This is a genomic window from Actibacterium naphthalenivorans (genome assembly GCF_014196965.1).
Lineage (GTDB): Bacteria > Pseudomonadota > Alphaproteobacteria > Rhodobacterales > Rhodobacteraceae > Actibacterium_A > Actibacterium_A naphthalenivorans.
Genome location: NZ_JACIEQ010000001.1, coordinates 397,229 through 509,573, shown reverse-complemented (window position 1 = coordinate 509,573; position 112,345 = coordinate 397,229). Strand labels below are relative to the sequence as shown.

Genomic DNA, 112,345 nt, shown 5'->3' with positions numbered 1-112,345 from the left:
AGGCCAGACGTCTGGCCAATGCAGAGGATTGAGCGATGAGCGATCAGATGACAGCGCTGCAAGAGGCCATCGAACAGGTCGAAGCCGGGCGCATGGTGCCCTATCTCGGCCCGGGGGTCGTGGCGCTTTCCGATACCGCCGCGCCAACCTCGCCCGATGCGCTTTGCGCGCTGGTCGAGGCCGAGGTGCGGGTGCCCAAGCGGGCGTCAGGCAATCTGTGGTCGGCGGCGCAATATGTCGAGAGCCGCAAGTTCCGCGCCACCCTGAACGACATCGTCGAACGGGCCTTCGCGGTGGGGCAGGCGGGCGACAACCCCGTGCATGGCTGGCTGGCCGGTCTGCGCCCCCCGATGGTCGTCGATGCATGGTATGACGACGGGCTGATCAACGCTTATGGCGCGCAGTCGAAGGATTGGGGCTGGGTTCAGGGCGTCAGCCGCAATGGCGAATGGATCGAGATCTGGACGCGGGCCTATAATTCGGCGGCCGAGGAGCGCCCCGAAGGCGCCGACCCGGCCTGGCCGTCGCTGATCTACAAGCCGCACGGGCTGGCGCGCAAGGGGTCGAGCTTTCTGATGTCCGACAGCGATTATGTCGAGGTGCTGACAGAGATCGACATTCAGACGCCGATCCCCGAAGAGGTGCGCGCCCGGCGCACCGGCCGCGGGTTTCTGTTTCTGGGCTGCCGGTTCGACGACCAGATGCTGCGGATCTTCGCGCGGCAGATCGTCAAACGCTCCGGCGGCAACCATGTCGCGGTGATCGAGGGGCCGCTGACCCGGATGGAGCAACGCTTTCTCGACGAGCTGGAGATCACCCGGCTCGACCTGCCGCTGTCGGCGGTTGCCGACGTGCTGGCGCTGGCGCCGGCCTGATAAGCGGCGGGCGCGGAAGAAGGGGCGGTGTGTTCCGACCGGGCAGAGCCTGATGACACGCGTCTGCAGCGCGCGCTTGTCGCGCTGCAGGGCGCGCGCCGGGCGCGGTCCGCGCCCGAGGTGGCGGAAGAGGCGCTGCGACAGGCCCTGTCGATCGCGCCCGATCATTTCGAGGTTCAACTCGCCGCCTACCGTTTCTATTTCTACAATCACCGCTATGCGGATGCGGTCGGCTTTGGCGAGGTGCTTCTTGAAACCGCCGCCCGCCGCCTGAACATTTCCACCGACTGGCGCCGTGTCCACCCCGGTGACGCCGCCTTTGCCGACATCGGTTTTGCGCCCGGCCTGTATCTGCAGGCGCTGACCGCCTGCGGCTATTGCCACCTGCGGCTGGGGCAGATGCAAACCGGGCGCGCGATGATGGAACAGGCCGCCGCGCTGGACCCGACCGGCCGTTTTGGCGCCAATGGCATCCTGGCCTGTCTTGACGCGCCCGAGGATTGCTGACCGGCGCCGCGCCGGCGCTCTTTCCCACAGATCCCCGACACGGAACGGTACAAAATTGTCGGGTTCGTCACACAGAGGTGAAGTCATGGAATTTCGGCCAAATATTTGATATTGGCGGATATTTTGGAAAATTTGAACTTGGCACGCTTACTGCTTCCTTAAAGGGGGAGAGCGGCGACCACGCCTTTCTCGTGACACATTACAGACCTGCAAAGGAAACACAGATGAGCGAACTCCGGCAGATCGCCTTTTATGGCAAGGGGGGGATCGGGAAATCGACCACCTCTCAGAACACGCTCGCGGCACTTGTCGAGATGGGTCAGAAGATCCTGATCGTCGGCTGCGACCCCAAGGCAGACTCCACCCGCCTGATCCTGAACGCCAAGGCGCAGGATACGGTGCTTCACCTGGCCGCGGAAATGGGCTCGGTCGAGGATCTGGAACTCGAGGATGTGCTGAAAACCGGCTACCGGGATATCAAATGCGTTGAATCCGGTGGCCCCGAGCCGGGCGTCGGCTGCGCTGGCCGCGGCGTGATCACCTCGATCAACTTCCTGGAAGAAAACGGTGCCTATGACGATGTGGACTACGTGTCCTACGACGTTCTGGGCGACGTTGTCTGCGGCGGCTTCGCGATGCCGATCCGCGAGAACAAGGCCCAGGAAATCTACATCGTCATGTCCGGCGAGATGATGGCGCTTTATGCCGCCAACAATATCGCCAAGGGCATTCTGAAATACGCGAACTCCGGCGGTGTGCGCCTGGGCGGCCTGATCTGCAACGAGCGTCAGACCGACAAGGAACTGGAACTGGCCGAGGCCATGGCCGCCAAGCTGGGCTCCAAGCTGATCCATTTCGTGCCGCGCGACAATATCGTTCAGCACGCCGAGCTGCGCCGCCAGACGGTGATCGAATACGCACCCGAAAGCAAGCAGGCCGCCGAATACCGCGAACTGGCCCAGAAGATCCACAACAACTCGGGCAAGGGCGTCATCCCGACCCCGATCACCATGGACGAGCTGGAAGAGATGCTGATGGATTTCGGCATCATGCAGTCCGAGGAAGAGCGCCTCGCGGCCATCGCCGAAACCGAAGCCGCCAACGCCTGATCAATACGGGGCCGGCCCGGTGGCCGGCCCCCAACCCACGCGAAGAGGAGCCTGCCAGATGGCCAAAGACTATACAAACGACGCGGAGAGCCACGAAAAGCTCATCGAGGAGGTCCTCGCCGCGTATCCCGACAAGGCGAAGAAAAAGCGCCAGAAGCACCTCGGTGTCGCCCAGCCGGGCGAAGAGGGCGAAACCGAAATCGCATCGAAATGCGACACGGTGAAATCCAACATCAAATCGATCCCCGGTGTGATGACCATCCGCGGCTGTGCCTATGCCGGGTCCAAGGGGGTGGTCTGGGGGCCGGTCAAGGACATGGTTCACATCAGCCACGGCCCGGTTGGCTGTGGCCAGTATTCCTGGTCTCAGCGCCGCAACTATTACATCGGTAACACTGGTGTCGACAGCTTCGTGACGATGCAGTTCACAACCGATTTCCAGGAAAAGGACATCGTGTTCGGCGGCGACAAGAAGCTGGGCAAGACGATTGACGAGATCGAAACACTTTTCCCGCTGAACAACGGCACCACGATCCAGTCGGAATGCCCGATCGGCCTGATCGGCGACGATATCGAGGCGGTGGCGCGCGAGAAGAACAAGCAGCATGAAAAGACCATGGTGCCGGTACGCTGCGAAGGGTTCCGCGGCGTGTCGCAGTCGCTCGGTCACCACATCGCCAATGACGCGGTGCGCGACTGGGTGTTCGAAAAGGGCGAAGGCGCCGGCGCCGGGTATGAAACCGGGCCCTATGACGTGAACGTCATCGGCGATTACAACATCGGCGGCGATGCCTGGGCCAGCCGTATCCTGCTCGAGGAGATGGGCCTGAACGTGGTCGGCAACTGGTCGGGCGACGCAACCCTGGCCGAGATCGAGCGCGCGCCGAAGGCCCGGCTGAACCTGATCCACTGCTACCGGTCGATGAACTACATCTGCCGCTACATGGAGGAGAAATACGGCGTCGGCTGGATGGAATACAACTTCTTCGGCCCCAGCCAGATCGCGGCCAGCCTGCGCGCCATCGCCAAGAACTTCGACGAGACGATCCAGGAAAACGCCGAAAAGGTGATCGCCAAGTATCAGCCGCTGGTCGATGACGTGATCAACCGGTTCCGTCCCCGGCTCGAGGGGAAATCCGTGATGCTCTATGTCGGTGGTCTGCGCCCCCGCCACGTGGTCACGGCCTATGAGGATCTGGGCATGCAGATCGCCGGCACCGGCTATGAGTTTGGCCATGGCGACGATTACAAGCGGACCGGCCATTACGTGAAGGAAGGCACGCTGATCTATGATGACGTCACCGGCTATGAGCTGGAGAAGTTCATCGAACAGATCCGCCCCGATCTCGTCGGCTCTGGCATCAAGGAAAAATACCCGGTGCAGAAGATGGGCATCCCGTTCCGCCAGATGCACAGCTGGGATTATTCGGGCCCGTATCACGGCTATGACGGTTTCGCGATCTTCGCCCGTGACATGGATCTGGCCATCAACAACCCCGTCTGGGGCATGTTCGACGCCCCGTGGACCAAGGCCGCCTGACCCGGCCCTGATCCCGCCCCGGATGGACGGGCGCCCCGGCCTGTCCATCCGCCCTTATCGAAACCCTCATCGGCGCGTCCCGGAATGCGGACGGCCAGGAGAAGGATGAAACCAATGCCTCAATCGGCAGATAAAGTGCTCGACCACGCACCGCTGTTCCAGCAGCCCGAATACACCGAGATGCTGAAGAACAAGAAGGCCAAGTTCGAATGCGGCCACCCCGCAGACATGGTCAAGGAAATCGGCGACTGGACGAAGTCCTGGGAATACCGGGAAAAGAACCTGGCCCGCGAAGCGCTGACCGTGAACCCCGCCAAGGCCTGTCAGCCGCTGGGCGCGGTGTTCGCCGGCGCCGGCTATGAAAAGACCATGAGCTTCGTACACGGCTCGCAGGGGTGTGTCGCCTATTACCGCTCGCACCTGTCGCGCCATTTCAAGGAACCGTCTTCCTGCGTGTCCTCTTCGATGACCGAAGACGCGGCGGTGTTCGGCGGGCTGATCAACATGGTTGACGGTCTGGCCAATACCAAGGCGCTTTACGATCCCAAGATGATCGCGGTATCGACGACCTGCATGGCCGAGGTGATCGGCGACGACCTGAACTCGTTCATCCAGCAGGCCAAGGAAAAGGGATCGGTTCCGCAGGAATTCGACGTGCCCTTCGCCCACACCCCCGCCTTTGTCGGCAGCCATGTGGATGGCTATGACAACATGCAGAAAGGCATCCTGCAGAATTTCTGGGACAAGGCCGAGCGCACGCCGGACGAGGGGATCAACATCATCCCCGGTTTCGACGGTTTCGCCGTGGGCAACATCCGCGAGATGAAGCGCCTTCTGGCCGAGATGGGCGTCGAGGCGACGGTGCTGTCGGACGTGTCAGACGTGTATGACACCCCCTCCGACGGCGAGTTCCGCATGTATTCCGGCGGCACCAGGCTGGAGGATGTGGCCGCCGCGCTGAATGCCAAGGCGACCGTGTCGATGCAGGAATACTGCACCAAGAAGACGCTGGAATATTGCGCCGAGAAGGGCCAGGAAACCGCCGCCTTCCATTACCCGATGGGGGTGCAGGGCACCGACGAGTTCCTGATGAAGATGAGCGCGCTTGCCGGTGTCGAGATACCCGAAAGCCTGCGGCTGGAGCGGGGCCGCCTGATCGACGCGCTGGCCGACAGCCAGTCGTGGCTGCACGGCAAATCCTATGCCATCTACGGCGATCCGGATTTCGTCTATGCCATGGCGCGTTTCGTGATGGAGATGGGCGGCGAGCCCAAGCATTGCCTGGCCACCAACGGCAACAAGGACTGGGCCAAGAAGATGGCGGCGCTGCTGGCGTCCTCGCCCTTCGGCGCTGGCTGCCAGGTCTGGGCGGGCAAGGATCTGTGGCACATGCGCTCGCTTCTGGCGACAGAGCCGGTGGATATGCTGATCGGCAATTCCTACGGCAAGTATCTGGAGCGTGACACCGGCACCCCGCTGATCCGGCTGATGTTCCCGATCTTCGACCGCCACCATCACCACCGCTATCCGACCTGGGGCTATCAGGGCGCGCTGAACGTGATGGTCAAGATCCTCGACACGATCTTCGACAAGCTCGACGACGACACGATCGTGCCGGGCGAGACCGACTATTCCTACGATCTGACCCGCTGAGGGTTCGGCGGCCCCGGATCGCCCGGGGCCGCCTTTGCACATCGAAACGCATCACGGGGTGAGCGGAATGGGCGACGCGCTGAAGCAGAAAATTCAGGATGTGTTCGACGAACCGGCCTGCGGGCAGAACGTCAACAAATCCGAACAGCAACGCAAGAAGGGCTGCGCCAAGCCCCTGACGCCGGGTGCGGCGGCTGGCGGCTGCGCTTTCGACGGCGCCAAGATCGCGCTGCAGCCCATCGTCGATGTCGCCCATCTCGTCCACGCGCCGCTGGCCTGCGAGGGCAATGGCTGGGACAATCGCGGCGCCTCTTCCTCGGGCTCGCAGCTTTACCGCACCGGTTTCACCACCGACATGACCGAGCTTGATATCGTCATGGGCCATGGCGAGAAAAAGCTCTTCCGTGCCATCCGCGAGGTGATAGAGGCCCACGCCCCGCCCGCGGTCTTCGTTTATTCCACCTGCGTGCCCGCGCTGATCGGTGACGATATCGATGCGGTCTGCAAGGCGGCGGCAGAGAAATTCGGCACGCCCTGCATCCCCGTCAACGCGCCGGGCTATGTGGGCTCCAAGAACCTTGGCAACAAGCTGGCCGGCGAGGCGTTGCTGGATCACGTGATCGGCACGATCGAGCCGGAGGAATGCACGCCTTACGATGTGAACATCGTGGGCGATTACAACCTGTCGGGCGAGCTGTGGCAGGTCAAGCCGCTGCTCGACAGGCTTGGCATCCGTATCCTCGGCTCGATCACCGGCGATGCGCGCTACCGGCAGGTGGCGATGGCGCACCGGGCCAGGGTCACGATGCTGGTCTGCTCCAAGGCGCTGATCACGCTCGCCCGCAAGCTGGAGGAACGCTACGGCATCCCGTTCTTCGAAGGTTCCTTCTACGGCATTTCCGACACGTCCGACGCGATCCGCACGCTGTGCCGGATGCTTGTCGAACGCGGCGCCGACCCCGATCTGCTGGAACGGTGCGAGGCGCTGATCGCCGAAGAAGAGGCGAAGATCTGGGCCGAGCTGGAAACGCTTCGCCCCAGGGTCGAAGGCCGCCGGGTGCTGCTTTACACCGGCGGGCACAAAAGCTGGTCTGTCGTGTCGGCGCTTCAGGAACTGGGGATGGAGGTGATCGGCACCTCGGTCCGCAAGGCCACCGACGATGACAAGGACCGCGTGAAAGAGATCATGGGCGATGACAAGCACATGTTCGAAAACATGGCGCCCAAGGAAATGTACCGCCTGCTGAAGGATGCCGAGGCCGATGTGCTGATGTCGGGCGGGCGGTCGCAATTCGTGGCGCTGAAGGCGAAAATGCCCTGGGTCGATGTGAACCAGGAAAAGCACGAGCCCTATGCCGGCTATATGGGGATGGTCGATATGGTCCGCGCCATCGACCGCGCGGTGAACAACCCGATGTGGGCCGATCTGCGCGCGCCCGCGCCCTGGGAGGAAGACACCGGCCCGGTGCGCGTGATGCCCGAGCTGCGCGGCACCTGCCCGGTTTCGGGCGTGTCGAACGATGCCGTCGACTTCGAGGATTGCTGACATGGCCAAGCTTGTTCATCCCCGCCGCGCGCTGTCGACCAACCCGCTGAAATCCAGCGCCCCGCTCGGCGCCGCGCTGGCCTATCTGGGCATCGAGGGGGCGATACCGCTGTTCCACGGCTCGCAGGGCTGCACCGCCTTCGCGATGGTGCATCTGGTGCGCCATTTCAAAGAGGCGGTGCCGCTGCAGACCACGGCGATGAACGAGGTGTCCACCATCCTCGGCGGGGCTGATCAGATCGAAGAGGCGATCGAGAACCTGCGCAAGAAGTCAGCGCCGAAATTCATCGGCATCGCCTCGACCGCGCTGACCGAGACCCGCGGCGAGGATGTTCCGGGAGAGCTAAGGGAGATCATCGCCCGGCGCGCCGATTTCGCGGATACCAGGATCGTCTATGCCTCGACCCCCGATTTCGCCGGCGGGCTGGAGGATGGCTGGGCCAGGGCGGTCGAGGCCATCATCGACGCACTGGTGCCCGAGGTTGATCCGGTCTGGCATTCGCCCGAGCTGCGGCAGGTCAACCTGCTGGTGGGCAGCCATGCCACCCCGGCCGAGATCGAAGAGATGGTGCGGATGATCCGCGCCTTCGGCCTGACGCCGATCGTGCTGCCCGATATCTCCACCTCGCTCGACGGGCATGTGTCGGAAAGCTGGGCGGGCACGTCGCTGGGCGGCACCGCGCTGGCCGATATCGAGAAGGTGGCGCACAGCGCGTTTACCCTGGCGGTGGGCGAAAGCATGCGCCCGGCCGCCCGGCTGATCGAGGAACGCGCCTGCGTGCCCTACCGCGTGTTCCAGTCGCTGACCGGGCTGAAGCCGGTGGATGCCTTCGTGCGCACGTTGATGGGCCTGTCCGGCGTCGATGACGCCCCGCCCAGCATCAAGCGCGATCGGTCGCGGCTTCTGGATGCCTCGCTGGATGCGCATTTCCATATCGGCGGGCTGAAGCTTGCCGTCGGTGCCGATCCCGACCTTCTGTTCGCCCTGTCCAGCACGCTCGCCGGGCTGGGCGCCGAGGTGGTGACGGCGGTGACCACCTCCAACACCAACGGCATCGTCGAGCGCGTTCCGGCCGAAACCGTGATCCTGGGTGATCTGGGCGATCTGGAACGCGCGGCGAAAGAGGCGGGGGCGCAGATGCTGATCACCAACGCCCATGGCCGCCATGCCGCCCATGCCCTGCACCTGCCCTTGATCCGTGCCGGCTTTCCGATCTTCGACAGGCTGGGCGCGCAGGATATCTGCCGCGTCGGCTATCGCGGCACGCGGGCCTTTCTCTACGAAACCGCCAATGCCGTTCAGGCCCAACATCACCGCGCGCGCCCCGAGGATTTCGGCGCCGCCCCCATCAGCGAGGAGTTCGAACATGTCCCGCCGACTGCGTCTCATTGAGGCCGAGGCCCCGGCCGAAACCGGGGAAAAGCCCCTGCGCGTCGCGATTGCGACCAATAACATGGAGCATCTGAACGCGCATTTCGGATCGGCCCGCAAATTCGCGATCTATGATGTCACCCCCGAAAGCGCGTGGTTTGTCGAGGCCGTGGCCTTTGACGATGTCACCGGCCAGTCGGGCAAGCATGACGATATCGACGACAAGATCACCCCCAAGGTCGAGGCGCTGAAGGGCTGCGCGCTTTTGTTCGCGCTGGCCATCGGCGGCCCGTCGGCCGCCAAGGTGGTGAAGGCCGGCATTCATCCGATCAAGCGGAAGGACCCCGAGACCATTCAGGAGGTTCTGGAACAGGTGCAGGTGATGCTGAACGGCACCCCGCCGCCCTTCCTGCGCAAGATCCTGGGCCGCCCGGCCACGCCCGCAAGTTTCATGGACGATGAAGAGGAGTTGGTCTGATGACCACCATGACAGACACCGCCCCCCGTGGCGGCGAGATGACCGACAGCCCGTTCCTGAAACAGCTCGCCGCCGTGATCCGCGCCGAAGACAGCTATGGCACCTGGGACGAAAAGAGCGATGCCCAGATCCTGGCCGATTTCATCGTGACCAGGGAAGAGCGGCGCGAGATCCCGATCATCGGCGACCCTGATCCCGACGTGATGTGGCGGGTCGAGAAGTTCTATGACGCGATCGGCCTGATGATCGAAAAGCAGACCGGCTGCATGGCCAGCCAGATGAGCAAGATGAGCCACGAGGGCTTTGGCCGCATCGTGCTGATCGCGGGCAAGCTGGTGGTGCTGTCCAAGCACCTGCGCGACATTCACCGCTTCGGCTTTGAAACCTATGCCAAGCTGGGCGAGGCGGGCGAAAAGCTGACAGCGGATGCCGCCCAAACCATCGCGAAATACCCCGACGCGGCGAAGGGCTGAGGCAGGAGGGCAGAATGGAGATCGAAGAACTGCGGAAGAACGTCAAACGCCTGTCGATGCGGGCCACGGACGCCAAGATGAACCTGCATGACCTGAGCGAGGAGCTGCCGACCGACTGGCAGAAGATCCCCGAAGTGGCCGAGGCCACGTATGACGTGTTCAGGCAACTCGCCGAAGCGCGCAAAGCTTTGAGACAGGCAGAGAAAGCCTCTGCCTGACACGGAAAGGACCAGCCGATGCCGATCACAGCCTTCACCCGCGGCGGCACTGAATACACGCCGGAGTTTCTGGTCGCGATCAATGCCGAAACCTGCATCGGCTGCGGCCGCTGCTACAAGGTTTGCGGGCGCGAGGTGATGACGCTGAAAGGGGTCACCGACGAAGACGAAATCGTCGACCTTGATGACGAGGAATACGAGGATGACATCGAGCGCAACGTGATGGCCCTTGTGAACCCGGATGCCTGCATCGGCTGCGGCGCCTGTTTCCGGGTCTGCCCGACGAACTGCCAGACCCATGCTGTCGCCGACTGAAGCCGCCGCCTCGGGGGCCTGTGCCAACGCGCTGGTTCAGTCGGACTTCGCCTGTATCATCGATCATGCCCTGGCCGAACACGCGGCCGGGCGCGGGCCGTTGAGCGCGCTTCTGGGGCTGGGGCCCGAAGCGCTGGAACGGCTCTGCGCCAAATGGTTTTCCGGCATGGCGCTGCCCGATCTTTCGGTGCCCGCGCCCGCACCCGCCGCCGATCAGGAGGCGATCGCGCTGTTGCTGATCTGGCGCGGCGGCGACGGGTCCGAGGAAAGCCGGTGGCTGGCGCAGATCCTGGCCCGGCGCGCGATGGAAGGCAGCCACCTGTGGGAGGATCTGGGCCTGCCCGACCGCCGCGCGCTGGGCCATCTCATGGCCCGCCACTTTCCCCGGCTGGCCGAGGCCAACAGCCGGAACATGCGCTGGAAGAAGTTCTTCTATCGCCAGATCTGTTCCGACAGCGAGTTCGCCCTGTGCCTGTCGCCCAGCTGCGACGACTGCCCCGAAAAGGCCGAATGTTTCGCGCCCGACGGCGCCTGACATCCGACAATCGCCGCTTGTCGCGAATCTGTCATTGTCACAATCCCCTCACCGCGCTTCTCCCATGTTCCATTCCAACTCATTGAAAATGCGTTAATTTCCGTCTTGGCACGCGGCTTGCTTCTCTTTTGTCAAACGACATTGCTCAGACAGGAGAGATCACATGCTCGAACTTACCGAAACCGCCCGAACGGCCATCAAAACCGCCATCGACGGCGCCGGACAGCCCGTCGCGGGCCTGCGGATCATGGTCCAGGGGGGCGGCTGCGCCGGGCTGCAATATGGCATGGCGCTGGAACTGACCCGCGCCGAAGATGATGCGGTGATCGAGGCCGAGGGCGTGACCGTGCTGATCGATCCCGAAAGCCAGCCGCATCTGGAAGGCACGACGATCGATTTCGTGTCGGGGCTCGAAGGGTCCGGCTTTGTGTTCAACAACCCCAATGCCAGCAGCAGCTGCGGCTGCGGCAAATCCTTCTGCTAGGGAGCGCGGGCCATGTGGGAATATACCGAGAAGGTCAAAGACCATTTCTTCAATCCGCGCAACGCCGGGGCGCTGGCGGATGCCAATGCGGTGGGCGAGGTCGGTTCGCTGTCCTGCGGCGACGCGCTCAAGCTGATGCTGAAGGTGAACCCGGAAACCGAGGTTATCGAAGAGGCGAAGTTCCAGACCTTCGGTTGCGGCTCCGCCATCGCGTCGTCCTCGGCGTTGACCGAGCTTGTCATCGGCAAGACCATCGACGAGGCGCGCCGGCTGACCAATCAGGACATCGCCGAATTCCTCGACGGGCTGCCACCGGAAAAGATGCATTGCTCGGTGATGGGTCAGGAGGCGCTGACGGCCGCCGTGGCCGCCTGGCGCGGCGAGGATCTGGAGGATGACGATCACGAAGAGGGCGCGCTGATCTGCAAATGCTTCGCCGTGGACGAAGGCATGATCGAACGCGCGGTGCGCACCAACAAGCTGACCTCGATCGAGATGGTGACCCATTACACCAAGGCCGGCGGCGGCTGCAATTCCTGCCGCGAACCGCTCGAAGAGCTTCTGGCCGACGTGAATGCCGCGATGGTGGCCGAGGGTATGCTGAAGCCCGAAGAGGCGTTCGTGTTCGGCGCCGCCCCCGCGCCGAAGCCGAAAAAGAAAAAGGCGCAGGGCTTTGTCATCCCCGACATGCCGCCGGTCGCCGCCGCGCCCGCGCCCCAGGCCCCCGCGCCGATCGCGATCACGCCGCTGGCCGCGCCCGCGCCGGTTGCCGAGGCGCCCGCGCCCGCCGGCCGCACCCCCGCGCAGGAGGCGATCGCCATCGCCAGGGTGATCGAAGAGCTGCGCCCCGTCTTCAAGGCCGATGGCGGCGATGTGGAACTGGTGGATTTCGAGGGCGGGCTGGTTCTGGTCAGCCTGACGGGCGCCTGTTCGGGCTGCCAGCTTGCCAACCAGACGCTGGGCGGGCTGCAAAAGCGGATCGCCGAAACCCTGGGCCGTTCGGTCCGCGTGATGCCTGTGGCGAAGACCTGAGGGAGAGCTGAGCAATGACACCGGTATATCTGGACAACAACGCCACGACACGGGTCTTCCCCGAGGTGGTCGAGGCCATGGTACCCTATTTCACCGAACAGTTCGGCAACGCCTCGTCGATCCACGCTTTCGGGTCCGACGTGGGCGGCGCGCTGCGCCAGGCGCGCAGATCGCTTCAGGCGCTGATCGGGGCAGAGTTCGACCACGAGATCATCTTTACCTCCGGCGGAACGGAATCGAACAACACCGCCCTGCGCTCGGCCCTTGCGGCGAACCCGGAGCGCAATGAGATCGTCACCTCCACGGTCGAGCATCCGGCCATCCTGTCGCTGTGCGACTGGCTGGAAAAGCACGAGGGCGTGACCGTACACCGCATCCCCGTAGACAAGCAGGGGCGGCTGGACATCGACGCCTATCGCGCGGCGCTGGGGCCGAAAACGGCGCTGGTCAGCCTGATGTGGGCCAATAACGAGACCGGCACGATCTTTCCGGTCGACGGGCTGGCCGACCTCGCCCATGAGGCGGGCGCGCTGTTTCACACCGATGCGGTGCAGGCGGTCGGCAAGGTGCCGATTGATCTGAAAAGCACCGCGATCGACATGCTGTCGCTGTCGTCGCACAAGTTCCACGGGCCCAAGGGGCTGGGCGCGCTCTATGTGCGGCGCGGCACCCGTTTCCGCCCGCTGCTGCGCGGCGGCCATCAGGAACGCGGCCGCCGGGCGGGCACCGAGAACGCGCCGGCCATTGTCGGGCTGGGCAAGGCCGCCGAAATGACCATGGCCACCATGACCGACGACATGGCCCGCATCACCGCGCTGCGCGACCGGCTGGAAAAAGGGCTGGTGCAGGCGGTGGGCCATTGCTTCGTCACCGGCGATCCGTATGACCGGCTGCCCAACACCTCGACCATCGCGTTTGAATATATCGAGGGCGAGGCGATCCTGCTGCTGCTGAACAAGCAGGGCATCGCGGCCTCGTCGGGGTCGGCCTGCACCTCGGGCTCGCTCGAGCCCAGCCATGTGCTGCGCGCGATGGAGATTCCCTTCACCGCCGCGCATGGCGCCATCCGCTTTTCGCTCAGCCGCGAAACCACGGATGCGGATGTCGACCGTGTGCTCGACGCCGTGCCCGCGATCATCGACCAGCTGCGCGAGATGTCGCCGTTCTGGTCGCGCGATGGTGCCGCGCCGCAAACCTTCGATCCGGCCTACGCCTGAGGAGCCCGCCATGACCGCTGACATGCCGTTCAACCCGCTTCCCCGCATGACGCCCAAAGGGCCCGTTACCTTCTGCGACACGACGCTGAGGGATGGCGAGCAGACCGCCGGTGTGGCCTTTTCGCTGGACGAAAAGCGCGCCATCGCGCGGGCGCTGGACGGGGCCGGGCTGACGGAAATCGAGGTGGGCGTGGCGGCGATGGGCTATGGCGAGATCGCCGATATCCGCACCATCGCCTGCGAATTGCGGCGCGCGGTGCCGGTGGTCTGGTGCCGGCTGCGCATGGTGGATCTGGATTATGCGCATAAATCCGGGGTGCGGCGGCTGCATTTCGCCGTGCCCGTGTCGGAGCGGCAGTTGATGGGCAAGCTGCGGGTCGATCGCCACTGGGCCCGGCGCAACACCGTGGAGCTGGTGCATACCGCCGTCAGCCGCGGGTTCGAGGTGTCGGTGGGCGCCGAGGATGCCAGCCGCGCCGATCCCGCCTTCGTGGCCGAGATTGCGCAGTTGGCCCAGGCTGCGGGCGCGATGCGTTTCCGGCTGGCCGATACGCTGGGCCTGCTGGATCCGTTTTCGACCCACGCGCTGGTCTCCTATCTGGTGCCGCGCATCGCGTTGCCGATCGAATTTCACGCCCATAACGATTTCGGCATGGCCACGGCCAATACCCTGTCCGCCGCCGCCGCCGGGGCCAGCCATCTTTCGGTGACGGTCAACGGACTGGGCGAGCGTGCCGGCAATGCCGCGCTGGAAGAGGTCGCCGCCGCGCTGGAGGCGGCTGGGGTGAACACCGGCATCGCGCTGCGGCGGCTGCATGCGCTTTCGGCGCTGGTGGCGCGCGCCTCGGGGCGGCCGCTGCCGGTGTCCAAGCCGATCGTCGGCGAGGGTGTGTTCACCCATGAGGCCGGCATTCACGTCGACGCGCTGCTGAAGGATCGCGGCACCTATGAAAGCGATGGCCTGGCCCCGGCGCGGTTCGGACGCGCGCATCAGGTGGCGATCGGCAAGCATTCGGGCATCGCCGGCCTGCGCAACGCCCTGGCCGAGGCCAACCTGCCCAGTGACGAGCACACCGCCCGCGCCCTGATCCCGCTGTTGCGCAGCTGGTCGGTGCAGATGAAACGCGCGGCGAATTCCGCCGATCTTGCCGGGCTTGTGGCCCAGGCGCAGCGCGGCGGACGCCGCAGCGGAAGGGGGGCGCAATGACACAGAGCCTTGCACAGCTTGTCGCCAGCGATTTCGCATCGATCCGCGCCCGCGATCCGGCGGCGCGGGGGCCGGTGGAAACGGCGCTGTGCTATCCCGGCCTGCACGCCATCGTGGCCTACCGGGTAGCGCATCGGCTGTGGCGGCGCGACTGGCGCATGGGCGCGCGGATCCTGTCATATCTCGCGCGGATGCTGACCGGCATCGACATTCACCCCGGCGCGAAGATCGGCCCCGGTTTCTTCATCGATCACGGCGCGGGCGTTGTCATCGGCGAAACCGCCGAGGTGGGCGCCGATGTCACGCTGTACCACGGCGTCACGCTGGGCGGTGTGTCCTGGTCCGAGGGCAAGCGCCACCCGACGCTGGGCGACGGCGTTCTGGTCGGGGCGGGGGCCAAGGTTCTGGGCCCGGTCGAAATCGGCGCAGGCGCGCGTGTCGGCGCGAATTCCGTGGTGGTTTCGGATGTGCCGCAAGAGGCAACCGTGATCGGCGTGCCCGCTCGCATCGTGCAGACCGAGCGCCCCAAATCCACCGATCCGCTGCGCGTCGATCTGAACCACCACCTGATCCCCGATCCGGTGGGCCGCACCCTGGCCCGCCTGGCCGACCGCATCGCCTTTCTCGAGGCGCGGCTGGCCGAACACCGCGCCACGACGGTGCACACGGTCGTCCGCGACAGCGCCGACACCCGAAACGAATGCCAACCCCACTGACCCGACAGGAGAGCAAAACATGACCAAGTTTGAAGGCAACACCGTACTCGACCATTTCAGCACGCTGTCCTCGGCCGAAGATTTCTTCGTCTATCTGCTGCTGCCCTTCGACCAGGAAGTGCTGCATGTGGCCCGGCTGCATATCATGAAGCGGATGGGCCAGTATCTGGCGAAGACCGATTTCAGCGGGATGGAGGACGAGGTGGTGTTCCTCGAGGCCCGCAAGCACCTCAAGCGCGCCTATCTGGATTTCGTCGAGTCTTCGCCGTTGCAGGAGAAGGTCTTCAAGGTCTTTGCCGACAAGGCCGCCGAGCAGGCCGCCAAATACGTCAGCATCGACAGCATCGCGCTGGTCGCCGAGTGATCCGCCGCAAACAAGGAGCCTGACCGATGGACGCCCCCGAAACCCCGACCGATGGTCTGAACATCGTCGTATGTATCAAGCAGGTGCCGGATTCCGCGCAGATCCGTGTGCACCCGGTGACCAACACGATCATGCGCCAGGGGGTGCCCACGATCATCAACCCCTATGACCTGTTCGCGCTGGAAGAGGCGATGCGCCTGCGTGATCAATATGGCGGGCAGGTCACCGTTCTGTGCATGGGTCCGCCCATGGCCGAAGACGCGCTGCGCCGCGCGCTGGGGCTGGGTGCCGACAAGGCGGTGCTGATCACCGACCGCCGCTTTGCCGGGTCCGACACGCTGGCGACGTCTTTCGCGCTGGCCACGGCGCTGACGCGGCTGGGCGCGGATCACCCCGTCGATATCGTGTTCACCGGCAAGCAGACCATTGACGGCGATACCGCCCAGGTCGGCCCGGGCATCGCCAGCCGGCTGGAACTGAACCAGCTGACCTATGTCTCCGCCATCGACACGCTGGATCAGGGCAAGGGCGAAATCGTGGTGCGTCGCCGGGCCGAGGGCGGGGTGCAGGTGCTGAAATCGAAGCTGCCCTGTCTGATCACCATGCTGGAAGGTTCGAACGAGATCCGCCGCGGCTCTGTCGCCGACATGTTGCGCGCGGCCCGGGCCGAGCTGACCGTGTGGTCCGCCGAAGAGGCGGGTGTCGAAGACGTGATGATGTGCGGCCTGCGCGGCTCGCCCACTGTCGTGAAACGCGTTTTCGCCCCCAGCGCCCGTGACGAACAGGCCGAGATGGTCACCGTCGAAGGCAAGCAACCCGCGCAGATCGGCGATGCCATCATCGACCTGATCTTCGCCGCCCAACCGAAACTGGAGGCGGATCTCTCCGCCGCCCTGAACTGAAGGAGCGCGCCATGGCTGCCCAACCGCCGAACAAGAAACCCGCCGGCCGCGCGGGGATGAAGAAAGAGCTGCCCGAGAAGTTCAGATCCTACAAGCATGTCTGGGTGTTCGTGGAGCTGGAGCGCGGCAAGGTTCACCCCGTATCGTGGGAGTTGATGGGCGAGGGCCGCAAGCTGGCCGACAAGCTGGGCGTTGATCTGGCGGGTGTGGTGCTCGGCCCGAAATCCGACGAAACCCGGCAGGCGATCAAGGAAACCTATCACTATGGCGCCGACGTTTGTTATATCTGCGAAGATCCGGCGCTGGCCGACTATCGCAACGAACCCTACACCAGGGCGCTGACCGATCTGGTCAACACGCACCAGCCCGAAATCATGCTGCTGGGCGCAACCACGCTTGGCCGCGATCTGGCCGGTTCGGTGGCAACCACGCTGAAAACCGGGCTGACGGCGGATTCCACCGAGCTTGACGTGGATGACGAGAAAAGCCTCGCCGCCACCCGCCCGACGTTCGGCGGCACGCTGCTGTGCACCATTCACACGCTCAATTTCCGCCCTCAGATGGCCACGGTGCGCCCGCGCGTCATGGCCATGCCAGAGCCGGACCGCAGCCGGTCGGGCCGCATGGTCTGGCATTCGCTGAAGATGGACGAGGCCGATATCGTCACCAAGGTTCTGGAATACGTGGCCGATGCCACCACCGACGACGCCAACCTGGCCTATGCCGATATCGTGGTGGCCGGCGGCATGGGCCTGCGCGTGCCCGAGAATTTCCGGCTGGTCACGCGGCTGGCCGATGTTCTGGGCGGCGAATACGGCTGTTCGCGCCCGGTGGTGCAGAAAGGCTGGTTGCCCGCCGACCGCCAGATCGGCCAGACCGGCAACACGATCCGGCCACGGCTATATATCGCTGCCGGCATCTCGGGCGCGATCCAGCACCGTGTCGGGGTCGAGGGCGCGGATCTGATCGTCGCCATCAACACCGATCCCGCCGCCAAGATTTTTGAATTCGCCCATATGGGTGTCGTCGCCGATGCGCTGACCGTTCTGCCCGCGCTTGCGGATGCGTTCGAGCGGCGTCTTGGCCGCCGCGCCATGGCCAGTTGAAGGAGGCTCAGATGTCAGAACATTTCGATGCAATCGTCGTCGGGGCGGGGCCTTCGGGCAATGCTGCGGCCTATACGATGGCCAAGGCAGGGCTCAACGTTCTGCAGATCGACCGCGGCGAATACCCCGGATCGAAGAATGTGCAGGGCGCCATCCTCTATGCCGATGCGCTGGAACGGATCATCCCCGATTTTCGCGAACATGCGCCACTGGAACGGCATGTGGTCGAACAGCGCATGTGGTTGCTGGACGAGAAATCCCACACCGGCGCGCATTACCGCAGCGACGATTTCAACGAGGACAAGCCGAACCGCTACACGATCCTGCGGGCCCAGTTCGACAAATGGTTCTCGCGGCAGGTGCGCGCCGCCGGCGCGCTGCTGATCACCGAAACCACTGTCACCAACCTTGTCAAGGATGATGCGGGCCGGGTGATCGGGGTAGAGACCGACCGCGAAGGCGGGCCGATCTATGCCGATGTGGTGGTTCTGGGCGAGGGCGTGAACGCGCTGGTCGGGCAGAACGCCGGGCTGCGCCCCGAGCTCAAGCCGCAGCATGTGGCGCTGGCGGTGAAAGAGACCCATTTCCTGCCCGAGCAGACCGTGCGCGACAGGTTCAACCTGGCGGGCGAGGATGACGGCGTGGTGATCGAGGTGGTGGGCTCCGTCTCTTCGGGGATGGTGGGCACCGGGTTTCTCTATACCAACAAGGAGTCGATTTCGATCGGCGTCGGCTGCCTGATTTCCGACTTCGCGGAAACCTGCATCCCGCCCTATGAACTGCTCGACAATTTCAAGTCGCATCCGTCGGTGGCGCCGCTGCTGAAAGGATCGGAGATGAAGGAATATGTCGCCCATCTGATCCCCGAGGGCGGCTATAACGCGATCCCGCGTCTGACCGGCGACGGCTGGGTGATCATCGGCGATGCCGGGCAGTTTGTGAACGCCGTTCATCGCGAGGGCTCGAACCTCGCGATGACCACCGGGCGGCTGGCTGGCGAAAGCATCGTGCAGCTCAAGGCAGAGCGCAAGCCGATCACCGAGGCCAACCTGAAGCTCTATCGCGACAAGCTGGCCGACAGTTTCGTGATGAAGGATCTGAAGAAATACCGCCGCATTCCCGCGCTTCTGGAACGTAACAAGCAGCTTTTCACCGCCTATCCCAAGGCGATGAGCCAGGCGCTGCAGATGTTCCTGCGGGTGGATGGCACCGACAAGCGATCGAAGGAAAGCGCCATGATGCGCAGCGTGAAACGCGCGCGCGGAAGCTGGCTGGGCGTGGCAACGGATATGTTCAAACTCATGAGGGCGTGGAGATGACTCAAATCGTGCAGAGAATGGAAGAACGGCTTTTTCAGAACCGCTATCTGGTTGATGAAGGACGGCCGCATATTCAGATCAACCGGGCCGCGGTCGACAGCCCGCAGCTGCGCTCGCTGATCAGCATCTGCCCGGCGGGCTGCTATACCGCCGACGAGGACGGGCGGGTGGAAATCGCCTCGGACGGGTGCATGGAATGCGGCACCTGCCGCATCGTCTGTCAGGCCACCGGCGAGATCGAATGGTCCTACCCGCGCGGCGGCTATGGCGTTCTGTACAAGTTCGGATAGGCCCCATGCGCATCCTTGCCGCCCTTTGTCTGAGCATGTTTCTGGCGCCGCCCGCGCGGGCCGGGCCGCTGATCTTCGCGGCGGCCTCTACCGCGCGGGCGCTGGACGCGGCGATTGCCGAAAGCGGAATGGATGTCACGGTGTCCTACGGCGCCTCGGGCGCGATTGCCCGGCAGATCGAACAGGGCGCGCCGGCCGATCTGTTCCTCAGCGCCAACCCCAAATGGATGGCGCATCTGGTGGATCTGGGGCTGGTCGCCGCCGATACGGTCGAGCCGCTCTTGTCCAACACGCTGGTGCTGATCGCGCCGAGCGGGGCCGGGGCGCTGATGCCGACGGCGGTGGCGATGGCCGCGCGGCTGGAGGATGAACAGTTCGTCATGGCCGATTTCACCACCGCCCCGGTGGGCCGCTACGGGCACGCGGCGCTGACCAGCCTGGGCCTGTGGGAGGCGGTCGCGCCCTCTTATGTGCCGACGCGCAACACCATCGCCACGGTCGCGGCGGTGGCGCGGGGCGAGGCGGCGCTGGGGCTGGTCTATGCCAGCGATGCCCTGGGCGTGGAGGGGGTGGAGGTGGTCTATGACATTCCGCCCGAAAGCCACCCGGCTATCCTTTATCTTGTCGCGCCCGTGGCCGGCGCCACCGAGCCAGAGCAGGCGGCGGCGCTGCTTGCCTTTCTGAGAGCGGATGCGGCGCGCACCGTCTTTGCCGGCTTCGGCTTCCGCCCGGCGGAGGGCGCGCCATGACCCCGCCGCTGGGCCTTTCGGTGATGGAATGGCAGGCGCTGACGCTCAGCCTGCGCTCGGCGACACTGGCGGTGCTGTGGTCGCTGCCTCTGGCGATCGGGCTGGGCTGGCTTCTGGCCCGCCGGCGCTTTCCCGGCCACTGGCTGCTGAACGCGGTGGTGCACCTGCCGCTGGTGCTGCCCCCGGTGGTGATCGGTTATCTTCTGCTTGTCCTGCTGGGCCGCGAAGGGGTGATCGGGGCGCCGCTGCACGCGCTTTTCGGGGTGCGGCTGGCGTTTTCGACCCAGGCCGTGGTCATCGCCTGCGCCGTCGTCTCTTTTCCGCTGCTGGTGCGGGCGATCCGGCAATCGGCCGAAAGCATGGATCACCGGTTCGAAGCGGCGGCGCGCAGCCTGGGCGCGGGCGAGCTGCGGGTGTTTCTGACCGTGACCCTGCCGCTGATGTCGCCGGGTATCCTGACGGGGCTGACCCTGGGCTTTGCCCGCGCGGTGGGTGAATTCGGCGCGACCATCACCCTGGCCGCCAACATTCCGGGCAAGACGCAAACCCTGCCGCTGGCGCTGTTTTCAGTCACGCAAAGCCCGGGCGGCGATGCGGCGGCGGCACGGCTTTGCGCGTTGTCGCTGGCGCTGGCCGGGATGGCGCTGATCGGGTCGGAACTGGTGTCGCGGCGCATGACATGGGAGGCGGCGAGATGATCGAACTGAAGCTGGAAAAATCGCAGGGTGCGTTCACACTGGATGTGGCCTTCTCGCTGCCGTTTTCGGGCATCCTGGGGCTGATGGGCCCCTCCGGTTCGGGCAAGAGCACGCTGTTTTCCTGCCTTGCCGGGCATGCGGTGCCCGATGAGGGGCGGATCGCCGTGCGCGGCACCACGCTGCTGGATACGCGGCGCCGGGTGAACCTGCGGCCCGCCCGGCGCGGCATCGGCATCGTGTTTCAGGACGGGCTGCTGTTTCCGCATATGTCGGTGCGGCGCAACCTGACCTATGGTGCCCGCGCCGGCGCGCCCGATCTGCTTGCCGAACTGACAGAGGTGCTGGAGCTTGCGCCGCTGATGGAGCGCCGGCCAGCCTCTCTTTCCGGCGGCGAACGCCAGCGGGTGGCGATCGGCCGGGCGCTGATGGCCGAACCGCGCCTGCTGCTTCTGGACGAGCCGCTTTCGGCGCTCGACCCGGCCCGGCGCGAAGAGGTGCTGTGCCTGCTGGAGCGTGTACATGACCGGACCGGCACGCCGATGATCTATATCTCGCACGCCCCGGAAGAGATCCGCCGCCTGGCGCAAACGGTCATCACGCTGGACCGTGGCCGCATCGCCGATATTTCCGCCAGCCCGGCGCCCCGCTTCGGCCCGCGCGGGCTGCAGCCCGCAGGGGGGCGGCCGCGATGGGCCGTCTGAGGGGCGCACCACCACCACAGCCGGGCGCGGGGGGCCTGCATGATCATCTGTTCCTGCACCGTCATGACGCGCGATCAGCTTTCGGCCACCGTTCGCGCGCTTCTGGCGGAAGACCCGCAGATGATCGTGACGCCGGGCCGCGCCTTTCACCGCCTCGGCCTGCGGATGCAATGCGCCCGCTGCGCCACGTTGGTGAACGAGAAAATCGCCGAAGAGGTTCGGCGCCACCGCCCCGACACACCCCCGCCACGCCCATGAAACAGACGTCCTGAAGGAGATCCCGCATGAAGGGTGATGAAAAGGTTATCGACTATCTCAACAAATCGCTGCGGCACGAGTTGACGGCGGTCAGCCAGTACTGGCTGCATTTCCGCCTGCAGCAGGATTGGGGCTATGCCAGGCTGGCCGCCAAATCGCGCGCGGAATCCATCGAAGAGATGGAACATGCGGACAAGCTGATCGAGCGGATCATTTTCCTCGAGGGTTTCCCGAACCTTCAGGTGCTGGATCCGCTGCGGATCGGGCAGACGGTGAAGGAAACGCTCGAATGCGATCTGGAGGCCGAATATTCCGCCCGCGCGCTCTATAAAGAGGCGCGTGGCATTTGCCGGGATCAGGGCGATTATGTGTCGATGGCGCTGTTCGAGGGGCTGCTGGCGGATGAAGAAGGGCATATCGATTTTCTCGAGACCCAGCTTTCATTGCTCGGCGATCTCGGCGAACAGAAATACGGGCAGCTGAACGCGGTTGCCGCAGATGCGGGCGAGGATTGAGCAGGTGTGATGCAGCGGGCGATTTCTGCGGCGAAAGGGCGGAATTCTTCGGGGCGGATGCGGCAAACCGCGCGTCTTGACCTGCGCGGCGCGGGCGGGTGTGATAGGCTGGCCTCATGGAACTGATACAGTCACTCAGTCAGAAAACCAGCCTGGCGATGACCCGGCGCATGCAGAATTCCATCCGGATTCTGCAGATGAGCAATCAGGACCTGTCGGCCTATCTGGCCGCCGAGGCGCTGGAAAACCCCTGCCTTGACGTGCGCCTGCCCGAAGGCGTGGCCCCCGCCGCGCGCCCGCTGGCCCAGGGCCCGACCCAGGCCGCATCGGAAGAGTGGGATCCGGTCGCCGCGCTGGCCGCCGCGCCCGAGAGCCTTTATGCGCATGTGGGCCGGCAGATCGACCTGCGCTTTGCCAGCACCGCCGAGCGCCGCGTCGCCTATGGGTTTCTGGATATGCTGGAACCAAGCGGCTGGCTTGGCGCATCGGTCGAAGAGGTCGCCGCGGCCAGCGCCTGTACGGTAGCCTTCGCGGAAACGGTTCTGTCCGCATTGCAGGAATGCGAGCCTGCGGGGCTTTTCGCGCGCTCTCTGGCCGAGTGCCTGCGCCTTCAGGCGCGCGAGCGTGACGTGCTGACATGGGAACTGGCCGCCGTTCTCGACAACCTGCCGCTGCTGGCCGCCGGCGAGCTGACGACGCTGGCCGGGATTTGCGATTGCGAGCCCGAGGATATCGGCGAGATTCTGGCCGTGATCCGCGGCTTCGACCCCAAGCCGGGCCAGGCCTTCACCGCGGACCGGCCGCCGGTGTTTCCGCCCGATCTGACCGCGCGCAAAGGCCCGCTGGGCTGGGAGGTGGAGCTGAACCGGTCGCACCTGCCCTCGGTCGCGGTGTCGGCCGATGCGCTGTCGGCCGCCGCTGGCAACAGCGAGGCGCGCGCCTTTTCCGCGCAGGCGATGTCTTCTGCGCGCTGGCTGGTGCATACGCTGGAGCGGCGGCAGGCCACGCTCTTGCAAACCGCCACCGCCATCGTGCGCCGCCAGACGGGGTTTCTCGAACACGGGCCGGGGCATCTGAACCCCCTGTCGCTGGAGGATATCGCGGGCGATCTGGGCCTTCACGCCAGTACGATCAGCCGCGCCACCTCGGGCCGGATGATCGACACGCCGCGCGGTGCCTTTCCGCTGAAAACCTTTTTCTGCCGGGCCTTTCCCTCCGGGGCAGGGCAACAGGACCTGTCGCAGGACGCGGTTCTTTCGCTGGTGCGCACCATCGTGGCGGCGGAAGATCCGGCCCGCCCGCTCAGCGATACCGCCATCGCCAAGCGCGCCCAGTCGGCCGGCACCAAGCTGGCGCGCCGCACGGTCACCAAATACCGCGAGGCGCTGGGCATTCCGTCGTCTTACGACCGCAGGCGCAAGGCCGAAGCGGGGCTGGTGCGCGCCTCGTGATCGCGTGCCGGCCTAACGGCCGAGAAAGGCGCGCCAGTCGGCGATTCCGGTGATGTCTTGGGCGCCTTCGGTGCCGATCGCCTCGCACACAAAGCCCTTGACGGTGCTGCCATCCTCCAGCCGCACGGTGCCGATGCCCAGCGGGGCGGGAATGCCCGCCATGAACCCGCCGAATTCCGAAAGGGGCAGGGCCCAGACCTCCATCGCGATGGCCGCTCCTTCGCCATCGGCGCAGCGCACCATGCCGGGCCGCGCCGGCGGGCCGCCGGCCAGCGCGTAGAAGCGGTAATCGGGGCTGGAGCGTGTGGTTTTCAGAAACCGTGCGCCGCGCCCGGTCAGCTCCTTGTTCAGCGGCAGGCCCGACATATGCGCCCCGCATACCGCCAGCGCGATTTCATCCGGCGCGGCGGCGGGCACAGCTTCGGCGCGCGCGGGCACCGGCCAGTCGGTGGCGCCCAGCGTGCGCGTGCCCGCAGCCTCCAGCGGGGCCGCGAGCGCGGCAAGATAGCCATCCTGCCCGGCGCGGGCCAGCAGGGTCACGCCGCCCGGCCTGCCATCGCTGCGGGGCGGGGTAGGAACCGCCAGCCCGCACATATCCATCAGGTTGACGAAATTGGTATAGGTGCCCGAGCGCGAATTGGGCGTGATCGGGTCCGCTTGCAGATCGGCGACGCTGACGAAGGTGGGCATCGTCGGCACGCAGAGCGCGTCGATCCCCGCCAGCAGCGGTTCGGCCTGCCGGATCAGCTCTTTCAGCCGGTACATGCCGCGAAACGCATCGGCGGCGGTCAGGCTCTCGGCGTGGGTGATGATCTGCCGCGTGACCGGCAGGATCGCCTCGGGATCGGTTTTCAGCAGATCCTCGATCACGGTATAGCGTTCGGCCACCCAGGCGCCGTCATACAGCATCTCGGCCACCGCGTAGAGCGGGGCGAAATCCACCTCTTTCACCGTGGCGCCGGCGCCGCGCAGAATCTCCACCGCATCGTTGAACGATGCCTGCTGCACCTGGTCGCCGAAGAAACGGATGCTGCCGGGCGTGGGGATGCCGATAACCGCATGCGGCGGCGTCGGCCCCGGCGGGGGCGCGGCGACAGGGCGGGCATAGGCATCGGCCGGGTCGTACACCGCGGCCACGCGGAACACCTCATAGGCATCCTCGACCGTCAGGGCGAAGACCGAAACGGTTTCGATGCTGCGGCAGGCAGGCACCACGCCCGAGGCCGAAAACGCGCCCAGCGTCGGCTTCAGCCCGACGATGTTGTTCAGCGCCGCCGGCACGCGGCCCGATCCCGCTGTGTCGGTGCCAAGCGCGAAGGCGACGATGCCGTGGCCCACCACCACCGCCGAGCCCGAAGACGAACCGCCGGGCGCCATGGCCGGGTCAACCGCGTTTTTCGGCGGTGTATAGGGCGAACGGACGCCGACAAGCCCGGTCGCGAACTGATCGAGGTTGGTCTTGCCGATCAGGATCGCGCCCGCCGCGCGCAGTTGCGCCAGGATGAACGCGTCTTCCCCGGCCTCATAGGCGAAGGCGGGGCAGGCCGCCGTTGTCGGCATTCCGGCCGCGTCGATATTGTCCTTGACCGCGAAAGGAACGCCCCAGAGCGGCAACGCGGGGTCATACGCGCCCAGCCCGCGGGCGGCGGCGCGGACCTCCTCCTCTTCCGCCAGGTGGATGAAGATGCCGGGATCATCGACCGCGCGTATCCGGGCGTAAACCTCGGCCACGACATCCTCGGGGCGTGTTCCGGCGGCATATGCGGCTTTCAGCGCGGGCAGGGTGAATGGCAGGGATTTCAACGGATCTTCCTTCAACAGAACGCTCTGGCCCGAAGGTCTGCGGTTGCCGTTGACAATGCAATTGCTATTAATTCACAAAACCGATGCAAAAAATGAACCGGAGAGCGTGCCGATGCGCCATTTGCAGACCTTTCGTTATATCGAGGCGGTGATGCGCGCGGGCTCGATCCGCAAGGCGGCCGAGGATATGAACATCACCGCCTCGGCGCTGAACCGGCGGATCAACCGGTTCGAAGAGGAGTTCGGCGCCGAGATCTTCGAACGCCTGCCGCGCGGGGTGCGGCTGAACCCGGCGGGCGAGCTGTTGATTCAGCATATCCGGGCGCAGAAGTCCGATCTGCTGCGGCTGCAATCGCAGGTGGCCGATCTTTCGGGAGAGCGGCGCGGCCATGTCTCCATCGCCTGTTCGCAGGCGCTGATGCCCTATTTCCTGCCGACCCAGATCGCCGCCTATCGCAGCGAACATCCCGGCGTCACCTTCAGCGCCAATGTGCGCGATCGCGTGGCGGCGGAGCGGGATCTCAGCACTTTCAGCAGCGACATCGCGCTGGTGTTCGAACCCAGCCATCTGGTGGATTTCGAGGTGATCCTGGCGCTGTCGCAACCGATCTACGTGCTGATGCGGCCCGACCATCCGCTGGCGAAAGACCCGGTGGTGCGGCTGCGCGATTGTCTGGATCATCCGCATGTGCTGCCCAGCCCGCAATACGGAGTGCGGGTGTTGCTGGACGCGGCGACGCACAAAAGCTCGCGCGCGGTATCGCCGATCGTCGAGGCGGAGTCCTTCGATTTCATGCGCCACTACGTGATGCATGAAAACGCCATCAGCTTTCAGTTTCCGATCGGGCTGAACCTGGGTGCGGCGGGCGATCTGGTGGCGCGGGAGCTTTCCACGCGGGATGTGCCGCCGGGCAACCTGTTGCTGGGGCAGATGCGGGGGCGGACGCTGCCGGTGGCTTCGGCCCGGTTCGTGCAGCAACTGGCGCAGGCGTTGCAGGACCATGCGTTCTGACGGCCGGCTCTGGCACGGCTGCCGGTTCTCAAAATGCACCGGTATTGGATAAAATTAGCATTAGTAAACACCACTTCGCCGCTCTATCGTCGATTCTGTCGAATGGAAACTGGCCGCGATCCCCGGGGGCACCGGAGCGCGCAAGCAGACGCCCGACCCGCGCGGCCCGCGAAGGAGCTTTACATGTCCAACACACTCAGCCTCTCGAGGCGCCGTTTTCTGACCACGACCGCAACCGCCGCCGGCGCCGCCGCCCTTGGCGCCGCCTTGCCGGCGAGCCGCGCCCATGCGGCGGGCGATCTGACGGTCGGGTTCATCTATGTCGGCCCGAAGGATGACTTCGGCTATAACCAGGCGCATGCCGAAGGGGCCGCGGCGGTCAAGGCCATGTCGGGCGTGACCGTGGTGGAAGAAGAGAACGTGCCCGAAACGGTGGACGTGCAGAACACCATGCAATCGATGATCAACTTCGACGGCGCATCGCTTCTGTTCCCCACGTCCTTTGGTTACTTTGACCCGCATATCCTTGAGATGGCGGTGAAATACCCCGATGTCCGGTTCGAGCACGCGGGCGGCATGTGGTCGGCCGACAAGCATCCGATGAACGTCGGCTCCTACTTCGGCTATATCGGCATGGGCCAGTTCCTGAACGGTATCACCGCAGGCCACGCCACCAAGACCAAGAAGATCGGCTTTGTCGCGGCCAAGCCCATTCCGCAGGTTCTGCTGAACATCAACTCTTTCCTTCTGGGCGCGCGCCAGGTTGACCCGACCATCACCTGCCAGGTGATCTTCACCGGAGAATGGTCGCTGGCGGTCAAAGAGGCCGAGGCGACGAACGCGCTGGCCGATCAGGGCTGTGACGTGATCACCTGCCATGTGGACGGGCCCAAGGTGGTGATGGAAACCGCCGCCGGGCGCGGCGCCTATATCTGCGGCTATCACGCCAACCAGAGCCCGCTGGCCCCCGACATGTATCTGACGGGCGCGGAATGGAACTGGGCCGGTGTTTATACCGGAATGGTGCAAACCGTACTGGACGGCGGCGAAATCGGCAATTTCGTACGCGGCGGTCTGGCCGAAGGCTTCATCAAGATGAGCCCGCTTGGCCCCGCCGTATCGGATGCCGCCCGCGCCCAGTTCGAAGAGACCAAGGCCAAGATCATGGCGGGCGGCTATGCGGTGATCAATGGCCCGATGAGCGACAACAAGGGCAATGTCATCGCCACGGCGGGCCAGTCCTTCGTGGAAACCGATGTGGCGCTGGAAAGCATGGATTACCTCGTTGACGGGGTGATCGGCTCGACGAGCTGAGCGGTCCGATGAGCGAACTGGCGACAACCCCGACCGTGCCCTCTAGAACATCCGCGCTTCAGGTGCTGATGCCGAGGGCCGAGGCTGTCGTCATTCCGCTGGTGGCGCTTCTGACCGGCCTGATTGTGTTCAGCCTGTTTCTCGTGGCGGTCGGAAAGTCACCGGCGGACTTCTATGCGCTGGTCTACAAGGCGGGGTTCAGCTCTTCGTTTTCGTGGCAGAACACGCTGTCGCGGGTGGCGCCGCTGTTGCTGGCGGCACTGTGCGTGGCGCTGCCCGCGCGGCTGGGGCTGGTGGTGATCGGCGGCGAGGGCGCGATCGCGCTGGGCGGTCTGGCGGCGGCGGTTGTCGGCGTGTGGCTGGCCGGTGCGCCGTCGGTCATCGGTTTCGCGCTGATGGTGGTGGCGGCGATGCTGGTGGGCGGCGCATGGATCGGCGCGGTCGGCGCGCTGCGGTTCAGGCGTGGCGTGAACGAAACCATCGCCTCGCTGCTGATGGCCTATATCGCCATCGCGCTGATGAACCATTGGGTCGAGGGCATGTTCCGTGATCCGACCAGCCTGAACAAACCCTCTACCACGCCGCTGCCCCCGGCGCTGCGGGTGGGTGAGATGCCGATCGGGATCGACGTGCACTGGGGCTTTGCCGCCGGGGTACTGGCCTGTATCGCAAGCTGGGTGCTGATCGAGCGCACCACGCTGGGCTTCGCGGCCCGCATCGCCGGTGACAATGTGCGCGCGGCGCAGGTGCAGGGCCTGCCGGTGGGCAAGCTGATCATCGGGTTCACCGCTCTGGGCGGGGCCTTTGCCGGGCTCGCCGGGTTTTTCGAGGTGGCGGCGGTGCATGGCTCGGCCAACGGCTCTTTGGTGTCGGGCTATGGCTATACCGGCATCCTGATCGCCTTTCTGGCGCGTCACAACCCGCTGGCGATCATCCCCGTGGCGATCCTGCTGGGCGGGTTCGAAGCCTCCAGCGGGTTGATACAGCGGCGGATGGACCTGCCCGACGCGACCGTTGTGGTGCTGGAGGGGATCGTGTTTGTCGCCATCCTGCTGAGCGAGACCTTCTATGGCCGCTTCCGCATCTTTACCGCAGCCTATTGGGCGAAACCATGAGCACATCCGCGGATATCGGGCTTTGGGGCGTGCCGCTGGCCATTCTGGGCGGCGCGATCCGGGTGTCCACGCCGTTTCTGTTCGTGTCGCTGGGCGAATGCCTGACCGAGCGTTCCGGGCGGATCAACCTGGGGCTGGAGGGCACCTTGGTATTCGGCGCGATGGCGGGCTATGCCATCGCCTTCCAGACCGGCTCGGCCTGGGCCGGCGTGCTGGCGGCGGCGCTGGCGGGCACGGTGTTCGGGTTGTTTCACGGCTGGATCTGCAAGTTCCGCGGCGTGAATGACATCGCCATCGGCATCGCGATGATGCTGCTGGGCTCCGGCCTCGCGTTCTTTTTCGGCAAACCCTACATTCAGCCCGTGGCGCCCGATCTTCCGGCGATCCCGCTGGGCTGGTGGTCGGATGTCACGCAGGTGCAGGCGGCGTTGCAGATCAACGTGCTGTTCCTGATCGGGGCGGCGTTCTCCGTAGCGTTGTGGTGGGTGTTCAAATCCACCCGCGTGGGCCTGACCATCCGGGTGGTGGGCGACAGCACCGATGCCGCCCGCGCCATGGGGCTGAACCCCGATCTGGTGCGTCTGCTGGCCACGGCGGCGGGCGGGGCGCTGGCCGGGGTCGGGGGGGCCTATCTTTCACTTTATTATCCGGGAAGCTGGAACGAGGGGGTTTCATCGGGCCAGGGCCTGATGGCGGTGGCGCTGGTGATCTTCGCGCGCTGGAACCCGGTCTATTGCTTCTGGGCGGCGCTGCTGTTCGGCGGGGCCGGGGCGCTGGGGCCCGCGTTGCAGTCGGTGGGAGTCAGCCAGGGCTATTACCTGTTCTATGCCGCGCCCTACGTGCTGACCCTCGGGCTGCTGATCGCCACATCCTCGCCCAACCGGGCGCTGGAGGGCGCGCCGGGCGAGTTGAGCATCACGAAATAGGAGAGCGCCATGAACGGGCTGGGCGGGCTGAACAAATCGGAAAACGGGGTGGTGATGGGGCTGGTGCAGCTTCAGCTGCCGGTGGTCGAGACGCCGGCCGATCTGGCCGCGCAGGTGGCGCGGGTGGTGGCGCTGGTCGGCAAGGCGCGGCGCAATCTCGGCACCATGGATCTGGTGGTGTTTCCCGAATACGCGTTGCACGGGCTGTCGATGGACATCAACCCCGCGATCATGTGCCGGATGGACGGGCCCGAGGTGGCCGCGCTGAAACAGGCCTGTATCGACAACGCGATCTGGGGCTGCTTTTCGATCATGGAGCATAACCCCGGCGGGATGCCCTATAACACCGGCCTGATCATCGACGACACGGGCGAGCTGCGGCTTTACTATCGCAAGATGCACCCCTGGGTGCCGGTCGAGCCGTGGGAGCCGGGCGATGGCGGCATCCCGGTTTGCGACGGCCCGAACGGCAGCAAGCTGGCGCTGATCATCTGTCACGACGGGATGTTCCCCGAAATGGCGCGCGAGGCCGCCTACAAGGGCGCCGAGATCATGATCCGCACCGCCGGCTATACCGCGCCGATCCGGCAAAGCTGGCGCTTCACCAACCAGTCCAACGCGTTCTGCAACCTGATGATCACCGCAAATGTCTGCATGTGCGGCAGTGACGGCACCTTCGACAGCATGGGCGAAGGGATGTTCGTGAATTTCGACGGCAGCATCATCGCCCATGGCACCACCGGCCGCGCCGACGAGATCATCACCGCCGAGCTGCGCCCCGATCTGGTGCGCGAGGCACGGCTGGGCTGGGGGGTGGAGAACAACATCTACCAGTTCGGCCATCGCGGCTATGTCGCCGTCAAGGGCGGCGCGCAGGATTGCCCCTACAGCTATATGACCGATCTGGCCGCCGGGCGGTATCGCCTGCCGTGGGAGGATGACGTCCGGGTGACCGACGGCACCGGCTGCGGCTTTGACGCGCCGACGCGGATCTACGGCGAAACCACCCCGGAGGCAGCGGAATGAGCCATATCGACGCCGACCCCTATAACTGGCCCTATAACGGCGATCTGCGCCCCGACAATACCGCGCTGATCATCATCGACATGCAGACCGATTTCTGCGGCAAGGGCGGCTATGTCGATGCGATGGGCTATGACCTGTCGCTGACGCAGGCGCCGATCGGCCCGATCAAGGCGCTGCTGGGCGCGATGCGCGACAAGGGCTATCTGATCATCCACACCCGCGAAGGGCACCGGCCCGATCTGGCCGACCTGCCGCCGAACAAGCGCTGGCGCAGCCAGCAGATCGGCGCGGGTATCGGCGATGCCGGCCCCTGCGGCAAGATCCTGATCCGGGGCGAGCCGGGCTGGGACATCATCCCCGATCTCTACCCGATCGCGGGCGAACCGATCATCGACAAGCCCGGCAAGGGCAGCTTCTGCGCCACCGATCTCGAGTTGTTGCTGCGTACCAAGGGCATCGACAACATCGTCCTGACCGGCATCACCACCGATGTCTGCGTTCACACCACCATGCGCGAGGCCAATGACAGGGGGTTCGAATGCCTGCTGGTCGAGGATTGCTGCGGCGCCACCGACAGGGGCAACCATGACGCGGCCATCAAGATGGTGAAGATGCAGGGCGGCGTGTTCGGCGCGGTATCGGACAGCGCCAGGCTGATCGCGGCGCTGCCATGAGCCACGAGCGCGCCCTTCCGACCGGGGCCATCGGGGTCGAGGCCGTGGGGATGACCATGCGGTTCGGCGATTTCACGGCGCTGGACAATGTCACCGTCAACATCCGCCCCGGCACGTTCCACGCGCTGCTGGGCGAGAACGGCGCCGGCAAGTCGACGCTGGTGAAGTGCATCATGGGGTTCTACCATGCCACCTCGGGCGGTGTGCTGGTGGACGGGCACGAGGCGCTGATGACCGATCCGAAGGCGGCGCATGCGCTGGGGCTGGGCATGGTCTATCAGCATTTCACGCTGGTTCCTTCGCTGACCGCGGCCGAGAACCTTGTGATCAGCCGCGCCGACGCGCCGCGCGTGATCAACTGGGGCAAGGAGCGCGCCGATCTGGCCGCTTTCATGGCGCGGATGCCGTTTCATGTGCCGCTGGATCAGCCGGTGAACCGGCTGGCGGCCGGCGAAAAGCAGAAGCTGGAAATCCTCAAGCAGCTTTATCTGGGGCGGCGGTTCCTGATCCTCGACGAGCCGACCTCGGTGCTGACCCCGGCCGAGGCGGAAGATGTGCTGGGCCATGTTCGCGCGCTGACCCGCGCGGGCGAGATCACGGTGCTGATGATCACCCACAAGTTCCGCGAGGTGACGCGCTTTGCCGATGATCTGACGGTGCTGCGCCGGGGCAGCCACGCGGGCGGCGGCGCCGTGGCGGAGCTGAGCCATGATGACATGGCGCGGATGATGATGGGCGCCGACCCGGATCTGCGCAGCATCGATCGGACAGGCGGCGCGGGCGCTGTCGTGCTGAAGCTGGACGGGGTGCGCGCCACCGACCGTTCCGGCCTGAAACCGATCGAGATCGACGCGCTGGACGTGCGCGCGGGCGAGGTGCTGGGCATTGCAGGGGTTTCGGGCAACGGGCAGATGGAACTGATGGAGATCCTGACAGGCCAGCGGGCGCTGGAAGGCGGGGCAGTGATGGTCAAGGGCAATGCGTTCACCGCGACGCGGGCCGAGGCGAAGGCGCACAAGGTACGCTACCTGCCCGAAGAGCCGCTGCGCAATGCCTGCGCGCCGAAGATGAGCGTGGCCGAAAACCTGGCGTTCCGGCTGTTCGACGTGGGCGCGGGGCCTAAGCCGCGATTCTGGAAAAGCGGGCGGCAGATCGCCGAGAACGCGCAGGCGATGATTGCCGGGTTCAAGATCAAGACCGCCTCGCCGCAAAGCCCGATCGCGGCGCTGTCGGGGGGCAATGTGCAGCGTGCGGTTCTGGCGCGCGAACTGTCGGGGGATGTCGATCTGCTGATCGTGTCGAACCCCTGTTTCGGGCTGGATTTCGCCGCCGTTTCGGCCATCCGCGCGCGGATCATCGCGGCGCGCAACAAGGGGGCGGCGGTGCTTTTGATAAGCGAGGATCTGGACGAGATACTGGAGCTGTCGGACAGGATCGTGGTGATGTCGGAGGGGCGGATCGCCTATGAAACCCCCGGCGCGACGGCGGACGTGGCCGAGATCGGGCGTTATATGGCGGGGCATGGCTGATGGGGGTGATCCGGGCAGAGCCGTTCGATTTTTCCTTCGATCCCGCAACGCTTGGCCTTGTGGTGATCGACATGCAGCGCGATTTCGTCGAGCCGGGGGGCTTTGGCGCCTCGCTTGGCAATGACGTGGCGCTGTTGCAGGCGATCATTCCCACGGTGCAGGCGCTGATCGGCGGGTTCCGCGCGGCGGGCCTGCCGGTCATTCACACCCGCGAATGCCACCGGCCCGATCTGTCGGACCTGCCGCCGGCCAAGCGCGACCGCGGCGCGCCGGCGCTGCGCATCGGCGATGAGGGGCCGATGGGCCGCATCCTGATCGCCGGAGAGCCGGGGGCCGACATCGTGCCCGAACTGGCGCCGGCGCCGGGCGAGCCGGTGATCGACAAGCCGGGCAAGGGGGCCTTTTATGGCACGGAATTCGCGCAGGTTCTGGCGGACCGAAACCTGCGCCAGCTTGTCTTTGCCGGGGTCACCACGGAAGTTTGCGTGCAGACCACGATGCGCGAGGCGAATGACCGGGGGTTCGACGGCCTGCTGGCAACCGATGCCACCGAAAGTTATTTCCCCGAATTCAAGCAGGCCGCGATCCGGATGATCATCGCCCAGGGCGGCATTGTCGGATGGGCCGCGCCCACCGCGCATGTGCTGGAGGCGCTGTGATGGCTGATCCGCAGATCACCCTGCCGCTTTTGCCGCCCGAGGCGCTGCGCGCCTGCGCCTTCGCGCCGTTCCGCGAGGGGGTCGAGATTTTCTGGATACGCGAAGGCAGCCCGGCGCTGGCACTGCTGCGCTATGCGCCGGGCGCCGGCGTTCCGCGCCACCGGCATGTGGGGCTGGAGACGATCCTGGTGCTGGAGGGCGCCCAGTCGGACGAGGCCGGGCGCTATGGCGCGGGGCAGCTTGTGGTCAACCAGCCGGGTTCCGAGCATTCGGTCTGGTCTGACGAGGGGTGCCTTGTTCTGATCCAGTGGGAAAAACCGGTGGCCTTCGTCTGACGATCACCTCCTCGCCGGCGCGGGCTGGAACAGGCCGAGGTATTTCACGAATTCGGGCACCGCGACCAGCGGCAGCGCCAGCGCCACGATCCAGCCCAGATGCGCGGCGCCCAGCGGGGCGGTCTGCAGCAGGATCTGAAGCGGCGGCCAGAACACCGCGGCGACCTGCGCCCCCAGCATGGCGACCAGGGCCAGCAGCAGATAGGGGTTGCTGAACCAGCCGATGCGCAGGCAGGGCTGATCGAGCGAGCGGAAGGCGAAGACGCTCATCTTTTCGAACACCACCATGGCGGTGAAGGCGGCGGTACGGGCCACCGCCTCGCCCTGGGGCAGGAAGGTGTAGAACACGAACAGGCTGGCGCTGCCGGTGTAAAGGCCGAAAGCCGCGATCACCATCAGCCCGCCCCGCCCGACGATCGGCATGCCCATGCGCCGGGGCGGGCGCTGCATCTGGCCCGGCTCGCTTTTCTCGAGCCCCAGCGCGATCGCGGTCACGCCGTCGGTGATCAGGTTCATCCACAGGATCTGGGTCGCCAGAAAGATCAGCGGCCCGCCAAGAAACAGGTTGGCCGTGATCGCCACCACCTCGCCCGCATTCGACGACAGAAGATAGCCGACGAATTTCCTGACATTGTCGAACTGGCGCCGGCCTTCGGCAATGGCGCGCACGATGGTGGCGAAATTGTCATCCAGGAGCACGATGTCAGAGGCGTCCTTGGCCACATCGGTGCCGCGTATGCCCATGGATACGCCGATATCGGCCTGTTTCAGGGCCGGCGCGTCATTGACGCCGTCGCCGGTCATCGCCACCACCTGCTGCTGCGCCTGAAGCGCCTGCACGATGCGGAACTTGTGCTCGGGCGTGGTGCGGGCAAAGAGCACGCCGTCGGCGAGGATCGCGGTCAGCTCGGCGTCGGTCTTGTGTTCCAGCTCCGGGCCGGTCACGCACTGGCCGACGTCGAGGCCCAGCTGGCCGGCGATGGCGCGGGCGGTGACCGGGCTGTCGCCGGTGATCATGATCACCCGAACCCCGGCCTGACGCGCGCCACGGATGGCGGCCCGGACCTCGGGGCGCGGCGGGTCGATCAGCCCGACAAGGCCAAGCAGCACCAGCCCGTCTTCATCGGGTGTGTCCTCGGCGGCGGCGGCGGGTTTGCGGGCGATGGCGATGACGCGCAGCCCTTCGGCGGCGAGCCTTTCAAACGCCTCTTCGGCGGCCCGGCGGGTGGAAGTATCGAGCGGCACGGGGCCGGCTTCCGAAATCACCGCCGAACAGGCGCCGAGAATTTCCTCGGGGGCACCCTTGACGTGCATGACGGTTTCATCGCCGCTGCGGGCGATCAGGCTCATGCGCTTGCGTGCGCTGCTGAACGGGATTTCGAGCACGGTATCCTGCGGGTCGGGGATCGGGGCCCAGCCCTTGTAGGCGAGGGTGACCAGCGCCGCCTCGGTCGGCTCGCCGATCATCGTCCAGCCGTCGGGGGAATGGAACAGCCGGGCGTGGTTGCAGGTGATCGCGGTTTCCAGCAGGGCGGCCAGCGCGGTATCGTCCTCGGCGCGCACGCGCAGCCCGTCACGCGCGATATGCCCGGCGGGGTCATAGCCGGTGCCGGTGACGGAATAGGTCTTGCCGGGCATCCAGATCGTTGCCGCCGTCATCTTGTTTTCGGTCAGGGTGCCGGTCTTGTCGGTGCAGATGACAGAGGCCGCGCCCAGCGTTTCGATCGCCTTCAGCCGCCGCGCCAGCGCCTTTTGCCGCGCCATCGCCGAGGCGCCCAGGGCCAGGGTGATGGTGACGACGGCGGGCAACCCTTCGGGCACGAGCGCCACGGCCAGCGACAGGCCGGTCATGAACATCTCGACCGGCTCGCGCCCTGTCAGAACCCCGATGACAACGATCACCAGCGCGATGCCGACCGCGCCGAGGCCAAGCTGCCGTGACAGTTTGCCAAGCTGGATCTGCAGCGGGGTCGGCCGTTCGCGCACCGATCCGGTCATCCGGGCGATCTGGCCGAATTCGGTCTTGGCACCGATCGCCTGCACGATGCCCTCGGCGCGCCCGGCAACGACGGATGTGCCCATGAACAGGCGCGGATCTTCGTCAGAGGCGGTCTTGTCCACTGGCAGGGATTCGCCCGTCAGCACGCTTTCGTCCACGAGAAGCTGCACATCCGAGGTCAGGCGCAGGTCGGCCGGCACACGGTCGCCGGCATCCAGGATGACCAGATCGCCGGGCACCAGTTCGCGCGCCTGGATATGCTGCTCGCGCCCGTCGCGCAGGGCGCGTGCATTGGGCGAGAGCATGTTGCGCAGCGCCTCGATGGCATTTTCGGCGCGCCATTCCTGCACGAATCCGAGGATGCCGTTCAGCAGTACAACGAGCAGGATCGCGATCGTGTCGATGGCATCGCCCAGGGCAAGGGCAATGCCGGCGGCGATGAACAGGATCAGGATGAAAACGCCGGTGAACTGGCGCAGGAACAGCACAAGCGGCGAGACGCGCTTGGGCCGCGGAAGCTCGTTCCAGCCGTGAATCGCCCGCTGCGCGGCAACCTCGGCGCCGGTCAGGCCGGTTGTTTGCTCGGAAAGGGAAGCGGTTTGCGTCATGTAGGGGCCCACGGTTCAATGGGGAAACATTAGGTCATGCGGTGCATTTAACGTTGACGCGTGTCAAATGGATTGCAGATTGTGCGAAACCCGGGCGCACCATGCCGCACCGGCACGGCAGGCTGACGGGTTTCCAAGCAGACACGCCCGGGATTTCGGCGAAAGAGGTATGAACATGACAGCAGACAGCCACCCGCCATTCGACACGGCGTTGCGGGAAGACACGTCGCCCTTTCAGGCCCATCTGGGATATACGCTGCGCGACTGGCGGGCGGATTATGCGTGTTTCGAGATGCCGGTCGCGGAGTTCACGACGAACCGGCACGGGATTCCCCATGGCGGGGTCTACGGTGTTCTGCTTGATACGGCGATGGGATATGCCGGGTGCTATACCGGCGATCCCGCGAACCGGCGGTTCGCGATGACCCTGTCGATGAATGTGCTGTTCATTTCACGGCCGAAGGGCAAGCTGCTGATCGGCGAAGGGTGGCGCACCGGGGGCGGGCAGCGGACCTATTTCGCGGAAAGTGTCATTCATGATGAAACCGGCGAAAAGATCGCCACCGGCACCGGGGTGTTCCGCTACCGTTCGGCGGGCTGAACGCGGGCGCCGCGGGCTTCGCCGATGAACGCCTCCAGCCGGGCCGCGGCGGCGGTATCCAGGCGCAGGCCGAGCTTGCTGCGCCGCCACAGGATGTCGTCGGCGGATTTGACCCATTCGTTGCGGATGAGCCAGAGCACTTCGGCGGCGTGCAGCGTCGCGCCGAAATCCTCGCCCAGATCGGCGGGGCAGGTGGCCTGCCCCAGAACCGCATAGGCATCACGGCCATAGGCGCGCACCAGCCGTGCCGCCCAGGCCTCTGTCAGAAACGGGAAGACGGCGCGCAGCCGGGCCATCAGCGCGGAGGCGCCATCGACCGGGAAATCGCCGCCGGGCAGGGGCGCGCCTGCCGTCCACGGGCCGGACATCTGCGGGAAATGCCGCTCGAGCCGGGCCAGCGCCTGTTCCGCCAGCCGGCGATAGGTGGTGATCTTGCCGCCGAAGACGCTGAGCAGCGGCGCGGCGCCGTTTTCATCCTGCAGGGTCAGCACATAATCGCGCGTGGCGGCGGTGGCGCTGGAGGCGTTATCGTCATAGAGCGGGCGGACGCCGGAAAAGGACCAGACCACATCGGAGGGGGTCAGGGCCCGCGTGAAGACGCGGTTGGCGGCGGCGAGCAGATAGTCGCGCTCGTCTTCCGTGCAGATGGCCGCGCCGGGGGCGGCGCGGTGATCCTGATCGGTGGTGCCGATCAGTGTGAAATCGGTTTCATAAGGGATGGCGAAGATGATCCGCCCGTCGGGGAGCTGAAAGAAATAGGGCTGGCCGTGATCGAACAGCCGGCGCGTCACGATATGGCTGCCGCGCACGAGGCGGACGCCATGAGCCGCCTGCTGCCCCAGCCGGGTTTTCAGAATATCCTCGACCCATGGCCCGCCCGCGTTGACGATGCCCGCTGCGGTGACGTTTTGCGCGGTTCCTGTCTCGAGGTCGGTCAGTTCCACCCGCCAGCCCGCGCCGGTGCGCGCCGCGCTGTCGCAGCGGGTTCGGGTCAGGATGCGGGCGCCATGCGCCGCGGCATCGCGGGCGTTCAGCACCACGAGCCGCGAATCCTCGACCCAGCAATCGGAGTATTCGAAGGCCCTGGCAAAGCGCGGCTTCAGCGGTTTGCCCGCCGGGTGATCGGCCAGCCGCAGGGTTTTGGTGCCGGGCAGGATGCAGCGCCCGCCCAGATGATCATAGGCAAACAGCCCTGCGCGGATCATCCATGCCGGCCTGCGCCCGCGCAGAAAGGGCGCCGCATAGCGCAGAACCCGGCCAAGGCCGGAGGCATCGGCAGGAAAGCGCAGCGCCGGATCGTAAGGCAGCACAAAGCGCAGCGGCCACGAAATATGCGGCATCGCCCGAAGCAGGGTTTCACGCTCTTTCAGCGCCTCGCGGACGAGGCGGAACTCGAAATATTCGAGATAGCGCAGCCCGCCGTGAAAGAGTTTGGTCGAGGCGGAAGAGGTGGCCTGCGCCAGATCGCCCTGTTCGCACAGCAGCACCGAGAGCCCGCGCCCGGCCGCATCCCGGGCGATGCCGCAGCCGTTGACGCCGCCGCCGATGACGACAAGGTCGAAATGCGCCGCGCTGTCGCGCTTTGTCTTGCCGGTCATGGTTCCTGCGCCCTTTCGGCCTGTTCCGGCGCTGTAGAAAGGCGGGCGGCGGCGTCGGGTCAAGCCGGAAAATCGCGCGGGGGCGGAAAGCCGTCATGGTGTGCCCGGGCGCCCGGCCGCGCGGGCGAAGGGCGGCGGCGCGGCGCGGAACGGGACAGGCAACAGTGCGGCGTAAGATGGCGGATTGGCAAATGTTCGCCTCCAACAGGATGAAATGCTTCGTGTATTTTCGAAATTGTGTTTTATGGCGTGGCGGGTGACTCGCGTATTAAGCCTGCCGCATGTCAAACTCCGGCCCGGCCGGAACAGGGGCTGAGTAGTGATGGAACGATTTTTGTTTCGCAAGATCCAGGTCTGGGTCGTTCTTGTTTTGCTGTTTCTCGGTCTGCTTGGTGTCGTCGCCTTTGGTGTCGTGGTTCGAAGCCGGACGCTGGGATATCACAAATTCGGGGTTGCGGGCGAGATCGCCTATGCTCTGGCAAGCAGCCCGGACACGCTTCAGAAAATCCTGCGCCCCTATGACCGCATGATCGCGCAGCACTACCGCGACCCGCGCTTCCCCGGGCGGCGCGGCTGGGAGGTCAAGACGCCCGCGTCTGCGGCCGCGGTGGACGGGTACCTGCTGCTGAGCCGGTATGACGGTGATGCGCGCCGCCACATCGTGGAACTGGTGGATCTGTCGACGCTGGAAACACCCCATAGCTGGATGCCGGACTCGGACGCTCTTTTTGACGGATTCGTTCAGGGCAAGGAATACAACAATCTTCCGGTCAACGCCGAGACGTTCCGCATCCTGCATCCGTATCTGATGGAAAACGGGGATCTGATCGTCAAGGGCAATTTCTCGCCCATGGCGCGCGTCGATGCCTGTGCGCAAAAGGTCTGGGTCAACAGCGATCTCTTCCACCATTCGACCGAACGGGCCGCAGACGGAACCTTCTGGATTCCGGGCGACCGCGACCCGGCGGAGCTGGAGCATGTCCCGCCGACTTACTACAATGATTCCCTGACCCAGATCACCGAGGACGGGGAGGTTCTGTATTCCAAATCCCTGACCACGATCCTGATCGAGAACGGGTATGAATACCTGCTGACCAGCATGAACGCGGGCTATAGCGATGACCCGATCCACCTGAACGATATCGAGCCGCTTCTGCAAGACGGACCCTACTGGAAACGCGGCGACCTTCTGATCAGCATGCGGCACAAATCGGCGATCATGCTGTTCCGCCCCTCGACCAATGAAATCCTGTGGCTGCGGTCGGGCCCCTGGGCGTTTCAGCATGATGTGGATGTGCTGGGCGATGGCCGGATCGCGGTGTTCAACAACAACATGCGCTCGCGCCATGGCGGGCCGGTTGTCGACCCGTCGAATGACGTTGTGATTTACGATTTCGCGACAGACACTGTCAGCACGCCCTATTCGGATATTATGCTGGACGCGGACATTCGCACCGTCTCCGAAGGATTGTATACGTTTCTGCCCGGCGGGCAGCTGATGGTTGAAGAATCTGACTACGGACGTATCCTGTTTTTCGATCAGGATGGTAAGATTGCGCTTGAATATGTGAATGGCGGAAGCAGCGGAGTGCCATACAGGCTGGGCTGGGTCCGATATGTGACCAGGGAGTATGGTGATGCGGCATTATCCAACATCCGGAAATCGGCTTGCGACGGTGGCTAGGCGGGTTCTTCTTCTGGCGGCGCTCGGGTTTGTTCCGGTTGCGGCGCAGGCCTATGTGGGGCCGGGGCTCGGGGCCGGGGCCATCGCTGCGGTTCTGGGGGTGCTCGGCTCTATCTTTCTGGCGCTGTTCGCGGTGATTTACTATCCGATCAAGCGCATGTTGAAAAAGCGCAAGAAGGCCACGCCGGTGGAGATCGTCGGCGACAGCGCCGAGGAATGAACTGGGCGCTGATCTTCGCAGCAACGCTTGTTGCCTGTGAGATCCTGCTGGCGCTGCCGTTTCAGGCGAAACTCTCCACCGTTACCGGTTTTTCCACGAAAGCGGCCCGCGTGGTATCGAGCGCGAAGGTCTCGGACCACTGGAAAGAGCGTGCGCTGCCGGCGTTTGCCCTGCGCATCGGGCTGGCCTGCATGGCGCTTCTGGGCATGCTCGTGCTGATCATCGTTCCCTTCGGGCTGGCCGGGCTGCTGTATGATGGCGGACCCGCGGCCCTGACGGAAACCATGCTCCGCCCGCTGGTGATGCTCGGCATGATCGTGGGCTCCATCGGCTATATGAAACTGCGCGTCGGGGGCGGGGCGAAGGCGCAATCGGACTATTCGGCGACCGACAGGTTTCTGCACCGCGTGGCGCTTGGCGCGCCGGTGCTGCCCGAGGTGATCCATGATGTGGAGCGTGGCCTTTATCTGAAGGGCGCGCCGCCATCGCGCGAGGGGGCGCATGTGTTTGTCTGCGGGCTGGCGCGGGCGGGCACCACCATCCTGACGCGCGAGCTGTACAATACCGGCCAGTTCGGGTCGCTGACCTATCGCGACATGCCGTTCGTGATGGCCCCGAACCTGTGGAACAACCTGTCACGCTCCAGCAAGATGGAGGCCAAGGACCGTGCGCATGGCGATGGCATCCAGGTTGATCTCGACAGCCCCGAGGCGCTGGACGAGGTGTTCTGGCGCGTTACCTGCGGCGACGACTATATCCGCGACGACGGGCTGGCCCTGCACAAGCCGGATGCCGATGCGCTCTCGGGCTATGCCGATTTCATCAGCCTGGTGCTGCGTCGCACCGGGAAAGAGCGCTATCTGTCAAAGAACAACAACAACATCCTGCGCATTCCTGCCCTTGCCGGGTATTTCCCCAGGGCGCGGTTCATCGTGCCGGTGCGCGATCCGCTGCAGCATGCCAACAGCCTGCTGGGTCAGCACAAACGGTTTCAGACCGCCGATGCGTTCGAGACCGATTATTTCACCTGGCTGGCGCATCACGAGTTCGGCAAGGCGCACAGGCCCTTCCTGTTCAAGGGGCGGCCGCTGACCAGCCCCGATGACGTGAACTATTGGCTGGAAACCTGGATCGCCACCTATAGCCATCTGACCGCGGTGGGCGCCAAGGTGGGCGCGGCGCTGCGCTTTGTCTCCTACGAACGGCTGTGCGGCGATCCGGCCTATCGCGCCGCGCTGTGGCAAAGCCTTGGCATCGAGGATGCGGAATTCGCCGAGATGCGGAACATTCCGCAAAAACCCGTGGACGGTGTCCGGCCGGAGCTGGCAGAGGCCGCCGCCGCGCTCTATGCCGAGATCGGCCGTTTCTGAGGCGCGGGCGACAGCAGCCTGTCCCAGGCGGCATCCTTCAGCGCCCAGACGAGCGACCGGTGCCAGACGATCATCACCATGACGATCAGCAGTGCGGGCAGGCTCTTGAGCAGGGCAACGGCCAGGATTTCGGCGCGCGTGTCAAACCCCAGAAAAGCGTGGAGCTTGCGTATCACCATCAGGTTCTGGGCCGGGGCCAGCAACACCGCCAGAGACAACAGCGCGACCGCGCCGCCGGGCAGGTGGCTGCGCAGCGCCATCAGCACCGCCAGCGGAATGAACAGCATCGTCAGATAGTGCGACCAGATCACCGGTGACAGCACGACGACCAGCGCAAGGCCGGTGGCATAGACCGCGTGCCGTTCCGCCGCCGGGGGCAGGGTGCTTCGGATCTGGCGGGCCAGCGCCCAGAGCAGCGCGGCCGATGTCAGCAGGCGCAGGGCCGTGAGGATCAGGCCGGCGGTGGCCGGCAGGCTGGCTTCGGTCTGATAGGCTTCGGGGCGCACGAAGATCGGCTCTATCCACGAGAACGGGCTGCTGTTCATCCAGGGCGCCATCAGGCTGCCGCCCTCGGCCAGGACGCGGGCGAGAAATTCCTGATGCAGCGGCAGGCCGAACATCTGCAGCGAGAGCGCGCCGAGGCCCAGGCCGGCGGCCAGGGCCGTCAGCCGGAAGCGGTTGGAGGACAGTACAAACAGCAGGATCGCCGCCGGGGCAAAGGCGGGCTTGATCACGACGACCGCGCTGAAGGCCAGCGCCGTCCAGACAAGGGCGCCGCGGGTAAAGGCGATGTGCCCCAGCACAAGCAGCAGAAACACGAAAGGCGTGGTCTGGCCGCCGACGCGGTAGATCGTCCAGAATGGCTGGAACAGCAGGGCGGCGATGGTGAAGAGGGCGAAGAACACCGCCCGGTCGCGCGGCGTGTCGCCGGCCAGGGGGCGGCAGTGCAGGTAGAGCAGCACCAGCCCCGCGCCCTGCGCGAGCGTGCCGGCGAGTTTGAACCAAAGCAGCGCGGTGCGCGGCGGCAGCGCCGCCATCGGGGAATAGAGATAGCTGGTCAGCGGGGCGCTGAAGAAGGTCATGTTGCCCAGCGGCTTTTCCCCGGCGATCTGCGCGAACGGGTCGTAGAGGTCGGCGAACTTACCGGCCTGCGCCTTGCGCCCGGCATCGTAGAAATTGGCGAAATCGAGGCCCAGGCCCCAGGGCGTCATGATTCCCCACGCGATCAAAGCTGCGATCAGGATCAGCGCGGCGATGCCCGCTGAGCGAAATAAAGTCACGGACATACACAATCCCCCCGATACGCCGGTACTGTTAAACAGATGTTCTCAATTATTGCACTGTGAACCGATGAGCATTTGACAGGACTGCCCGATTTGCGCCACAATTTTTTCGTGGCGGCGTAACAGGTGTTTTGAGATGTTTCATTTTTCGCATATTCGGCGGGCCGCGCTTGTGACCTGTGTACTGGATGCGTTCCGGGTGCTTTTGCCGCCGCAACCTGAATACCGGGTGATCCGCTGCCGGGTTCACAGCACGCCACCCGCCTGCGCCCGCAATTCCCGAAATCTGTTGTAAAGCGTTCGCCCTTTGCCCGCGGGCGCATTTTTTATTGGATTGGTCCTGTCATGAAGTCGCCGGAGCTTTCTGAAAAGCCGATCTCGATCACAGATTACATCGCGATCGCGCGGCCCGATCACTGGGTGAAGAACATCTTCATGCTGCCGGGCGCGGCGCTGGCGCTGATCGTCGACGATCAGGCGGGGCTGGGCGCGCTGGCCTGGCTTGTGGTCGGCATCGTGTCGACCTGCCTTGTCGCCTCGGCCAACTACACGATCAACGAATATCTGGATGGCGAGTTCGATCGCCACCACCCGACGAAATCCAGCCGCCCCACGGCGCAGGGGCGCATCCGCCCGCAGTTCGTGTTGCTGCAATATCTGCTGCTGGGGGGGATCGGCCTTTATCTGGCCAGCTTTCTGAACCCCATGTTCTTTTATGCCAGTGTTCTGCTGCTGATCATGGGCATCCTGTATAACGTGGAACCGATCCGCACCAAGGATCGCGCTTATCTGGATGTGCTGTCGGAATCGGTGAACAATCCGATCCGGCTGGTGCTGGGCTGGGCGGCGATCACGACCATCGTGCTGCCCCCGTCGTCTTTCCTGCTGAGCTACTGGATGGGCGGGGCCTATCTGATGGCGATCAAGCGCTATGCCGAATACCGGATGATCAACGATCCCGCGCGGGCGGGGCTCTATCGCCGGTCTTTCCGGATCTACACCGAGAATTCGCTGATGCTGTCGGCTTTCTTCTATGCGCTGACGGCGGTGTTCTTTCTCGGGATATTCCTGATCAAGTACAAGATAGAGTTCATCATCAGCTTTCCGTTCTTCGCGCTGCTGTTCGTGTGGTATCAGAACATCGCGCTGCGCCCCAAGTCTGACGCGATCAACCCCGAAAAGATCTACATGGAGCCGAAGTTCCTGGGGTTCGTCGCCTTTCTTGTCGTTCTGGTTCTGGCGCTGTTCTGGATCGACATTCCCTATATCCAGTTCCTGACCGATCATTCGGTGGTGCGGGACATGCGTATCGAGTAATCGCCGGCCATCGGCGCATTTGTTAAGCAGGAAGCCTTCCCCCATGTCGAAATACTTTGTCTTCATCATCGTGACCGTCGTGCTGAACGCGGCGTCGCAGCTTCTCATGAAATCGGGGATGAGCCAGGTCGGGCAGGCGGAGTTTTCGGCCTCGCGGCTGGTGAACCTTTTGATGGGGGCGGTGACGAACCCGTTCATCGTGCTGGGGCTGGTGACGATGACGATCAGCATGGGCACGCATCTGATGTCTCTGTCGCGCTTCGATGTCAGCTTTGCCTTTCCGTTTTTGTCGATCGCCTATGTGATCGTGGCGGCCTGGGGGCATTTCGTGATGGGCGAGACGGTGAACCTGACCCGGATGATCGGCATCGGCACGATCATTCTGGGCACCGTCATTCTGGCGCGAAGCTGAGCGGGAAGACGGCGAATGAAACATGTACTGATCGGCGGCAACGGCTTTCTGGGGCGCGAGACCGTGCGCCAGATGCTGGAGCGGGGCGGGGCGGAGATCGTGGTGGTGGACCTGCCCGAAAGCTTCGTGAAATTCCCCAAGGTTACGAACCCGCGCGTCACTTATGTCGAGGCTGATATCGCCGCGCCCGGCGCGCTCGACGGTATCGCGCTGCAGCCCGAGGATGTGGTGCATCATCAGGCGACCAAGCTGATCATCCCCAATCAGCCGCGTTTCGGCCGCGACGCGTTTTTCCGGCTGTGCGCGGTGGATGGCACGCGCGAGGTTCTGGCCTGGATGAAACGGCAGGGCAACCGCAACCTGATCTTCTGGAGCACGGATATGGTTTACGGCCCCGCGATCCAGATCCCGCGCCCCGAAAGCCACCCGCGCCACCCGTTCGGGCCCTATGGCCGGTCGAAAGTGGCGGCCGAGGATCTCGTGAACGCGGCCGTGGCCGCCGGCGACATCACCTGCACCACATTCCGCCCGCGCCTTATTCTGGGCCCAGGCCGGCTGGGCATCCTGGAGGTGCTGTTCAAGCTGATCGACAAGGGCCGGCCGGTGCCGCTGATCGGGCCGGGCGAGAACCGGTTTCAGTTCGTATCGGTATCCGATTGCGCGCGCGCCAGCCTTCTGGCCGCCGACAAGGGCTGCCCGGTCGGCGTGTACAACCTGGGCTCGGAGAATTCGCCGACGGAGTATGAGCTGATGACCGAGTTCATCCGGCGCAGCGGCTCGCGCTCGCGGGTGATCCGCACGCCGGGCTGGCTGGTGAAGGGCATTCTGCGCGGGCTGAACCTGTTCAAGATCGCCCCGATGGACCCGGAGCAGTTCGAGATCGCCGATCTCGAGGTCTCGCTCGACATTTCGGCCGCCAAGCGCGATCTCGGGTGGGTGCCCGAGCATGAGGATACCGATATGCTTTATGCCGCCTATCAATCCTATCGCGACGGCGCGGCGAGCCTGCCCTGACGGGTCAGAACCCGGCGATGGTCAGGACGCCGACGCCGGGAATTTCGGTGACGAGCGGCGCGCCCGTCCCCACCACGGCGGGATCGGGCAGCTCTTTCGACCCGGACCCGACCGCGTAGGACAGTTTGTAGCGCCCCGGCGGCAGGCCGTGCAGCACAACCGGCCCGGCCTTTTCGGCCTTTACCACGACCGTATATTTGCCGTTGGTGTTGATGAAGGCCAGCGGGTCGAAGTTGCGCGGATCATCCGAGGTGGCGCCGATGCGCCGGGCGCCATGCCGGATATAGCGGAAATACTGCAGATTATAGCGGATCTCGGGGCGCAGGGTCAGGTTCGGGTGGGCGGAATCGCGGTTTTCGACATCGTAATGCCCTTCGATCACGCGCCCCTGCCAGGCCGAAACCTCGCCGTTCTTGAGATCATTGTGCAGCACCTTGTAGGTGGCCTTGCCGAACCACCATTCCAGCATCGCGGTGCGGATGCCCAGTTCGCGCCCGCGCGCGGCGATGTCGCGCAGCACCTTCTGCCCGCCGCCGCGATAGCGGTGATAGGAGAACTCGACCATATGTTCCTTGGCCCCGGGCACCGCGACGATGTCGTCCAGATAGGGCAGGGCGTTGCGCATGTCGGTGACGGAGGGGGCGACGAAGGCGGGCGAAAAGCCATTGGCGCGCAGCCGTTTGGCCGTGGCCGCCATGGCGCGGCCGATGTCGGTGCCGTTCCATGAGTTCTTGGAAAGGTCGGGCTCCAGGATCACCTCCCACATGTCGGGGACAAAGCCGTAGGTGTCGCGCATGTGGATATAGGTGGCGAGCACGAGTTCGGCGTATTCCTCGGGCTCCATGTGGTAATAGCGACCATCGCGGAAGGCGACATAGCACAGGTTGACGATCAGCCGCTCGCCCCGCGCCTGCAGCCGCCGCATCAGCGGCAGCACGCCATTTTCGATATGCCAGTCCAGTTCGGCGAAATCGAACCCGCGCCAGTTGATCGAGAACGGATCGCCGTTGTCGTTGGCGGTTTCATAGCGGCGGCTTTTCCAGCGATTATAGGGGAGCTTTCCGCTGATGAAATCGGACACGATGCCGGTGGAGCTTTCGGCGCCGGCGCGGATTTCCAGCCGCACCCGGTTGATCCCGACCTCCGAGACCAGACGGTCGAGCATTTCTTCGCGGTAGCGCACCCAGGGCGGGGTGTGCGGCGTGTCGACCATATCGGCCGTCGCCTCCCATCCGTTGATGGTCTGGAAGGTGGTGGCCGGATCGAGCGTGATTTCGGCGGCGCGGGCCGGGCCGGAAATCTGGGCGAGCGCGGCAAGTGCCAGGCAAATAAACAAATGGCGGAAAGCTGTCATTGGCATGTCGTGCCCCTGAATCGTGTCGGTCAAAGCAATTGCGGGCAAGATGCCGGATCGAGGCCGCAACCGAAAGACGTTCCCGCGTGAGACCCCCGTCTTTTCCGGCGTCCTTTTGCCACTCGCCCGGCCCGGCGCGCGCCGGTTTCACCGCGGGCGGGGACAATGTGTTTACAATACAACCCAGTTCTCCGTTTTTGTCGCCGCGTGGGCGCCGCAAAGGCTAAAACTGTTCGGAGAAACCGATTCTCATGCTATGAAACCGCCGGTGAGGGTCGGGAAGCAGGATCGGTGGCGTATTGACGCGTTATTTCAAGCCGGGCTGCGAAATTGTGTAAATCGGGCCTGCGCGCCCGCTGTTTGTGAATGAGGAGTAACCGCCATGGGTGTTGGCCAGGATATTACCGCCGGTAACGCGGGGTGGACGTTTGGCGAAGGCGTTCCCGAAACATTCGTTGATCACATTAAACTGTCGGTTCCGCTCTATGAATCCGGGCATGACCTGATCTGCCAGATTTCCGATTTCTTCGTGAAGAACGAAAGCGTCATCTATGAAATCGGAACATCGACGGGCGAGCTGATCAAGAAGCTGGCGCAGCACAACGCCACCAAGCCCGGCGCCCGCTGGGTGGGGATGGATGTAGAGCCGGCCATGGTGGGCAAGGCGCAGAAACATTGCGCCGATGTGCCCGCCATCTCGATCGTGCACGAAGATGCGCGGTTCATGGAGATGGAAAAGGCCGACATGATCGTCAGCTACTACACCATGCAGTTCGTCCCGCCGCGCTATCGGCAGGAGCTTTTCAACAAGATCTATGAAACGCTGAACTGGGGCGGTGCGCTGGTGATGTTCGAAAAGGTTCGCGGCCCGGATGCGCGGTTTCAGGACATTCTGACCCAGCTCTACAACGATTTCAAAATTCGCAACGGTTTCTCCGGCGAAGAGATCGTCGAGAAATCCCGCAGCCTGAAAGGCGTGCTGGAGCCGTTCTCGACCCAGGGCAATCTGGACATGCTGGCGCGGGCCGGGTTCAAGGATGTGACTTCGGTGCAGAAATACCTGTGCTTCGAAGGTTTCCTGGCGATCAAGTAATTGCACGGCCGGTGGCGGCCGCCTGTCTGGAAAAACGGCGCAATGCACTGTTCAGCCTTTGAAATGGCGATATGCCGTCAGTTTCCTGCCGGGGCACGGCAAGGGGCGCGGCGCGCGTTTTTTGCGCGGCGGCCCCGGCGTGCTGCCCAAAAAGCGGCTTTCAAACCGGCCGGGCAGGGATTTATGTTGCCCCTAGGTAACGCCCTTTGCGGCCCATGGGCAAATGCCATAATTCTGACGATGGCGTCTGTGATCGCAAGCGCGTTTGCCCCGGTTCGGCCGGTGCGGGCCATTCAATCGAAACGACCCGGGCCGCTGCGGTTCGGGGCTTATACAGGGCGCGTGGCATGAGTGTGACGTCGAAACGAGTGCTGGTGACCGGCGGGGCCGGTTTCCTTGGGTCGCATCTTTGCGAAACGCTTCTGGACGCGGGCAATGACGTGCTGTGCGTGGATAACTATTTCACCGGTCGCCGCACCAACGTGCGGCATCTGCTGGACAATCCGCGGTTCGAGATCATGCGCCATGACGTGACCTTTCCGCTCTATGTCGAGGTGGACGAGATCTACAACCTCGCCTGTCCGGCCAGCCCGGTGCATTACCAGCACGACCCGGTTCAGACCACGAAAACCTCGGTGCACGGGGCGATCAACATGCTGGGGCTGGCCAAGCGGCTGGGCGCGAAAATCCTGCAGGCCTCGACGTCCGAGGTGTATGGCGATCCGGCGGTGCATCCGCAGACCGAGGCCTATTGGGGCAACGTCAACCCGATCGGGTTCCGGTCTTGCTATGACGAAGGCAAGCGCTGTGCAGAGACGCTGTTCTTCGATTACCGCCGGCAGCACAATCTGAAGATCAAGGTGGCGCGGATATTCAACACCTACGGGCCCCGGATGCACCCGCAGGACGGGCGCGTGGTGTCGAACTTCATCATGCAGGCGCTGTCGGGCCTGCCGATCACCATCTACGGCGACGGGCAGCAGACGCGGTCGTTCCAGTTCGTGTCCGACCTGATCGACGGGATGGTGCGCCTGATGGACACGCCCGACGATGTAACCGGCCCGATGAATCTGGGCAATCCGGTGGAACTGACGATCCTGGAACTGGCCGAGGCGGTGATTGCCAAGACCGGTTCGAAATCCGAACTGGTGTTCGAGCCGCTGCCGCATGACGATCCGGTGCAGCGCCAGCCCGACATCACGCTGGCGCGCAAGACGCTGGGGTGGGAGCCGCGGGTGGCGCTCGACAGCGGCCTGGACGCCACGATCGCCTATTTCGCGCGGCTGCGCCACGATCTGGCGGCTGATGGCGCCACCGACAGGATCTTCACGGGGGAAGCCGGGAAGTGACGGACGACGCGGCCGCATTCAAACTGACGGACCCGCGCAGGGAAGCCCTGCGATCGGGGCTTTGGTATGCGGCCGCGCTGGCGGCCTGTCTTGTGGTTCTGGTGCTGAACGGCAAGCCGCTTTTCTATTTCGATACGGGATCTTACATCGATCAGGGCGAGGCAGCCCTGCGCCAGGCCGGGCTGCTGGAGCGCCGGGTGCCGGGCGCGCCCGGTGCGGGCCATGCGCCGGGTGCGGACGATACCGTGAACGGATCACGCTCGGCGGTGTTCTCGGTTGTGATGGCCGCGCTGGCACAGGGCGGAAACCTGGCCGCGCTGACCTTGCTGAACGCGCTTGCGGTGATCATCGCGGTCTGGCTGCCGGCACGGATCGCCGCGCGGCTCTACTGCCCGCCGCGGCCGGTGGCGGCGCTGGTCGGGCTTTCGCTGATCGCCGCGGCGACAGGCTCTTTGCCCTTCTATGTGGCCTATCTGATGCCCGACACATTCGCGCCTGTGCTGCTGCTGGTGATCGCGACGCTGACGGTGTTCGCCCGCGACATGAAGCCGTGGGAGGTGATCCTGGCGCTTTTGCTTGGCGTGTTCGCGGTGGTCAGCCATCTGTCGCATCTGGCCATCGCGCTGTTGCTGGTGCCGGTTTCGCTGGTGGTGTCACCGCTGCTGGCGCGGCGCCGGTGGTGGCTGCCGCCGCTTCTGGTGGCGCTGATCGCGGCCGGCGGGATCGCCGAGCGCTCTTTGTTCAAGGTCGCGGCGGCCACCGTCGGCGACAGCGAGGTCGTCTATAACCCGTTCCTGACCGCGCGGCTGATCGAAGACGGCCCCGGCCTGCGCTTTCTGGAACGGAACTGCCCGGACGCGTCCATCGCGACCTGCGCGCTTTACGATGCGCTGTCGCTGTCGGATGATCCCTGGCGGCTGACCGCGACGCATATCATCTTTGAGGATTCCCGCCGGCTCGGATCATTCAAGCTGATGACGCCCGAGGATCAGCGCGCCGTGGCGCAGGAGCAGGTGCCGTTCTTTCTGATGGTGCTGAAGGCCCTGCCGGCCCGCACTGTCTATGCTTTCGCACACAACACGATGACGCAGGTCGCGCTGTTCCGGGTCGACATGACGGTGCCGACCGAACGGATGATCGCCAAGCTCTCGGGCCACAAGGGGCTGGGGCCGGACGGGTTTTCCGGCGGCCGGCTGACGCAGGATACCGGCTGGCTGGCGGTCGTGACCCCGATTCAGGGGATGATCTATTCTCTGTCCTTCGCGGCCCTCTTGGTGCTGGTGCTGTGGCCGGGCTTTGCCACGCCCTATCTCAAGGCGCTGGCGATCATGCTCGTGCTTGGCATTCTGGCGAATGCCTTCGTCTGCGGCGGCATTTCGCAACCCGCGACACGCTATGGCGGGCGGGTGATCTGGCTGTTGCCGATGGCCGCGACGCTGCTGCTGATGTTCACGGAAACCGTATCGGTGCGCCGCCTCGCGCCGCTGGTGATCGAGCCATGACACGCGCGCGTCATATCCCGCCCCCATGTTGCGACGGGGCCAATTTCTTCATTTCTTCAGCGTCAGGTGTTTTCCATGGATAATTCACAACAGCTTTCGATCAGCGTGGTGATGCCGGCCTATAACGCGGTCAATCTGCTGCCGAAGGTGCTGACCCCGCTGATGGAGATGCTGGCAAGCGGCGAGGTGCAGGAGGTGATCGTGGTCGACGATCAATCGCCCGACGCGACCGCCGCCGAGGCGCGCAAGATGGGGGCGACGGTTCTGACCACGCCGGTGAACGGCGGGCCGGGCGCGGCGCGCAATCTGGCGGCGGAGCAGGCCAGGGGCGACATCCTGTGGTTCGTCGATTCCGATGTGATCGCCTGGCCGGGCGGGGCCGCGAAGATCCGCGCCGCCTTTGCCGAGGAAGGGGTGGATGCGGTGTTCGGCTCGTATGACACGACGCCCGCCGGCACGCCGTGGTTCTCGCGCTACAAGAACCTGATGCACCGGTTCTATCACCAGCATGCCAACCGGGATTCCACCACCTTCTGGGCCGGTTGCGGCGCGGTGCGGGCCGATGTGTTCCGCAAGATCGGCGGGTTCGACGTGGAAACCTACAAGGTGCCCTCGATCGAGGATATCGAGCTGGGCTACCGCGTCCGCTCCAACGGGGGGCGGATCGTGGTGGTGCCCGATCTGCTTGGCAAGCATCTGAAGGTCTGGACCGTGCGCAACGGCATCCATACTGATATCTTCCGCCGCGCGCTGCCGTGGTCGCGGCTGATGATCGCGCGCGAGGGGCTGACCAACGATCTGAACACCAGCACCGGCGAGCGGGTCAAGGCGGTGGTGGCCGGGCTGTTGCTGCTGTCGGTGCTGGGGCTTGTGGTGGCGCCGTCGATCTGGCCCTGGACGCTGGGCCTGCTGGCGCTGGCCTTTGCGCTGAACTGGTCGCTGTTTCAGTTCTTCCGTGAAAACGGCGGGGCCTGGTTCGCGCTGAAGGCGGTGCTTTACCACCAGCTTTACTATGTCTATTCGGCGGGGGCCTTCGCGTGGTGCCTGTTCGAATATCACATTCTGGGACGGAAGGATCGCCTTCATGTGCCCTGAGCCGCAGGATCACCGGGCCGATGCCGCGCTTTCGCGGGTTTCCGGCCATATTTATCCCCAGTTTGATCAAGATATTGTTTCCCGATGACGGGAAGGAAGGCAGAGATGGAAGGTTCGATTACCGAGGTTGAGGGCGCTGTCGCGGTGTCGCCGGAGCTGCAGGGGATGACCCTGAGCGTCGTGATCCCCGCTTATAACGAAGAGGGCGCCGTGCGGGCGACCGTGCAGGAGGTGTTTGACGCGCTGGACCCGACAGGGATCGAATACGAGGTAATCGTGATCGACGACGGATCCAGGGACAACACCCTGGCCGAGGCAAAGGCCAGCGGCGCGGTCGTCGATGCCAATCAGGTGAATTCGGGGTACGGCGCGACGCTGAAGCGCGGCGTGAAAAAGGCCCGGTACGAATATGTGGCGATCATGGATGCCGACGGCACCTATCCCGCGCGCTATCTGCCCGGCATGCTGGCCATGTGCCGCGATCAGGACATGGTGGTGGGCGACCGCGGCGCGGGCATGAAGAACGTGCCGCTGGTGCGCCGGCCCGCGAAATGGGTACTGAACAACTTTGCCTCTTTTCTGGCCGAGCGGAAGCTGAACGATCTGAACTCCGGCCTGCGGGTGTTTCGCAAATCCGAACTGATCCCGTTCCTGCCGCTGCTGCCGCAGAACTTTTCCTTCACCACCACGATCACCCTGTGCATGTCCTCCAATGGCAAGCGGATGGTCTATACGCCGATCGAATACGGCAAGCGCGTGGGCAAATCGAAGATCCGGCCGATTGATTTTCTGAACTTCATCATCCTGATCCTGCGCATCAGCACCCTGTTCAACCCGCTGCGCGTGTTCATTCCGCTGGGGCTGGGCCTGATGGGGCTGGGGGTGCTGAAGCTGATCTACGATCTGACGCAGATGAACCTCAGCGAAACGGCGGTGTTCCTGTTCCTGGCCTCGATCATGGTCTGGTCGCTGGGGCTGATCGCCGACATGATTTCGCGCCTGCATCTGAGGCCATGAAATGAGCAAACCGGCAGGGCTTTCGGCAATGTGGCGCAAATGGCTGATCCGGGCCGGGGGCTCTGCCGTCATTCTGGCGGTGTTGTTCTGGTTCCTGCCGCGCGAGGCGATCCTCGCGGGGTTTTCGGCGGTGCCGCTTTCGCTGTTCGTGTCGGTGTTCGGGGTTTTCCTGCTGGGCCATGTGGCGGCGGCGGCGAAATGGTGGGTTCTGCTGGATCGCGGGTTCCCCTTCCTGCTGGCGCTGAAGGCGCATTTCGGCGGGCTGGCGGCCAATCTGTGCCTGCCCGGCGTGGCGGGGGGCGATGCGGTGCGCGCCGCGATGGCGCAGGCGGCGATGCGTGACGGGCCGAAAGTGGCGGCGGGCGCGGTGGCCGACCGGCTGATCGACATGCTGGCGCTGGGCTTTCTGTCGCTGATCGGCCTGCTGATGCTGGGCGGTGGCGGGGCGGGGGCCGGCGTGGTGACGCAGGCGGTCGTGCTGGTTCTGGTGCTGCTGCTGGGCACGGTCTTTGGCATGCCCTGGGGTGTGCGGATGCTTTACCGGTTGAAACCCGGCCTGCCGGGCCAGGGCTTTGCGCTGAACATGGCCGGCGGGTTCGCGGCGCTTGGCCGGCGGCCCGGCCTGCTGTTTGTGACACTGGGCCTGTCGATGGCCATTCAGGCGACCTTCGTGATGCTGACGGTGCAGCTTTCCTATGCGGTGGGCGTCGATGTGCCGCTGGGGGCGTGGTTCGTGGCCTGGCCGCTGGCCAAGATCTTCGCGGTGCTGCCGATCTCGCTGGGCGGGCTTGGCGTGCGCGAGGCTTCGATGGCCGCCTTGCTGGCCCAGTTCGGCGGCAGCGCGCCCGAGGTGGTGGCGACAGGGCTGGTCTGGCAGGGCGTGCTCTGGCTGACCGGGGCGCTGGGGGCGTTGATCCTTCTGGTCTCGGGCCTCGGCGCGCGCCCGGTGGAAAAAGTGGCGAGTGAGTTTTCAGAGTAAAGGGTAAGAAGATGGCGGGTGCGATCCCTGGGGTGGCGGCGGGAAAAAAGCCGCTGGTAAGAATTATGGGCGCTGGGCCGGCCGGTGTTGCGGCGGCCTATGCGCTGTCGCGCAGGGGGGATGCCGAGGTCGAGGTGCTCGACAAGGCGGCGCGGGTCGGCGGCAATTCCACGTCTTTCATGATCGACGGGATCTGGTGCGACTATGGCTCGCACCGGTTTCACCCGGTCGCGGAACCGGCGGTGCTGGACGATGTGAAGGCGCTGCTGGGCGAGGATCTGCTGCTGCAGCCGCGCCACGGGCGCATCCGGCTGGGCGGCAAGTGGATCCATTTTCCGCTGAAGCTGCATGATGCGCTGCTGCGCCTGCCCAAAAGCTTCGCCGCCTCGCTGATGGGTGACATGGCGCTGAAACCGTTCCGCAAGAAATCCACGGGGCCGGAGACGTTTTCGAGCATCCTTTACGATGGGCTCGGCCCCACGATTTCCGAGAATTTCTATTTTCCCTATGTGCGCAAGCTGTGGGGGCTGGATCCTGACAAGCTGGCCGTGACGCTGGCAGAGCGGCGCGTTTCGGGCGGGTCTGTCGGCAAGATCCTGATGAAGATGCTGCGGCTGCTGCCCGGGCTGCGCAGTGAAACCGCCGGGCGGTTCTACTATCCGCGCAAGGGCTTTGGTCAGATCACCCAGGCCATGGCCGACAAGGCCGTCGAGCAGGGCGCGCAGTTCACCTTCGGCGCTGACATCACCCGGATCGAGCGGCAGGGCAACACCGTCACCGCCGTCTGGACGAAGGATGCGGCCGGCGGCGAGGCCCGGCATGAAAGCGATATGTTGATGTCGACCATCCCGCTGACCAGCATCGTGCGCCTGATGGATCCGCCGCCGCCGCCCGAGGTGGTCGAGGCCGCGAAGGCGATGCGTTTTCGCGGGATGATCCTGCTCTATCTCATTCTGGAGACGGACCGGTTCACCGAATATGACGCGCATTACTTCCCCGAGATCTCGATCCCGATCAGCCGGATGTCGGAGCCGAAGAACTACAATTCGGCGACAGAGCCGAAGGGGCTGACCCTGCTGTGCGCCGAACTGCCCTGTGACCCCGACGAAAAATGGTGGGGCATGTCGGACAAGGAGCTTGGCGAGCATTTCTGCACATGGCTGGGCGCGCTGGGCCTGCCGGTGACAGTGCCTGTGCGCCGCTGCGAAACACGGCGGCTGCACCATGCCTATCCGGTCTATGACCTGGACTATCAGGCGCATTTCGACACGATCGACAACTGGCTTCTGGGGCTCGACGGGATGCTGGTGTTCGGGCGGCAGGGGCTGTTTGCCCATGACAACACCCACCACGCCTTCGCGATGTCCTATGGCGCGGTGGACAGTGTCGATGCCGAGGGCAATCTCGACCATGAAAAATGGGCCGCCTATCGCGCCGAATTCGCCACCCATGTGGTAGAGGACTAGGCATGCCCGGGCCGGTTGTCGATGTTCTGATGTATCATTCGATTTCCGGTGTCGGCGGGCCGACCTGCATCGCGCCCGCCGTGTTCGCCGATCAGATGGCGGCGATCGCCGAGGCCGGGGTGCCGGTGATCACGCTGGATGATCTGGTCGCCGCGCGCGCCGGCGGGCCCGCGCTGCCGGCGCGCTCGGTCATCATCACCTTCGATGACGGGTTTCAGGATTTCGCCGAGACCGCCTGGCCGGTGATGAAACGGCACGGGTTCCGGCCGATGGTCTATCTGCCGACGGACTATATCGGCGGGGTCGAAGGCTGGAAGGGCATCGGCAAACCGCCCCGGCCCCTGATGGGCTGGCCCTGCATCCGCGATCTGTCGATCGAAGGGGTGCAGTTCGGCAGCCACACGGTGACCCATGCCAATCTCAACGCGCTGACACCCGCGCAACTGCGCGAAGAGCTGGCAACCTCGCGCCGTGAGATCGAGGCGCGGCTGGGCCGCCCGGTGGTGCATTTCGCGCCGCCCTACGGGCTGGCCAATGCGGCGGTGCGCGCGGCGATCGCCAGGCATTACGATACCTCGGTCGGAACGGTGCTGGCCCGCGCGACGGACCGGTCCGATATCCTGAACCTGCCACGGCTCGAGATGTTCTATTTCACCCACCCGCAGCGCTGGCGGCAGCATCTGGCGGGGCGGGGCGGGGCCTATCTGCTGCGCCGCAAGCTGCTGCGCCACGTGCGCGAGGCCATCACCAACCCGTGGGACGGGATCTGAGCGCCGCTACCAGATGGCATTGCCAAGGCGGTAGGTGAAGCTTTTCACCTCGCCCGACTGAAGCGTCAGCTCTACCTCGACGCTGTTGTCGCGCGGGGTGCCCCGCAGGCCGAAGGTGGCCGCGCGGTTCTTGCCCGCCGGTTTCAGGTCGAGCGGCCGGGGCGTACCGGGGCCCGGCGTGACGGTGGCCGATACAACTTCGGGCGCGCTGACCGTCAGCCTCAGCGGCAGATCCTCGCCAAGGCGCAGGTTCCCCTTGCTGGCCAGCCTGACATAGTCTTTCGCCTCGACCGGTGGCGGGATGCCTGCCCATTTCACGCCCGGTGGGCCATATTGCAGCACGACAACCGCGATCATGCCGAGGACCAGCAACAGATAGGCCCATCTGAACAGGCCCAGCCCGCGCCAGATCGTGCGCCCCGCGCCCGTATCGGCCCGCTGCCGCGCCGCGTAGATCAGCGCGCCGGTCAGCACCAGCCCGCCCGACGCCAGGCCGAAGACCACCCAGATCAGCCGTGTGGTGGTGCCGCCGACGGTGCCATAGTGGAACACCTTTGTCAGCGGCTCCAGCCGTGCCGCGCCGCCGCGATCTTCGATATGGGTGATCCCCAGAACCGCGAAATCGCTGGGGTCGATCGACACCGTTTCGCCGTCGCGCACCAGAAGCGCGTCACGGGGGCGGCCTTCGAAGACGATCCCGCCCCGCGCGTTATAGGGCATGGTCATCTTCTCGAACGCGACGTCGGGCAAGGCGGCCATCGCCGCCTGTTCGGCCGCCGCGATCATGGCCGTGTCGGCGCTATCGGGCAGCAGCCCGGCGCGGTCGCTGGCGATGGCAGGCTTCGGCCCGGTATGCGCCAGCCCCAGGGTGCGGGCAAAGAACACGGCGCTGCTCAACCCGACGATCAGCAGAAAGGGCATCGTCCAGAGGCCAATCAGCCGGTGCAGCCCGCCCAGCCATGTCCGCCGGTCCGCGCCGCGCGCCGGCAGCCGGAAGAAGCCTCGCCAGAACCGGCGATAGACGACCAGCCCGGTGATGACAGAGGTCAGCACCACGACCGACAGCGCGGTGATGAACAGCCGCGCCGGGGCCAGGGGGATCAGCAGATCCTCGTGCAGGCCATGCAGGATTCGGCGAAAGCCGATGGTGCGGGTCACATCCAGCACCTCTGCGGTTTCGGGGTGGGTCCAGATCGTGATCTCTTCGCCCCAGGCGGTGCGGGTGAAGGTACGGTCCGCCAGAAACGCGGTCGGGCGCTTCTCGACCCACATGATGGCGGTTTCCGGATAGGCCGTTTTCAGCGCGTCGTGGATTTCGGCGAAAGAGGCATGGGCGGCCTCGTCGGCCGGCGCGGACACCCAGGCGCGGGGGTGGAACACCATCTCGATCTCGTCGGCCATAACCAGCACCGACCCGGTGATCAGGACAAAGCCCAAAAGGATGGCCACATGCAGGCCAAGCCAGGTGTGAAGCTTCAGAAAGATACGCCTCAATTCTCTCACGGTTCTGCTCTCCGGCAGTTGGCGGCCGGGTTATTCCAAAAGCTTTTCGGGCTTTCGCAGGGATTTCGGGCCAATCAGTTGCTCATAGGTGCGTTCGAATTCATCATGGACGGTGGCGGGCCGGAAGCGATGCTCCAGGCTGCGGGCCAGCGCCGCCGCGCCCCTGGCCCGGCGCAGGCCGGGGTTTTCGACCAGCTCCAGCACGGCGGTGGCGATGGCGCCCGCATCTTCCACCGGCAGAAGCGCGCCGACCTCGCCGTCCACCAGCTCTTTGACACCGCCGCAATCGGTGGCGACGACGGGCAGGCCCGCGCGAAATGCCTCGACGATCGAGATCGGCAGGTTTTCCCAGCGCGAGGTCAGCAGGAAGATGTCAGACGCTTTGAGGTGCTGCGGTACGGTCGAAATCGCGCCGAGGAATTTCACGTTGTCGGCGACACCCGCGTCGCGCGCCCATCCGGCGGCGGCCTCGGCCAGCGGGCCCTTGCCGGCGATGGCGAACACCACGTCAGGGCGTTGCGCGACCACCCGCCGGGCGACCTCTATCATCACGTCGATGCCCTTTTGCGGCTGAAGCCGCGACAGGCTGAGGATGAGCACACCCTTCTTGCCGCCCATGATCCGCTCGCGCAGCGCCTGCGCCGCCGCCGCTGGAACGTCGGGCAGCGGGTGTATGCCCAGGCCGATCGTGCGCGCCTTTGCGCGCGGCAGGCCATGGGCGATCAGCGCGTCCAGCGCGGTGCGGCTGGGTGAGATCGTCAGATCGGCACAGAGCCGCGCGGTACGGGCCACGCCGGCCTCGCGCGCGGGGGCCGCGCCGTGGAAGGTCATCGCGATGGGGATGTCCATGCCGATGGTGGCCAGCCGCGCCACGATGGCCGGGGCGGTTTCATGGGCGTGGATCAAGTCGATCCCATGCGCCCTGATCGCTTTGCGAACGGTGAGGGCACAGGCGGGCAGCGCGCTGACGCGCCGGTAAAGCGATCCACCGACGCCCGCGACATTGTTCAGCGCGACCGGCACGAAATCGGGATCGGCGCCATCCGCGCTCCAGTCGCCCTGATCGCCGGCCAGAACGATCTTGTGCCCGCGCCCGCGAAGATCCTGCGTCAGGTCCAGCACATGCCTCTGGATGCCTCCGGGAAGGAAATTCGTGCAGATCTGCATAACGCGCATACTGGTCTGGTCCGCCATCTGGCCGGGGGAAAACGCCCCCGGGATCACCGCCACGATAGGACAGCAGGTTGACGTAACGCCAGCCGGAACACTCGACAGGGGGCGCCAAAACTGGCATCTGTCGCAAGGCCGCCACGATACCGGTGCTGCCGGACCGACGTTTGAAATTGTGGAACGGCCCGATGTCCATCACACGACAATTCAGCAAGGGTGTGGCCTGGATGGCCGCTGGCAACTGGCTGGAGCAGGCGATCAATTTCATTGTCTTCGTGGTGCTGGCCCGGCTGCTGGGGGCAGAGGCGTTCGGACTTCTGGCGATGGCCACGGCCTTTGTCATCCTGTCGGAATTTCTGGTGCGCGAAACACTTTCGGAATTCCTGATCGCCACCCCCGATCCCGAGGATGCGCATTTCAACGCGGTGTTCTGGTCTCTGGCCGGGCTGGGCGGGGTTCTGGCGGCGCTTTTGCTGATCTTCGCGGGGCCGATCGCGGCGTTCTATGGCGCCGGGCAGGTGCGCGGGCTGATCGCCGCGCTGTCGCCCACCGTCGTGATGATCGCGCTGACGGCGGTGCCGGTGGCGCTGTTGCGCCGCGAGTTGCAGTTCAAGACCCTCTCGCTGCGGGCGATTTCCGGTGTCTTCGTCGGTGGGGTGGTGGGCATCGGCATGGCTGCCGCCGGCTTTGGCGTGTGGAGCCTGGCCGGGCAGAGGCTGGCCCAGGTGGCCACCAATATCCTGATGGCCTGGGGCGCGGTGCGCTGGCGGCCGGGGCTGTCAACCTCGCAGCGCCATCTGCGCGAGGTGATCGGCTTTGGCGGGCAGGTTCTGGGCCTGCGCGCGGCCGAGCTGGCACTGGCGCAATCGCCTTCGGTGATCATCGGCGCCACGCTCGGCCCCGCCGCGCTCGGCCTCTTCTCGATCGCCTGGCGGCTGGTGGAAATCGCGTCTTTCCTGATCGTCACGCCGCTGCGCATGGCGGCCCAGCCCGCCTTCGCGGCGATGACGCGGCAAGGGGCGCGGGCGGCGGATCTGCTGATCGATATTTCGCGCCTGTCGGGGCTGGCCGCGTTCCCTGCCTTTGCCGGGCTGGCGGTGCTGGCCGAACCGGTGCTGCATCTGTTCTTCGGCGCGAAATGGGTGCCGGCGGCACCGGCGCTTTCGGTGCTGGCGCTTGTGGGGCTGTATTTCTGCATCGAGAAGGTGCAGCAATCTTTTTGCCTGGCGGCGGGCCGGGCCGGGGCGATCACCGTGCTGGCCTGGGCCGAAGTCATCCTGGGCGCGGCGCTGATCTGGGTCGCCACGCGCTGGGGGCTCGTCGCGGTGGCGGCGGCCTTTGTGGTGCCGCGCTATCTGCTCTGGATTTTCCGGTTTCGGGTGGTGGCGTCGATCGGGGGGCTGCGGGTTCGGGATCTGGTGTCATGCCATCTGCGCCCGGCTTTCGCGGCGCTGGTGATGGCGGCGGGCGTTCTGGCGGTGGCCCGTGCCACGGAGGGTTTTGCCCCGGCGATCCCGCTTGCGGCGGGGTTTGTCACCGGGGTTCTGTTGTTTGCCGGCCTCACTTTTCTACTTATGCCCGACCGGGTGGCGCTGTTGAAAACCTATGTTGGAAATCCGCGCGAAAATTCCGCAAAAAAAGGCTAGTTTCGGTCGTCGGCGTTGGATGAGTTCATATTTGCAATGGTTTCACTTCGTATCTTGATGTTCACCACCTTCTATCCGCCGCATTCATTCGGGGGCGATGCGGTCGGGGTGCAGCGCATGGCGCGGGCGTTGGTGGCGCGGGGCCATGAGGTGACGGTGGTTTACGACTCGGATTCCTATTTCTCGCTCGGGGGAAAACCGCCGGCGGCGCTGCCCGAAGAGGATGGCGTCACCGCGATTCCGCTGAGCAGCCGGACCGGCGTTCTGTCGAACCTTCTGACACAACAGCTCGGCCGCCCGGTGGCGCATGGCAGGCGTATCCGCCAGATCGTGCAGGAGGGCGATTTCGATATCGTCTGGTACAACAACGCCTCGCTTGTCGGCGGGCCTGGCCTGCTGGACATCGGAGACGGGCTGAAGGTGTTCGAGGCGCATGAGCATTGGCTGGTCTGCCCGACCCATGTGCTTTGGCGCTATAACAAAGAGCTGTGCGACAAGCGCGAATGCCTGCGCTGCGTGCTGAGCTATCGGCGCCCGCCGCAGCTTTGGCGCGCGACCGGCTATCTCGACCGGATGCTGGACAATATCGACCTGCTGATCGCCAAAAGCGAATTCAGCCGCGACAAGCACCGCGAATTCGGCCTGCGCCAGGAGATGGAGGTGCTGCCCTATTTCCTGCCCGATCTCGATCTTGACAGCGCACCGCCCGCGGCCACGCATGACCGGCCCTATTTCCTGTTCGTCGGGCGGCTGGAAAAGATCAAGGGGCTACAGGATGTGTTCCCGGCGATGGACAGATATCCCGATGCCGATCTGCTGATCCTGGGCGATGGCGATTACGCGGACGAGCTGAAAAGGCTGGCGGCGGGCAATGACCGGATCAGGTTCCTGGGCCGCAAGCCGCTGGACGAGTTGACCGCCTATTACCGGGGCGCACTTGGCCTGATCGTGCCGTCGGTTTGCTATGAGACCTTCGGAATTATCCTGATCGAGAGCTTCCGGCTGGGCACGCCGGTGATTGCCCGGCGGCTGGGACCCTTCCCCGAGATTGTCGAGGCGGCGCAGGGCGGGGTGCTGTTCGAGACCGAGGATGAGCTGATCGCCGCGATGCGCGGGCTGCAGGATGACCCCGCGCATCGCGACGCGCAGGCCCGTGCCGCGCGCGGCGCCTTTGATCGGGTGTGGCGCGAAGACCGGGTGCTGGCCTCTTTCGGGGCGGCGCTGGCGCGCGCGGCGCATCGCAAGGGCGACGCCCGGCTGGCCAAGGCGCTGGAGGGCGGCGCGTTCGAAAACGGCGCGGCGGCCTGATCAGGGCGCCGGTCAGAAGGCGACGCGCTGCACGAACCAGAACGCGCCCACCGCCGCGATCGCGCTCGAGCCGGGGATGACCACGCGCTGCCGGTACCAGGGTTTGTTCCCGAACCACAGGCCGACCAGCAGGAAACCCGCGGCGATGACCGCCAGCTGGCCGATCTCGACGCCGATGTTGAAGCTGAGCAGGGCGGGGACGAATTCACCATCGGGGATGTTGAATTGTTTCAGGACGCCGGCAAAACCCAACCCGTGCAACAGGCCGAACATGAACACGACAACCGGGCGCCAGGGGCTGAGCACCTCATGCAGGATATTCTCTACCGCGACATAGACAATGGAGGCGGCGATCAGGGGCTCGACGATCAGGGCGGGCACGTCGATGAGGCCGAGCGTTCCAAGCCCCAGCGTAACCGTATGTGCAAGGGTGAAGGCCGTGACCTGCGCCAGGATCGGGCGCAGCTTGATCGACAGAAGAAAGATGCCAAGCACGAACAGAATGTGATCCAGCCCCTTGGGAATGATATGCTGAAAGCCGATCACCATGAAGTCGGTGATCATGTCCACCATGGAGCGTGCCTTGAGATCGTCGATGACCAGCGGGGTGCTTGTCTCGCCGTTTTCGATGATTTCGATGTGCGAACTTCGGGCGCGCGCGCTGATCGTGCGCAGTGCCACAGTGCCGAAGGCCCCGTCCCATCCAAAGGTGAAAACCTTGGCGCCCGGGGGAAGCGCGCCGTTCAGCAAGACCGAAGAGGCCCGCGCAACGGACAGATCGCCCACATCCCGGAAGGTGTCGGTCTGTACCGTCACCTCGGCGGGTTCGCCATCGAGCTCGATCCTGAGGCCCGCGATGAATTCCGGCAGGAAGGCCTTAAACTCTTTCTGCAATTGCTCGGGCGGCAGCCGCCGCAACCGGTCGTATTCCTTGGCATTCGGACTGTCGGACGTGTCGGTCACGCCCGGGTCGATCCCGGCCAGAATAGCTTCGAGATTGAGGTTGAGCCGTAAGGCAAAGGACGTGGCATCGCGGTTGAAGAAGACAATCGCTTCCGAGCTCTGGAACACATGGGCCCGCACGGCGGTGCCAGCAAAGCCCAGGCACAGGTTCAGCGCGATAAACAGAAGGGCGACCTTCAGGCGCAACCCTGAAAGGTGGGGGCATCTGTCACGACAGGGAAGGGGAGAGCGCCATAGCGAAATGAGGGCGGTCTGATACATGGGAATCACCACGGAAATAAAATGGCTCTAACGGTCGGGAATGGGAACTATTCATATAGCTACAGGATTCCCTTCGAAATGTTCAGAAAATTGTTGCGATTGCACGTGGTCGGGCTGAACGCCGCATCCAGGGCTACCCGCCGCGGGAAAAGCTATCGGGCTTCGGCCCCGATGCGATGGGCGTTGGCCATGACGCTGAAGGTGATCGTGGTGGCCGGGATCGACGGCAGGACAGAGGCGTCCACGATGTGAACGCGGCGCAGGCCATGCGGGCGGCCCAGCCTGTCGGACTGGCCCGGTGCGGGGGTTGCGGCCATGGGCACTGTGCCGCCCACATGAAAGCTCGATCCCGGCGCGCCGGGCCGCGCGGCAAAGCCGAGTGCCACCAGCCCGGCCTGCGCCATGGCGCGCGACAGTTTCCTTTTGGCGGCGTCCAGAACACGCCCGGTGTCCGGGTTGACCTCGACCCGCGCGTTCAGGCGGCCATCTGCGGCAAGGCGGAGCCCGATGCGCGCGGAATGGTCTGAATGCAGGAACATCTGTGCCACGATCAGACGGCGCGACATTGCCATGAGCAGCGGCGCGGAGCCGGGAAGCCTGGCGCCGTAGTTTTGCAGCAGGTCGCGGGCATAATGTTCGTTCCATGTATAGAACTGAGCGTGAACCAGCCTGTCTGACACGTCTGGATGTTCGATTTCTGCAAAAAGCTGGGGCAGCGTATGATGCGGCGGACGGTCCGGGCGCAGCTTTGTGCGCCAGCGGTGCAGCAGCGGCAGGAAGGCATGCTGGCTGTCTTTCAGGATCAGCTCTCGCGGCGTGCCGGGGGCAGAGGCCAGCATCAGCCGCGCGGTTTCCAGCACACCGGCGCCGATGAAAACCCGGGTGCCGGTCACGGTGCGGCCATCGGCAAGGGCCAGTGTCACCCCGTCTTCGGTTTCCGAAAACCCGGCCACGAGCGCGCCGGGGCGATAGGTGAACCGGGGGTGGGCTTTCAACGTCTCGAGGGTCTTGCGCGCCGAATAGATATGGCCCCAGGGGCAGCCGTGCAAGCACATGCCGCAGCGGATGCAACCCGCCTCGACCGCCTGACGCGCGGCGCCGGTGTGAACCCCCATGGCGCGCAGCCTGTCGCGTTTCGCATCCAGCCGGGCCAACAGCGCCTCTGCCTGCGGCGGTGGCGGGATCTGGGTGGCGCCCGGGGCCAGATAGCCGGGCAGCAGATTGTCCAGCGCATCCTCACGCCCGGCGATCGGCATGAACCCGGCCACGGCGCGGTAATGCGGGGCAAGCTCCTCTGCCGTGACCGGCCAGTCAGCGATATCGTGCTGCCGGTAGGGCAGCACCGCGGCGCCCCAGAGGTTCGACAGCCCGCCCACCGCACGCGAGGCGCGCAGGGCAAAACCGTCGCACCCTTCGGCCAGCGTATCGGCGGCGGCCTCTTGCGCGAAGTCGGAGCCATAGCGGCGGGTCTGCCCCTCGGGCGCGGCGAATTGCGGTGCCTGATAGGCGGCCCGCTCGGGCTGTGACCAGTCTTCGGGCGCGCGGGCGGCCAGCGCGTCGCGGCGGGCGATGGCCTCGGGCTCCGGCAGCTTGCCGCCGTCCAGCAGCGTCACGCTGCGGCCCCGCGCCAGCAGGGCCGTGGCGGTGGCGATGCCCGAGGGGCCGGAACCGATGATCAGATCGGTCATGTCAGCCGCGCCGGAACACCAGCACCGCGCCATCGCCCAGCGTGCCCGGGAAACGGTGCAGAAGGGTCAGCGCGCCCTCGCTGTCGGCATCCAGATCGGGGAAGGCACGGAAGGTGCGGGCGGGGAAGGCGATGACCACAAGCGCGGGGCCGGGTTGCGCCATGGCGGCGGCATAGTCGGCGTTGCCGGTCAGCGGCACCCAGTCTGCGCCGAAATGTCCGGTGAAGGCGGGCGCGACCACGCCGACCACATAGACCTGTTCGCCCGGTTTGCGGCTGGCCTCGACCAGATCGAAGGCGCCGGCGAGGTTCTGTTTCGGCGCGCTATAGTTGCGGGCGGCCAGCCCGGCCGAGACCACGATCATCAGCGCGGCGGCGATGGTGAAAAGCCGCTGCGCCGAAAGCCGCGGGACGGAAAGCGCGCCCAGCCCCGTGCAGACCGCCCGCACGCCCAGCACGATCAGCAGCATCAGGAAACCGATGTCGGCAAAGAAGAAGCGCGGCCAGATGCGCATGCCAAGCGCCGAGAGCAGCGCCATGGTCAGCACGATATGCAGCAGCACGAGCGGTGCGAACAGCGGGGCGCTGCGGTGGGTCTGTCCCCCGCCCAGCACGGCCAGCCCGATCATGCCAAGCGCCACCAGCCCGATCACGGGGCCGGCGGAGCCGACGGCAGAGCGCACGGCTTCGTAGATCGTCCAGAGCGGGTTCTGGTATTCCTGCATCACATCCACGGCAGAGGTGCCCGCGACGCCGCCGACGGTTTGCAGCAGGCTGGGCAGGAGGGGCGCATAGAGGGCGATGGTCAGCGCCGCGCCGAGGCCGTAGCCCAGCAGCGGCAGCAGCAGCTTCGGGCGGGCCAGCCTGCCGCGCGCCGCATCCCACAGCACGACGGCCAGCCAGACAAGCCCCTGCGCGGCGAACAGGAACGCGCCCGTCAGATGGGTGAATACCGCCGCCGCCAGCACCACGGCATAGCCCAGCCACAGGCCCCGCGCCGGGGTTTTCATGCCGCGCAGGAACAGGATCATGCCAAGCGCGCTCCAGAACGCCAGCTCGGTATAGCCGCGGGCGTTTTGCGAAAACCAGATGTGGTGATAGGAGATCGCCAGCAGCAGGCCGGTCAGATGGGCCGCGGCGGCGCCCGCGATATCGCGGGCCAGCCACCAGATGGCGGCGATGGCGCCGAGGCCGAAGACAAGCGCGGGCAGGCGGATCGCCCAGATGGCCTCACCGAACGCCGCCACCGCCAGCTTCGACTGGAGATCGAAGAAATAGTGGTGGTTCATCGAATAACCCTGCATCATCTGCCCCCAGGGCAGGCGCAGGTGGGTTTCGACTGTCAGGATTTCATCATACCACAGCGGCGCGTTCAGCCCCCACAGCCGCAGCGCCAGCGCCAGCAGCAGGATGGCGCCCAGCCACAGATAGTCGCGCGTCGCGCCCATGTCACACCTGCTTTACGGCGCGCACCAGCACCAGCATTTCGTAGTTGGGGTCATGCACATCCAGCTCTGCCTGGTCGATCTCGCCCGCGCCCAGCCCGTGCAGGTTGCAGATGCAGGTGAAGATGTTGCCGACGGTCGAGACCTCGGTCTTTTCGCGCCCGAACACATCGCCGAACAGGCGGCGCTTGGATTGGGTGGTGAAATGCCAGTATTCGCCCCAGTCATCCACGCCTTCGCGCCGGGCGACCCGTGTCATGCCGTGCGAGGTGCACAGAACCACGCCGCCCGGCTTCAGGATGCGGTGCAGGGTGGCGATGGCCTTGTCGACCTCGTAGATCATCTGAAGCGTCTGGGTGATGATGATGCAATCGAACGTATCGTCGGGGATATGCGGCGCGTCTGTCAGATCGGCCACGATGGTGGCATGGGGGTTGCCCTCGACATAGTTCAGCACATCGGCCTGCGTGACCTTGTCGCCGCCGAATTTGTTGATATAGGCCGGGTCGCCCATTTCCAGGCAGCGGCCTTTCACGTCGGCGGCGTGTTTCTCGAGGAACTGTTCGATATAGTAGCGCTCGATCGTCAGCAGATCACGGTCCTGCCCGAAGATGGTGCTGATCGGCGACAGGCGGCGCAGCCCGCCGAAATCGACCTTGCCCACCGGCACCGATTGCAGCTTGTACAGGCGTTGTTGTTTGCGCACCCATTTGCGCAGGTCTTCGGGCAGCAGAACCGTGGCGGTATCGCGAACCAGCTTTTCTATCCGTGCAAGCGGCGTCATCGGCGGAAATCCTTGCTGGGGGCTCAGTTAAGGCCGGTGGCCTGCTTTTCGGCGATGATATCGTCAATGATCTGCGCCAGCGTGCGCATCGGGCGAAAGCCCACCGCCTTTTCCAGCTTCGAGACATCGGGGAGGCGGCGGTTCATATCCTCGAACCCTTCGGGATAGACGTCCGAATAGGGAATGAGCTGGATTTCCGAGGCAGAGCCGGTGGCGGCGATCACCTGTTCGGCCAGCGATCTGATCGTCACCTCCTGATCGGTGCCGATGTTGTAGACCTGGCCGAAAGCCTCGGGCGTGGCCATCAGGCGCATCAGCGCCTCGACCACGTCGTACACATGGCCGAAACAGCGCGATTGCTCGCCCGAGCCATGCACCATCAGCGGTTTGCCGGCCAGCGCGTTCTGCACGAAATTGGGCAGCACCATGCCGTAGCGCCCGGTCTGGCGCGGGCCGGTGGTGTTGAAGAAGCGCAGCACCACGACGGGCAGCGCGGCTTCGCGGGCATAGGCCAGCGCCAGAAACTCATCCAGCGTCTTGGCGCAGGCATAGGACCAGCGCAGGTTCTTGGTGGCGCCGATGGTCAGGTCGTCATCTTCGCTGAACGGAAACTTGGTGGCCTTGCCATAGACTTCGGAGGTCGAGGCGACGAAGGTCGGTTTCTTGTCCTTCAGCGCGGCGTGCAGCACGTTTTCGGTGCCGCCCACATTGGTCAGGATCGAGCGGCTGGGCTCTTCCATGATCAGTTTCACGCCGACTGCGGCGGCCAGGTGAAAGACAACGTCGGCGGCATCCACATGGGTCTGCACCAGGTCGCGATCCAGGATGGTGCCTTCGACGAAGGTAAAATCAGGGCTGTCGGAGATCGCCGCCAGATTTTCCAGCCGTCCGGTCGAAAGATCGTCAAGCGCGGTGACGCTGTGACCCCCGGAAACAAGACGTTCGGCCAGATGGGACCCGATGAAACCGGCCCCGCCCGTAATCAGAATATGCATCTTCCCTCGCACGCAAAACTTGGCACCAAAATACTGCTCCGGCTTATATCATGCTGCAACATGGCGGACTACCGGCCTGTTGTGAAAGAGTTTCCGGGCAGGCCGAATGTGGCTATCGTGCCGGCGCCGCCAGAAGAGGAGATCACATGCCGCAGTCGATGCAGGAATGGAGCGCGCCGCTGGCCGCACGGAAGGTGGCCGTGACCGGGGCCAGCGGGTTCATCGGGCGGCGGCTGGTGCGGGCGCTGTGCGCGGCGGGCGCGGATGTGACCGCGCTGATGCGCAGCCGGCACGAGGCGCAGACGATGGAGCGGATGGGCGCGCGCGTTGTGCTGGCCGGGCTGGTGCCGGGGCGGGCGCTTGATGCGGCGCTGACGGGGCAGGAGATTGTGTTCAACCTGGCCTATGATGTGCGGGTCGGCGGGGCCGAGAACCTGGCCGCGTTCGACGCGCTGCTGGCAGCGGCGGCGCGGGCCGGCGCGGGCCGGATCGTGCATGCCAGTTCCGCGGTGGTCTATGACGATTGGCCGGCCGGGCGGCTGGATGAGGAAGCGCCGATAGGTGCGCCGGGCGGTGGCGGCTACCGGCAGGCGAAAATAGCCATGGAAAACAGGTTGATGGAGGCCGGGTTCGAGGCCGCGATCCTGCAGCCGACGATTGTTTACGGCCCCGGCAGCGCGCTTTGGACAGACGCGCCGATGGCCGCGCTGCGCCAAGGGCCGGTTGTTCTGCCCGATCCCGTGGGCCAGTGCCCGGCGGTGTTTGTGGATGATGTGGTGCAGGCCGCCCTGCGTGCCGGTGCCGCGCCCGATCTGGGGCGCGAGCGGTTTCTGATCACCGGCGCCGATCAGCCCGGCTGGGACGCGTTTTTTCGCGGATATGCCGGCGTGCTGGGGCAGGGCGAGGTGGTTCTGAAGCCGCTTGCGGAGCTTGAGGCCCGCCTTGGCCCGCCGCCAGCGCCCAGCCCTGAAACCGCCTCTGAAACCGCCCCGCCGCTGGCCGCCCGCGTCAGCGCACGGCTGCGCCGGATGCTCGGGCGGCGGCGGTTCGAGGCGCTCATGACCCGCGCCCGCGCGCTGCGACCCGCCCGCGGGCCGGTCTATCCGAATCGTGCCCTGCTCGCGCTTTACGCGGCGCGCCCCGCGATCGAGATCCGGCGCGCGGAGGCCCGGCTGGGCTATGTTCCGGAATTTTCGTTCCAAAACGGATTGGCCGCAATTCAAGAGCAATTGCGCGAAACGGGGTGAATTAGCCACCAATTGCCGCTGCGGAAGGGTACAATAAGCCCTGCGGGCAAAACTCCCTGCTGATTCCCTTTGTCCTGTGTTAATTCGATTTCGACAGTTGTGATTTCCAGTGAGGTTCGATTGATGAGCAGTAATTTTTCGCATTTCGCCACGCTCAAGGACGGTATCGCGGGCAAGGACGCCAGGGTTCTGACGGTTGGTCTGGGCTATGTCGGGCTTCCGATGGCGCTGACCGTGCATGAGGTCGGGTTTGATACCACGGGCCTTGATATCAATGCCGAGCGTGTGGCGCGCATCAACGCGGGCGAGCAGGTGATTTCCTATTTCGCCGAAAATCGTATCGACGACGCGGTCAAAAGCGGAAAGTTCCGCGCCACGTCCGAGGCGTCGGCGATTGCCGGGGCCGACATCATTCTGATCTGCGTCCCCACGCCGCTGACCGCCGCGCGTGAGCCAGACATGAGATATGTCATCAGCGCCGCCGAAACGATTGCCGACTGGCTGCGCCCCGGGCAGCTCGTGGTGCTGGAAAGCACCGTTTGGCCGGGGGCGACCGCGAATGTGCTGCAGCCGATCCTGGAGCGGGGCGGGCTGCGCGCCGGTTCCGACTTCTTCCTTGGCTTCTCACCCGAGCGCGAGGATCCGGGCAACGCCTCGCACACCACGCGGACCATCCCGAAGGTTGTGGGCGCTGACGACAAGCAATCGCGCGATCTGCTCGAGATGTTCTATTCCACCATCGTCACCCAGGCGGTTCCGGTCAGTTCTTCGGCAACGGCCGAGGCGGTGAAGCTTGCGGAAAACAGCTTTCGCACGGTCAACATCGCGCTGGTCAACGAGATGAAGGTGGCGATGGATGCGATGGGCGTGGATGTGTGGGAGGTGGTGAAGGCCGCGGCGACCAAGCCGTTCGGCTACATGCCCTTCTACCCCGGCCCCGGCATCGGCGGCGACTGCATCCCGGTGTCACCTGTCTATCTGTCCTGGCGGGCGCGCGATGTAGGGTCGGAGACGCCGATCATCGATCTGGCCCGGTTCAACAACGAAGGCGCGCCAGAGGCGCTGGCCACCCGCATCCGCACCGACCTGTCGCGCCATGACGGGGTGGATGTGAACGGGGCGCGGATCCTGATCCTGGGGATCGCCTACAAGAAAGACGTGGAAGACACCCGCGAAAGCCCGGCGCTGGCCCTGCTGAAAAAGCTGGAGCAGATGGGGGCGGACGTCGATTATCACGACCCGTTCTTCCCGGTCATGCCGCTGACGCGCGACCACCCGGATCTGGCCAACCGCCTGTCGGTGCCGCTGGATGCCGGCACGCTGGAAGGGTACGATGCCGTCATCGTGACGACGGATCACACGGCGGTGGATTACGGGCTTGTCGCAGCCGCGTCGAAGCGGGTGTTCGACACGCGCAACGCCTTCGACGGGCGCGGTATCGCGATCGACCGGGCCCGCCTGATCAAGATCTGACTAATGCGTGGCGTCTGGCTCAGGCGAGCCAGGCGCTGAAATCCCGGCCGAGCAGGGTTTCGAGTTGGCGGATATCGCCCTCAAGCCGCTGCTGCAGGATGGCGCGGGCCTTGTCGGGCATCGTATCGTCGCGCTTGAGGTTCAACCGGGCCAGCCTGTCGCGGATGCGCAGCCGCCGTTCCTTGGGCACGACATATCCGATGGCCTTGGTCACCGGGTTCGGCTTCATCAGAAAATCCTGAAACAGCGTGTTCTTGGGCACCCCGCCGGCATTCGGTTTGCGCGACATGTCGGGGGCAAAGCCGGGGTCGGCGCCGATGAAGGTGAAGATGTCCGACAGAACCGAGGCGGGATCGGCCTGAAACTCTTCGTAGCTGCGGATCAGGAATTGTTCGCGCGGGAACAGCGCGAAGAAACGGCCGAGCTGCTCGGCGTAGCGCGGAAAGCGCGAATAGCCGAACAGGGGCTGCCAGCCCGCGGCAAGCCGCTCTTCCTCGAGCATCAGGGCGGCGGTGAAATCGGGCTCGGGCTCGATCCGCTCTTTGGTGGCATAGAGGAAGTGCGAAAACGCCTGCTCCACGGGGTTGCGCAGAATCGCGATCATGCGGGCCTGCGGCAGGCGTTTCCGAATCCGCGCGGGGGCCTCGGGCGCATAGAGGTAGAGCGGCGAGGCCTCGCCACGAATCGTGCCGGGGCGCGCGGCGGCGAAAAGGGCGTGATAGTCGGCGATTCGGGTTACTGAATTGTTGATGAAATCGGCGCCGGGCCCTTCGCAGGCCAGCGTTTCACCCTCGAACGCGAAGAAATTCGGCTCTTTCGTCTTCGGCATGAAGACCTGGGGGTGCTGGGACAGATAGGAATACAGCGCCGTGGTGCCTGCGCGCGCCGCGCCGATGACCAGGAAGTCTGGTAAATTACTCATTCAAAACCTCAAAACCCGTCCTTCTTTGGCTTACGATAACGCTTCGCGCCGGTTAAGGAAGAACCAGAAAACTGTGGCGTTGATGTGGTAAAGACACAGTGCCGCGAGGCCCGGCGGCGGATTTCGGCACTGCCGACGTTTCCCCGACGTCATTCTCCGCGATCCGCGCGCGCGGTCGAATCGTAGAACCCCTAGATTTTTCATCCGTTTCCGGTTTCAATGATGCCGAGGTGCCGGGTCTTGGCGCCAAAATTGTTTAATTTGACGGATTGGTTCCAAAGTCGCGACGGCATTTTGTTTTGTTGTCATACTTATCCAAGATGCTTTCGTGGAACTCGGGAAATCGGCTATAAATCGCCGTGAGTGGGGTTATTGGGTTAATTCTTGGGGAATGTAAGCGGTAGTCATGGAAAATAGTGATATCCCGGTCGTCGTTATTGGTGGTGGACCTGCTGGTCTGACTGCGGCCTATGAACTTCAGAAACGCAGCAGCGACCATCGGCCGATCGTTTTCGAAGCGTCCGACATGGTTGGCGGCATCGCCCGAACCGAAAGCCACAACGGCTATCGGTTCGACATCGGCGGGCACCGGTTCTTTACCAAGGTGCAGGAAGTCGAGGACATGTGGCACGAGGTGATGGGGGATGATTTCATCACCGTGCCCCGCCAGAGCCGCATCTATTACAAAGAGAAATTCTTCGACTATCCGCTGAAGCTGTTCAACGCGCTGATCAACATCGGCCCGTATGAGGCGGCGCGGATCGTCGTCAGCTATATCAAGTGGCAGGTGCGCCCCTACCGCGACGAGCAAAGCTTCGAGGAATGGGTCATCAACCGCTTCGGCGGCCGGCTGTACATGCATTTCTTCCGCAGCTACACCGAAAAGGTGTGGGGCATCCCGCCCACTGAAATCCGGGCCGACTGGGCCGCGCAGCGGATCAAGAACCTGTCGCTGTTCAAGGCGGTCTGGAACGCGCTGTCGGGCGCCAATGACACGGCCAGCCTGATCGAGGAATTTCAGTACCCGCGCCTCGGCCCCGGCATGATGTGGGAAAAGGTTCGCGACGACGTCCGCGAAAAAGGTGGCGATGTTGTCATGCAGTCCGAGGTCGTGGGCGTGAACCTTGACGGGAACCGCGTCACCTCGATCGACGTCAAGCACTGGACGGACGATGGCGCGCCCGCCACCACGGAAACCGTGGAAGCGGAGCATTTCATCAACTCGATGGCGATCAAGGATCTGATCCACGCCTTCAACCCGCCGCCGCCGCCCGAGGTGATCGCCGCCGCCGAGCGCCTGAAATACCGCGATTTCCTGATCGTGACCCTGGTGCTGGACCATGCCGATCCGTTCCCGGACAACTGGATCTACATCCATAGCCCGAAGGTGAAGGTCGGCCGTATTCAGAACTTCCGCGCCTGGTCGCCGGAAATGCTGCCCAACCCCGATACCGCCTCGATCGGGATGGAGTATTTCTGCCAGAAGGGCGACGGGCTGTGGAACATGAGCGACGAAGAGCTTCGCGCCCTTGCCTCGAAAGAGCTGGAAGAGCTGGCCCTTGCCAAGGCGAGCGACGTGATCGACGCCGCCATCATCCGCCAGCCCAAGGCCTATCCGGTCTATGACGGCGAATACAAGGAAGCGCTCGACACGATCGAGGCATGGCTGCGCACGCTGGAAAACTTCCAGACGGTGGGCCGGAACGGCCTGCACCGCTACAACAACCAGGACCATTCCATGCTGTCGGCGATGCTGGCCGCGCGGAACGTGCTGGGCGAAGAGCATGACGTCTGGAACGTCAACGTCGAGCGTTCGTATCACGAAGAGTTCGAGGTTTCCAAAAAGCCCGCGACGGCCAAGATGGTTGCCGCCGAATAAGGAAGCCGCGCTTCAAGCGCTTCGGAAATCCGCCCGCGCAGGTAGCCCCTGCGCGGGCGGTTTCGTTTTCTTGTGTGGCGCGAATGGTGGGCCCGGCTCAGATCGAGGTTTTCTTGAATACCGCCTCGGGGATATTGCGGATGATCAGCATCACCAGCGCCCAGACCGGTTTCACATAGATCACGTTCCGGCGCCGCTCTACGGCTTGCACGATCTTTTCGCCCAGCATCTCGGGCGCTGCGGTCAGCTTTTCGGGCAGGTCCATGCCGGCGGTCATGCTGGTGGCGACAAAGCCGGGCTTGACCGTCACCACGTGAATGCCCTTGCGTGCCAGGCGGTTGCGCAGCCCAGACAGATAGGCGGTGAACCCCGCCTTGGCCGATCCGTAGATATAGTTCGACGCGCGCCCCCGGTCGCCCGCGACAGAGCTGATGCCAACCAGCGTGCCGGTGCCGCGTGTCTCGAACCGGTTGGCGAACAGGCCAAGGATATTGGCGGGCGCCTCGAAATTGCTGCGCATCACGCGGGTGGCGGCGTCGAAATCGCGCTCGTCGTCATATTGGTCGCCCAGCAGGCCCACGGCGCAGACAACGATCTCGGGCAGCGCCGGAAGCGCGTCGATGAACCCTGCCTGCCCGGCCATGTCCAGCGCGTCGAATTCATGCAGAGTGACCGAAACGCCGTGGCGCAGCTCCATGTCTTTCCTGCTGGTCTCGAGGCTTGCGGCACCGCGCGCGGCAAGCTGGATCGGGTGGCCTTTGGCGGCGAAGGCATGGGCGACCGCGCGGCCGATATCGGACCGCCCGCCAAGGATCAGGACAGGGCCAGGGGTGCTCATAGGGTCAGCCTTTTCGATTGGGCAGAGGTGAAGGTTTCGGCGCGGGCATCCGCGCCGCGCATCTCGAGGAAACCGGCGACGCGGGGGTCGGCCGCGCGCAGGGTTTCGGCGCGCATCCGGCTGTCCTTGGCCAGATAGAACCGCCCGCCATGATCGAGCGTGATCCTGTCCAGCCGGTCCAGCAGCGCCAGCGTGCCCCGGTTCACCGGGAAATCCAGCGCCAGGGTGTAGCCTTCCATCGGGAAGGAAAACCGGCTGTCCTGCGGGCCGAAGCGTTTCAGCACGGCCAGGAAAGAGCCCATGCCGGCCGCCGCGATCGCCTTCAGCAGGGCCTGCAGCCCCTGCCGCGAGCTGGCCAGCGGCAGGGCGCATTGGAACTGGGCGAACCCCTTGCGCCCGTAGCTGCGGTTCCAGCCAAGGATGGCGTCGAGCGGGTAGAAGTAACTGTCCCAGTCCACAAGGCTTTCGCCCGCGTTGCGTGCGCCCTGGTTATAGTAGAGCGCATTGAAGGCGCGCAGGGTGGCGCCATTCAGCAGGAAACCGGGCAGGTCGAACGGCACTGTCAGCCGCCGCCTTTTCGGCGCCAGCAGCGGGTCACGCTTTTCGGGCAGTTTGAGCTCGGCGAAGGTGGCATGTTCGCCCAGCATGACGAGCGACCGGCCCAATCCATCACCCAGGCGCAGGCAATCGATCCAGGCCACCGAATAGGTCGCGTCGCCCGATGCCTCGAACGCGGCCATCGCGGCGTCGAGGTCGGGCGCGGGGATCATGGTTTGCCGGATCCATGCGGTCTCGACACGGGTCAGGCGAAAGGCGGCGCGCAGGATCACCCCGGTCAGGCCCATGCCGCCCAGCGTCCATCCGAAAAGCTCGGGGTTTTCGTGGCGCGAACAGCGGGTGACGGCGCCATCGGCGCCCATCACGTCGATCCAGTCGACGAACTGACCGAAGGAGCCATGCTTGTGGTGGTTCTTGCCATGCACATCCGCCGCGATCATGCCGCCGATGGTCACGAACTTGGTGCCGGGCGTCACCGGCGGGAACCAGCCGCGCGGCAGGAAGGCGGAGATCACATCGCCCAGCAGCACCCCGGCCTCGACGGTCAGCACGCCGGTGGCCGCGTCGAAGGCCAGCATATGGCGAAAGCCGCGCATATCCACGGTGTTGCCGGGGCTCAGGGCGCTGTCGCCATAGGCACGGCCGTTGCCACGGGCGATCAGCCCACCCTTGGCCACCTGCGCGCGCAGCGCGTCTTCGGTCAGGGGGCGCGTGACCTGGCAGTCGATCCGCGGAAACCGGCCCCAGCCCGACAGCATCATGCCGCCGCCCTCGCGACATCGGCGAAAACGAAGCGGCGGTCGAGGTTGTATTTCACCACATAGCCGACCGCCAGCCCCAGCACCGCGCCCGCCTCGCGCATCGCGTCGGTTTTCCAGGTCAGCCAGAAGGCGGTTTCGGCGCCCCAGAAGATCATCGTCGTGACCAGGCCCATCGCGGTGTAGAGCGTGAATTTCCGGCCATGCGCCTTCAGCCCGGTCGAGCGGTCGGCGAAGATCCAGCGTTTGTCGAGCAGGTATTTCACCACCAGCCCCGCGGCGGTGCCCACCGCCACGGCCAGGGCAAAGCCGGTGCCGCCGCCCGCCAGGCCAAGCACCGCGCGCTGGGCGCCCAGATTGGCCAGCGTCGCCAGCACCGCGAAGGCGGCATAGCGCAGGATCAGCCCGTGCAGGCTCATAGCAGCGCCCCCGCCGTTGCAAAGCCCAGCACCAACAGAAAGCAGAACTGGCTGCCCCGGTCTTTCACCGCGAAAACCACCGGATCGTCATGCATCTGGCCGCGATGGGTCAGCATGACCGTGCGGCTGATCCAGTAGAGCAGCACCAGGCAGATGCCCCACAGCCAGGAGGGCGAGGGGTAAAGCTTCTGCACCATGCCGGTATTCAGATAGAGCACCATCACCAGCACCGAGACATAGCCGGAGCCGAGCGCCATATTGGCGACCAGCGGCAGGTCATCCACCCGGTAGCCGCGCCCATGCGCCGTGATCTTGCCGTTGGCGGCGCCGTCCACCAGCTCTGCCTGCCGTTTGACGGCGGCGAGCGAGAAGAAGAAGAATATCGAAAAGGCGAGCAGCCAGATCGACAGCGGAATGCCCGTTGCCCCGCCGCCGGCGAGGATGCGCACCGCGTAAAGCAGGGCCAGCGTGAAGATATCCACCACGAGCTGGCGCTTGAGAAACAGCGAATAGGCGGTGGTGGTCACCAGATAGACCAGCATCACGACGATGAAGGACGGCCCCAGAATGATCGCGCTGAGCATGCCGTGCAGCAACAGCAGCGGCGCCAGCAGCGTGCCATGCGACAGCGGCATGTTCCCGGAGGCCAGCGGCCGGTTGCGCTTGCGCGGATGGGCGCGGTCGGATGCCAGATCGAGCAGATCGTTCAGCACGTAAACGCCCGAGGCGATCATGCAGAACACCACGAAGGCCATCAGAGATTTCGACACGGTGATCAGCGAAAGGTCATGCGCCATCAGCATCGGCAGGAAGATCAGCAGGTTCTTGAGCCACTGGTGCGGCCGCAGCGCCTTGAAATAGGGGCCGGGGCCGGTGTCTCGGGTCTGCATGAATTCCGCGTCGCCGCCCATCGCCCGCAGCCTGTCGCGGGTCTGGGCGGAGGCGTTGACGGCGATCGCCCGGCCGGCGTGTTTCCAGACCGCGAGATCGGCCGGGGAATCGCCCATATAGTCGAAACCGCCGTCGCCGAACCGCTCTGTCAGAAAGGCCGCCTTGTGCCGCCCTTTCAGGTTGCGCGTGTTGTCGGAGCCATGCACCTCGTCGAACAGGCCCAGATGGGCGGCGATCTGCTGCGCGATATCCTGATTGGAAGCGGTCACGAGCACCGTGCGCCCGCCGCCCTCGCGCCAGCGGCGGATACGGTCGATCACCGCATCGTCATAGGGCAGGGCGGTGACATCGACCTTCGCCAGATCGCTCATCTTCTGTTTCAGCGCGGCGCGGCCTTTCAGCAGGCTTGCGGCTGCCGAAAACGGCACGGTCCAGTCAGAGGCGAAGGCCGACCAGAAGGTTTCATACAGCATGTCGGAACGGATCAGTGTCCCGTCCAGATCGACCACAAGCAGGCGGCCGGTTGGCAATTCTTCGGTGACTGTCAAAACGGGTGGTCTTCTGCTGCCTCTTTTGTGCAGGTTGTCGCACCGGCATTGCGGCGCGCAAAGCGTTTTCCACCGGTTTCCCGCGCTTTGGCCCGCAGGGTGACGCCGGGAACACGTTTCAGGGCGTGAACGGGGCCACCGGATAGCGCACCGCCGCCAGATACAGGCCCTGCGGCGGGCAGACCGGGCCGCAGGCGGTACGGTCTCTGGCGTCGAGCGCGGCTTTCACGTCTTCCGGCGCCCAGGCGCCCGCGCCGACACGTTCCAGCGTGCCGACGAAGCTGCGCACCTGATTGTGCAGGAAACTGCGGGCGCGGACGTGGAACCGGAACTCGCGGCCATGGGGGATGTCGATCGCCTCGATCCGCAGCTCGTCCAGCGATTTGACGGGCGAGGCCGCCTGGCAGATCGACGCGCGGAAGGTGGTGAAATCATGCCGGCCCAGCAGGTAGTGCGCCGCCCTTTGCATCGGCTCCAGCGCCAGCGGGTGCTGCACCTGCCAGACCTTGCCCCGGTCATGCGTCACGGGGGCGCGGCGGCTGACCAGACGAAACATGTATTGCCGCTCGAGCGCCGAAAACCGGGCGTGAAACTCATCGCTCACCGCCACCGCCTGCAGGATCGCCACCGGCGCGGGTTTCAGGTGGTGGTTCAGCGCCTCGGACAGGCGAAACGGATCCCAGGCCTTGGCCATGTCGCAATGCGCCACCTGCCCAAGGGCATGCACCCCGGCATCGGTGCGCCCGGCGGCGGCGATGGAGGGCACGTCACGCTCCAGCTTTGCCAGCGCCGCCTCGACCGCGCCCTGCACCGAGGGCTGATCGGCCTGACGCTGCCAGCCTGCGAAGGGCGCGCCGTCATATTCGATTTTCAGTGCATAGCGGGGCATGGCTCCGGTTAACCCGCAACAGCGGGCTTGGCAATCGCGGCCGTGCCGGATCTTGGCTGGCGAAACCCGATGGCCGCGCCTATCTTGGGGCGGATAACATGAGGGGCAGGCGTGGGCATAGGCGATATTGCAGACGGTCTGGCGCGCGGGGTCGAAGGTATCGGCGCCACCGTATCGGACATATTCTTCGAGCCCGTGGTGCGGTTGGGCGTTACCGGGCTGTCCCGCGCGGGCAAGACGGTGTTCATCACCTCGCTGGTGGCGAACCTGCTGGATCGGGGGCGGATGCCGCAGCTTGTGGCGGCCTCGAGCGGGTCGATCCTGAGCGCCTATCTACAGCCGCAGCCGGATGTGACGGTGCCGCGTTTCGATTATGAAACCCATCTGGCCGCGCTGACAGGCGACACCCCGCACTGGCCCGAAAGCACCCGCGCCGTGGCGCAACTGCGGCTGTCGTTCCGGGTTCAGCCCGGCGGATTGATCGGTGCGATCTCGGGGCCGCGCACGGTACATCTGGATATTGTCGATTACCCCGGCGAATGGCTGCTGGATCTGGCGCTGCTGGACAAGTCCTATGCCGATTGGTCTGCCGAAACGCTGGCCCGCGCCAAGAGCCGCGATTTCGCCGACGGGCTGCACGCGGCGTTGCGCGGCGCGGATGCCTCCGCACGGCTGGACGAACCCGTGGCCAAGACGCTGGCGCAGGTGTTCACCACCTATCTGCAGGCTGCGCGGGCCCAGGGGTTTTCCGATTGCACGCCCGGCCGGTTCCTGCTGCCCGGAGAGCTGGAGGGCTCGCCCGTGCTGACGTTCGCGCCGCTGCCCCGGCCCGCCGAAACCCCGCGCGGCTCGCTCTGGCGCGAGATGGAGCGCCGCTACGAGGCCTACAAGCGCGAAGTGGTCAAACCCTTCTTCCGCGATCATTTTTCCAGGATCGACCGGCAGATCGTGCTGGTCGATGCGCTGGGGGCGATCCACGCCGGACCGAAGGCGGTGGAGGATCTGCGCTATGCGATGCGCGAGATCCTTTCGGCGTTCCGGCCCGGGCGCAACGCCTGGCTGAGCCAGATCCTGCATGGCCGGCGGGTGGAGCGCATCCTGTTCGCGGCGACCAAGGCCGACCATTTGCATCACCGCCAGCACGGGCGGCTGACCGCGATCATGGAGGCGCTGTTGCGCGACGCCAAGGACCGCGCCGATTTCGCGGGCGCGCGCACGGCAGCGATGTCCGTCGCCGCCTACCGGGCGACGGTGGAAGAGACGCTGACCCATGAGGGCGAAACCCTGGACTGCGTGCGCGGCACATTGCTGGACAGCGGCAAGCAGGCGGCGTTCTATCCCGGCGCATTGCCAGAGGATCCGGCCCGCATTCTGGCCGCCGCCCGCAGCGGACAAGAGGCATGGCTGGACGCGGATTACCGGATCATGCGTTTCGCGCCCGCCCGGCTGACCCTGAAGCCGGGCGAGGGGCCGCCGCATATCCGGCTGGACAAGGCCGCTGAGTTTCTGATCGGAGATCGCCTGACATGACAGCAAAGCAAGGCCCGGTGCTGATCGAACTGGAAGAGGCCGGGGCCGAGACCCCGGCCACCGCGCCGCCGGTGCCCGATGGGGCGCCCGACATGCCGACGGGCCAGGCGATGCAGACCATGGCGGTGCTGGCGGCGCGCCGCCGGTCGCGGCTGGGCCGGTTCTTCTGGGGGGCGCTGGTGGCGCTGATCGGCTTTGTCGCCTCTGTCATGGCGTGGGATTTCATCACCGGGCTTTTGTCGCGGAACACGGTGGTCGGCACGGTGGCGCTGGGGCTTGTGGTACTGGTGCTGGTGGCCTGCGTTCTGGTGGCGCTGCGCGAGGTCGCGGCCTTTGCCCGGCTGCGGCGGGTCGACAGCCTGCACCACGCGGCCGAGGCGGCGCTGGTGGCCGATGATCTGGCGGCGGCGCGGGTCGTGACCGGGCGGCTGGAGCAGCTGTACCACGGGCGCGAGGATCTGGCCTGGGGGCGCCAGCGGTTCGACGAACGCAAGGGCGAGATGCTGGATACCGACGGGCTTCTGGCGCTGGCCGAGCTGGAGCTGCTGGCCCCGCTCGATGCCGCCGCCGCGCGCGAGATCGAGGCCGCCGCGCGGCAGGTGGCCGCAGTGACGGCGCTGGTGCCGCTGGCGCTGGCCGATCTGATCGCCGCGCTGACGTCGAATTTGCGGATGATCCGGCGCATTGCCGAGATTTACGGCGGCCGCGCCGGTGTGCTGGGAAGCTGGCGCCTGACTCAGGTGGTGATGACCCATCTGGTGGCCACCGGCGCGGTGGCCGTGGGCGACGACATGCTGGGCTCTTTCGCGGGGGGCGGGGTGCTGTCGAAAGTGTCGCGCCGGTTTGGCGAGGGCGTGGTGAACGGCGCGCTGACCGCCCGCGTGGGTGTGGCGGCGATGGAAGTGTGCCGCCCGCTGCCCTTCGTGCGCAAGAAGCGCCCCTCGGTGACGGCGCTGGTCAAACGGGCGCTGACCGGGCTGTTCGGTGAAGGCGGGGCGTGATCCGGCGGTGCGGGCCGCGCCTGCGCGCGCGTCCCGCAAGAGATGCCTGCCGCCCCACGGCACGGGCCGCGCAAGCCGCGCAGAGCGGGCGGCCTCTGGCTGATGTCTTTACGGCCCGGCGGCGGCGGCCTATAAGCCGGTGCATGATGTACCCCGTGGCGATCATCATTCGAATTACCGGCCCGGCGCTCTGACAACATGAGCTGCCGGGACAAGGCGTTTGACCGCTCGCGCCGCCCCCTCCATACATCCGCGAAGACCCTTTGAAGGAGCACGCCCCATGTGTGCCGACACGCCCGACTATAAAGACACGCTGAACCTGCCCGAAACCGATTTCCCGATGCGCGCCGGACTGCCCAAGCGCGAGCCGGAATGGCTGGCCCGCTGGGCCGAGATCGGGGTTTACGACCGCCTGCGCGAAAAGCAGGGCCGCACCCCATTCATCCTGCATGACGGCCCGCCCTATGCGAACGGGCATCTGCATATCGGCCACGCGCTGAACAAGATCCTGAAGGATATGGTGGTGCGCAGCCAGCAGATGATGGGCCGCGATGCGCGTTATGTGCCGGGCTGGGATTGCCATGGTCTGCCGATCGAATGGAAGATCGAAGAGCAGTACCGCAAGAAGGGCCGCAACAAGGATGACGTGCCGATCGTGGATTTCCGCCAGGAATGCCGCAAGTTCGCCGAGGGCTGGGTGGATATCCAGCGCGAGGAATTCAAGCGTCTGGGTGTGACGGGCAACTGGGCCGATCCTTATCTGACGATGAATTTCCACGCCGAGGCGGTGATCGCCGAGGAGTTCATGAAATTCCTGATGAACGGCACGCTCTACCAGGGCTCGAAACCGGTGATGTGGTCGCCCGTCGAGGAGACCGCTCTGGCCGAGGCGGAGGTCGAATATCACGACAAGGAAAGCTTCACCATCTGGGTGAAGTTCCGCGTGGCCTCTGGCCCGTCCAACACCGCTACGGACGCCGACACCTCTGACCTGGTGGGCGCCAGCGTCGTGATCTGGACCACCACGCCCTGGACGATCCCGTCCAACAAGGCGGTCGTCTATGGCGCGGACTATGCCTATGGGCTTTACGAGGTTACCGACACGCCCGAGGAATGCTGGGCCAAGCCGGGAGACAGGTTCATCCTGGCCGACAAGCTGGCCGCCGATGTCTTTACCCGCGCGCGTCTGTCGGACGAGATGTGGACCCGCGTCCGCGACGTGCCGGCCCGGGAACTGGCGGGCCTGTCGCTGGTACACCCGCTGGCGGGCGCTGAAGGCTCGAACGGCGAGTGGGACGAGCCGCGCGACTTCCGCGCCGCGGATTTCGTGACTGACGAGGAGGGCACCGGATTCGTCCATTGCGCCCCCAGCCACGGGATGGAGGAATACGAGCTTTACCGCGATCTGGGCATGCTGCCGCAGGTCATCACCTATAACGTGATGGACGATGGTTCTTTCCGCGCCGATCTGCCGTTCTTCGGCGGCAAGCGCATCCTCAAGCCCAACGGCAAGGAGGGCGACGCCAACAAGGCGGTGATCGACAAGCTGGCCGAGGTGGGCGGGCTGCTGGCGCGCGGCAAGATCAAGCATTCCTATCCGCACAGCTGGCGCTCCAAGGCCCCGGTCATCTATCGCAATACGCCGCAATGGTTCGCTGCCATCGACCGCGAGGTGGGCGACGGGCAGGATCGCTATGGCACCACGATCCGGCAGCGCGCGCTGACCAGCATCGACAAGCTGGTGGAGTGGACGCCGAAGACCGGGCGCAACCGGCTTTATTCGATGATCGAGAACCGGCCAGACTGGGTGCTGTCGCGCCAGCGCGCCTGGGGCGTGCCGCTGACCTGTTTCGTCAAGAAGGACGCCTTGCCCACGGATGCCGATTTCCTGCTGCGCGATCCGGCGGTCAACGCCCGCATCGCCGTGGCGTTCGAGGCCGAGGGCGCGGATGCCTGGTACAAGGCGGGCGCGAAGGAACGGTTCCTTGGCGATGCGGTGAACCCGGATGACTATGAGCAGGTGACCGACATTCTGGATGTGTGGTTCGATTCCGGTTCGACCCATGCGTTCGTGCTGCGCGACCGTCCCGACGGCGCGGAAGACGGTATTGCCGATCTCTATCTCGAAGGTACCGACCAGCACCGCGGCTGGTTCCATTCCTCGATGCTGCAGGCCTGCGGCACCAAGGGGCGCGCGCCCTATCGCGGGGTGCTGACCCACGGGTTCACGCTGGACGAGAAGGGCATCAAGATGTCCAAATCCATCGGCAACACGATCGTGCCCGAGGAGGTGGTCAAGCAATATGGCGCCGATATCCTGCGGCTTTGGGTGGCGCAGACCGACTATACCGCCGATCAGCGGATCGGGCCGGAAATCCTGAAAGGCGTCGCCGACAGCTATCGCCGGCTGCGCAACACGATGCGCTTCCTGCTGGGCAATCTGGCCGGATATTCGCCGGACGAGCAGGTGGCGCCGGGCGATATGCCCGAGCTGGAGCGCTGGGTGCTGCACCGGCTGGCCGAGCTGGACGAACGCGTGCGCACGGGCTATGGCGCCTATGATTTCCAGGGTGTGTTCCAGGCGTTGTTTACCTTTGCGACGGTGGAGCTGAGCGCGTTCTACTTCGACATCCGCAAGGACGCGCTTTATTGCGATGCCGCCGACAGCCTTGAGCGGCGCGCCGCGCGCACCGTGCTGGACATCCTGTTCCACCGGCTGACCACCTGGCTGGCGCCGGTTCTGGTGTTCACCATGGAAGAGGTCTGGCTGGAGCGATTCCCGGGCGATGACAGTTCGGTTCATCTGGTCGATATCCCCGACACGCCGGCGGACTGGCGAGACGACGCGCTGGCGGCGAAATGGGCCGGTATCCGGCAGGCCCGCCGGGTGGTGACGGCGGCGCTGGAGGTACAGCGGCGCGACAAGGTGATCGGCGCCTCGCTGGAGGCGGCGCCGGTGGTGCATGTGGCGGATGCCGATGTGCTCAAGGCGCTGAAATCGGTGGATTTCGCCGATATCTGCATCACCTCCGATGTGGTTCTGACCGGCGACCCCAGCCCGAACGAGGCGTTCCGGATGCCCGAGGTCGAGGGCATGGGCGTGGTGTTCGAAAAGGCCGATGGCGAGAAATGTCAGCGCTGCTGGAAGATCCTGCCCGATGTGGGGACGCACAAGCATGCGGGCGTGTGCCGGCGGTGCGATATGGCGCTGGGGTAGGCTGGCGGGCGCGCCTGCGGCGCGGCGGTATTGTTTGCGCCGCGCGGGGCGCGCGGCGGTGCCTCCGGCGGGGATATTTGGGGAAAGATGAAAGGGGCGCGGGCCACCCGCCGCGTCATGCTTTGGGATGGGCCTTGTCGTAGACCTCCATCAGGCGCGCGGTATCGACCGCCGTATAGGCCTGGGTGGTGGAGAGCGAGGCATGGCCAAGCAGCTCTTGTATCGCGCGCAGGTCGCCGCCGGCGCCGAGCAGGTGGGTGGCGAAGCTGTGGCGCATCGCGTGGGGGGTGGCGGTGGCGGGCAGGCCGAGTTGCATCCGCGCGGCCTCCATCACGCCCGAGATCAGCCTCGGGTTCAGCGGGCCGCCGCGGGTGCCGCGAAACAGCGGCGCATCGGCGGGCAGGTCATGCGGGCAAAGCGCGGTGTAGCGGTCCACCGCCTCTCGCGCGGCGGGCAGGACCGGCACCAGCCGCTCTTTGCCGCCCTTGCCGCGAATGCGCAGCACGTCGGGCAGCGGCGCATCGGCGCCGGTCAGGCCTAGCGCTTCGGAGATGCGCAGCCCGCAGCCGTAGAGCAGGGTCAGGACCGCTGCGTCACGGGCGGCGACCCAGCCTTTTTGCGCCTGAAGCTCGACCGTGTCGATCATCGCGCGCGCGGCATCCTCGGCCAGCGGGCGCGGCAGTTTCTTCTGGAATTTGGGCGCGCGGGTGGAGAGCACGGCGGTGGGTTCGAACCCTTCACGCTCTCCCAGCCAGCGGCAGAAGCTCTTGACCGCCGAGAGCGACCGCGCCAGCGAGCGTGCGGCCACCCCGCGCCCGCGTTCATGCGCCATCCAGGCGCGCATGTCGGTGACGCTCAGCCGGGCCAGCGGCGCCAGCCCGGTAGAGGCGCCGAAATGGCCGGAGAGGAAGGCGAGAAAGCCGAGCACATCGATGCGGTAGGCTTTCAGGGTGTTGGATGCGGCGCCGTTCAGCGCCTTTTCATGCTCCAGCCAGCTTTGCAGCGCATCGCGGGCCGCCGGAGAGATCGACAGGCTCACGACAGCCAGCGGCGCATCGTTCTTTCGAAGACGCCCGCGAAGAAGGCCAGAAGATCGGTGCCCTGATTGGGGGTGAACTGATGCGGATCTTCGGCGCCCATCACCAGAAGGCCAGGCAGGCGGCCGGGGCCGAAATCGAGTTTCAGCAGCGCCTCTGACCGGATCCAGTCGGCCATGTCGCCATAGACACGATCGCTTTTGGGTTCGACCTGGCGCAGGGTCACGTTGCGCGCGGGGGCGTTGCGGCCCATGGTCAGGTAGCGGTTGATGAAGCCCGGTTCGACCACGGTCAGCACGCCGCCGAGCCGCTGAACCGCCGGATCGGTGCCCGCCTGCCGGGTTTCCAGCACCAGCCGGATGCAATCGACCCGCAGGATCGTGGCGACGTCATCGCCCAGATTGCGCAGGAAGCTTTCGAAATCGGCCGGATCGAGCAGCTTGAGAAGCGCGCGGTGCACCTGATTGGTGCCCGCGAGATTTTCATAGGCCGCCGCGATGACCGAGCGGTGGGTGTCTTCCAGCCGTTCCAGCCGGGCCTCGAGCCGTTCCATCGCGATGCCGCGCAGATCGATGATGTTCCCGCCGAGGCTTTTTTCATTGGCCGCGATCAGGGCGTGCAGCACGTCCTGATCTTCGAGGATCACATCCGGGTCCGCGATGATCTGCTCGCGCAGTTTGGTTTCGGTCAGGGCTGTGCCGCTCATCCAGTCGCCTCGCTCTCGTCTTTTTTCATGACCTTACATGAAAGTCAGAGGATTTTCTGCCCCGTTTTTGCCCAATCTTTCAGGAAGGCGTCCAGTCCCTTGTCGGTGAGCACGTGATGGGCCATGGCCTTGATCACGGCGGGCGGGGCGGTGGCCACGTCGGCACCGATCAGGGCCGCGTCCTTCATGTGGTTGACCGAGCGGATCGAGGCGGCCAGAATTTCGGTTCCGAAGTTGTAATTGTCATAGATCGTGCGGATATCGGCGATCAGATCCATTCCATCGAGGTTGATGTCATCCAGACGCCCGATAAACGGCGAGATGAATGTCGCGCCCGCCTTGGCCGCCAGCAGCGCCTGGTTGGCCGAGAAGCACAGCGTGACGTTCAGCTTGTTGCCTTCGTCCGACAGCACCTTGCAGGCTTTCAGCCCGTCCCAAGTGAGCGGCACCTTGATGCAGATGTTTTCGGCGATCTGGGCCAGCTTGCGGCCCTCGGCGATCATGTCGTCGGCATCGGTGGCGACCACCTCGGCCGACACCGGGCCCTCGACCAGATCGCAGATCTCCCTGGTGACTTCGAGGATGTCACGGCCGGATTTCAGGATGATCGAGGGGTTGGTGGTGACCCCGTCGACCATGCCCAGATCGTTGAGTTCGGCAATGGCGGCCACGTCGGCGGTGTCGACAAAGAATTTCATGGTATCCGTCCTGCGGTTTGATAAGCCTGTTCGCGCCTCTGATACCCCAAGCCCCGCGTGGCGGAAAGCCCCGGACGGAATGCTCTGACATGGATCTGCCCGAATTCTACGACGAAGGTGCGCTGGTGGCGGTGCTGACCACGCAGCCGCTGGACCGGACGCTGGATTACCGCGCGCCCGAGGGCGGATGCCATCTTGGCGCCTTTGTCGAGGTGCCGCTGGGCCCGCGCAAGGTGCTGGGCGTGGTCTGGGGGCCGGGCGAGGGCGGCTATGATCTGGGCAAGGTGCGCCCGGTGAACCGGGTGCTGGACGCCGCGCCGATGCGCGCGGAGATGCGGGCGTTTCTGACCCGCGCGGCCGAATACACGCTGACGCCGATGCCGGCGATGCTGCGGTTGGCGACGCGGGCGCCGGGGCTGGGCGGGGCTGTGTCGATGCGCAAGGTGTTTCGCCTGGGGCAGGGCCGGCCGGACCGCGAGACGGAGGCGCGCGGCCGGGTGCTGGCGGTGCTGGAGGAATATGGCGGGCTGGCCTTCACCCTGAGCGAGCTGTCGGGGATGGCGGGGGTTTCGACGTCCGTTATCAAGGGGCTGGTCAAGCAGGGCGTGGTGTCAGAGGAAGACACGCCGCGCGACATGCCCTATCCGCGGCTGGACCCCGCGATGGCGGGCCATGCGCTGACCGGCGATCAGGCGGCGGCGGCGGCGGCGCTGCGCGCGGGCGCGGCGAGCGGCTGCTATGGCGCGACGCTGCTGAAGGGTGTCACGGGATCGGGCAAGACCGAGGTTTACCTCGAGGCGGTGGCCGAATGTCTGGCGCAGGGGCGGCAGGCGCTGGTGCTTTTGCCCGAGATCGCGCTGACGGCGGGGTTTCTGACCCGGGTGGAGGCGCGGTTCGGCGCCAAGCCCTCCGAGTGGCATTCGGGCGTGACGATGACAGAGCGGCGGCGCTGCTGGAAGATGGCCGGGCAGGGCGGCGCGCAGCTGATCGTCGGCGCGCGGTCGGCGCTGTTTCTGCCGTTCCGCGATCTGGGGCTGATCGTGGTCGATGAAGAGCATGACACGTCTTACAAGCAAGAGGATGGCGCGCTTTACAATGCGCGGGACATGGCGGTGCTGCGTGCCTCGCTTTGTTCGGCGCAGGTGGTGCTGGCCTCGGCCACGCCGTCGCTGGAAAGCTGGGCCAATGTCGAGGCGGGCAAATACCGGCGGCTGGATCTGACATCCCGTTTCGGGGCCGCCGTGCTGCCCGAGATGCGCGCGATCGACATGCGCGAGGAAGACCTGCCGGGGAACCGCTGGATTTCTCCGACGCTACAGCGCGAGGTCACGGCGCGTATGGCGGCGGGCGAGCAGGCGCTGCTGTTTCTGAACCGGCGCGGCTATGCTCCGGTGACGATCTGCCGGGCCTGCGGCCATCAGATCGGCTGCGATCATTGCGATGCGCGGATGGTCGAGCACCGGTTTCAGAAACGCCTTGTCTGCCATCAATGCGGAGAAACCAAGCCGATCCCGCGGGCCTGCCCGTCCTGCGGGGCCGAGGACCGGCTGGCGCCCGTGGGGCCGGGGGTGGAGCGGATGGCCGAAGAGGTGGCGGCGCTGTTTCCGCAGGCGCGGGTGGCGGTGCTTTCATCCGATCTCTATGCCTCGGCGCGGGCGCTGAAGGAGCAGATAGAGGCGATTGCGGCGGGTGCGGCTGATATCATCATCGGCACCCAGCTGGTGGCCAAGGGGCATAATTTTCCACTGCTGACGCTTGTGGGGGTGATCGACGCCGATCTGGGGCTGCAGGGGTCGGACCTGCGCGCGGCAGAGCGGACGTTTCAACTGATGCGGCAGGTATCGGGCCGGGCGGGCCGGGCGGAGAAGCCCGGCCTGGCGCTGTTGCAGAGCTTTCAGCCGGAACACCCGGTGATCCGTGCCATTCTGTCGGGCGATGAGGAAGGGTTCTGGCAGGCCGAGGCGGCCGAGCGGCGGGCGGCGGGGGTGCCACCCTATGGCCGTATGGCCGGGATCGTGCTGAGCGGCCCCGATGCGCAGGAGGCGTTCGATCTGGGCGCGGCGCTGGCGCGGCAGGATGCGCCGCTGCGCCGGATCGGGGCGCAGGTCTTTGGCCCGGCGCCCGCGCCGATCGCACGGATCCGCGGGCGGCACCGGGTGCGGCTGCTGGTGAAGGCGGACAAGAGCGCGCCGTTGCAGGCGGCGCTGAAGCTCTGGGTGGCGCAGGTGAAGCTGCCGGCTAATCTGCGGCTGCAGATCGATATCGACCCGCAGAGCTTTTACTGAACGGTTGCTCTTGGCGGGCACCTGCGATCACGCCTGTCCGGGCGGAAAAGCGGTTCAGATCAGTTGATCATAGGCGGCCAGCGCGATCCGGCGCAACGCGTCGCGCGGTATGTCGCCGACCACCGCGTAGTTCAGGGTGCCGTCCATCCAGTAGAAGCTTTGCATATCGCCCTGTTCGGCGAACTGGAATGCGGTCTGCGCGCCGCCGGTTTCGGGCGCGACATAAAGTGTGACCCGGCGGCCCAGATCATCCTCATACATGAACAGCGCCGCCGCGCCGGTATCGCCGGGCAGCACCCGCCCGCCCATCAGGCGAAAGCCGAGGGCCGCGAAATCGGGCGGCGCGATGCTGTGGCCCAGCCGGTTGGAGATCCAGCCTGTCAGATGCGCGGCCTGCGTCGCCTCGACCTCCACCGGGTGGATCACCTCGACCACATAGGTTTCATGCGCGGCGATGGCGGCCTCGGCCAGCGCGCGCGGCGCGTCGGGGCGCAGGTCGGCGGCCAGCCAGCCGCCCGCGCCGCCAAGCGCCAGCAGGCCCAGCATCGCGGCGATGCGCAGCAGCGGCGCCGGTGTTGCAATGGTGGGCGGGCGACGGCGGGTGACGGCCAGAAGACGTTCCGGCACCGGCTCTTCGGCCACCGGGGCGTAGAGCGCGGTGATGGCGGCGTTCTGGCGCGCCCAGACCTCCAGCAAGGCCCGCGCCTGCGGCTCGTCGGGCAGGCGTTCGGCCAGCGCCCGGGCGTCTTCGGCGCCAAGCGCGCCTTCGAAATAGGCCAGAAGCCGGTCTTCGGGGATCTGGGTCATGGGGTCTGCCTTTTCGGTGTCGGGCGCGCGGGGCGTTCGCGCCCTGTCTGGACGCGCAGTTTTTCCCGCGCGCGGCCAAGGCGCGACATCAGCGTGCCCTTGGGGATGCCGAGCGTGGCGGCGGCTTCGTCAAAGCTCATGCCATCAAGCGCGACCAGCAGCAACGCCTCGCGCTGGTCGTGGGGCAGGGCGGCGATGGCGGCCTGCACCTCGGTCAGGGCCAGATGCGCCTCCTGATCGCCGGGGAGGGCGGGCTCGACGGCCAGATCCTCGACCGCCGTCAGATGGCGGGGGCGGCGGCGCAGGTTGTCGCGGTGGCAGTTCAGCAGGATGCGGAACATCCACGCCCGGGCGGGGCCGTCGCGGCGCCAGTGATGGCGTTTGGCGACGGCCCGTTCCAGACAATCCTGGACAAGATCGTCGGCCGCGTCGCGGTCGCCGATCAGCCCGTGCGCATAGCGGCGCAGGGCGGGGATGGCGGCCTCGATCTCATCCAGAAGGGTCATGGCGCGGGCTCAGGGTCTGGCCAGATGCCACACGCCCTTGACGCCATCGCCGCTGATGTCGCCGGGGGCCTTGTCATTGATCCACAGGTAGAGCGGCTGGCCGCGAAAGCTCCACTGCCGGGTGCCGTCGGCGCGCAGGATGATGCCGAACTCGCCCTGCGGGCGGGCGTTGGATTTCGCCTCGAGCGGCGGCCAGTTAGTGGCGCAGGCGTCATAGCAGGCCGACACGGCGGGCGTGTCATTGTCGAAGGTATAGAGGCTCAGCCCCGCGCCATCGGTCAGCACCTTGCCGGTGGCGGTGTCGCCGGTCTGGATGGCAACGGCAGAGAAGGCCGCGGTGGCCGACAGCGCCAGGGCGGCGGCAAGGGCAGGAAGGGTCGGTTTCATGGTCAGGCTCCGGTATAAGGGTCTGTTCGGGCGCCCCGTTGCGGGACACCTGCCATGAATGACGCAGGCGCGGCGGGAATAATCCCGGCCGCTCACGCATTTGTCAGGCCGCGGCGCGCAGGCCGGGCTGATCGATCACGAAATCGGTGACGATCGCGCCCACCCACATGCAAAACAGCGCCAGCCAAGCGGTGCCCGCGAAGATCGACCCGCCGGTGACGCCCGCGCCGATGGCGCAGCCGCCCGCCAGCATCCCGCCAAAGCCCATCAGCGCCGCGCCCGTCATCGCGCGTTTCATGTTGTCGGCATCCTGAAAGCCCTGGAACCGAAGCTCGCCCGCCAGCGCGGCGGCGAGGAAGGCGCCGATGAAGACGCCGGGCACCAGCCCGATGTCGAACTCCAGCACCGGGTCGCTGACCAGAAAGAACATCAGCGTATTGGCCGAAGGGCCGGTGAACGTGGCGCTTTCGACCTGAACCGGATCAAAGCTGACCTGTGCCAGCCCGAAGGTCAGCACCCAGCCCACCGCCACCGCAAAGCCCACGCCCGAGGCGAAGATCAGGGTGCGTGCGCCGATCCGGTTGCGGTGCGAAAACCACAGCGCCACCAGCGCCAGCGCCAGACCCAGCGCCAGCCCGCTGCCTGCGGGCACGCCCGTCGCCTCCAGCAGGTTGACGTTGCGCCCGCCCGGCGTGATCCAGAGCCCCGCCAGCCAGTTGCGCAGGGGCGCCATCCAGCCGTGCAGGCTCATCTGAGCGACGACGGCGAAGATCAGCCCAGAAATCACGGCGCGCAGGTTGCCCGTGGCCGCCAGCACCAGAAGCCGCCCCGAACAGCCCCGCGCCAGCACCATGCCGACCCCGAACACCAGCCCGCCGATCACCGCGCCCGACCAGGAGCCGGTCACCGCCATCATCCGCGCTTCTTCGGCCCGCATCAGGCCCAGCATCTGCGCGCCCTGCACCCAGACCACGGCGGTGGAGAATGTCAGCAGCCAGACAGAAACCCGGGGCCCAAGCTGGCCGCGCGCGAATTCCACGGTCGCCGCGCGCAGGCAGAAAGAGGAGCGTTGCGCCGCCACACCGAAGACAATGCCGGTGATCAGCCCGAAAATCGCCGCCGCGCGGGCCTCTCCGACCCATTCGACCACACTCAGAACATCCATCGCGCACCCTCCCCTGCACATCGGGTTTGCGGAGTTTTGCCTTCAACGGGGTTTTTTGCCTTGATCCAGATCAGGGGGGGGCGTTGGCCAATCGGGGGCCGGGCGGCATTTTACGCTCGCCAAGCCCGCGCGAAGGGAATATCGGGATGGCATGGCCCGGATCGTTCCCCTTGCACAGGCGCATGACCTGCCGCGCTGGCGGCAGCCCGTTGTGCTGCTCGTGCTGATGGCCATGGCGATGCCGGTGGCCTTTGCCACTTGGTCGGCGCTGTTGAACAACTTCGTGATCGAGGTGGCGGATTTCACCGGGGTCGAGATCGGCTGGCTGCATACGGTGCGGGAAATTCCCGGCTTTCTGGCGGTGGGGGTGATCGCGCTGATCATCTTCATCCGCGAACAGGTGCTGGGGCTGGTGGCGCTGGGCCTGCTGGGCGCGGCGACGGCGGTGACCGCGTGGTTCCCTTCGCTGGGCGGCATTCTGACCATCACCATGCTCAGCTCGATCGGCTTTCACTATTACGAGACCGTCAACCAGTCATTGCAGCTGCAATGGATAGACCGCGCCCGCGCGCCACAGGTGCTGGGCTGGCTGGTGGCGGTGGGCTCGGGCGCGTCGCTGGTGGCTTACGGGCTGCTGGTGGTGGGGTGGAAGGCGTTCGATCTGTCCTACAACTTCGTTTACATGGTGTCGGGCGGGTTCACGCTGGCGGTGGTGGCGTTTTGCATTCTGGCCTATCCGCAGTTTGAATCGCCGCATCCGCAGGTGAAGAAGTTCATCCTGCGCCGCCGCTACTGGCTGTATTACGCGTTGCAGTTCATGTCGGGCGCGCGGCGGCAGATCTTTGTGGTATTCGCGGCCTTCATGATGGTCGAACGTTTCGGGTTCGAGGTGCACGAGGTGACGGCGCTGTTCCTGATCAACTTCTTGGCCAACATGATCTTCGCGCCGCTGATGGGCCGCGCCGTGGCCCGCTGGGGCGAGCGTCGGGCGCTGATGTTCGAATATTCCGGCCTGATCTGCGTTTTCCTGGCCTATGGCGGGATCTATTATTTCGGCTGGGGTGTGATGCTGGCGGCCACGCTTTACGTGATCGACCATCTGTTTTTCGCGCTGGCCTTCGCGCTGAAGACCTATTTCCAGAAGATCGCAGACCCCGGTGATATCGCGCCGACCGCCGCCGTGGCCTTTACCATCAACCATATCGCCGCCGTGTTCCTGCCCGCCGCGCTCGGCTATCTGTGGGTGACGGCGCCGGGCGGCGTGTTCGCGCTGGCCGCCGGGATGGCCATGGCATCGCTGTTGCTGGCGCTTATGATCCCGCGCCACCCGGAACCGGGCAATGAAACCATCTTCGCGCGGCTCCTTCCTGCCCCGGCAGAGTAGGTTTTTCCGTGTCGTCCTCTATATTCTGTTAAGATTACCGGAAACGGAGGAACCGATGTTCGCCTTTGCCCGCAACAAGACCCAGATGGTCGCCCCGCAAGATGCCCTGCCGGGCCGGCCCACGCCGATCCCCACCGCCGATACCCATTTCGTCAACGGCCGCCCGCTGAAGGCGCCGGTGCCGGAGGGGATGGAAGAGGCGATGTTCGGCATGGGCTGTTTCTGGGGCGTCGAACGGATGTTCTGGAAGCTCGACGGTGTCTATCTGACGATGGCTGGCTATGCTGCCGGCTTCACCCCCAACCCGACCTATGAAGAGGTCTGCACCGGCCAGACCGGGCATAACGAGGTTGTGCGCGTCATCTATGATCCGGCCGTGATCGGCTATGACGATCTGCTGCGCATCTTCTGGGAAGGGCACAACCCGACGCAGGGCATGCGCCAGGGCAATGACATGGGCACGCAATACCGCTCCGGTATCTACGCGGCGTCCGACGCGCAGCTGGAGGCGGCGCAGCGCAGCGCGGCGCTGTTCGCGCCGCGGCTGGCGGCGGCGGGGCTTGGCGCGATCACCACCGAAATCCTGCCCGCCCCGGCCTTCTTCTACGCAGAGGGGTACCACCAGCAATATCTGGCCAAGAACCCCGGCGGCTATTGCGGGCTGGGCGGTACCGGTGTGACCTGTCCGATCGGGACGGGGGCCTGACGGCCGACGGCGCCCGCCCGCGCCTAGGGGCTTCATCATGGTGCCGTTCCCTTGCATTTGCGGGGTTGTTCGCCGGATCTGCGTGACGTTGCGGCATCATCACGGGTTGCCGGTGTGCTCGCGCAGGCGCTATAGCTTGGGCAGCAAGATCGCACGAGGATCGCGCCGGATGTTTTGCCTGATATCTGACTGCCGCGGGGGCCTGTGACGTATGGGCAAGCGGATTCACATCATGGGCGCCAGCGGCTCTGGCACCTCGACGCTGGCCCGCGCCATGGCGACGGCGCTGGCGACGCAGGCCTTTGATACCGATGACTTCTACTGGTACCCGTCGGACCCGCCATTCAGAGACAAGCGCCCGGCCGCCGAGCGGCTGGTGATGATGAATGCGCTGTTCGTGCCGCGGGCGGACTGGATCCTGGCCGGCTCTTTCGCGGGCTGGGGCGATCCGATCATTCCGCGGCTGACCCATGTGGTGTTCCTGTCGCTTCCGTCCGGCGCTCGGCTGGCCCGGCTGCGCGCGCGCGAACGCCGGCGCTACGGCCGCGCGATCGAGCCGGGGGGCGCCCAATCCAGGGCGTTCCAGAGCTTTCTGGACTGGGCGATGAGCTATGACGATCCGCAGTTCACGGGCCGCAGCCGCCGGGTGCATGACCTGTGGCTGAAAGAGCTGGAATGCCCGGTGATCCGCCTCGACGCCCGCCTGCCCATCGAGACTTTGACGGCACAGGCGCTCGGCGCGCTTGACCAGACCCGCGCGGACGCCTAGGCGCAGGGGCGAAACAACAGACCGGAGCCGCCCGATGCCGACATTCACCGCCCTGACGACCCTGCCGGGAAAAGACAGCGCCGAGGCGCTGGGCGAGGCGATGGAGCGGCTGGAGCCAGAACCTACCGGTGTCGGCGTGTTCGAGATCGAGGACGGGTCCGGCCTGTGGGAGGTCGGCGGCTATTTCACCGAAGTGCCCGACAGGGCGGGGCTGGCGCTGCTGGCGGCGATGCATGGCGCGCAGGATTTCGCGATTTCGGAACTGCCCGAGGTGGATTGGGTTTCCAAGGTCAAACGCGAACTTGCGCCGGTCGAGGCGGGGCGCTTTTTCGTCTATGGCAGCCATGACGCCGACAAGGTGCCGGAAGGCGCGGTGCCCCTGTTGATCGAGGCGGCCATGGCCTTCGGCACCGGCCATCATGGCACGACACTGGGCTGTCTGCGCGCGCTCGACCGGCTGGCGGCGGAAGGCTTTCATGGGCATAACGTGGCCGATATCGGCTGCGGCACGGCGGTTCTGGCGATGGCCGCGGCGAAGATCTGGCCCGAGACGGTTCTGGCCTCGGACATTGATCAGATCGCGGTCGAGGTGGCGCAGGCCAATGCCGTCAGCAACGGGCTGGAGGGGCGGGTGCGCTGCGTCGAGGCGGCCGGATTCGATCATCCGGATCTGAGCGCGGCGGCGCCGTTCGATCTGGTGTTCGCCAATATCCTGAAAGGGCCGCTGGTGGCGCTGGCGCCGGACATGGGGGCGTATATCGCGCCGGGCGGATATGCGATTCTTTCCGGAATTCTGAACGAGCAGGCGGAAGAAGTTGTCGCCGCATATGCCGAAAACGGGCTGATTGTTCACACCCGCGAAGCGATCGGCGACTGGACGACGCTTTGTCTCAGGAAAAGCGGCTAAACCTGCCATAATTGTGCCTTTTTCTCACCTTACAAACGTCGCATGGGGGCGTAGATGAGTGTTTTGAAGGGGCGTTGTTATGCTCGATCCTCAGATTCAGGATTTTCGCGGCCGGCTGACCCGCATTGAGCGTATTCACCGGCGCGGCGGCGGCTTTGAAGCGGCCGGTACGCTTGGCCGGTCCAGCTATACCCGCCGTGTCGGGCGCCGGTCCTTGCTGCGGCCGATGTTTCTTGTGGTGTCCAGCGCATTGGTGGCCAAATCGATTCTGATCGCGCAGATCGGCGAAGCCGATTATCAGGAACGTGTCGGGCGCCTGAACCAGGGCACCCAGATCGAACAGGTCGGGGCCTATGTCATGCAGGCAGATCCGGTGACACTCTGGATGTCGGGCTATGTGCGGGAGTTGCTGAAGGCACCGCTGTAAAACGCGTCATCCGCAGGGCGAGAAACAGTGCCAGAAAAAAAACCCACTCCGGCCATGCGTGGCGGGGTGGGTTTACATGTTTTTCGAAGGTGGCCGGGCCGTTCAGGCCCGGATGTCGTCGATCGCGCCCCGTTCCAGGCCGATATCGCTCAGTTCCCGGTCGGTCAGCTTTGCCAGCATGTTGCGGGTCATGCGGGCATTGTTCCACGCAGTCAGTGTTGTCACCAGACGCTCCACACGACCCACCAGAAGGCGGCCGTCGGCGAGCGGGCGGGTGGTGTTGTATACAGCCATCTTGGTCGTCCTTGTTGCCGTTTGAGACTCAGGGATCAGTCGCCCTGACAGGCGGCAGATAGGGTGCCGGTTGTGCCGGCGCAAGACAAATGTTCAACATGGCGCCCGCGCGTTTTTCACATTGTCGAGACTCCCGTTAACGGACTGTTACAAAGTGAAAAATTATGAACGGCGCGGTGTCGTTTTCCGGCCTCGCAATGACGGTTTCATGCCGTCTCTGACCCCATGCCGGCGCACGGGCGGATTTCCGCTGTTCCGCATTGGCACTGGCCGATGTTCGCTTTTCGTGCTACTGCGTCTGAAAAGACACGAAAATCGGGGTGAGCATGCGCGTTTTGGGGGTGGACCCTGGGCTTCGCAACATGGGCTGGGGCGTGATCGAGGTTGACGGATCGCGCATTTCCCATGTTGCCAACGGCATTTGCCACACTGCCGCCGGCGATCTGGCCGCGCGGTTGCTGAGCCTTCATGCGCAGCTGACGGGTGTCGTCGCGCAATACGCCCCCGATACCGCGGCGGTGGAGCAGACATTCGTCAACAAGGATGCGGTGGCGACGCTGAAACTGGGCCAGGCCCGTGCGATCGCGCTGCTGGTGCCGGCGCAGGCGGGGCTCGAGGTGGGCGAATATGCGCCGAACGCGGTGAAGAAAACCGTGGTCGGGGTGGGCCATGCCGACAAACGCCAGATCGATCACATGGTACGGTTGCAGCTTCCGGGGGTCCGGATCGCGGGGCCGGATGCGGCGGATGCGCTGGCGATCGCGCTGTGCCACGCGCATCACGCGCAAACGGCGGGGCGGCTGGCGGCCGCGGTCAGGCGGGCATCATGATCGGCAGGATCGCCGGGCGGCTCGATTATCGCGGCGCCGATCACGTGCTGATCGATGTGCGCGGGGTCGGTTATATTGTCTATGTCTCTGACCGGACGATGGCGGGGCTGCCGGGGCCGGGCGGGGCGGTTGCACTCTATACCGATCTGCAGGTGCGCGAGGATCTGTTGCAGCTTTACGGTTTCCCGACGCTCGTGGAAAAGGAGTGGCACCGTCTTCTGACCAGCGTGCAGGGGGTTGGCGCCAAGGCCTCGACAGCGATTCTGGGCACTTTGGGCGCCGAAGGTGTTTCGCGCGCGATCGCGTTGGGCGACTGGGCGGCGGTAAAGGCCGCGCCCGGCATCGGCCCCAAGCTGGCGCAGCGCGTGGTGCTGGAGCTGAAGGACAAGGCGCCCGCGGTGATGGCGATGGGCGGCGGTTTGCCCGCCGCGACGGGCGACGCCCAGGCGGAGGTTCTGGAAGACAACCCCGCGCCGCCGCCCGCCGCGCCGGCGGTGCAGAGCAGCGCCTCGGTGCAGGCTGATGCGTTGTCGGCGCTTGGCAATCTGGGCTACGGCCCCGGAGAGGCGGCAGGGGCGGTGGCCGAGGCCGCGGGTGCCGCGCCCGGGGCCGACACGCCCGCGCTGATCCGCGCGGCGCTGAAGCTGCTGGCGCCCAAGGGATGACGTGGATGGCAGGCCCATCGGCCCTTGCGGGCCTTTTCGCTGAGACGACCGGGGGGCGTGGCCGATGACCGAGCCCGACCCAACGCTGCGCCCCGAGGCCCAGCCGCAGGATGCCGACCGCGCCCTGCGCCCGCAGACGCTGGACGAATTCATCGGCCAGGCCGAGGCGCGCGCCAACCTGAAGGTTTTCATCGAAAGCGCCCGGATGCGGGGCGAGGCGATGGATCATGCCTTGTTCCACGGCCCGCCCGGCCTGGGCAAGACCACGCTGGCGCAGATCATGGCGCGTGAGCTGGGGGTGAACTTCCGCATGACGAGCGGCCCGGTGCTGGCCAAGGCGGGCGACCTGGCGGCGATCCTGACCAACCTCGAGGCGCGTGACGTGCTGTTCATCGACGAGATTCACCGGTTGAACCCGGTGGTCGAAGAGGTGCTTTACCCGGCGCTGGAGGATTTCGAGCTGGACCTGGTGATCGGCGAAGGCCCCGCCGCGCGCACCGTGCGGATCGAGTTGCAGCCTTTCACGCTGGTCGGCGCCACCACGCGGCTGGGTTTGCTGACCACGCCGCTGCGCGACCGGTTCGGCATCCCCACGCGGCTGCAGTTTTATACCGTCGAGGAGTTGCATGAGATCGTCACCCGGGGCGCGCATCTGATGGGCGTACCCGCCGACACCGGCGGCGCGCGCGAGATTGCGCGGCGGGCCCGCGGCACACCGCGGATCGCCGGGCGGCTGTTGCGGCGGGTGCTGGATTTCGCGGTGGTCGAAGGTGACGGGCGGATCACGCAGGGCATCGCCGACAATGCGCTGACCCGGCTGGGCGTGGATCATCTGGGCCTCGACGGGGCCGACCGGCGCTATCTGCGGCTGATCGCCGAGAATTACGCCGGGGGGCCGGTGGGGATCGAGACGCTGAGCGCGGCGCTTTCGGAAAGCCGCGACGCGCTGGAAGAGGTGATCGAGCCGTTCTTGCTGCAGCAGGGGCTGATCCAGCGGACGCCGCGCGGACGGATGCTGGCGGCGAAGGCCTGGCGGCATCTGGGGCTGGAGGCGCCCGGGGCGCCGGTGCAGGGCGGATTGTTCGAAGGCTGACGCCGCGCCGGGTTGCGGGCGGGGCGCGGAACTTTTATGCCTCCGGCGGGGATATTTCCGGAAAGATGAAGGATGTTCGGATGACCGCCGAAGAGGTGCAGGCGCTGTTCACGCGGGAGGACGGGCAATATCTGTTCGCCCGCTGGGGCAGGCCGATCGTGCCGGTGGTTTTCGGGGTGACCGACGAGACGCTGGCGGTGGTCAAGGGCGCGTGCGAGGCGGTTGTGGCGCTGGCGGGGCACAGGATGGCCGAGACCGACCCCGAGCTGGGCGCCAATCTGATGGTGTTCTTTATCCGCGACTGGCAGGAGCTTGCCGATACGCCGAACATGGATCGGCTGGTGCCGGAGCTTGGCCCGCTTCTGGCGCGGTTGCGGGCGGCGGGGGCGACCCAGTACCGGTTTTTCCGCTTCGACGCGGAGGGGGCGATCCGGGCGGCCTTTGTTTTCATTCGCATGGAGGGGGCGCTTGCGGCGCTGCCCGCCGAGGAGCTGGCGCTGAGCCAGATGGTTCAGGTGATCTTGCTGTGGTCGGAGAACGCCTTTGCCGGGCGCAGCCCGCTGGGCCGGATCGCGGGCGGGGTGAGTGTGCTGCGGCCCGAGATCGCGGATGTGATTCGCGCCGCCTATGATCCGGTGATGCCGGCGGCGGCCGGGGATGCGAGCCATGCGCTGCGGCTGGCCGCGCGGATCGGGGCGGGCTGATGGCGCATCGGTTTTCCATTCGCGTCTATTACGAGGATACCGATCTGGCCGGGATCGTCTATTACGCCAATTACCTGAAGTTCATCGAGCGTGGCCGCAGCGAGTGGGTGCGGGCGCTGGGGGTTGATCAGCTGCGGCTGAAGGAAGAGCAGGGGCTGGTCTTCGCCGTGCGGCGGGTGGAGGCTGATTATCTGTCGCCCGCCCGCTATGACGACATGCTGGTGGTGGAGACGATGCCCGAGGCGGTGACCGGCGCGCGGGTGGTTCTGGCCCAGCGTGTGATGCGCGGCGACGACGTGCTGTTTGCGGCCCGGGTGACGCTGGCGATGCTGGCCGCGAGCGGTGCTCCGGTGCGGCTTCCGGCCGATATTCGCCGATCATTTGGCGGGGGATAGGCGCAATGCCGCGATGACGCGGATGTATTGGCATTTCCCCTGAAAACATTGTACGGTCCGGCGTAACCAGAGCCGGACAAACGCGGCCCAACAACGAGCAGGCAGATGGAAACCCAAACCCTTGCAATGGCGCAGGAGATCGATTTCTCCATGCTTGCGCTTTTTGCGCGTGCGACATTCGCCGTCAAGATCGTCATGATCCTTCTGATCGCCGCTTCTTTCTGGAGCTGGGCGATCATCATTCAGAAACTTCTGACCTTCCGCAGGTCGCAGCAGGAGGCCGGGGTGTTCGATCAGGCGTTCTGGTCGGGCGAGCCGCTGGATGAGCTGTTCGAGAAGGTCGGGCCCGAGCCGGCCAGCGCGCCCGAGCGGATTTTCGCCGCCGGCATGATGGAATGGCGCCGGTCGCACCGACAGGATGGCGGGCTGATCCCCGGCGCCGCGCCGCGCATCGACCGGTCGATGGATGTGGCGATCGCGAAAGAGGCCGAGGGGCTGAATGGCGGGCTGTCCTTTCTGGCGACGGTGGGGTCGACCGCGCCGTTCGTCGGGCTGTTCGGCACCGTCTGGGGCATCATGAACGCGTTCGAGGAGATCGCGATTCAGCAGAACACCAACCTGGCGGTCGTGGCGCCGGGGATTTCGGAAGCGCTGCTGGCGACCGCCCTTGGCCTTCTGGCGGCGATTCCGGCCGTGGTTTTCTACAACAAGCTTTCGGCGGACAGTGACCGGATCGTCGGCGGGTACGAAGCCTTTGCCGACGAGTTCTCCACCATCCTTTCGCGTCAGCTGGACAGCTGAGCGATGGGCGCGGGGGTCGTTCAACGCAAGGGCGGGAACCGGCGGCGGCGCAGCCGGGGGCGCTCTGCCGCTATGTCGGAAATCAACGTCACGCCGATGGTCGACGTGATGCTGGTGCTGCTGATCATCTTCATGGTCGCGGCGCCGCTGCTGACGGTGGGGGTGCCGGTGGAGCTGCCGAAGACGGCGGCGGAGGCGCTGCCGGGCGAGCAGGAAGAGCCGCTGACGGTGACGCTGACCATCGACGGGCTGATCCTGCTGCAGAACACCGAAACGCCGGCGGACCAGCTGATCCCCAAGCTGCGCGCGGTTGCGGCCGAGCGTGAGAATGACAAGATCTTTCTGCGGGCCGACGGGGCGATTCCCTATGAGCGTGTGATCCAGGTGATGGGCGCGCTGAACGCGGCCGGGTTCCGCAATATCGGGCTGGTGACGGATACCGGCGGGCCGACCCTGGGCGGACAGGGCGGGTAAGGCAGGGGCCTTCATGAACACGGGCACCTATATTTCGGGCATCGGGCATATCGGCCTGATCCTCTGGCTTCTGGTGGGCGGTCTGTTCGACGCCCGCCCGCCCGAGCCTTTGGAGGTGGCCGAAGTGTCGATCATCACCGGCGAGGAGTTCGCTGCGCTGAGCGCGCCGGCTTCGGCGCCGCGTGCCACGGCGGAGGCGCCCGCACCGGTGGCGCCGCCTGCCGAAGAGGCCGTGGCCGACACGCCGGTGCCCGACACCGCGCCGCAAACGCCCGCCGTGCCCCTGGCCACGCGGCCCGCGCCGCCCGATCCGGCCCCAGATGTCAGCGAGATCGCGCCGCTGCCCGAGGCCGAGGTGACAGATGCCGCGCCGACACCGCCCGCCCCGCCCAGCATCGAGGAAGGCACTACGATCCTGACCGAGAGCGCGCGGCCGCGGCCTGCGCCGCGCGTTGCTCCGGCTCCGGCGGCACGTCCGGCGCCGGATGCCGACGTGTCGGACACTGTGAAGGAGGCGACAACGCCGTCGCCCGAGCCCGAGGCCGCCGCGCCGCCGCAGGAGCGTGCGACCGCACCCGAGGAGGCCACGACCGAGATCGTGACCGAGGCCGAGGAAAAACCGGACGCCGAAACCAGCCTGACCGCATCGCTGCGGCCGCGTACGCGGCCCGCGCCGCCGGTTCGCCCTGCGCCCGCCGCCGCCGCGCCGGTGACACCTGCGCCGGCAACGCCCGCGCCCGCGCCGGTGGCGCCGCCGCCCGATGTGTCGGCCGCGGTGAACGATGCCCTGGCCGAAGCGCTTGGCGGCGGCGCCGCCGAGACCACCGGCAACGGCGCCGCAGCCCTGGGGCCGCCGATGACCCAGGGCGAAAAGGATGCGCTGCGCATCGCCGTCGGGGCGTGCTGGAACGTGGGGTCACTGTCGAGCGAGGCGATGCGCACGACCGTCGTTGTCGCGCTGTCGATGGCCGAGGATGCCAAGCCGAAGATCGACACCATCAGCATGAAATCGTTTTCGGGTGGATCCGAGACCGCGGCGCGTCAGACCTATGAATCCGCCCGGCGCGCCATTATCCGCTGTGGGGCGACGGGCTTTGATCTGCCGAAAGAGAAATACGGCCAGTGGCGCAATATTGAGATGACATTCAATCCGGAGAACATGAGGATCAAATGATGCGACGTATTCTGACCCTCCTCGCGGCCCTTCTGGGCCTTGCCGCCGCGCCCGCACTGGCGCAGGACGGCCCGCTTCGGATCGTGATCGACGAGGGCGTGATCGAGCCCTTGCCCTTCGCGGTGCCCGATTTCGTGGCCGAAAACGCCGCCGCGGCGCAATATGCCAAGGATATCGGCAGGGTGGTGGCCGCCGATCTGGCCGGAACCGGCCTTTTCCGCGAAATTCCGAAAGAGGCGTTCATCGCAAACGTCACCAGCTTCGACAGCCCCGTGCAATATGCCGACTGGAAGGCGATCAACGCGCAGGCGCTGATCACCGGCGCGGTCAGCGTGGACGCGGGCGGGCGGCTGACGGTGAAGTTCCGCCTGCTGGACGTGTTCGCCGAGGCGCCGCTGGGCAACGGGCTGCAATTCGCGGGCACCACGGCAGGCTGGCGGCGGGTGGCGCACAAGGTGGCCGATCAGGTCTATGCGCGGATCACCGGCGAGGGCGGGTATTTCGACAGCCGCGTGGTGTATGTTGCCGAAACCGGCCCCAAGAACGACCGGCGCAAGCGGCTGGGCATCATGGATTACGACGGGGCGAATGTGCAATATCTGACAGACAGCACATCGCTCGTGCTGGCGCCGCGCTTTTCGCCGGATGGGGCGCGGGTGCTCTATACCAGCTATGAAACCGGGTTTCCGCGTATTTTCCTGCTGGATGTGGCCAGCGTCGGCCGCCGCGCGCTGGATGATCAGCCCGGCACGATGACCTTTTCGCCGCGTTTCGGGCCGGATGGCAACACGGTGCTGTTTTCGCTGTCTTCCGGCGGCAACACCGATCTTTACAGTCTGAACCTGGCCAGCGGCCAGCGCACGCGCCTGACCTCTGCCCCGTCGATCGAGACCGCCCCCAGCTTTTCGCCCGATGGCAGGAGCATCGTGTTCGAAAGCGACAGGTCGGGCACACAGCAGCTTTACATCATGCCCGTCGGCGGCGGCGAGCCGCGGCGCATCAGCTTTGGCAGCGGGCGCTATTCCACGCCGGTCTGGTCGCCGCGCGGCGATCTGATCGCCTTTACCAAACAGAACGCCGGGCGGTTTCATATCGGGGTGATGCGGGTGGACGGCTCGGAAGAGCGGCTGCTGACGGCCTCGTTCCTCGATGAGGGGCCCACATGGTCGCCCAACGGGCGCGTGATCATGTTCAGCCGCGAAACGGCCGGGGCGTCGGGCACATCGGCGCTTTATTCGGTGGATATTTCCGGGCGCAACCTGCGCAAGGTGCCGGTTGCCGGGGCCGCGTCCGATCCGGCATGGTCGCCGCTTTTGCCTTGAGCGCGCCCTGCGCGGCGCGTTTCCAAACCCGCGCCCGGCTGATATGCTGGGCGCATTCGAGCCAAGAATGACAACAAGGATTGTCCGATGAAAACCGTTTCCAAATCCATTCTGGTCGTGGCGGCGCTGACGCTGGCGGCCTGTTCCGATCCGGCCCGCTTCGACACGGCCGGCGCGGGCGCGGGCACCACAGGTGCCGCCGGCTTTGCCGGCAGCGTGAACGACCCGAGTTCCGTGGCCTATTTCGAGCAGACCATCGGCGACCGGGTGCATTTCGCCGTGGATCAGAGCAGCCTGTCCGACAGCGCGCTCGTGACGCTGGCGGGGCAGGCCGAGTGGCTGCTGACCAATACCGAATACAGCGTGATCGTCGAAGGCCATGCGGATGAGCAGGGCACGCGCGAATACAACCTCGCGCTTGGCGCGCGGCGGGCCAATGCGGTGCAGGAATATCTGGTGTCGCGCGGCGTGTCGCCGGCGCGGGTGCGCACGGTGAGCTATGGCAAGGAGCGTCCGATCGAGATTTGCTCTGACGAATCGTGTTATGCGCAGAACCGGCGCGCGGTTACCGTGGTGACCGCGGGCGCGGGCAGCTAGGGGGTATCGGCGGGATGACGCGGTTTGGGGTGGTCGGCCTTGCGGTCTGCATGGCTTTCGGGGCGGCGGGCATGGCGCCGGCGCAAAGCCGCGAGGCCACGCTGGCCGACATTCGTCAGCAGCTTTCGGTGCTTTACGTCGATGTGCAGCGGCTGAAACGGGAATTGTCGACCACCGGTGGCGTTCAGGGCGGCACGGGCGGCGGCTCTGCCCTGCAGCGCATCGACGGGATCGAACAGCAGTTGCAGCGCCTGACCGCCAGGTCCGAAGAGCTTGAATTCCGCATCAATCAGATCGTCGCGGACGGGACCAACCGGATCGGCGATCTGGAGTTCCGCCTGTGCGAGCTGGAGGCTGACTGCGACATCTCGAAGCTGGGCGAGACCTCGACGCTTGGCGGTGAAGCGGCGGCGCCCGCGCCAATTGCACCTGTCACGGTACCGCCGGCGGGCGGCACCGAGCTGGCGATTGGCGAGCAGGCCGATTTCGACCGGGCCAAGGCCGCGCTCGACGCCGCTGATTTCGAGGGGGCGGCGAGCCAGTTCGCCGCCTTCACCCAGACCTATCCCGCCGGCCCGCTCAGCGGCGAGGCGCATTTCTATCGCGGCGAGGCGCTGCATGAACTGGGGCGCACCACCGAATCCGCGCGTGCCTTTCTGGAGAGCTTTTCGGGCGCGCCCGACGGGCCGCTGGCCCCCGAGGCGCTGTACCGGCTCGGGCTGGCGCTGAACGATCTGGGCCAGAAATCCGAGGCCTGCGTGACGCTGGGCCAGGTTCCGGTGCGGTTTCCGGCCGCCGCCGTCGCCGCCGATGCAAACGCGGCGATCCAGAGCTTCGGCTGCAATTGACGGGTGAAGACGCGCGGCTGCTGCACCGGTTCGGGGCGGCTGTCGAGGCAGCGCAGGTTACCGGGCCGCTGGGGCTGGCGGTGTCGGGCGGCGGCGATTCCATGGCGATGCTGCATCTGGCGGCGCGGGCGGGGCTGGCGCTGCGCGCTGTAACGGTCAACCACGGGCTGCGCCCGGAAGCGGCGGCCGAGGCGCGGTTTGTCGGCGATGTCTGCGCCGGGCTGGGCGTGCCGCATGATATTCTGACATGGCAGGGCTGGGACGGCCGCGGCAACCTGCAGGCGGCGGCCCGCGGCGCGCGCTATGGGTTGATGGCGGATTGGGCGCGGGACGGGGGCATCGGCACCGTTGCGCTGGCCCATACGCTGGATGATCAGGCCGAAACCTTCCTGATGCGCCTGGGGCGCGCGGCGGGGGTGGATGGCCTGGCCGGCATGCCGCCGCAACGGCACGCCTTCGGAGTGGCCTGGCTGCGGCCGCTGCTGTTTGCCGAACGCGATGAGCTGCGCGGGTTTCTCAGGCGTGGGGGTCACGGCTGGTGCGAGGATCCTTCGAATGCCGATGCGCGGTTCGCGCGGGTCAGGGCGCGTCAGGCGCTGGCCGCCCTCGCCCCGCTGGGGATCGATGCGCATGTGCTTTCGGAGGTGGCCGGGCACATGTCCGCCGCCCGCCATGCGCTGGAGGTGCAGACGACCGCCGCGGCGCTGGATTGCGCGCGGGTGGACAGGGGCGATGTGGTGTTCGACCGCGAAAAACTGTTTGCGCTGCCGCCCGAGATCACCCGCCGCCTGCTGGAGCATGCGTTGAAATGGGTGTCATCGGCGGAATTTGGCCCGCGCGCGGGATCGCTGGCCGAGTTCACCGCCGCACTGGCATCGGGGGCCGAGGTCACGCTGCATGGCTGCCGTGCGCTGGTGGCGGGCGGGGCCATCCGTGTCACGCGGGAATATCAGGCGGTGCGCGATGCGGTCGCGGCCCCAGGGGCGCTTTGGGATGGCCGCTGGCGGGTGACGGGGCCGTGGGAACAAGGGCTTGAGCTGCGCGCGCTGGGAGAGGCCGGGCTTCGCGCGTGCCCCGGCTGGCGCGATACGGGGCTGCCCCGGCCCAGCCTTCTGGCCTCGCCGGGGGTGTGGCGCGGCGCGGTTCTGGTGGCCGCGCCTCTGGCCGGCCTCGGCCCCGGATGGCGCGCCGAACCGGCAAATGGGCCCGAAGGCTTCGTTCAATCCATTATATCGCATTGAACCTGCGCCACTTATCTCTATTTTAGAGACACACCGGTTCGCTCGCCGGCTAATCATTCAGGGAGTTCACCGTGGGCAACGCGAGAAACATCGCCTTCTGGGTCGTCTTATTTCTTTTGATCCTGGCATTGTTCAACCTCTTCAGCGGTGGCCAGACGACGATGACGTCGCAGACGATCAGCTATTCCCAGTTCCTTGACAATGTTGAGGCGGGCGAGGTGGCGCGCGTGACGCTGGATGGCGAAAAGGCGGTGATCCGCGGCAACGACGGATCGACCTATACCGCGATCGTGCCGCAGGGCGTGGACCTGACCGACCGCCTGATCGAGAACAACGTGGACGTGACCGCCGAGCCGCAAGAGCGCAGCGGGCTGCTGGCCTATATCGGCACGCTTCTGCCCTTCCTGATCCTCATCGGCATCTGGATCTTCCTGATGAACCGGATGCAGGGCGGCGGGCGTGGCGGCGCGATGGGCTTTGGCAAGTCGCGCGCCAAGCTGCTGACCGAGAAACATGGCCGGGTGACGTTTGACGACGTGGCCGGCATTGACGAGGCCAAGGACGAGCTGGAAGAGATCGTGGAATTCCTGCGCAACCCGCAGAAATTCAGCCGTCTGGGCGGCAAGATCCCCAAGGGCGCGCTGCTGGTGGGCCCTCCGGGCACCGGTAAGACGCTTCTGGCGCGTGCCATCGCGGGCGAGGCGGGTGTGCCCTTCTTCACAATTTCCGGCTCCGACTTCGTCGAGATGTTCGTGGGTGTCGGCGCCAGCCGCGTGCGCGACATGTTCGAGCAGGCCAAGAAAAACGCGCCCTGCATCGTGTTCATCGACGAGATCGACGCCGTCGGGCGCAGCCGTGGTGTAGGCTATGGCGGCGGCAATGACGAGCGTGAGCAGACGCTGAACCAGCTTCTGGTCGAGATGGACGGGTTCGAGGCGAACGAGGGGATCATCATCGTGGCGGCCACCAACCGCCCCGACGTGCTGGACCCCGCGCTGCTGCGCCCGGGCCGGTTCGACCGTCAGGTGCAGGTGCCCAACCCCGACATCAAGGGCCGCGAAAAGATCCTGGGCGTGCATGCCCGCAAGGTGCCGCTGGGCCCCGATGTCGATCTGCGCATCATCGCGCGCGGCACGCCGGGCTTTTCCGGTGCCGATCTGGCCAACCTGGTGAACGAGGCTGCGCTGACGGCCGCGCGCATCGGCCGCCGTTTCGTGACGATGGAAGATTTCGAGAACGCCAAGGACAAGGTCATGATGGGCGCCGAGCGCCGCTCGATGGTCATGTCCGAGGATGAGAAGAAGCTGACCGCCTATCACGAGGCCGGCCATGCCATCGTGGGCCTGAACGTGCCGCAGCATGACCCGATCCACAAGGCCACGATCATCCCACGCGGCCGGGCGCTTGGCCTTGTGCTGTCGCTGCCCGAGCGCGATCAGTTGAGCGTGACCTACACCAAATACACCTCGAAGATCGCCATGGCGATGGGCGGCAAGGTGGCCGAAGAGCTGATCTTCGGCAAGGAGAACGTGACCTCGGGTGCCGCTTCGGACATTCAGCAGGTCACGCGCATCGCCCGCGCAATGGTGACGCAGTTCGGTATGTCCGAAACGCTGGGCAACATCGACTATGCCAACGAGCAGCAATCTTATCTGGGCAACTACCAGGGTCAGGCCCATGCCTCGCCCGAGACCCAGGAGAAGATTGACGAGGAAGTGCGCAAGATCGTGGATGAAGGTTACGAAACCGCCAAGCGCATCCTGACCGAAAAGAGCGAAGACCTGCACCGGCTGGCGCAGGGGCTTCTGGAGTATGAAACCCTGACCGGCAATGAGATCACCCGGGTGATCGCTGGTGAGCCGCTGAACCGGGGTGATGACGAAGACACCCCGCCGGATCAGGGCGGCGCGCCGTCGATCACGGCCATTCCGAAAACCACCAAGCCCAAATCCAATCCGGATGGCGGGCTGGAGCCGGAACCGACGCTCTGAGCCAGACCGCAGAACAAGGCAGAACCCCGAAACCCCACCCGGTTTCGGGGTTTTCTTTTGCGCCCGGCGCTCTGCCCGCTGGCGCGGCTCTGACGGGGTAATCGCGCCTTGTGATGCGCGTCTTCAGCATCTTTGAATTGCGGCCTGCGTCGCGCTGCCCCATGCTGCGCGGGCCACAGCAGGAGATTGCCGATGCCCGCCCTTAAACCAACCGATTTCACCGCCCGGATCACCTGGCTTGGCCGCGTTGCCGATCGCGCCGCCAGCCTGACGGCGGAGCCGTTGCAAGAGGTGATGGCGGGGTTTGCCGGGGTCGAGGGGGAGGAACACGCGGGGCTTACGCGCCCGTCCTGCTCGCGCGTGTTGTCACAATACGCTCGGGGCACCGAAATCCGCAACGTCCGGCAGTTTTCGATCCTGTCGGCCGAAGAGCTTGCCGCGATCGCCGCGGAGATGGGCGTGCAACGGCTCGACCCGTCTTGGCTGGGCGCGTCGATCGTGATCGAGGGGATCCCGGATTTCAGCCATGTGCCGCCCTCGTCGCGCCTGCAGAATGCGGGCGGCACGACGTTGACCATCGACATGGAGAACCGCCCCTGCCAGCTTCCGGCCAAGGTGATCGAGGCGGAACTGCCGGGCGCGGGCCGTGCCTTCAAGCCGGCGGCAGAGGGGCGGCGCGGCGTCACCGCCTGGGTGGAGCGTGAGGGGCCGCTGCGGCTGGGCGACGTCCTGACGCTGCACATCCCCGATCAGCCCGTATGGTCTTGCCTGGATGCGGCGCGGGCCGGATAGGCGCCGGAGGTTCATCATTCGAAAAGGGGTTGCGACGATTTCGGCGGCGCGCGCGTCGAAACGCTGCTGTACAACCGCCCCCCGCCCGCTATAGCCAACCCCGAGTGTCGCCGCAGGAAAACGGAGGTTCCATGGCCCATAAGACCGATATCGAAATCGCGCGGGCAGCCTGCAAGAAACCGATCCGCGACATCGGCGCGAGCCTGGGCATCCCCGAGGCGCATCTGGTGCCCTACGGCCATGACAAGGCCAAGGTCAGCGCCGATTTCATCCGGTCGCTCGGCGACCGCCCGAACGGCAAGCTCATTCTCGTGACGGCCGTCAACCCGACCCCGGCGGGCGAGGGCAAGACGACCACCACGGTGGGGCTTGGCGACGGGCTGAACCGGATCGGCAAGCGGGCGGCGATCTGCATCCGCGAAGCCAGCCTTGGCCCCTGTTTCGGGATGAAGGGCGGAGCGGCGGGGGGCGGCTTTGCCCAGGTCGTGCCGATGGAAGAGATGAACCTGCATTTCACCGGCGATTTCCATGCCATCACGGCCGCGCATAACCTGCTGGCCGCGATGATCGACAACCATATCTACTGGGGCAACGCGCTGGAGATCGATCAGCGCCGGGTGGTCTGGCGCCGGGTGATGGACATGAACGACCGCGCCCTGCGCGATATGGTGACCAGCCTGGGCGGGGTGGCCAACGGCTTTCCCCGCCAGACGGGATTCGACATCACCGTGGCGTCCGAGGTGATGGCGATCCTGTGTCTGGCGCGCGATCTGGATGATCTGCAGCGCCGGCTGGGCGATATCATCGTGGGCTACACCCGTGACCGCGCGCCGGTTTTTTGCCGGGACATCAAGGCCGATGGCGCGATGACCGTGCTGCTGAAAGAGGCGATGCAGCCCAATCTGGTGCAGACGCTGGAACACACCCCGGCCTTCGTGCATGGCGGCCCGTTCGCCAATATCGCCCATGGCTGCAATTCGGTCGTGGCCACCACCACGGCGCTGAAGCTGGCCGATTACGTGGTGACGGAGGCGGGCTTCGGCGCCGATCTGGGGGCCGAGAAGTTCATGAACATCAAGTGCCGCAAGGCCGGGCTGGCGCCCGCGGTGGTGGTGATCGTCGCCACGGTGCGGGCGATGAAGATGAACGGCGGCGTGGCCAAGGCCGATCTGGGGGCCGAGGATGTGGCCGCCGTGACGGCGGGCTGTGCCAATCTCGGGCGGCATATCGAGAACATGAGCGGGTTCGGGGTGCCGGTGGTGGTGGCGATCAACCATTTCGCCACTGATACGGATGCCGAAATCGCTGCGCTTCAGGCTTATGTGGCACATCAAGACAGCACGGCAATCCTTTGCCGTCACTGGGAAAAAGGTGGTGCCGGGGCAGAGGAGCTGGCGCGCCGTGTGGCCGAGATCGCCGATGCTGGGGCGGCGGATTTCACGCCGCTCTATCCCGATGACATGCCTCTGTTCGAAAAGATCGAAACCATCGCCAAACGCATCTACCGCGCCGACGGGGTGCAGGCCGCGCCGGCCATCCGCGACCAGCTTCGCGCGTGGGAACAGGCGGGTCATGGCAATCTGCCGGTCTGCATGGCCAAGACGCAGTACAGCTTTTCCACCGATCCCGCCCTGCGCGGCGCGCCCACCGGGTTCACGGTGCCCCTGCGCGAGGTGCGGCTGAGCGCGGGTGCCGGCTTCGTCGTCGCGATCTGCGGAGAGATCATGACCATGCCCGGACTGCCGCGCATGCCCGCGGCCGAGACGATCGGCCTGAACGACCTGGGGCAGATCGAAGGGCTGTTCTGAGCCTGACTTGAGGCGCGTCGCAACCTGCCGTAAGAGGGGCGCGACGCGTCAACCGGGAGAATGATTGTGAAGGCTCCTCAGGATTGCAATTCGATGCTCGAACTTCGTGCGCAGATCGACGCGCTTGACCAGCGGCTGATCGAGATGCTGGCGCGGCGCGCGGCCTACATCGATCGCGCGGCAGAACTCAAACCGGCCGAAGGCTTGGCCGCGCGGATCGACGCGCGGGTGGAGCAGGTCGTGGCCAACGCCCGCAGAAATGCCGATGCGGCCGGGCTCGACCCGGATTTCGCCGAAACGATCTGGCGGCAGATGATCGACTGGTCGATCGCCCGTGAAGAACGGGTGCTTGGCCCATCGCAACACGACTGAGGAGGCCGGCCCATGAGCGCGGATCTGATTGACGGAAAAGCCTTTGCCGGGCAGGTGCGGGCCAGGGTGGCCGCCCAGGTCGCCCGCCTGAAAGAGGTGCATGGCATCACCCCCGGCCTCGCCGTGGTTCTGCTGGGGGAAGACCCGGCAAGCCAGGTTTACGTGCGCAACAAGGGCAAGCAGACCGCCGAGGCCGGCATGGCCTCGTTCGAGCACAAGCTGCCGGCCGAGACCACCGAGGCCGACCTTCTGGTGCTGCTGGATGCGCTGAATGCCGACAGCGCGGTGCATGGCATCCTCGTGCAACTGCCGCTGCCGCCGCATATCGACGAGAATCTGGTGGTCGGCCGGATCGACCCCGCCAAGGATGTGGACGGGTTTCACATCTCGAATGTTGGTCTGCTGGCGACCGGGCAGAAGGCGATGGTGCCCTGCACGCCGCTGGGCTGCCTGATGATGCTGCGCGACCGGCAC

110 protein-coding genes (2 of these 110 cut by a window edge) are annotated in these 112,345 nt (G+C 65.6%); 84 read left to right on the top strand and 26 right to left on the bottom strand.

The features are described 5' to 3' along the window. From nifT to rpoN, 29 genes are all read left to right on the top strand, one after another. On the top strand, positions 1-32 hold the final stretch of the coding sequence (nifT, locus tag GGR17_RS02450; protein WP_037205987.1) for a putative nitrogen fixation protein NifT. The gene continues 184 nt to the left of window position 1, outside the view; the window shows 32 of its 216 coding nt (coding positions 185-216); its start codon lies beyond the left edge, outside the window; its stop codon occupies positions 30-32. 3 nt (positions 33-35) lie between these two features. After that, a complete protein-coding gene (locus GGR17_RS02445) occupies positions 36-875 on the top strand; it encodes an SIR2 family NAD-dependent protein deacylase (RefSeq protein ID WP_054538232.1) in 840 nt (279 codons plus the stop codon). A gap of 27 nt (positions 876-902) precedes the next feature. Continuing rightward, the gene (locus GGR17_RS02440) at positions 903-1,382 is read left to right on the top strand and encodes a hypothetical protein (protein WP_054538233.1); all 480 of its coding nucleotides are present in this window, start codon (positions 903-905) and stop codon (positions 1,380-1,382) included. A gap of 224 nt (positions 1,383-1,606) precedes the next feature. Beyond that, entirely contained in the window at positions 1,607-2,491 is an 885-nt protein-coding gene (nifH, locus tag GGR17_RS02435) for a nitrogenase iron protein (RefSeq protein ID WP_054538234.1), read from the top strand. Between the two features lie 58 nt (positions 2,492-2,549). After that, entirely contained in the window at positions 2,550-4,031 is a 1,482-nt protein-coding gene (gene nifD / locus GGR17_RS02430; protein ID WP_054538235.1) for a nitrogenase molybdenum-iron protein alpha chain, read from the top strand. Positions 4,032-4,145: 114 nt separating this feature from the next. Next, positions 4,146-5,684, top strand: coding sequence for a nitrogenase molybdenum-iron protein subunit beta (gene nifK, locus GGR17_RS02425; RefSeq protein WP_054538236.1), 1,539 nt, complete (start codon positions 4,146-4,148; stop codon positions 5,682-5,684). 67 nt (positions 5,685-5,751) lie between these two features. Beyond that, positions 5,752-7,230: a nitrogenase iron-molybdenum cofactor biosynthesis protein NifE gene (nifE, locus tag GGR17_RS02420; protein WP_082386523.1), complete on the top strand. Its 1,479-nt coding sequence runs from the start codon at positions 5,752-5,754 to the stop codon at positions 7,228-7,230. 1 nt (position 7,231) lies between these two features. Next, a complete protein-coding gene (gene nifN / locus GGR17_RS02415) occupies positions 7,232-8,623 on the top strand; it encodes a nitrogenase iron-molybdenum cofactor biosynthesis protein NifN (protein WP_054538237.1) in 1,392 nt (463 codons plus the stop codon). Continuing rightward, complete coding sequence (nifX, locus tag GGR17_RS02410) at positions 8,598-9,080, top strand: nitrogen fixation protein NifX (RefSeq protein WP_054538238.1); 483 nt, start codon at positions 8,598-8,600, stop codon at positions 9,078-9,080. The genes nifN and nifX overlap by 26 nt, the downstream gene beginning before the upstream one ends. Continuing rightward, complete coding sequence (locus GGR17_RS02405; protein WP_037205999.1) at positions 9,080-9,553, top strand: NifX-associated nitrogen fixation protein; 474 nt, start codon at positions 9,080-9,082, stop codon at positions 9,551-9,553. Before nifX ends, GGR17_RS02405 begins: the two co-directional genes overlap by 1 nt. A 14-nt stretch (positions 9,554-9,567) precedes the next feature. Then, positions 9,568-9,771, top strand: coding sequence for a CCE_0567 family metalloprotein (locus tag GGR17_RS02400; RefSeq protein WP_054538239.1), 204 nt, complete (start codon positions 9,568-9,570; stop codon positions 9,769-9,771). Between the two features lie 18 nt (positions 9,772-9,789). After that, positions 9,790-10,086 carry a ferredoxin III, nif-specific gene (gene fdxB, locus GGR17_RS02395; protein ID WP_081940106.1) on the top strand — a complete coding sequence of 99 codons (297 nt, stop codon included), beginning with the start codon at positions 9,790-9,792 and terminating at the stop codon, positions 10,084-10,086. Further along, the gene (locus GGR17_RS02390; protein ID WP_054538240.1) at positions 10,070-10,621 is read left to right on the top strand and encodes a nitrogen fixation protein NifQ; all 552 of its coding nucleotides are present in this window, start codon (positions 10,070-10,072) and stop codon (positions 10,619-10,621) included. The genes fdxB and GGR17_RS02390 overlap by 17 nt, the downstream gene beginning before the upstream one ends. Positions 10,622-10,784: 163 nt before the next feature. Beyond that, positions 10,785-11,105 (top strand): HesB/IscA family protein, encoded by a 321-nt coding sequence (locus GGR17_RS02385; protein ID WP_037206008.1) that lies wholly within the window; start codon positions 10,785-10,787, stop codon positions 11,103-11,105. Between the two features lie 12 nt (positions 11,106-11,117). After that, positions 11,118-12,137: a Fe-S cluster assembly protein NifU gene (gene nifU / locus GGR17_RS02380; RefSeq protein WP_054538241.1), complete on the top strand. Its 1,020-nt coding sequence runs from the start codon at positions 11,118-11,120 to the stop codon at positions 12,135-12,137. Positions 12,138-12,151: 14 nt separating this feature from the next. Then, positions 12,152-13,354 carry a cysteine desulfurase NifS gene (gene nifS / locus GGR17_RS02375; protein WP_054538242.1) on the top strand — a complete coding sequence of 401 codons (1,203 nt, stop codon included), beginning with the start codon at positions 12,152-12,154 and terminating at the stop codon, positions 13,352-13,354. Between the two features lie 10 nt (positions 13,355-13,364). After that, positions 13,365-14,561: a homocitrate synthase gene (gene nifV, locus GGR17_RS02370; RefSeq protein ID WP_157445514.1), complete on the top strand. Its 1,197-nt coding sequence runs from the start codon at positions 13,365-13,367 to the stop codon at positions 14,559-14,561. Continuing rightward, positions 14,558-15,277, top strand: a complete 720-nt coding sequence (gene cysE / locus GGR17_RS02365) for a serine O-acetyltransferase (protein ID WP_037211006.1) — start codon at positions 14,558-14,560, stop codon at positions 15,275-15,277. Before nifV ends, cysE begins: the two co-directional genes overlap by 4 nt. Positions 15,278-15,296: 19 nt before the next feature. Further along, positions 15,297-15,641, top strand: coding sequence for a nitrogenase stabilizing/protective protein NifW (gene nifW / locus GGR17_RS02360; RefSeq protein WP_037211009.1), 345 nt, complete (start codon positions 15,297-15,299; stop codon positions 15,639-15,641). A 26-nt stretch (positions 15,642-15,667) separates the two neighbouring features. Further along, positions 15,668-16,543, top strand: coding sequence for an electron transfer flavoprotein subunit beta/FixA family protein (locus tag GGR17_RS02355; protein WP_207642693.1), 876 nt, complete (start codon positions 15,668-15,670; stop codon positions 16,541-16,543). Positions 16,544-16,554: 11 nt separating this feature from the next. Beyond that, entirely contained in the window at positions 16,555-17,649 is a 1,095-nt protein-coding gene (locus GGR17_RS02350) for an electron transfer flavoprotein subunit alpha/FixB family protein (RefSeq protein WP_037211011.1), read from the top strand. Positions 17,650-17,660: 11 nt separating this feature from the next. Next, positions 17,661-18,968 carry an FAD-dependent oxidoreductase gene (locus GGR17_RS02345; RefSeq protein ID WP_054538243.1) on the top strand — a complete coding sequence of 436 codons (1,308 nt, stop codon included), beginning with the start codon at positions 17,661-17,663 and terminating at the stop codon, positions 18,966-18,968. Positions 18,969-18,985: 17 nt separating this feature from the next. Continuing rightward, positions 18,986-19,258, top strand: coding sequence for a ferredoxin family protein (locus GGR17_RS02340; protein ID WP_235974397.1), 273 nt, complete (start codon positions 18,986-18,988; stop codon positions 19,256-19,258). 5 nt (positions 19,259-19,263) lie between these two features. Then, the gene (modA, locus tag GGR17_RS02335; RefSeq protein ID WP_054538244.1) at positions 19,264-20,007 is read left to right on the top strand and encodes a molybdate ABC transporter substrate-binding protein; all 744 of its coding nucleotides are present in this window, start codon (positions 19,264-19,266) and stop codon (positions 20,005-20,007) included. After that, the gene (gene modB, locus GGR17_RS02330) at positions 20,004-20,705 is read left to right on the top strand and encodes a molybdate ABC transporter permease subunit (RefSeq protein WP_207642694.1); all 702 of its coding nucleotides are present in this window, start codon (positions 20,004-20,006) and stop codon (positions 20,703-20,705) included. The genes modA and modB overlap by 4 nt, the downstream gene beginning before the upstream one ends. Then, entirely contained in the window at positions 20,702-21,406 is a 705-nt protein-coding gene (locus GGR17_RS02325) for an ATP-binding cassette domain-containing protein (protein WP_160173131.1), read from the top strand. The genes modB and GGR17_RS02325 overlap by 4 nt, the downstream gene beginning before the upstream one ends. Positions 21,407-21,445: 39 nt before the next feature. Continuing rightward, a complete protein-coding gene (locus GGR17_RS02320) occupies positions 21,446-21,664 on the top strand; it encodes a (2Fe-2S)-binding protein (protein ID WP_037211019.1) in 219 nt (72 codons plus the stop codon). 26 nt (positions 21,665-21,690) lie between these two features. Beyond that, entirely contained in the window at positions 21,691-22,179 is a 489-nt protein-coding gene (gene bfr, locus GGR17_RS02315) for a bacterioferritin (protein WP_054538245.1), read from the top strand. Between the two features lie 116 nt (positions 22,180-22,295). Next, positions 22,296-23,630 carry an RNA polymerase factor sigma-54 gene (rpoN, locus tag GGR17_RS02310; protein ID WP_054538246.1) on the top strand — a complete coding sequence of 445 codons (1,335 nt, stop codon included), beginning with the start codon at positions 22,296-22,298 and terminating at the stop codon, positions 23,628-23,630. Between the two features lie 12 nt (positions 23,631-23,642). On the opposite strand, the gene atzF is transcribed toward rpoN, so the two are convergent. Continuing rightward, entirely contained in the window at positions 23,643-25,433 is a 1,791-nt protein-coding gene (gene atzF / locus GGR17_RS02305; RefSeq protein ID WP_054538247.1) for an allophanate hydrolase, read from the bottom strand. Positions 25,434-25,545: 112 nt separating this feature from the next. On the opposite strand from atzF, the gene GGR17_RS02300 reads away from it, so the two are divergent. From GGR17_RS02300 to GGR17_RS02260, 9 genes are all read left to right on the top strand, one after another. Continuing rightward, entirely contained in the window at positions 25,546-26,445 is a 900-nt protein-coding gene (locus GGR17_RS02300) for a LysR family transcriptional regulator (protein WP_054538248.1), read from the top strand. Positions 26,446-26,628: 183 nt separating this feature from the next. Further along, a complete protein-coding gene (locus tag GGR17_RS02295; RefSeq protein WP_054538249.1) occupies positions 26,629-27,759 on the top strand; it encodes a BMP family ABC transporter substrate-binding protein in 1,131 nt (376 codons plus the stop codon). Between the two features lie 8 nt (positions 27,760-27,767). After that, positions 27,768-28,874, top strand: a complete 1,107-nt coding sequence (locus GGR17_RS02290) for an ABC transporter permease (protein ID WP_054538250.1) — start codon at positions 27,768-27,770, stop codon at positions 28,872-28,874. Further along, positions 28,871-29,800, top strand: a complete 930-nt coding sequence (locus GGR17_RS02285; protein WP_037209126.1) for an ABC transporter permease — start codon at positions 28,871-28,873, stop codon at positions 29,798-29,800. The genes GGR17_RS02290 and GGR17_RS02285 overlap by 4 nt, the downstream gene beginning before the upstream one ends. 9 nt (positions 29,801-29,809) lie before the next feature. Continuing rightward, the gene (locus tag GGR17_RS02280; protein ID WP_054538251.1) at positions 29,810-30,826 is read left to right on the top strand and encodes a formamidase; all 1,017 of its coding nucleotides are present in this window, start codon (positions 29,810-29,812) and stop codon (positions 30,824-30,826) included. Then, on the top strand, positions 30,823-31,500 hold the full coding sequence (gene biuH, locus GGR17_RS02275; protein WP_054538252.1) for a biuret amidohydrolase: 678 nt from the start codon (positions 30,823-30,825) through the stop codon (positions 31,498-31,500). Before GGR17_RS02280 ends, biuH begins: the two co-directional genes overlap by 4 nt. Beyond that, positions 31,497-33,029: an ABC transporter ATP-binding protein gene (locus GGR17_RS02270; RefSeq protein ID WP_054538253.1), complete on the top strand. Its 1,533-nt coding sequence runs from the start codon at positions 31,497-31,499 to the stop codon at positions 33,027-33,029. Before biuH ends, GGR17_RS02270 begins: the two co-directional genes overlap by 4 nt. After that, entirely contained in the window at positions 33,029-33,688 is a 660-nt protein-coding gene (locus GGR17_RS02265) for a cysteine hydrolase family protein (protein WP_054538254.1), read from the top strand. Before GGR17_RS02270 ends, GGR17_RS02265 begins: the two co-directional genes overlap by 1 nt. After that, the gene (locus GGR17_RS02260; RefSeq protein WP_054538255.1) at positions 33,688-34,023 is read left to right on the top strand and encodes a cupin domain-containing protein; all 336 of its coding nucleotides are present in this window, start codon (positions 33,688-33,690) and stop codon (positions 34,021-34,023) included. The genes GGR17_RS02265 and GGR17_RS02260 overlap by 1 nt, the downstream gene beginning before the upstream one ends. Positions 34,024-34,026: 3 nt before the next feature. On the opposite strand, the gene GGR17_RS02255 is transcribed toward GGR17_RS02260, so the two are convergent. Further along, entirely contained in the window at positions 34,027-36,630 is a 2,604-nt protein-coding gene (locus tag GGR17_RS02255; RefSeq protein WP_054538256.1) for a cation-translocating P-type ATPase, read from the bottom strand. Between the two features lie 175 nt (positions 36,631-36,805). On the opposite strand from GGR17_RS02255, the gene GGR17_RS02250 reads away from it, so the two are divergent. Then, positions 36,806-37,231, top strand: coding sequence for a PaaI family thioesterase (locus GGR17_RS02250; RefSeq protein WP_054540330.1), 426 nt, complete (start codon positions 36,806-36,808; stop codon positions 37,229-37,231). Here GGR17_RS02250 and glpD read toward each other — a convergent pair. Then, on the bottom strand, positions 37,213-38,829 hold the full coding sequence (gene glpD, locus GGR17_RS02245; protein ID WP_054538257.1) for a glycerol-3-phosphate dehydrogenase: 1,617 nt from the start codon (positions 38,827-38,829) through the stop codon (positions 37,213-37,215). The genes GGR17_RS02250 and glpD overlap by 19 nt on opposite strands. Before the next feature lie 322 nt (positions 38,830-39,151). On the opposite strand from glpD, the gene GGR17_RS02240 reads away from it, so the two are divergent. From GGR17_RS02240 to GGR17_RS02230, 3 genes are read left to right on the top strand one after another with little or no spacing between them, the layout of a single operon-like run. Continuing rightward, positions 39,152-40,513 (top strand): arylsulfotransferase family protein, encoded by a 1,362-nt coding sequence (locus GGR17_RS02240; protein ID WP_054538258.1) that lies wholly within the window; start codon positions 39,152-39,154, stop codon positions 40,511-40,513. Next, positions 40,506-40,733 (top strand): hypothetical protein, encoded by a 228-nt coding sequence (locus GGR17_RS02235; protein WP_235974396.1) that lies wholly within the window; start codon positions 40,506-40,508, stop codon positions 40,731-40,733. Before GGR17_RS02240 ends, GGR17_RS02235 begins: the two co-directional genes overlap by 8 nt. Further along, positions 40,730-42,103, top strand: coding sequence for a sulfotransferase (locus GGR17_RS02230; RefSeq protein WP_054538260.1), 1,374 nt, complete (start codon positions 40,730-40,732; stop codon positions 42,101-42,103). The genes GGR17_RS02235 and GGR17_RS02230 overlap by 4 nt, the downstream gene beginning before the upstream one ends. Here the strand turns inward: GGR17_RS02230 and GGR17_RS02225 are convergent. Continuing rightward, entirely contained in the window at positions 42,079-43,389 is a 1,311-nt protein-coding gene (locus tag GGR17_RS02225) for a glycosyltransferase 87 family protein (RefSeq protein ID WP_054538261.1), read from the bottom strand. The two genes, GGR17_RS02230 and GGR17_RS02225, sit on opposite strands and share 25 nt — an antisense overlap. 342 nt (positions 43,390-43,731) lie before the next feature. On the opposite strand from GGR17_RS02225, the gene GGR17_RS02220 reads away from it, so the two are divergent. The 3 genes from GGR17_RS02220 to GGR17_RS02210 are packed head-to-tail and all read left to right on the top strand — an operon-like array spanning position 43,732 to position 46,129. Continuing rightward, complete coding sequence (locus GGR17_RS02220) at positions 43,732-44,703, top strand: UbiA prenyltransferase family protein (RefSeq protein WP_052071458.1); 972 nt, start codon at positions 43,732-43,734, stop codon at positions 44,701-44,703. Between the two features lie 43 nt (positions 44,704-44,746). Next, positions 44,747-45,115, top strand: coding sequence for an EamA family transporter (locus GGR17_RS02215; protein WP_037209146.1), 369 nt, complete (start codon positions 44,747-44,749; stop codon positions 45,113-45,115). Between the two features lie 15 nt (positions 45,116-45,130). Further along, entirely contained in the window at positions 45,131-46,129 is a 999-nt protein-coding gene (locus GGR17_RS02210) for an NAD-dependent epimerase/dehydratase family protein (RefSeq protein ID WP_054538262.1), read from the top strand. 4 nt (positions 46,130-46,133) lie between these two features. Here the strand turns inward: GGR17_RS02210 and GGR17_RS02205 are convergent, their stop codons facing one another. Beyond that, on the bottom strand, positions 46,134-47,489 hold the full coding sequence (locus GGR17_RS02205) for a glycoside hydrolase (protein ID WP_157445515.1): 1,356 nt from the start codon (positions 47,487-47,489) through the stop codon (positions 46,134-46,136). Positions 47,490-47,865: 376 nt separating this feature from the next. Here GGR17_RS02205 and GGR17_RS02200 point away from each other — a divergent pair, with 376 nt between their 5' ends. The 8 genes from GGR17_RS02200 (at position 47,866) to GGR17_RS02165 (ending at position 56,754) form a co-directional block, all read left to right on the top strand. Then, on the top strand, positions 47,866-48,576 hold the full coding sequence (locus GGR17_RS02200) for a methyltransferase domain-containing protein (RefSeq protein ID WP_054538264.1): 711 nt from the start codon (positions 47,866-47,868) through the stop codon (positions 48,574-48,576). Between the two features lie 347 nt (positions 48,577-48,923). Continuing rightward, positions 48,924-49,925 carry a UDP-glucuronic acid decarboxylase family protein gene (locus GGR17_RS02195; protein ID WP_054538265.1) on the top strand — a complete coding sequence of 334 codons (1,002 nt, stop codon included), beginning with the start codon at positions 48,924-48,926 and terminating at the stop codon, positions 49,923-49,925. Then, positions 49,922-51,427 (top strand): hypothetical protein, encoded by a 1,506-nt coding sequence (locus tag GGR17_RS02190; RefSeq protein ID WP_054538266.1) that lies wholly within the window; start codon positions 49,922-49,924, stop codon positions 51,425-51,427. The genes GGR17_RS02195 and GGR17_RS02190 overlap by 4 nt, the downstream gene beginning before the upstream one ends. A 75-nt stretch (positions 51,428-51,502) precedes the next feature. Continuing rightward, positions 51,503-52,522 (top strand): glycosyltransferase family 2 protein, encoded by a 1,020-nt coding sequence (locus tag GGR17_RS02185; protein WP_054538267.1) that lies wholly within the window; start codon positions 51,503-51,505, stop codon positions 52,520-52,522. A 105-nt stretch (positions 52,523-52,627) separates the two neighbouring features. Then, the gene (locus tag GGR17_RS02180) at positions 52,628-53,539 is read left to right on the top strand and encodes a glycosyltransferase family 2 protein (protein WP_054538268.1); all 912 of its coding nucleotides are present in this window, start codon (positions 52,628-52,630) and stop codon (positions 53,537-53,539) included. A gap of 1 nt (position 53,540) precedes the next feature. Continuing rightward, positions 53,541-54,518, top strand: coding sequence for a lysylphosphatidylglycerol synthase transmembrane domain-containing protein (locus tag GGR17_RS02175; protein ID WP_082386529.1), 978 nt, complete (start codon positions 53,541-53,543; stop codon positions 54,516-54,518). Between the two features lie 65 nt (positions 54,519-54,583). After that, positions 54,584-55,984: a protoporphyrinogen/coproporphyrinogen oxidase gene (locus GGR17_RS02170; protein WP_162231805.1), complete on the top strand. Its 1,401-nt coding sequence runs from the start codon at positions 54,584-54,586 to the stop codon at positions 55,982-55,984. A gap of 2 nt (positions 55,985-55,986) precedes the next feature. Next, complete coding sequence (locus GGR17_RS02165) at positions 55,987-56,754, top strand: polysaccharide deacetylase family protein (RefSeq protein WP_054538271.1); 768 nt, start codon at positions 55,987-55,989, stop codon at positions 56,752-56,754. Between the two features lie 6 nt (positions 56,755-56,760). Here GGR17_RS02165 and GGR17_RS02160 read toward each other — a convergent pair whose 3' ends face one another. Next, positions 56,761-58,257, bottom strand: a complete 1,497-nt coding sequence (locus GGR17_RS02160; RefSeq protein ID WP_162231806.1) for a PepSY-associated TM helix domain-containing protein — start codon at positions 58,255-58,257, stop codon at positions 56,761-56,763. Between the two features lie 30 nt (positions 58,258-58,287). Beyond that, positions 58,288-59,433: a glycosyltransferase family 4 protein gene (locus GGR17_RS02155; RefSeq protein WP_162231807.1), complete on the bottom strand. Its 1,146-nt coding sequence runs from the start codon at positions 59,431-59,433 to the stop codon at positions 58,288-58,290. Between the two features lie 182 nt (positions 59,434-59,615). Here GGR17_RS02155 and GGR17_RS02150 point away from each other — a divergent pair, with 182 nt between their 5' ends. Together GGR17_RS02150 and GGR17_RS02145 are read left to right on the top strand one after the other, a co-directional pair. Continuing rightward, the gene (locus GGR17_RS02150) at positions 59,616-61,073 is read left to right on the top strand and encodes a lipopolysaccharide biosynthesis protein (RefSeq protein ID WP_054538274.1); all 1,458 of its coding nucleotides are present in this window, start codon (positions 59,616-59,618) and stop codon (positions 61,071-61,073) included. Between the two features lie 36 nt (positions 61,074-61,109). After that, complete coding sequence (locus tag GGR17_RS02145; RefSeq protein ID WP_054538275.1) at positions 61,110-62,381, top strand: glycosyltransferase family 4 protein; 1,272 nt, start codon at positions 61,110-61,112, stop codon at positions 62,379-62,381. Between the two features lie 12 nt (positions 62,382-62,393). On the opposite strand, the gene GGR17_RS02140 is transcribed toward GGR17_RS02145, so the two are convergent. The 5 genes from GGR17_RS02140 to GGR17_RS02120 all read right to left on the bottom strand — a co-directional run bounded on the left by GGR17_RS02140 (position 62,394) and on the right by GGR17_RS02120 (position 68,516). Then, a complete protein-coding gene (locus tag GGR17_RS02140) occupies positions 62,394-63,605 on the bottom strand; it encodes a HupE/UreJ family protein (protein WP_082386532.1) in 1,212 nt (403 codons plus the stop codon). A gap of 152 nt (positions 63,606-63,757) precedes the next feature. Further along, on the bottom strand, positions 63,758-65,293 hold the full coding sequence (locus GGR17_RS02135; protein WP_054538277.1) for a GMC oxidoreductase: 1,536 nt from the start codon (positions 65,291-65,293) through the stop codon (positions 63,758-63,760). Position 65,294: 1 nt separating this feature from the next. Beyond that, the gene (locus GGR17_RS02130) at positions 65,295-66,740 is read right to left on the bottom strand and encodes a glycosyltransferase family 39 protein (protein ID WP_054538278.1); all 1,446 of its coding nucleotides are present in this window, start codon (positions 66,738-66,740) and stop codon (positions 65,295-65,297) included. A gap of 1 nt (position 66,741) precedes the next feature. Continuing rightward, the gene (locus GGR17_RS02125) at positions 66,742-67,521 is read right to left on the bottom strand and encodes a class I SAM-dependent methyltransferase (RefSeq protein WP_054538279.1); all 780 of its coding nucleotides are present in this window, start codon (positions 67,519-67,521) and stop codon (positions 66,742-66,744) included. Between the two features lie 23 nt (positions 67,522-67,544). Next, positions 67,545-68,516 (bottom strand): NAD-dependent epimerase/dehydratase family protein, encoded by a 972-nt coding sequence (locus GGR17_RS02120; protein ID WP_054538280.1) that lies wholly within the window; start codon positions 68,514-68,516, stop codon positions 67,545-67,547. 146 nt (positions 68,517-68,662) lie between these two features. On the opposite strand from GGR17_RS02120, the gene GGR17_RS02115 reads away from it, so the two are divergent. Then, positions 68,663-69,763 (top strand): NAD-dependent epimerase/dehydratase family protein, encoded by a 1,101-nt coding sequence (locus GGR17_RS02115; protein ID WP_054538281.1) that lies wholly within the window; start codon positions 68,663-68,665, stop codon positions 69,761-69,763. Positions 69,764-69,886: 123 nt separating this feature from the next. Beyond that, on the top strand, positions 69,887-71,236 hold the full coding sequence (locus tag GGR17_RS02110) for a nucleotide sugar dehydrogenase (RefSeq protein ID WP_054538282.1): 1,350 nt from the start codon (positions 69,887-69,889) through the stop codon (positions 71,234-71,236). Between the two features lie 19 nt (positions 71,237-71,255). Here the strand turns inward: GGR17_RS02110 and GGR17_RS02105 are convergent, their stop codons facing one another. After that, complete coding sequence (locus GGR17_RS02105; protein WP_054538283.1) at positions 71,256-72,158, bottom strand: sulfotransferase family protein; 903 nt, start codon at positions 72,156-72,158, stop codon at positions 71,256-71,258. A gap of 406 nt (positions 72,159-72,564) precedes the next feature. Between GGR17_RS02105 and GGR17_RS02100 the strand changes: the two genes are divergently transcribed. Further along, positions 72,565-74,037, top strand: a complete 1,473-nt coding sequence (locus GGR17_RS02100) for an NAD(P)/FAD-dependent oxidoreductase (RefSeq protein ID WP_054538284.1) — start codon at positions 72,565-72,567, stop codon at positions 74,035-74,037. 97 nt (positions 74,038-74,134) lie between these two features. On the opposite strand, the gene GGR17_RS02095 is transcribed toward GGR17_RS02100, so the two are convergent. The 5 genes from GGR17_RS02095 to truA form a co-directional block, all read right to left on the bottom strand. Continuing rightward, entirely contained in the window at positions 74,135-74,875 is a 741-nt protein-coding gene (locus GGR17_RS02095) for an SDR family oxidoreductase (RefSeq protein WP_054538285.1), read from the bottom strand. Then, complete coding sequence (locus GGR17_RS02090) at positions 74,872-76,194, bottom strand: FAD-binding oxidoreductase (protein ID WP_054538286.1); 1,323 nt, start codon at positions 76,192-76,194, stop codon at positions 74,872-74,874. Before GGR17_RS02090 ends, GGR17_RS02095 begins: the two co-directional genes overlap by 4 nt. Further along, complete coding sequence (locus tag GGR17_RS02085) at positions 76,191-76,610, bottom strand: GtrA family protein (RefSeq protein ID WP_054538287.1); 420 nt, start codon at positions 76,608-76,610, stop codon at positions 76,191-76,193. The genes GGR17_RS02090 and GGR17_RS02085 overlap by 4 nt, the downstream gene beginning before the upstream one ends. Next, the gene (locus GGR17_RS02080; protein WP_235974395.1) at positions 76,607-78,049 is read right to left on the bottom strand and encodes a UbiA family prenyltransferase; all 1,443 of its coding nucleotides are present in this window, start codon (positions 78,047-78,049) and stop codon (positions 76,607-76,609) included. Before GGR17_RS02080 ends, GGR17_RS02085 begins: the two co-directional genes overlap by 4 nt. A gap of 118 nt (positions 78,050-78,167) precedes the next feature. After that, positions 78,168-78,938 carry a tRNA pseudouridine(38-40) synthase TruA gene (truA, locus tag GGR17_RS02075; RefSeq protein WP_054538288.1) on the bottom strand — a complete coding sequence of 257 codons (771 nt, stop codon included), beginning with the start codon at positions 78,936-78,938 and terminating at the stop codon, positions 78,168-78,170. Between the two features lie 111 nt (positions 78,939-79,049). Between truA and GGR17_RS02070 the strand changes: the two genes are divergently transcribed. The 3 genes from GGR17_RS02070 to ileS all read left to right on the top strand — a co-directional run bounded on the left by GGR17_RS02070 (position 79,050) and on the right by ileS (position 84,686). Further along, entirely contained in the window at positions 79,050-80,468 is a 1,419-nt protein-coding gene (locus GGR17_RS02070; protein WP_054538289.1) for a YcjX family GTP-binding protein, read from the top strand. Beyond that, positions 80,465-81,469 (top strand): YcjF family protein, encoded by a 1,005-nt coding sequence (locus tag GGR17_RS02065; RefSeq protein WP_054538290.1) that lies wholly within the window; start codon positions 80,465-80,467, stop codon positions 81,467-81,469. The genes GGR17_RS02070 and GGR17_RS02065 overlap by 4 nt, the downstream gene beginning before the upstream one ends. 280 nt (positions 81,470-81,749) lie before the next feature. Continuing rightward, complete coding sequence (gene ileS, locus GGR17_RS02060; RefSeq protein ID WP_054538291.1) at positions 81,750-84,686, top strand: isoleucine--tRNA ligase; 2,937 nt, start codon at positions 81,750-81,752, stop codon at positions 84,684-84,686. A gap of 115 nt (positions 84,687-84,801) precedes the next feature. On the opposite strand, the gene GGR17_RS02055 is transcribed toward ileS, so the two are convergent. From GGR17_RS02055 to fsa, 3 genes are read right to left on the bottom strand one after another with little or no spacing between them, the layout of a single operon-like run. Beyond that, a complete protein-coding gene (locus GGR17_RS02055; RefSeq protein ID WP_054538292.1) occupies positions 84,802-85,725 on the bottom strand; it encodes a tyrosine recombinase XerC in 924 nt (307 codons plus the stop codon). After that, positions 85,722-86,429, bottom strand: a complete 708-nt coding sequence (locus GGR17_RS02050; protein WP_054538293.1) for a DUF484 family protein — start codon at positions 86,427-86,429, stop codon at positions 85,722-85,724. The genes GGR17_RS02055 and GGR17_RS02050 overlap by 4 nt, the downstream gene beginning before the upstream one ends. Positions 86,430-86,473: 44 nt before the next feature. Next, complete coding sequence (fsa, locus tag GGR17_RS02045; protein WP_054538294.1) at positions 86,474-87,127, bottom strand: fructose-6-phosphate aldolase; 654 nt, start codon at positions 87,125-87,127, stop codon at positions 86,474-86,476. Between the two features lie 89 nt (positions 87,128-87,216). Between fsa and GGR17_RS02040 the strand changes: the two genes are divergently transcribed. Then, a complete protein-coding gene (locus GGR17_RS02040) occupies positions 87,217-89,412 on the top strand; it encodes a primosomal protein N' (protein ID WP_054538295.1) in 2,196 nt (731 codons plus the stop codon). Between the two features lie 54 nt (positions 89,413-89,466). Here the strand turns inward: GGR17_RS02040 and GGR17_RS02035 are convergent, their stop codons facing one another. The 4 genes from GGR17_RS02035 to GGR17_RS02020 form a co-directional block, all read right to left on the bottom strand. Next, positions 89,467-90,219, bottom strand: a complete 753-nt coding sequence (locus tag GGR17_RS02035) for an anti-sigma factor family protein (RefSeq protein ID WP_054538296.1) — start codon at positions 90,217-90,219, stop codon at positions 89,467-89,469. After that, positions 90,216-90,725, bottom strand: a complete 510-nt coding sequence (locus GGR17_RS02030) for a sigma-70 family RNA polymerase sigma factor (RefSeq protein WP_054538297.1) — start codon at positions 90,723-90,725, stop codon at positions 90,216-90,218. Before GGR17_RS02030 ends, GGR17_RS02035 begins: the two co-directional genes overlap by 4 nt. A 9-nt stretch (positions 90,726-90,734) precedes the next feature. After that, positions 90,735-91,112, bottom strand: a complete 378-nt coding sequence (locus tag GGR17_RS02025; RefSeq protein WP_054538298.1) for a COG4315 family predicted lipoprotein — start codon at positions 91,110-91,112, stop codon at positions 90,735-90,737. A gap of 103 nt (positions 91,113-91,215) precedes the next feature. Beyond that, positions 91,216-92,277 (bottom strand): YeeE/YedE family protein, encoded by a 1,062-nt coding sequence (locus GGR17_RS02020; RefSeq protein ID WP_054538299.1) that lies wholly within the window; start codon positions 92,275-92,277, stop codon positions 91,216-91,218. Between the two features lie 151 nt (positions 92,278-92,428). On the opposite strand from GGR17_RS02020, the gene GGR17_RS02015 reads away from it, so the two are divergent. The 5 genes from GGR17_RS02015 to GGR17_RS01995 all read left to right on the top strand — a co-directional run bounded on the left by GGR17_RS02015 (position 92,429) and on the right by GGR17_RS01995 (position 96,470). Then, positions 92,429-93,661 (top strand): MFS transporter, encoded by a 1,233-nt coding sequence (locus tag GGR17_RS02015; RefSeq protein ID WP_054538300.1) that lies wholly within the window; start codon positions 92,429-92,431, stop codon positions 93,659-93,661. Positions 93,662-93,716: 55 nt separating this feature from the next. Further along, on the top strand, positions 93,717-94,367 hold the full coding sequence (gene msrA, locus GGR17_RS02010) for a peptide-methionine (S)-S-oxide reductase MsrA (protein ID WP_054538301.1): 651 nt from the start codon (positions 93,717-93,719) through the stop codon (positions 94,365-94,367). Between the two features lie 211 nt (positions 94,368-94,578). After that, complete coding sequence (locus GGR17_RS02005; protein ID WP_054538302.1) at positions 94,579-95,136, top strand: P-loop NTPase family protein; 558 nt, start codon at positions 94,579-94,581, stop codon at positions 95,134-95,136. 34 nt (positions 95,137-95,170) lie between these two features. Continuing rightward, complete coding sequence (locus GGR17_RS02000; RefSeq protein WP_054538303.1) at positions 95,171-96,043, top strand: 50S ribosomal protein L11 methyltransferase; 873 nt, start codon at positions 95,171-95,173, stop codon at positions 96,041-96,043. 79 nt (positions 96,044-96,122) lie between these two features. Continuing rightward, complete coding sequence (locus GGR17_RS01995; protein WP_054538304.1) at positions 96,123-96,470, top strand: hypothetical protein; 348 nt, start codon at positions 96,123-96,125, stop codon at positions 96,468-96,470. 102 nt (positions 96,471-96,572) lie between these two features. Here the strand turns inward: GGR17_RS01995 and GGR17_RS01990 are convergent, their stop codons facing one another. Then, complete coding sequence (locus GGR17_RS01990) at positions 96,573-96,764, bottom strand: DUF1127 domain-containing protein (protein ID WP_037211056.1); 192 nt, start codon at positions 96,762-96,764, stop codon at positions 96,573-96,575. Between the two features lie 326 nt (positions 96,765-97,090). On the opposite strand from GGR17_RS01990, the gene ruvC reads away from it, so the two are divergent. From ruvC to folD, 17 genes are all read left to right on the top strand, one after another. After that, on the top strand, positions 97,091-97,594 hold the full coding sequence (ruvC, locus tag GGR17_RS01985; protein WP_054538305.1) for a crossover junction endodeoxyribonuclease RuvC: 504 nt from the start codon (positions 97,091-97,093) through the stop codon (positions 97,592-97,594). Then, entirely contained in the window at positions 97,591-98,259 is a 669-nt protein-coding gene (ruvA, locus tag GGR17_RS01980; protein WP_054538306.1) for a Holliday junction branch migration protein RuvA, read from the top strand. Before ruvC ends, ruvA begins: the two co-directional genes overlap by 4 nt. A gap of 64 nt (positions 98,260-98,323) precedes the next feature. Next, positions 98,324-99,352: a Holliday junction branch migration DNA helicase RuvB gene (gene ruvB, locus GGR17_RS01975; RefSeq protein ID WP_054538307.1), complete on the top strand. Its 1,029-nt coding sequence runs from the start codon at positions 98,324-98,326 to the stop codon at positions 99,350-99,352. Positions 99,353-99,432: 80 nt separating this feature from the next. Then, positions 99,433-100,056: a hypothetical protein gene (locus tag GGR17_RS01970; RefSeq protein WP_054538308.1), complete on the top strand. Its 624-nt coding sequence runs from the start codon at positions 99,433-99,435 to the stop codon at positions 100,054-100,056. Further along, entirely contained in the window at positions 100,056-100,451 is a 396-nt protein-coding gene (gene ybgC / locus GGR17_RS01965) for a tol-pal system-associated acyl-CoA thioesterase (RefSeq protein ID WP_054538309.1), read from the top strand. Before GGR17_RS01970 ends, ybgC begins: the two co-directional genes overlap by 1 nt. Before the next feature lie 105 nt (positions 100,452-100,556). Further along, positions 100,557-101,252 (top strand): protein TolQ, encoded by a 696-nt coding sequence (tolQ, locus tag GGR17_RS01960; protein WP_037211043.1) that lies wholly within the window; start codon positions 100,557-100,559, stop codon positions 101,250-101,252. A 3-nt stretch (positions 101,253-101,255) separates the two neighbouring features. Further along, positions 101,256-101,726: a protein TolR gene (gene tolR / locus GGR17_RS01955; protein WP_037211041.1), complete on the top strand. Its 471-nt coding sequence runs from the start codon at positions 101,256-101,258 to the stop codon at positions 101,724-101,726. A 13-nt stretch (positions 101,727-101,739) separates the two neighbouring features. Beyond that, a complete protein-coding gene (locus GGR17_RS01950; RefSeq protein ID WP_054538310.1) occupies positions 101,740-102,900 on the top strand; it encodes a hypothetical protein in 1,161 nt (386 codons plus the stop codon). Further along, entirely contained in the window at positions 102,900-104,222 is a 1,323-nt protein-coding gene (tolB, locus tag GGR17_RS01945; protein WP_054538311.1) for a Tol-Pal system beta propeller repeat protein TolB, read from the top strand. The genes GGR17_RS01950 and tolB overlap by 1 nt, the downstream gene beginning before the upstream one ends. An 87-nt stretch (positions 104,223-104,309) precedes the next feature. Continuing rightward, positions 104,310-104,819, top strand: coding sequence for a peptidoglycan-associated lipoprotein Pal (gene pal / locus GGR17_RS01940; protein ID WP_037211531.1), 510 nt, complete (start codon positions 104,310-104,312; stop codon positions 104,817-104,819). 14 nt (positions 104,820-104,833) lie between these two features. Continuing rightward, positions 104,834-105,667 carry a tol-pal system protein YbgF gene (gene ybgF, locus GGR17_RS01935; protein WP_054538312.1) on the top strand — a complete coding sequence of 278 codons (834 nt, stop codon included), beginning with the start codon at positions 104,834-104,836 and terminating at the stop codon, positions 105,665-105,667. A 17-nt stretch (positions 105,668-105,684) separates the two neighbouring features. Then, complete coding sequence (gene tilS / locus GGR17_RS01930; protein ID WP_054540332.1) at positions 105,685-106,908, top strand: tRNA lysidine(34) synthetase TilS; 1,224 nt, start codon at positions 105,685-105,687, stop codon at positions 106,906-106,908. A gap of 71 nt (positions 106,909-106,979) precedes the next feature. Further along, positions 106,980-108,899, top strand: a complete 1,920-nt coding sequence (gene ftsH, locus GGR17_RS01925) for an ATP-dependent zinc metalloprotease FtsH (protein WP_037209712.1) — start codon at positions 106,980-106,982, stop codon at positions 108,897-108,899. A gap of 192 nt (positions 108,900-109,091) precedes the next feature. Then, complete coding sequence (locus GGR17_RS01920; protein ID WP_054538313.1) at positions 109,092-109,691, top strand: MOSC domain-containing protein; 600 nt, start codon at positions 109,092-109,094, stop codon at positions 109,689-109,691. A gap of 131 nt (positions 109,692-109,822) precedes the next feature. Continuing rightward, positions 109,823-111,499, top strand: coding sequence for a formate--tetrahydrofolate ligase (locus GGR17_RS01915; RefSeq protein WP_054538314.1), 1,677 nt, complete (start codon positions 109,823-109,825; stop codon positions 111,497-111,499). A 93-nt stretch (positions 111,500-111,592) separates the two neighbouring features. Beyond that, a complete protein-coding gene (locus GGR17_RS01910) occupies positions 111,593-111,871 on the top strand; it encodes a chorismate mutase (protein ID WP_235974394.1) in 279 nt (92 codons plus the stop codon). A gap of 12 nt (positions 111,872-111,883) precedes the next feature. Then, positions 111,884-112,345, top strand: partial view of a bifunctional methylenetetrahydrofolate dehydrogenase/methenyltetrahydrofolate cyclohydrolase FolD gene (gene folD, locus GGR17_RS01905; protein WP_054538316.1) — the 5' portion only. The gene runs 441 nt beyond the window's last position; 462 of the gene's 903 nt are visible here — the first part of the coding sequence; the start codon lies at positions 111,884-111,886; its stop codon lies off the right edge, out of view.

Excerpts from the sequence above, each read along its gene's own strand:
- GGR17_RS02445 (WP_054538232.1), top strand. The coding sequence starts at position 36 with ATGAGCGATCAGATGACAGCGCTGCAAGAGGCCATCGAACAGGTCGAA.
- nifH (WP_054538234.1), top strand. The coding sequence starts at position 1,607 with ATGAGCGAACTCCGGCAGATCGCCTTTTATGGCAAGGGGGGGATCGGG.
- nifD (WP_054538235.1), top strand. The coding sequence starts at position 2,550 with ATGGCCAAAGACTATACAAACGACGCGGAGAGCCACGAAAAGCTCATC.
- nifK (WP_054538236.1), top strand. The coding sequence starts at position 4,146 with ATGCCTCAATCGGCAGATAAAGTGCTCGACCACGCACCGCTGTTCCAG.
- nifE (WP_082386523.1), top strand. The coding sequence starts at position 5,752 with ATGGGCGACGCGCTGAAGCAGAAAATTCAGGATGTGTTCGACGAACCG.
- nifN (WP_054538237.1), top strand. The coding sequence starts at position 7,232 with ATGGCCAAGCTTGTTCATCCCCGCCGCGCGCTGTCGACCAACCCGCTG.
- nifX (WP_054538238.1), top strand. The coding sequence starts at position 8,598 with ATGTCCCGCCGACTGCGTCTCATTGAGGCCGAGGCCCCGGCCGAAACC.
- GGR17_RS02405 (WP_037205999.1), top strand. The coding sequence starts at position 9,080 with ATGACCACCATGACAGACACCGCCCCCCGTGGCGGCGAGATGACCGAC.
- GGR17_RS02400 (WP_054538239.1), top strand. The coding sequence starts at position 9,568 with ATGGAGATCGAAGAACTGCGGAAGAACGTCAAACGCCTGTCGATGCGG.
- fdxB (WP_081940106.1), top strand. The coding sequence starts at position 9,790 with ATGCCGATCACAGCCTTCACCCGCGGCGGCACTGAATACACGCCGGAG.
- GGR17_RS02390 (WP_054538240.1), top strand. The coding sequence starts at position 10,070 with ATGCTGTCGCCGACTGAAGCCGCCGCCTCGGGGGCCTGTGCCAACGCG.
- GGR17_RS02385 (WP_037206008.1), top strand. The coding sequence starts at position 10,785 with ATGCTCGAACTTACCGAAACCGCCCGAACGGCCATCAAAACCGCCATC.
- nifU (WP_054538241.1), top strand. The coding sequence starts at position 11,118 with ATGTGGGAATATACCGAGAAGGTCAAAGACCATTTCTTCAATCCGCGC.
- nifS (WP_054538242.1), top strand. The coding sequence starts at position 12,152 with ATGACACCGGTATATCTGGACAACAACGCCACGACACGGGTCTTCCCC.
- nifV (WP_157445514.1), top strand. The coding sequence starts at position 13,365 with ATGACCGCTGACATGCCGTTCAACCCGCTTCCCCGCATGACGCCCAAA.
- cysE (WP_037211006.1), top strand. The coding sequence starts at position 14,558 with ATGACACAGAGCCTTGCACAGCTTGTCGCCAGCGATTTCGCATCGATC.
- nifW (WP_037211009.1), top strand. The coding sequence starts at position 15,297 with ATGACCAAGTTTGAAGGCAACACCGTACTCGACCATTTCAGCACGCTG.
- GGR17_RS02355 (WP_207642693.1), top strand. The coding sequence starts at position 15,668 with ATGGACGCCCCCGAAACCCCGACCGATGGTCTGAACATCGTCGTATGT.
- GGR17_RS02350 (WP_037211011.1), top strand. The coding sequence starts at position 16,555 with ATGGCTGCCCAACCGCCGAACAAGAAACCCGCCGGCCGCGCGGGGATG.
- GGR17_RS02345 (WP_054538243.1), top strand. The coding sequence starts at position 17,661 with ATGTCAGAACATTTCGATGCAATCGTCGTCGGGGCGGGGCCTTCGGGC.
- GGR17_RS02340 (WP_235974397.1), top strand. The coding sequence starts at position 18,986 with ATGGAAGAACGGCTTTTTCAGAACCGCTATCTGGTTGATGAAGGACGG.
- modA (WP_054538244.1), top strand. The coding sequence starts at position 19,264 with ATGCGCATCCTTGCCGCCCTTTGTCTGAGCATGTTTCTGGCGCCGCCC.
- modB (WP_207642694.1), top strand. The coding sequence starts at position 20,004 with ATGACCCCGCCGCTGGGCCTTTCGGTGATGGAATGGCAGGCGCTGACG.
- GGR17_RS02325 (WP_160173131.1), top strand. The coding sequence starts at position 20,702 with ATGATCGAACTGAAGCTGGAAAAATCGCAGGGTGCGTTCACACTGGAT.
- GGR17_RS02320 (WP_037211019.1), top strand. The coding sequence starts at position 21,446 with ATGATCATCTGTTCCTGCACCGTCATGACGCGCGATCAGCTTTCGGCC.
- bfr (WP_054538245.1), top strand. The coding sequence starts at position 21,691 with ATGAAGGGTGATGAAAAGGTTATCGACTATCTCAACAAATCGCTGCGG.
- rpoN (WP_054538246.1), top strand. The coding sequence starts at position 22,296 with ATGGAACTGATACAGTCACTCAGTCAGAAAACCAGCCTGGCGATGACC.
- GGR17_RS02300 (WP_054538248.1), top strand. The coding sequence starts at position 25,546 with ATGCGCCATTTGCAGACCTTTCGTTATATCGAGGCGGTGATGCGCGCG.
- GGR17_RS02295 (WP_054538249.1), top strand. The coding sequence starts at position 26,629 with ATGTCCAACACACTCAGCCTCTCGAGGCGCCGTTTTCTGACCACGACC.
- GGR17_RS02290 (WP_054538250.1), top strand. The coding sequence starts at position 27,768 with ATGAGCGAACTGGCGACAACCCCGACCGTGCCCTCTAGAACATCCGCG.
- GGR17_RS02285 (WP_037209126.1), top strand. The coding sequence starts at position 28,871 with ATGAGCACATCCGCGGATATCGGGCTTTGGGGCGTGCCGCTGGCCATT.
- GGR17_RS02280 (WP_054538251.1), top strand. The coding sequence starts at position 29,810 with ATGAACGGGCTGGGCGGGCTGAACAAATCGGAAAACGGGGTGGTGATG.
- biuH (WP_054538252.1), top strand. The coding sequence starts at position 30,823 with ATGAGCCATATCGACGCCGACCCCTATAACTGGCCCTATAACGGCGAT.
- GGR17_RS02270 (WP_054538253.1), top strand. The coding sequence starts at position 31,497 with ATGAGCCACGAGCGCGCCCTTCCGACCGGGGCCATCGGGGTCGAGGCC.
- GGR17_RS02265 (WP_054538254.1), top strand. The coding sequence starts at position 33,029 with ATGGGGGTGATCCGGGCAGAGCCGTTCGATTTTTCCTTCGATCCCGCA.
- GGR17_RS02260 (WP_054538255.1), top strand. The coding sequence starts at position 33,688 with ATGGCTGATCCGCAGATCACCCTGCCGCTTTTGCCGCCCGAGGCGCTG.
- GGR17_RS02255 (WP_054538256.1), bottom strand. The coding sequence starts at position 36,630 with ATGACGCAAACCGCTTCCCTTTCCGAGCAAACAACCGGCCTGACCGGC.
- GGR17_RS02250 (WP_054540330.1), top strand. The coding sequence starts at position 36,806 with ATGACAGCAGACAGCCACCCGCCATTCGACACGGCGTTGCGGGAAGAC.
- glpD (WP_054538257.1), bottom strand. The coding sequence starts at position 38,829 with ATGACCGGCAAGACAAAGCGCGACAGCGCGGCGCATTTCGACCTTGTC.
- GGR17_RS02240 (WP_054538258.1), top strand. The coding sequence starts at position 39,152 with ATGGAACGATTTTTGTTTCGCAAGATCCAGGTCTGGGTCGTTCTTGTT.
- GGR17_RS02230 (WP_054538260.1), top strand. The coding sequence starts at position 40,730 with ATGAACTGGGCGCTGATCTTCGCAGCAACGCTTGTTGCCTGTGAGATC.
- GGR17_RS02225 (WP_054538261.1), bottom strand. The coding sequence starts at position 43,389 with ATGTCCGTGACTTTATTTCGCTCAGCGGGCATCGCCGCGCTGATCCTG.
- GGR17_RS02220 (WP_052071458.1), top strand. The coding sequence starts at position 43,732 with ATGAAGTCGCCGGAGCTTTCTGAAAAGCCGATCTCGATCACAGATTAC.
- GGR17_RS02215 (WP_037209146.1), top strand. The coding sequence starts at position 44,747 with ATGTCGAAATACTTTGTCTTCATCATCGTGACCGTCGTGCTGAACGCG.
- GGR17_RS02210 (WP_054538262.1), top strand. The coding sequence starts at position 45,131 with ATGAAACATGTACTGATCGGCGGCAACGGCTTTCTGGGGCGCGAGACC.
- GGR17_RS02205 (WP_157445515.1), bottom strand. The coding sequence starts at position 47,489 with ATGCCAATGACAGCTTTCCGCCATTTGTTTATTTGCCTGGCACTTGCC.
- GGR17_RS02200 (WP_054538264.1), top strand. The coding sequence starts at position 47,866 with ATGGGTGTTGGCCAGGATATTACCGCCGGTAACGCGGGGTGGACGTTT.
- GGR17_RS02195 (WP_054538265.1), top strand. The coding sequence starts at position 48,924 with ATGAGTGTGACGTCGAAACGAGTGCTGGTGACCGGCGGGGCCGGTTTC.
- GGR17_RS02185 (WP_054538267.1), top strand. The coding sequence starts at position 51,503 with ATGGATAATTCACAACAGCTTTCGATCAGCGTGGTGATGCCGGCCTAT.
- GGR17_RS02180 (WP_054538268.1), top strand. The coding sequence starts at position 52,628 with ATGGAAGGTTCGATTACCGAGGTTGAGGGCGCTGTCGCGGTGTCGCCG.
- GGR17_RS02175 (WP_082386529.1), top strand. The coding sequence starts at position 53,541 with ATGAGCAAACCGGCAGGGCTTTCGGCAATGTGGCGCAAATGGCTGATC.
- GGR17_RS02170 (WP_162231805.1), top strand. The coding sequence starts at position 54,584 with ATGGGCGCTGGGCCGGCCGGTGTTGCGGCGGCCTATGCGCTGTCGCGC.
- GGR17_RS02165 (WP_054538271.1), top strand. The coding sequence starts at position 55,987 with ATGCCCGGGCCGGTTGTCGATGTTCTGATGTATCATTCGATTTCCGGT.
- GGR17_RS02155 (WP_162231807.1), bottom strand. The coding sequence starts at position 59,433 with ATGCGCGTTATGCAGATCTGCACGAATTTCCTTCCCGGAGGCATCCAG.
- GGR17_RS02150 (WP_054538274.1), top strand. The coding sequence starts at position 59,616 with ATGTCCATCACACGACAATTCAGCAAGGGTGTGGCCTGGATGGCCGCT.
- GGR17_RS02145 (WP_054538275.1), top strand. The coding sequence starts at position 61,110 with ATGGTTTCACTTCGTATCTTGATGTTCACCACCTTCTATCCGCCGCAT.
- GGR17_RS02140 (WP_082386532.1), bottom strand. The coding sequence starts at position 63,605 with ATGTATCAGACCGCCCTCATTTCGCTATGGCGCTCTCCCCTTCCCTGT.
- GGR17_RS02135 (WP_054538277.1), bottom strand. The coding sequence starts at position 65,293 with ATGACCGATCTGATCATCGGTTCCGGCCCCTCGGGCATCGCCACCGCC.
- GGR17_RS02130 (WP_054538278.1), bottom strand. The coding sequence starts at position 66,740 with ATGGGCGCGACGCGCGACTATCTGTGGCTGGGCGCCATCCTGCTGCTG.
- GGR17_RS02125 (WP_054538279.1), bottom strand. The coding sequence starts at position 67,521 with ATGACGCCGCTTGCACGGATAGAAAAGCTGGTTCGCGATACCGCCACG.
- GGR17_RS02120 (WP_054538280.1), bottom strand. The coding sequence starts at position 68,516 with ATGCATATTCTGATTACGGGCGGGGCCGGTTTCATCGGGTCCCATCTG.
- GGR17_RS02115 (WP_054538281.1), top strand. The coding sequence starts at position 68,663 with ATGCCGCAGTCGATGCAGGAATGGAGCGCGCCGCTGGCCGCACGGAAG.
- GGR17_RS02110 (WP_054538282.1), top strand. The coding sequence starts at position 69,887 with ATGAGCAGTAATTTTTCGCATTTCGCCACGCTCAAGGACGGTATCGCG.
- GGR17_RS02105 (WP_054538283.1), bottom strand. The coding sequence starts at position 72,158 with ATGAGTAATTTACCAGACTTCCTGGTCATCGGCGCGGCGCGCGCAGGC.
- GGR17_RS02100 (WP_054538284.1), top strand. The coding sequence starts at position 72,565 with ATGGAAAATAGTGATATCCCGGTCGTCGTTATTGGTGGTGGACCTGCT.
- GGR17_RS02095 (WP_054538285.1), bottom strand. The coding sequence starts at position 74,875 with ATGAGCACCCCTGGCCCTGTCCTGATCCTTGGCGGGCGGTCCGATATC.
- GGR17_RS02090 (WP_054538286.1), bottom strand. The coding sequence starts at position 76,194 with ATGATGCTGTCGGGCTGGGGCCGGTTTCCGCGGATCGACTGCCAGGTC.
- GGR17_RS02085 (WP_054538287.1), bottom strand. The coding sequence starts at position 76,610 with ATGAGCCTGCACGGGCTGATCCTGCGCTATGCCGCCTTCGCGGTGCTG.
- truA (WP_054538288.1), bottom strand. The coding sequence starts at position 78,938 with ATGCCCCGCTATGCACTGAAAATCGAATATGACGGCGCGCCCTTCGCA.
- GGR17_RS02065 (WP_054538290.1), top strand. The coding sequence starts at position 80,465 with ATGACAGCAAAGCAAGGCCCGGTGCTGATCGAACTGGAAGAGGCCGGG.
- ileS (WP_054538291.1), top strand. The coding sequence starts at position 81,750 with ATGTGTGCCGACACGCCCGACTATAAAGACACGCTGAACCTGCCCGAA.
- GGR17_RS02050 (WP_054538293.1), bottom strand. The coding sequence starts at position 86,429 with ATGAGCGGCACAGCCCTGACCGAAACCAAACTGCGCGAGCAGATCATC.
- fsa (WP_054538294.1), bottom strand. The coding sequence starts at position 87,127 with ATGAAATTCTTTGTCGACACCGCCGACGTGGCCGCCATTGCCGAACTC.
- GGR17_RS02040 (WP_054538295.1), top strand. The coding sequence starts at position 87,217 with ATGGATCTGCCCGAATTCTACGACGAAGGTGCGCTGGTGGCGGTGCTG.
- GGR17_RS02035 (WP_054538296.1), bottom strand. The coding sequence starts at position 90,219 with ATGACCCAGATCCCCGAAGACCGGCTTCTGGCCTATTTCGAAGGCGCG.
- GGR17_RS02030 (WP_054538297.1), bottom strand. The coding sequence starts at position 90,725 with ATGACCCTTCTGGATGAGATCGAGGCCGCCATCCCCGCCCTGCGCCGC.
- GGR17_RS02025 (WP_054538298.1), bottom strand. The coding sequence starts at position 91,112 with ATGAAACCGACCCTTCCTGCCCTTGCCGCCGCCCTGGCGCTGTCGGCC.
- GGR17_RS02020 (WP_054538299.1), bottom strand. The coding sequence starts at position 92,277 with ATGGATGTTCTGAGTGTGGTCGAATGGGTCGGAGAGGCCCGCGCGGCG.
- GGR17_RS02015 (WP_054538300.1), top strand. The coding sequence starts at position 92,429 with ATGGCCCGGATCGTTCCCCTTGCACAGGCGCATGACCTGCCGCGCTGG.
- msrA (WP_054538301.1), top strand. The coding sequence starts at position 93,717 with ATGTTCGCCTTTGCCCGCAACAAGACCCAGATGGTCGCCCCGCAAGAT.
- GGR17_RS02005 (WP_054538302.1), top strand. The coding sequence starts at position 94,579 with ATGGGCAAGCGGATTCACATCATGGGCGCCAGCGGCTCTGGCACCTCG.
- GGR17_RS02000 (WP_054538303.1), top strand. The coding sequence starts at position 95,171 with ATGCCGACATTCACCGCCCTGACGACCCTGCCGGGAAAAGACAGCGCC.
- GGR17_RS01995 (WP_054538304.1), top strand. The coding sequence starts at position 96,123 with ATGCTCGATCCTCAGATTCAGGATTTTCGCGGCCGGCTGACCCGCATT.
- GGR17_RS01990 (WP_037211056.1), bottom strand. The coding sequence starts at position 96,764 with ATGGCTGTATACAACACCACCCGCCCGCTCGCCGACGGCCGCCTTCTG.
- ruvC (WP_054538305.1), top strand. The coding sequence starts at position 97,091 with ATGCGCGTTTTGGGGGTGGACCCTGGGCTTCGCAACATGGGCTGGGGC.
- ruvA (WP_054538306.1), top strand. The coding sequence starts at position 97,591 with ATGATCGGCAGGATCGCCGGGCGGCTCGATTATCGCGGCGCCGATCAC.
- ruvB (WP_054538307.1), top strand. The coding sequence starts at position 98,324 with ATGACCGAGCCCGACCCAACGCTGCGCCCCGAGGCCCAGCCGCAGGAT.
- GGR17_RS01970 (WP_054538308.1), top strand. The coding sequence starts at position 99,433 with ATGACCGCCGAAGAGGTGCAGGCGCTGTTCACGCGGGAGGACGGGCAA.
- ybgC (WP_054538309.1), top strand. The coding sequence starts at position 100,056 with ATGGCGCATCGGTTTTCCATTCGCGTCTATTACGAGGATACCGATCTG.
- tolQ (WP_037211043.1), top strand. The coding sequence starts at position 100,557 with ATGGAAACCCAAACCCTTGCAATGGCGCAGGAGATCGATTTCTCCATG.
- tolR (WP_037211041.1), top strand. The coding sequence starts at position 101,256 with ATGGGCGCGGGGGTCGTTCAACGCAAGGGCGGGAACCGGCGGCGGCGC.
- GGR17_RS01950 (WP_054538310.1), top strand. The coding sequence starts at position 101,740 with ATGAACACGGGCACCTATATTTCGGGCATCGGGCATATCGGCCTGATC.
- tolB (WP_054538311.1), top strand. The coding sequence starts at position 102,900 with ATGCGACGTATTCTGACCCTCCTCGCGGCCCTTCTGGGCCTTGCCGCC.
- pal (WP_037211531.1), top strand. The coding sequence starts at position 104,310 with ATGAAAACCGTTTCCAAATCCATTCTGGTCGTGGCGGCGCTGACGCTG.
- ybgF (WP_054538312.1), top strand. The coding sequence starts at position 104,834 with ATGACGCGGTTTGGGGTGGTCGGCCTTGCGGTCTGCATGGCTTTCGGG.
- GGR17_RS01920 (WP_054538313.1), top strand. The coding sequence starts at position 109,092 with ATGCCCGCCCTTAAACCAACCGATTTCACCGCCCGGATCACCTGGCTT.
- GGR17_RS01915 (WP_054538314.1), top strand. The coding sequence starts at position 109,823 with ATGGCCCATAAGACCGATATCGAAATCGCGCGGGCAGCCTGCAAGAAA.
- GGR17_RS01910 (WP_235974394.1), top strand. The coding sequence starts at position 111,593 with ATGCTCGAACTTCGTGCGCAGATCGACGCGCTTGACCAGCGGCTGATC.